The sequence below is a fragment of the Acinetobacter sp. BIGb0196 genome (assembly GCF_011759595.1).
Classification (GTDB): domain Bacteria; phylum Pseudomonadota; class Gammaproteobacteria; order Pseudomonadales; family Moraxellaceae; genus Acinetobacter; species Acinetobacter guillouiae.
In genome coordinates, this window is sequence record NZ_JAAOZA010000002.1 from 692056 (window position 1) to 807398 (window position 115343).

The window sequence follows — 115343 nt, forward strand, 5'->3', positions numbered from 1 at the left end:
AGTCGCGCAGATATGATTGCAGCATTACAGCAACAACTCAATAATTCACAATGATACTGTTTAAAAATAAAACCGTTTAAAAATGATGCGGTATAAAAAAAGCTACAGCAGTTTGGGGGAACTGTTGTAGCTGAAAAGGGTAATATCTTTAAATCGAAGTCAATTAATGGGTTTTCTCTTCATAAATGGTTCGTACAGGGCGTTCATAGCTTTGCGGTTCATTTAGCTGCAATTTTTGTTTTGGCATAATTAACCAAAGCACCAAATACACTAAAATACCTGGAAAAGCTGCGCTCAAACATGAAACAATTACGAAAATAATTCGTAGTAATGTGACATTCCAACCAAAACGTTCAGCAATACCGCCCATTACACCGGCGATCATATTATGTCGGCTTGAACGATATAAACCAGAATTGGCCATTTAAATCTCCTTAAAGTTATTCATCATCATTCATGATTAAAAATTTAAAAATGAATTTATATAAGTAAATAGTGGCGTTTCTGTTTGATTCTTCAAGTGAATCACCGATTAAAATTGTTAAGACTGTGTAACAACGCCAGTTAAATCATTAAAAATAATGTAAAAAGTGTCCAAACTTATAGGGAGATGGTTGAGACAAATATGTTTTTTATACTTTTGTAAAAAATACACCGTTAAGATTTCGAGAAACGGTACAACACAATAAGATATACATATACACATTCATTTTTGATGTGTCTGGCACGGTGTAATTGGGTTATTTGGATTTATGTATTTAACTTTTCATAAAGTAATTTTTTTTCGAATTTTAGGCATCAGTATTTGTACAGTACTGAGTGCTTGCGATTCCTCAAAATCAAATGATAAACAACAAGGTGCATCTGACACACAAAATTCATCCAGTGAGCTTGCTTTGCAGCCAACGCCACAACGTGCCAATGCAAGTGAAGGTAAAAAACTGACCGATCTTGCGGGTCAAGCCACCTTACCTGCAATTGCAGAAATGAAAGGGCAAGACCAGCAAAGCGACGTAGTTTCCACAAAAGCTGAGGCATTTGTAGGACGTTATCATGTTCAAATGAGTTGTGAAGACCCTTTTGCCAAGTGTGAAAAAGGCAGTGCAGAGTTTATTATTAACTTACTCCCAGACGGTACCGCACATCGTACCTTTGTGTATATGGGGAAAATGACTTATGAAAATAATGATATAAAACCGAACCGTGGTTATCAAAAAAATACTTGGGCCTATGATGAAGTAAATCATGAAATCGTGATTAACCGAATTGAAGGTATTCAGTTCTATTACAAAGTGGATGCACAAAACGACTTGGTGATGGATATTGATAAAATTGTTAATGGAACTGAAGAAAATCGACTCTATTTTAGTCAACACCATACCGCACCAACAAAAGCCTATGTGTTAAAGAAATTTGATAATTAAAAAGCGAAACAATCGAATAAGCGCATTTGAATAAGAACGCTGTTTTGATCAAGACATATGTTGATTTAAACAATCTGGTGGGACTTGAGGGTGTAACCCACCAGAATGACGCATTTAAAATTTTGAAATGAATGATCATCTCAGAAAAGCATTTTTTAAATTGAACAAATCTTAGAAAATCAGTTAGCAGTTAAACATTGTGTATCGTCTAGAAATGCAATGTTAAAACGCTTTGGTTAAACTAAAAATTGCACCGTTTGCGACTGTACGTTTTTCACTTTTAGAGAGCTGATCGGTATTCAAGTTGGTACCAACCGCAGATAACTCCGCAGTTAAACCTTCAAGTGTTTTGAATTGATAATTCACCCCAAGCTTCCAATCGACATAATTGTCAGCATTGAGATCAATCAATGCACCTTTATCTTGGATGATGGAATAACCAATACTTGAAGTTAGACCAAAACCTGTTTCAGCCAATGGTACTGAATAGCCTAAGGTGAAGTTCCATGCATTACCTGCAAATCCAATATAGTCATCACTATAATTAATATTGGTGAGGAGACTATCTTTAACCAAAAATACGTTATCAAGGGTTAAACGTGCAGAAAACTCATGCCATGCCCAATCCGACCAACCCGGGTAGCTAAATCGGTTATAGCTTAAATCTAGTGTTGGCTTAACTTTTTCAGACCAATTTAATGCCGTGTTATAGCCAATATATGAGGTAAACTCAAAATGTGGTGATGTTGAACCACCAAAGTCCGTATTGGCAGCAAAGATTCCGCCGTATAAACCAGAATCATGTGACAGTACAAAGGTCCCTTGTACAGCTGGATCATTACGAGATTGGGAGAGTCCACGGAAACGGTAGTCCGTTGTCAGTGCAGCAGAACCACTTAAGCTAAGACCTGATGAATGTCCCGTTTCTGTGGCCATAGCAGAATGAGTCGCCATTGTTGTCAGCATTACCGATAAAATTACTGGTTTAATCATATTGATTTCCTTTTCGTAAAAATTTGGATTATTCCAAAATCCTTTTTTATGTCGATCAACGACGCATTTTTGTTTTTGTTATCTTAAGTACTGATGTTATAAAGAGATAATAGAATATTCAGAACACATGCCTCAAAAAATCTGAATCGCTTGGGTATAACGATGACTTTTATCCAATGGAGTTAAATTTTTTTAATGATTATTTATGTAATTATTTTTTAATAAAAAATTCTTTTGAACGATAAATTACTTTTTTTAACCCTAGATCAATGATCTGCTTTTCACTCATCGTTTTATTCAATTCAAGTGGTACTCAAGCTGGTGTATAGGTCGATATTGAATATCGAACAAATACAGGCCTGAGATAATTTTTTCTTTAATCTGTTCGTGATTATTCTGGCCTCAATATTTTTAACATATTAGATGGTCTTTATTTGAAATTTTAAGGTGATTTCGCAAATGATTTTGATCTCTTTGCGATGGAGTAACTATGCTATTCAGTCCTTTTTAGTCTTACTTTAAAAAAACTAAAGGCTTGATACTGAATATAAAAATTTAAGCTGATCCTAAGATTGGTTATAACTTTTTTATTTATGGAATGGATTCCTATGTCTATCACAACTATGGAAAGTAGTACGATTCAGGCAATTCCTGAAAATCAACGTCACGGTAACGCACGCGATCTATTTACGATTTGGTTTGGCTCAAACATTATGTTATTGACTATGTTTACGGGCTCATTGGCAGTTACAGTTTTTAATCTGAGTTTCTTTTCCGCCTTAATGGCATTGGTTTTAGGCAATCTTGTTGGTGCGATTTTTGTCGCACTGCATTCTGCGCAAGGCCCACAACTTGCAGTGCCGCAAATGATTCAGACACGCGGGCAATTTGGTTTCTATGGGGCTTTGCTTGTTGTTGGCGTCGTGGTGATTATGTACTTGGGTTTTTATGCATCCAATCTGGTGGTTGGTGGTGAAGCGCTACATACAATTTATCAGCCGATTTCCAAGGTACAAGGCATTACGATTATTGCGATTGGGAGTCTGATTGCAGTTATTTTTGGTTATAAACTTATTCATAAATACACCCAAATCCTTGCGGTACTTTCAGGTTTAATGCTGCTTGCTGCTTTTATTCGTGTATTTAGTTCGCAATACTTCCCCCAAGATTTCTTTCAGCTGGGAACGTTTTCAAGCATTGGCTTTATGGGAACCTTATCCATTGCCGCATTATGGCAGTTGGCTTATGCCCCGTATGTATCAGATTATTCCCGCTATTTGCCTAAAGCGACTGGGGCAAAAACTGCATTTTGGGCAAGCTATTGGGGCTGTTCACTGGGTTCACTGATTTCAATGATCTTGGGCTTAACCGTTGCTCGTGCCTATAGTGGTGACTTTATTCAAGGCTTAATTCACTTAACCGGCTCCGGTCTATTCAGTACCGCTTTGATTATCGTCTTTTCTCTCGGGATTGCTGCTACAAACTCGATGAATTTGTACTGTGGTACTTTATCGAGCATCACTATTCTACAAACGATTTTTCACCGTTGGTCACCGCGAGTGCTTGCCAGAACCATAGTGGCATTAAGCTTATTTAGTGTGGCGATGTTCTTATCTGTTTCAAGTTCGGAAAGCTTTGTCGAGAGTTATGTCAATTTTATTCTCTTGCTCATGTGTGTATTGATTCCATGGACAGCGATTAACCTCATCGATTATTACTTTATCCATCATACTGAATATGATGTGCCATCTTTCTTTAAACAGGATGGTGGGATTTATGGTTACTTCAATTGGCCTGCATTAATCTGTTATGTGATTGGGATTTTGATTCAGATTCCATTTTTATCTACACCGCTGTATGTTGGTCCGCTTGCTAAATTATTGGGTGAAGTGGATATCTCATGGGCGGTTGGTTTACTGGTGGTTAGCCCGCTGTATTATGTCGTGGCGAAGTTATATAAACGCACATTACCTGAAATAGACAATCAACAATTACAGCAACATCGTTATGATTATATCATTGTTGGGGCGGGTTCGGCGGGGAGTGTGATTGCCAATCGATTAAGTGAAAACCCAAATACCCGTGTCTGTTTGATTGAAGCAGGCGCTGCTGATAATTCGCCACGCATTCAGATTCCAGCAGGAACGATCACGTTATATAAGAGTAAAACATACAGCTGGAATTTCTTTTCTACGCCGCAGAAACGTTTGAATAATCGTCAAATTCACGCCCCACGTGGCAAAATGGTGGGTGGTTCAAGTTCAATGAACAGTATGATTTATATTCGCGGGAATGCCTCTGATTATGATAATTGGGAAGCGAAAGGTTGTGCTGGATGGGGCTGGAAAGAGGTTTTACCCTTCTTTAAACGCTCTGAAAAAAATGTCATTCAGCAAGACTTGGCTTTTCATGGTGTTGATGGCGAGTTGTTTGTTGATCATCCGAAAGATCCGAACCCACTATCTAAACTCTTTATCCAAGCTGCTGCTTTGCTCAATCTAAAAGAGAATCAAGATTTTAATGCTGCATCAAGCGAAGGTGTGGGGATATATGATGTGACTCAACGTGATGGTCAGCGTCTATCCAGCTTTAAAGCATTCGTTCAGCCGATATTGGCACGCTCAAACCTTACGGTGGTGACTGAATGCGAAGTTGAGCGTATTCATCATAGTGAGGGTCAAGTGCACTCGATTCATGTGCAACGACAAGGACAAAATTTTGATATCAGAATCAATAAAGAGTTAATCCTCTCTGCTGGTGCTTTTATTTCGCCGTTATTGTTGATGAAATCTGGTATTGGTCCGAAATCCGAGCTGGAACAGGCAGGTATTGAATGCAAGCTTGATTTACCTGGGGTCGGTAAAAACTTGCAAGAGCATATTGATGGTTTGGTGACGGTTAGAACAAATAGTTCAAAAACACTGGGTTTTTCTGTTGGGGCTTTGGCATCTATACTGCCCGCGCCATTCCAATATGCGCTTAAAAGAAAAGGCTGGTTGACCACCAACTATGTAGAAGCAGGGGGCTTTGCAAAAACACCACTGGCAACAGATTTACCAGATGTGCAATTCCACTTTGTTCCTGGGTATCGGAGCCATCGTGGTCGCCTGTTTGAATGGGGACATGGCTATGCAATCCACATCTGTGTTTTAAGACCAAAGAGCATTGGTGAAATACGTGTGAATGCCCAAAAGCAGATCGAGATTGATTATAACTTCCTTGAAAAAGAACACGATATGCACGTGCTGATCGAAGGAATTAAACTGGCACAGCGTATTTTAAAGCAAGATGTATTTAAGGCGTTCAATGGTCAAGAAATCTTACCCGGACCTGATGTTAAAACCGATGCAGATTATCAAGCTTATGTTCGTGAATATGCTGCAACCGTATTTCATCCCGTGGGAACATGTAAGATGGGGATTGATGCAATGAGTGTGGTCGATCCAAAGCTTAAGGTCGTTGGTTTTAATAATCTGCGTATCGCTGATGCATCCATTATGCCTGATCTTGTTTCAGGCAATACCAATGCGCCATGTATTATGATTGGCGAACGTGCCGCAGATTTTATCCTTCAACAGCAATAATCCACTGGGTAAATTTCCGTTGATTGTTTTAGTTGAGTAGTCTATTGATTATCAAACCGTGCTCAATCTTGATTGTTGGGCGCGGTTTTATACTGTTTGGGAGGGGGATGCTATGACTCATCAAGCAGGAGAATATTATCTTGCTAGCGATGATTTGGTATTTACTCGTTCAATAAGAAGAATCAAAGTTTTTAAGCTATTCAGTTCGGTCGTGTCACCAGATTGCGGTATAGTCTTGGTTGTTTTGAGCTAAAACCGTTGACTAAGATCTCAGTCGATCTTTTGAGTATTGATGCTTCGTTGTTATTGAATGATAAAGCAATCCATTTGATTAGAACGTGCAGTTATCAGAAAAATAATTCAACTGAGCTTATTTTAAGGGAGATAAATGACTTAAAAATCTGGTGGGTTGTGTGGGGTTCGAACCCACGACCAATAGATTAAGAGTCTACTGCTCTACCAACTGAGCTAACAACCCTGAACTTGTTTAAAACATGATTAAACCAGAACAAAAGATGAAGCAAAATTTCGAGAATGGCGAAGCATCTAATAAAGATGTTTGGTCTTGGTCGGAACGTTTGCAGGTTTCGTTTCTATTGTAGTACTTTAACTGTACAGAAAGAAGCCTTAAGAAAGAATGGTGGGTCGTCCGCGATTCGAACGCGGGACCAACGGATTAAAAGTCCGCTGCTCTACCAGCTGAGCTAACGACCCTGAGCGAGATGTGTAAAGCACGTTGCTTTACCCGATATCAGTGAAAATCGAGAATTTTCTATCGGTATCTATTTACAGGTTGAAACATGAAGATGGTGGGTCGTCCGCGATTCGAACGCGGGACCAACGGATTAAAAGTCCGCTGCTCTACCAGCTGAGCTAACGACCCTGAGCAAGGATGTATAAAGCGATGCTTTACACGATATTTGTGAAAATTGAGAATTTTCTATCGCTATCCATTTACAGGTCAAAACAATTAAGTGGTGGGTCGTCCGCGATTCGAACGCGGGACCAACGGATTAAAAGTCCGCTGCTCTACCAGCTGAGCTAACGACCCTGAACCTTCATCCAAGCTAGGCTTGAATGTGTAGTGCAAGAAAACTAAAAAGTTTTTAAACACCACTTTGTTTTGATGGAGCGTATTTTAGCAAGATATTGATAGAGCGCAAGTAAAAATTAAGAAAGTTTGCAACGTTCGGTTATAAATAACACAAAATGGACTAAAAAAGCCCTGAAATCAGGGCTTTTAGCTTTAGAAGCGGTATTTATAAGCTTCAATATTGGCAAAAACTTCCGCAGTGACATCGCAATAGGCATTGGCACTTGGCAGTAAAACCAATAAACGATCAGAGGTTTTTTCAGGATTAAAGGCTTGTTCCTTTAATTTATTTTTCTGATATTTAAATGTACCCGTCGTTTCTACAATTTGTTGGATACGTAAAAATACCGGAACAGCATAGGCTGGCAAGTTCTTTTTAAACTCGACTGCAAGTTGGCTTAGATCTTGTTCAGTCAGTTCTTCCCCATCATGCAAAGTAATGGCAGCCATACCTGCTCGACCATTGGTATTTGGAATTTCAACGCCGTAAACCACAGCTTCTGTGATTTTAGGGTATTCACTACAAATATTTTCAACTTCAGTTGTTGAAACATTTTCACCTTTCCAGCGGAAAGTATCACCAAGGCGATCAACAAATTGCGCGTGTCGGAAACCAATATCACGAACCAAATCACCAGTAATAAAGTAAGAATCGCCTTTTTTAAAGACATCTTTCATGATCACTGACTTGTTCTTTTCCGGGTCTGTATAGCCATCAAAAGGGGAACGCTTGGTGATTTTACCAATCAATAAGCCCACTTCACCTTTTTTGACCTTTTGACATGCACCATGACTGTCACGGATTGCTTCATTTTTTTCTTTATCGAACTGGACGATGGCATAAGGTGTAGGTGAGAAGCCAACAGTATTGTTAAAATTAAAAACATTACTGAAGCCTACATTTCCTTCACTAGAGGCATAAAGTTCTAAAATTTCTTCGATACCAAAGCGTTCTTTAAACTTGCCCCAAATATTTGGACGCATACCATTACCGATCATTTTGGTGACACGGTGCGTATGATCAAGTTCTGAAGCAGGTGCATCCATAAGGTAGCGGCAAAGTTCACCGACATAACCAATGGCTGACGCATTAAACTTTTTGACATCAGACCAGAATGCAGAGGTAGAGAATTTACGACGGATTGCCAAGGCTGAACCACCTGCAATAGCACCACACCAGCACACCACCATACCTGTTGCATGGTAAAGCGGTAAAGTGCAGTACATCACATCATCTTCACCTAAGTTTAAGACATGACCATATGTTCCATATGCCAAGGTCCAACGACTGTTGGTAAAGACCACAGCTTTAGGTAAACCCGTTGTGCCAGAGGTATAGATATAAAACAAGCCATCTTTCCCTTTGACACTTTGTGTGGTCGAAGGATTGAATTTTGGAAATTGTTGAATTTTTTCAGCGAGATTGATAAAGCCTTGAGGTGCTGTACCCGGGTCTTGCGTTGTATTTTGATCTGCAAACCAATGGATGCGGTCTTGAGCAATGTTTAAGTCTTGACGAATCTCATCTACAGCAGCACGGCATTCTTCACCGACGATCACCGCAACAGGATTGACCAAATTGATACTATGCGTCAGGACTTTACCTGTCTGTGAGGTATTGACTAAAGCTGTTGTTACGCCAATTTTTGCCAGTGCAATCACGGTCGCAATCAGCTCAGGACGATTTTCGATCATCACGGTGATCGCATCGCCTTTTTTTATACCAATAGAAAGATAAAAGTGTGCAATTTGATTGGCCCAGTTATTCAGTTCTTTATAACTATAGCGTTGATCTTCAAATAATAACGCATCACCATAAGGATTGCGTTTTACAGCACGTTCAAAAGCAAGACCTAGCCCAGCAGGCGTATTGGGTGTTCTGATATAAGCTTGTTTAAGTCCAGTCAGGATGTTGGGAAGCTTATTGATGAGCTGTGGTAAGCGCTCTGCGACATCAGTAAATCCGATGAGATCGGCCTGTGTTGTTTGACTCATATCAATCCTATTTATTTTTCGTAATCCAATACAATTTTTAGAGTGTCATTGACTCACATTACATTTGTCTTTTTAATCGTATAAGACTAGTGCAATCAACCTAATCTGACAAATGTCCTGATAATCTCTTCAAAATAGCAAAAAAACCTAGCCATCGAAATGACTAGGTTCTCTTTAATCGCTACATTTTAAGCAAATTTTTACACATTACTCATCCGCTGGCGGTGTCGCTTTTTTTGGCGGGCGACCACGAGGGCGACGAGGGCGGGCAGGTTTTTCATCTGTTGCCACATTGTCTGCCTTTTGTGCATCTTCATCTACGCCAGCTTCAGCAGTCGTATCTAAAGCAAGCGATTGTTGTGGCTTTTTCGCCTTTTCAGTTGCAACAACTGCTTTCTCAACTGACTTAGCAGGGGCTGCTTTAACCACTTGAACTTCCGCAGGCGCTGTTTCAACTGCCGTTTCTACAGGTGTTTCAGCTTGCACTTCTTCTGCTTGAGTAACCACAGGTGCGGCTTCAACTGGACTTGCTTGAGTCTCAGTTTTCACTTCTTCTGGTTGTTGCTCAAGTTCAGCTTGATGCTCTTGCTTTGCTTGTACAGCCGCTTGTTTTGCTAAACGGCGACGTTCACGCGGATCATTCGCTACACGGCGATCATTCTCAGGCTTCGGTGGCGTTAAGTCTAAAACATCAGCAGGTTGTGCTTCTGGCGCTGCTTTAGAGATAGCAACATCACGTGTTACAGGCTGCTTGCTTTGTACATCGGTCTTTTCTACCACGGTTAAGGTCGCTGAATATTCTTCAGTGAATTTAACTAACGCGCGATTGAATGTTGGAATTAATCCAAACTGTTCAATCAATACCGCACAGTCATCACCATAGACATGACGAATCAAAGTTCCCACTGTGTACTGATTTAATGTCGGTACTTGAGATGGTGCGATTTTAGGCGTTGCCGCTTTTGCTTGAGCAGCGTCACGTTGTTGACGGCGTTTTTGGCGCGGGTCATTGCTGGCACGTTGCACAGGCTGTTCTGCTTGAACCTCTGCTGCTGCAGGTGTTTTTGCTTCAGTCGTTACAGCCTGACTTTCTACAGCCGGTGCAGTAGCTGGTTGAGCGTCTACGCGAGGGGCTTTAGCAACAGTTTCAGCTTTTTCATTGCGATCATGACGCTTCGGCTTGTTGCTTGCTGGCGCAGCAACTTGTTGCGGGTTTAATGCCACAATTTCACTTTGAGCTTGATCAAGGTTAACCACTAAAGCTGTTTCAAGTGCTGCATGCTTCGGGGTGTCAATGAGTTCAACCTTAGGTTGTTTCTCTTGAGGTTGATTATGCTCTACAGGCGCATTGTTGTTTGGCGCTTGTTGTTGCTCATCATTAAACACGCTGCTATCGCGATGACGATTTGGGCGGTTTGGACGTTGCTGATGGTTACGATCACGACGTGGAACAGCTTGTTCAGCATGATTCGTTTCAGCATTTTGATCATGCTGTTGACGTGGCTGCTTTTGCTGACGACGTTGATCACGTTGTTCCTGACGCTGTTCTTGGCGTTGCTCTTGACGAGGCACCTGAACCACTTCTTCAATCACTTGATGTTGATCAGTGTTTTGTTCACGTGACTCTTTGTGCTTGTTGCGGTTTTTGTTTTTATTGTTGTTGTTACGCGGAGCTCGTTCTTCTTTCTCGCCTTGTTTTTCATATTCACGCGGTTCTTGTTTTTGAACAGGTGCATGTGAAAGATAAGCATTGGTTTCAGCAACAACTTGAGCTTCAATTGCAGCTGGCGCGCTATTGCTATTCACTTGGCCAAATTGACCACGGCTTACAGCACCACCGTTAATCATTTGTTCAATGGCCGCAGCTGCATTGTTTGCAGTACGTGATTGGTCAACAGTTGCTGCTTGTTTTTGTACAAACAGATTTTCTAACCAAGCACATGGGCTTGAAGCTGGTTGAGCGACTTGTGCTTGAACCGCTTGCTGAGCTTTTTGAGCTTGAGCAGGTTGTTGCTTTCTGTTTTGCTTATTGTTTTGTGCTTGAGCTGGCGTAGCATTATGTTGCGTTTGCTCTTCTTCTAAATGCCATTCAGATGACTCATAGCCCAATTCTTTTTCGCTTGAACGGGTAGCTTCAGTACGTTCATAGCTAGTTGGCGCAAAACCTTCTGGGTTATATGAGATTTCGTAATGTGGCGTTTCTAAATGTGGATGTGGCAGTACAGTAACACGCACATTTGACGTTTGTTCTAAGTAAACCAGACTGTGACGCTTTTCATTCAATAAGAATGCTGCAATTTCAACAGGCACTTCAACTTGAACTTCACCTTGACGTTCACGTAATGCAATCTCTTCAACTTTACGCATAATTGAAAGAGAAAGAGAACGTAGATCACGTACCATACCTGTGCCATGACAGCGAGGGCATACATAACCTGTAGCTTCTTCAAGAGATGGGCGTAAGCGTTGACGGCTCATTTCCATTAAACCAAAACGTGACAATTGACCGAACTGAATACGGGCACGATCACTTTGCGTCGCTTCACGAAGTTTAGCTTCAACCATACGTTGGTTGCGTTCTTTGGTCATATCAATAAAGTCGATCACCACCAAACCACCAATATCACGTAAACGTAATTGGCGAGCAATTTCTTCAGCTGCTTCTAAGTTGGTGCTGAGCGCAGTTTCTTCTACATCATGTCCGCGTGTTGATTTCGCCGAGTTGATGTCGATTGAAACCAGTGCTTCAGTTTGGTCGATTACAATTGAACCGCCTGAAGGAAGTTTAACTTCACGTTCATAAGCTGTTTGAATTTGACTTTCAATACCAAAATGCGCGAATAACGGTTCATTTAACGTATAGGTTTTTAACTTATCCAATTGATTTGGCATTACCGCTTTAACAAAGTTATAGGCTTCGTTATAGGCTTGCTCTGAGTCAATTAAAATTTCTGCAACATCATCACGTAAATAGTCACGGATAGCACGCGTCACCACACCAGCTTCTTGATGAACAAGCATTGGTGATGGACCAGAGTTTGCTGTACCTTGGATTTGTGCCCATAGGTCTAACAAATGTTGAAGATCAAGTTGCAGTTCTTCTTGTGAACGGCCAATCCCTGCTGTACGAACGATTACGCTCATACCACGTGGAGTATTTAATGACGCCAACATTTCTTTAAGTTCTTCACGAACTGAACCCGAAATTTGACGACTAATACCACCACCTTTGGGGTTGTTCGGCATCAAGACTAAATAGCGACCAGCGAGCGAAATATAAGTTGAAAGTGCAGCGCCTTTGTTGCCACGCTCTTCTTTTTCAACTTGAACCAAAAGTTCAGTGCCTTCAGTGATGAGTTCACGAATATTTGATGTTTGGCGAGGGTCTGCCTTGTAGTAGGTATTGGCAATTTCGCGCATCGACAAGAAACCTTGACGACCCGCACCATACTCTACAAATACAGCTTCTAAAGAAGGCTCTACGCGAGTGACATGGCCTTTATAGATATTGGCTTTCTTTTGTTCACGTGTACGGTTTTCTAAATCGAAATCGTAAAGACGGTGACCAGTGATGAGTGCAACGCGAACTTCTTCGGCATGTGTTGCATTAATCAACATACGTTTCATGGGTGTAACACCTAATAGTGATTCACACCAACAACTCGCTATCTTTTTTAAGTGAAGCGAACATCTAAAATATTGGATCAATGCTCAAATCACGGATACATCCAATATGATCTGAGTAATTTACCCACTTGTTTTGAGCAAGGTTGGGTTTGATGCCTGTATTGATGCTGCAATACTTCTTTAATCTTTGCACGATTAAAGTTTTGAGCTCTTCACTGGCACTTAAGTGGTGCATTGGATGACTGATTTGATTCGTCTTTCACTATCACATTGCTCGAAGAGCATCTCAACTTTTGTGAGAGCGTCTTGATACGGAATTATCATCGTACCTTTACAAATTGTGCAGTTCCAATGCCTCAAACACTTATGTCCTGAATAACACTCTACAGCGACTTGCCTGATGTGTATCAGTTTATGTTTAAAAACCAACGTCTGGGTTGGCGACATATATTTTTAAACAAACTGATTTCTGTACTTTAAGTACAATTAAACGCAACAGTTTGTCTTTTTGCCGATATAATAAAGCCTTCGGCGTCGGCATATTCTTTTGGGACCTTTCCGCATCTGTCGTGAATTTTATCGTTTGTGTCACGCTTTCATTTTTAAAAAAGGGTGGCACTAAATTTCACTTACGGTGGTATCCGTGCGCTGACTATAGCAAACCTTGAATCATCTGCCTATGGGCTATATGCTTATTTTGTATGAAAAGCATAGTCTAAATGATCAGTTTTTAATCAAATTTTAGTTTTTTATTGGATCACCTAACTGTATGAATTCTACGCAACAATGGCAAAATGTAACTTGGTTTGAAGTAGACGAGCATCAAGAAGGCCAGCGCATCGATAATTTCTTATTTACTCGCCTGAAAGGTGTGCCGAAAAGCCGTATTTATCGTTTAATTCGTGAAGGTCAAGTGCGCGTCAATAAAAAGCGTATAAAAGCAGAAACTAAGCTGGCGATTGGCGATCAAATCCGTGTTGCACCTATTCGCTTTGAGCAAAAAGACGAAACTGATGCACCTGTATCCGATAAGGTTGCACAAAGCTTACTCAGCCGTGTGGTGTATGAGGATGAAGGTTTATTGGTGGTCAACAAGCCGTCTGGAATTGCCGTACATGGTGGAAGCGGTGTGGCATATGGCTTAATTGAAGGCTTACGCGCGGCAACAGGTAAAAAATATTTGGAGTTGATTCATCGTATTGACCGCGATACTTCGGGTCTGGTGATGGTGAGTAAAAAACGCAGCACATTGAAGGCGCTACAAGATATGTTGCGTGAGCATAAAATTAAAAAAACCTATGCTGCGATTGTTAAAGGTCAAGTGAGTTTAGATCAACAGTTGATTAATCAACCTTTATTGCGCTATGAACTGTCCAATGGTGAACGTCGTGTACGTGTCTCAGAAGAAGGTAAAGAATCTAAGACACAATGGAAAGTTGCCGAGCGCTTTATGCATGCAACACTGGTCTATGCTTCTCCACTGTCAGGCCGAACCCATCAAATTCGTGTGCATGGTTTAAGTATTGGTCATCCTTTGGTGGGCGATGATAAGTATGGTCATGAAACAGAGTATCGTGGACCCAAAGCTCGTCGATTGAGCCTACATGCAATGCGACTTGAAATTCCTGGTTATCCTGTGATCGAAGCGCCTTTACCTGAAGATATGCAAAGCTTGGTTGCACAATTAAGAGCACAAAAGAAAGATTGATTCGATCTTGCTGCTCATTTTATCTTTTACACACAGGGAACTTGTTTTATGAAAAGTTCCCTTTGTGTTTAAAAATGCGTTAGCTTGTCATGTAAAGTGCATAAGATCTAAATATTAGTCATGCATAAACCGAGCAAATATTGGAAATAATTCATGCAAAAACCTGTAGAACTTATCATTTTTGATTGGGATGGCACTTTATTTGATTCAGTTGGGCAAATTGTGGCGAGTTTATTGGTTGCTGCAAAAACCTTTGACCAACCGTTAACAGCTGATGCTGCGAAAAGTATTATTGGTTTAGGTTTACCTGAAGTTGCTCAAGTGTTATTTCCACAAGTCCCTGAGTTACACACTGAAATTTTGAAATGCTATGGCGATCATTATGTTGAGCATTCCAAAGATGATTTGTGGTTCGCTGGTGTCTCTGAAATGTTGCATGATTTAAAAAATCAAAATATCAAATTGGCAGTTGCAACAGGGAAAAGCCGTCGTGGTTTAGATCGTGTTTTGGCTCAGACCCAGAGTCAGGATTTATTTGAGATCACCCGTGCAGCGAGCGAAACCAAATCCAAACCAGATCCATTGATGTTGGCTGAAATTTTAGATTACACTGGAATTTCGGCGGAGCAAGCCATTATGGTGGGTGATACATCTTATGACTTAGAAATGGCACAGAATATTGCCATGCCACGTGTTGGGGTGAGTTATGGGGTACATGCGATTGATGTATTACAGCGTTTTAATCCGCTGACGATCGCGGATAACATCGATCATTTACATCAGTTTTTAACTCAACAGCTTAAGGCTAGTGAAGTTGCTTAGATGCTTTTTTTACGCTGTTTGCAGATTGCTCTCAGCGTAAACTTAGATAAAACCAAAGAGATATAATAAGAAAATTGACCATGAGCCGTTCTATTCGATTACTCACTTTATTACAACTTTTACGTGAACAGCGTTATCCCATTACCGCGCAATGCTTAGCAGAACATTTGGAGATTAGTGTCCGAAGTATTTATCGGGATATTGAAAGTTTACGTGACCAAGGTGTCAATATTGAGGGCAGTGTGGGCTTAGGATTTCAGCTGAAAGAAAACTTTTTACTGCCTCCGATGAGTTTGGATGAAACGGAAGTCGAAGCAGTGTTCTTGGCATTGCATTGGTTAAGGTCAGTGCCAGATCCAGCATTAAAAAATGCTGCACATTCAGTTTTGGCCAAACTCAATGCGGTATTGCCCAAGAATAAACAAGAACTGATTGATGAAACCATGCTTCGGTCTATCAACCATTGGCTTGTGGTTGATGAAAAAATTGTCGAACAAGTACGTCTAGCAATTCGTTATCAGGTCAAGATTGAAGTGCATTATTTAGATGAAAAACAAAATATCTCTAGCCGTATGCTTTGGCCTTTTGTCTTAGGGTATTTCAATGACAAAATGTTGTTGGCTGCATGGTGTGAATTACGTGAGGATTTTCGAAATTTTCGTTTAGATCGGATTCAAAAATTAACTGTGACCGAAATCATTTACCCAGAGTTTAAGCGCCATCTTTTTCAGGCATGGTGGCAAAAAGAGCTGCAAAAAAAATCCATGCTGAAAAGCTCCTGACAAAAACTGACACAGCCGCCCTTTATATTCAATACACCACTATAAAGGAATGGAAAAATGGGCTTAAAACTATATAGCAACGCACAGTCTAGAGGTCTTGTTATTGAATGGCTACTGATTGAACTGGGTGCTGAATTTGAAAAAATTGAGTTGGCTTATCACACTGAAATGAAGTCAGAATCTTATCTAAAGATTAACCCATTTGGCAAAGTGCCCACCTTAGTCGATGGCGATATGGTGATTTACGAAATGCCTGCAATTTGCGCATACTTGGCAGATAAGTTTTTTGATCAAGGACTTGCACCAGCACTGGATGATCCAAAACGTGGCTTGTATTTCCGTTGGTTGTTCTTTGCTGCTGGACCGTGGGATGCAGCCACGACGGATCGCGCATTAAAGGTTGAGATTACCGACGAGCAAAAAATGCATATTGGCTATGGAAACTTTCAGGACACCTATACGGCTTTAATTCAGGGCTTGGAGCAGGCTCAACCTTATCTATGTGGTGAGCAATTTACGGTAGCCGATGTGTTTGTTGGTTCCATGCTATTTTGGCAATTGAAGATGGCAGAGATTGAAAGCCATCCTGCAATTGAAAAATATCTTAATTCAATCAAAAGCCGAAAAAACTTAAGAAATAATCAAGTGCTTTTTAGCGATTAAAACATCAAGACGATGCAAACTTAGCATGATCTCGTGCTGGGTTTGCATTGAGGTTTTTTAGTCATATTCAAGCGCAGAAAAATGATAAAAAACTTTGGAGATTGGTTTTTGGTTTTAATCCCTCTATTTTTACTTCAGTTAAATAAAACCTGCGGCAACATTAATACAGATCGCCAAAATCGTGGTGTTAAATCCATACGCCAAAAGGATATGGAGAATATTTAAAACGCGCATCGAACGAGATGTAATCGATACATCTGCTGTTTGTGCAGAAGTACCAATGACATAACTAAAATACAAAAACTCAGGGTAGGTTGGTTTAGGTGTTTTTGGAAAGTCCAATCCACCATCCTGATGATTCTCCACTGCCAAGTAAAAGTCATGTGCATAGTGAATAGCAAAAATGGTATGCATAAATAACCATGCAAAAATGATGGTAAAAATTGCTAAGGCGATATGTCCGGCTTTAACTCCAGTCACATCGGGCAAATGTGCCAATTCAATAATAATGGCAATAAAACACATGATGAGTGAGAGCACAACCAACAGCAAAATGATCCATTTGCTGGCATCCTGCTGCTGAGCACGCTTTAAAATATGCGCTTGATTGGTTGCCCAAAGCATTTTCATGGTCAGGATTAAATAGACCAGGGTGGCAATATTCCAGCTGAATAACAAATTGGTTGACCACTGCCAGTCTGTGCTCAAAGACATCCCCATATACACAACTGCTGTGAGGAGAAAACTAATAAAGAAATATGGGCGAGACTGAATGCCTGATCGAAGTTGGTGAAATGCACGTCCTAACATGATGAACACCGCCTGAGTTAAAGATTGATGGATATTTGAGCAAAGAAAATGAGCATTAAGTTCTATTGGTTTAAGTCGTCATATTAAAAAATAAGCCTACGCTCTATGTCTTGTCGCAGCGGTCTTATTTTTGCTCTAAACGATTGATATCCAGATAAAATACTTTGGTTAATAGTTCAATGAATTTTTGTATTGCAACAGAGCCAGCACTTTTTCGATAACTTACATACAAGTCTAGATAGGGAAGCTCAATATCTAAAGGTCGAATGACGGTGTTACTGTTGATTAATGGCGCAATATAGCTTGGCAAAATTGTACAGCCTAAGCCCGCCCCAACTGAATTAATATTCAATGAAATATTGTCAGCTTTTTGGACGATATTCAATTCAATATGATTGTGTTTGGCAAACTCTAAAATGGTATTGTGCAAGGTCGTGGATTGTTCTTCAGCAGGAATAATAAAATCGATCCCATTGAGCGCTTTAACAGGGATACGTTCATACTTGGCTAAAGGATGATCTTTGGGTAAAACAAAAATTAACGGCTCACGGAGCACAAATTTACTTTCGATTTCATCATTATGAAAATTGTGCCTGCTAAAGCTGATATCCAGCTCACCCTTTTTCAATGCGCGCATTTGTTCAAGGTTATTTAAGCTTAATAACTCAATTTTTAGCTCAGGATTTTGTACTCTTAAATTTGGTAAGACATAAGGGAAAATCTTTATTTCAGCCACGGGTACAAACCCAATCCTTAACAATAGCTGTCTGGCTTTGGAGACCTGTCTTGCCATAGCAACAGCCTTATCGGCTTGTGCTAAAGTTAAGCGTGCTTGCTCCAGAAAAACAGCACCTTCTTCAGTAAGTTCAACTTTACGCTTGGTCCGGTTTAACAGCCGAACACCGACATCTTCTTCAAGATCTTTGATCTGCTGGCTGAGTGAGGGTTGTGCTGTATAAAGTCTCAATGCTGCTTTGCTAAAGTTGAGTTCTTCAGCCACAGTAATGAAGTATCTCAGATGTCGTAATTCCATATAACGCGTCCAAAGAATAATCCAAAAAATGTCTTACTAAGATTTTCAAAGAGTATAATCTATAAACAACTGTCAGGTGAAGACGATTATAGTATTTAGAAAATAAATGAACTTTTCAAAATCATTGTTATTTTAATATAGAAAATAACATAGCGAATAATTGATAAAATATCTTAATTAAAACAAAAAATATTTCGCTAAGCCCTAGCCTAGAAGCCATCATCTGTACAAAGTTGCATCAATTTATCTATAGCCCTTACTTGTCATAAGCTTACTTTCAGGAATAGAAAAATTGATATCGATGTTTTAATTGATGTATCTCGTCATCAATCTATAGTGATCCAAATTTATATGAAGGAACACTTGAAAAGTGCTTGATTGCACTGGTTTAAGTTGTTGCAATCTGTCTGATAAACATGATCATGCTGAGGATTACTAGAACCGACTTGCAGATAGGGGGCAAGATCGGTTTCGTCGTCATGGATAGTCAGCTTGATCAGGGTGTTTATGATGATGTTTTTGATATCGCTCTATCTCAAAATACTTAGACGGAAGGCTTCTTTAGTTTCAAATGCAAAATTGGAAATGGGTTACCTTCAGCATCAAGTTCCGAACGTGCAATTTGTTGGAAGTTATGTTTCTTATAAAACTCCAAAGCACGAATATTTTGTTCGTTGACATCTACTTCATGTGCACCTAACTCAAAAGCTTTTTGAATGAGCATGGAACCGATACCTTGATCAAAAAACTTAGGGTCAATAAATAACATTTCAATCTTTTGATAAGCCAGTCCCATAAACCCAGCGATTTGACCTTCACGTTCCACATGAAACAACCGCACATGATCAAAATAATGATGCTGAATGATGAGCGTTTTAATTTGTAAGATATGCTGTTCGTTTAAAAAGTCATGAGTCGCACGTACAGAAGCTTCCCAAATTTTTAATAATTGTGGATGAGACTGCGACGGAGTATTTAGAATATTGGTTAAATTGGGTTCCATAAAAGATTCACTCAATTGTGAAAAGCAACAAAAAATAAAGAAAAATCACAGATAGTTTCGCTAATATGAAGCAGAACAGATATAAAAATCAAATTGATGTATTTGATGATAAAAAACAGGACAATAAATGTCAGATTCCAACAAAATTGTTGTATATGCAGCACTTTTGGGCAATTTAGCCATTGCTCTGGTTAAGTTTGTTGCCGCTTATATTACAAATAGTTCGGCGATGCTTAGTGAGGCAGTCCATTCTGTCGTAGACACTTTAAATGAAATCTTATTGCTGTATGGTTTAAAAAAATCACAACAGCCTGCAAATTATCATCACCCCTTTGGTTATGGGCGAGAGTTATATTTCTGGGCCTTTATTGTCGCATTGTTGGTTTTTGCTTTAGGTGCTGTGGTTTCAATTTATCAGGGTATTCAACATATTCGTCATCCAGAAGTTATACAATCCCCATTGGTCAATTATGTGGTACTCGGGTTTGCGCTGCTTTGTGAAGGCACTTCATGGTTTATTGCGTTGAAAACATTTAAAAAGACCAAAGGTCAAATGGGATATTTTGAAGCTTTTCGTCGCAGTAAAGATCCGACAACCTTTACAGTTTTATTTGAAGACTCAGCAGCTTTAATTGGCTTAATCATTGCATTGCTGGGAATATTTTGTGCTCAGCAGTTTAATTTACCCGTTTTAGATGGTGTGGCTTCGGTACTGATTGGTGTTGTCTTAGCCATCTCAGCCCTGCTTTTGGCAAGGGAAACTAAAGGGTTGTTGATGGGTGAAACAGCAGATCCAAAACTGCGTCATAATGTATTGAAAATAGCTCAGGAAGATCCTGCCGTGTATTCAGCAAATGGCGTACTGACTGAACAAATGGGTGCACATCAAGTGATTGCTTCTTTAAGCTTAGAGTTTAAAGATAATTTAACTTCCGATGATATCGAAGCCTGTGTGAACAGAATTGAAGCAAAGATTAAAAGTATTCATCCCGAAATCGTGGCATTATTCGTGAAGCCACAAACACAGCAAGTATGGCTTGAAAGAATGAAAGGGCGTTTAGAGTAATCATGTCGAAACAAGAGCCAATGGTCCGTCTTGAAGATACAACGGTACAAGACAACACAATGCAAAATAAGACTGTTCCATCTCAGCAAGTTCAACAATTGCATTATCGAATTGATACTGAAAATTGTCTGTCACATACATGGTATAAACCTGTATTTAGTGTGATTGGTTCAAATCAACACAATGGTGAACGATTCTTTAATGAAGTACGTAAACCACAAGGGCGTAGCCGTTGGGATTTGATGAAATGGCTGGGTACCCGAAAATCATATACTTGGAACGTGGATATTCAAAAAGAATCATCAGAATTCTATGCGGCAAAACGTGTATTACCTCAGAATCGACCAGATGCTGATGAGCATGATTGGCAAATCTGGTTTGTGAGCCATGCGACTGTACTGGTTCAAATTGGTCCCTATAACTTTTTAACTGATCCTGTTTGGGCCGACTATGTCAGTCCAAAACATGGGCGTGGACCAAAACGTGTGATTCCTGCTGGAATTGCTTTAGAGCAATTGCCAGAGATTCATGCAGTTTTACTCAGTCATAATCACTATGACCATATGGATTTAGCCTCTTTAAGATGGCTACACAACAAGTTTGCCATGCCAATCTATACAGGTTTGGGCAATGCCTGTTACTTGCCTAAAGAGTTCCATGTGATTGAGATGGACTGGTGGCAATCTGCATTGTTTAAAAACTTAAAAATTATTTATACCCCAGCACAGCATGGTTCGGGTCGTGGTTTACGTGATCAGAATATTGCATTGTGGGGCGGTTTTTCTGTGGTATCGCAACATGGTCATTTCTTCTTTGCTGGCGATACGGGGTATTCACCGCATTTTAAAGAAATTCAAAAACGTTTAGGTTCACCGCGAATTGCGTTATTGCCAATCGGTGCGTATGAACCAAGAGCGCTAATGAAATATATGCACATGAATCCACAAGATGCTTTTCAGGCGCATTTAGATTTACAAGCCAAACGTTCTTTGGCAATTCATTACCGTACTTTCCAATTGACGGATGAAGCACGGGAACAGCCTGAGCAGGATTTACAAAAGGCCATGAAGAATTCATCAAAAATGGTTAATCCATTCTACTGTATCCGTGAAGGTCGTAAATTGGTGGTGTAGTGGGCCCCTTATTGAGCCATAAAAATTGAGCGCACTAAAAATGATAAAAATCTTATCCAGTACTTTGTTGTTTTGCTTGGTGATGACTTCAGTCGCTGCAAAATCTATAGACCTAACTCAAGCGGCTAAGGCGGATTGTGTTTCAGACGAGCCATGTGCTGTTGTAGACCAATCTGCAGCAGTCGAAGATTTTGAACCTGAGGATTATACGAAAAGTATTAAGCCTTTAAATAAAAAATATGATTTGGAAATAGGGGATAAATGGGAGCTGATATACCAAAATTCAGATACTCAATTCTTTGAAAATGATCTGCGATTGGCCGATACTATTCAGCTTGCTCAAGCTTGGGTTAAAAGTGTGAACCCAAAAAAACAATATACGATTAATTATTATCAAGTATTGTGTAAGGATCGGACATTTACACGGTTAGAACAGTTTAAAAGTCAGGACGATAAAAACTATAAACTGGTTAAAAAGGTAGAGCATTATCGTCAGACACAACCCTTTAGTCAGGCCGGTGAAATACTTCCAGTTTTGGAAAAGCTGTGTCAGGATTAGGGGGATTTATCCAAACTAAAAAATAGTGTTGATTCCTGATTGAAAAATCAAGGGAGATGAATAATGAAAATAATCCAAACTTTATTGATGTTACTGGCATTATCCAGTACAGCTTTTGCTGAGACTCAAAATATACAAATTAATCAAAATAATTTTGAGTTGAAAACAGTGATGAATGAAGAAGAAGCTGATTCTTTACGTAAAGATATTGAATTATATCGAAATAACCAAAAGTTGCTCACGCATACAATTTATTCAACCACGGGTGACTGTAGTATTCTCCAGATTGAATTGGGTGATTATGAGGTCAAAGATAACAAGATTATTTTTTATAGTTATTGGGCCTCAGGTGATCGGCAGGGGCTCTGGACTTATCCTTATGGTGTGCGCAAACAAACCTATACTGTAGATGCAAAGGGTAAGGTGAAATTAGTCAGTGCCGTACTGTATGTTGAAGATATTTTGGGTGATCCACTTAGCACAAACCCAGATGAGGAATACCTTCAATTTTTGCATACCGCTCCAAAAAACAAGCAACAACAACGTGCACTGAGTGAATATATTCAAACCATGCAAAGTGATTATAAAGGTCGATTTGTGCATGGACAGGAACGGGCGCGCTTAATTCAAGAAGTGAAAAGCAAACTTGCCAAGCAAATTGCCACTGAAACCAAAGGATGGAAAGAGCAGTTTGGTACAAATGTGCGAATGTAAGTTTATTCGGCTTTTTGAGCATTGAGAAGTTGAATTGCGACAATAGACAGTGCAGCCATTGCGGTATTCATGATGAAAGGATTAAAACCCTGCGCAAAATAGTGTGGATAAACAATCGCTACAACCAGTAAAAACAACAGCATCGCGATGATATTTAAATAATGCAGAAGCTTTGATTGTCTAAAAATAAGAAATAAGCCACCAAATATTATTTCTCCAAATCCTGAGAGTTCAATAAGTCTAGGAATGGGCAACAATTGAATCCCTGTAAATTGCCAAAATTGTTGCTCTTCGATGACTTTATATATGATTTTAGGGATGAGCCCCTGATAGAACCATAATACAGCCAGTGAAATATGAATGGTCAATAGGGCATTCTGAAGTGCTTTAGAATTTTGTATCAATGCTATGTTCCAAGAAATGTTTTTTATTTTCAGATGAAGGCAGTAAACACTGCGCAGTAGTACCAAATAAACGATAGCGATTTAAAGCGATTCGGCGGTATAGAAAATCTCGGATAAATTTGGGTATCCCATAACCCATTTTTAAATATGAAAAGGGTCGTCCTAAGCTTTCAATCACTTTTAAAAACGCAGTGGATTCACTATAGGCTTGCCCATTTTTAATCACCAACATGCTCTCAAATTGCTCAGTGGGCATTTGGTAATGTCTTAAGATGTCTTGCCCTAAAGGTGATTGTACTGAAGTTAATTTAAATTGTGCCTGTGTATCATATTTGATTAAAAACTTTGCCCAGCCATTACATAACACACAGATTTCATCAAATAAAATGATGTCATGTTGTTGAATTATCGCTTCAATTTTCTGTTGCATGGCTTTACTCGCGATTGGGAGTTTCTTCAATATAGTGCATTTATACAAAATAAAAAACCGCCCGAAGGCGGTTTCTATTGAATGACTTTTATTGAGCTAGGCTTATTGAAAACCAGGATGACCTTTGCCAGGATCGCTATCGCGTGCAGCTTGTGCATCTGCAACAGTTAAGCCCAAGGCTTTTGCCACGCCTTCTCCATACGCTGGGTCACATGCATAACAGTTACGGATATGACGATACTTAATAAAATCAAGTGCATCACCCATCGCACCCGCCGTATTATCAAACAGTGCTTGTTTTTGCGTATCATTCATTAAATTGAATAAAGCACGTGGTTGGCTGAAATAATCCGAATCATCTTGGCGGAAATCCCAATAATCTGCATCACCACTGATTTTTAGTGGTGGTTCTTTAAACTGAGCTTGTTCCTGCCATTGGCTAAAACTATTTGGTTCATAGTGTGGTAAACCGCCATAGTTTGCATCGACACGGCCTTGACCATCACGGTGATTAGAATGAACAGGGCAACGTGCAGCATTGACAGGAATTTGTTGATAATTCACACCCAAACGGTAGCGTTGAGCATCGGCATAGTTAAATAATCGTGCTTGCAACATACGGTCAGGTGAAACACTGATACCTGGAACTAAATTACTTGGTGCGAAAGCCGATTGCTCTACATCAAGGAAGAAGTTTTCAGGATTTTTATTCAGCTCAAACTCACCCACATCAATCAGTGGATAATCTGCATGAGGCCAAACTTTGGTAAGGTCAAATGGATGATAAGGGACTTTCTCTGCATCTGTTTCAGGCATCACTTGAATTTGGAGCTTCCATTTTGGGAAGTTACCATTTTCAATCGAATCAAATAAATCACGTTGGTTACTTTCACGGTCTTTAGCAACAACCGCTTCCGCTTCAGCATCGGTTAAATTTTCAATGCCTTGTTGGGTGCGGAAATGAAATTTGACCCAAAAGCGTTCATTGTTTGCATTGATAAAGCTGTAAGTATGACTACCAAAACCATGCATATGGCGGAAGCTTTTTGGAATACCACGATCAGACATCACAATCGTCACCTGATGCAAAGCTTCAGGTAATAACGTCCAAAAATCCCAGTTGTTGGTTGCACTACGTAGATTGGTTTTAGGGTCGCGTTTTACGGCTTTATTTAAATCTGGGAATTTACGTGGATCACGCATGAAAAAGACAGGAGTGTTGTTCCCAACGAGATCCCAGTTACCTTCTTCGGTATAGAACTTAAGTGCAAAACCACGGATATCTCGTTCTGCATCTGCTGCACCACGTTCACCAGCTACGGTAGTGAAGCGTGCAAACATTTCTGTTTGTTTGCCAATTTGTGAAAATATTTTAGCGCGTGTGTACTGGGTAATATCGTGAGTTACGGTAAATGTACCAAAAGCACCTGAACCTTTTGCATGCATTCTGCGCTCAGGAATAACCTCACGTACAAAGTTGGCCAGTTTCTCGTTTAACCATAAATCTTGTGCCAGTAGAGGACCACGTGCGCCTGCCGTTAAACTATTTTGGTTGTCTACAACAGGTGCACCAAAAGCCGTTGTCAGGTGGGTTACAGGACATTTTTTTGAGTCTTGGCTCATTCTATTTCTCCATTTTTAATTAATCATGTATTCATTTTTGAATAGATGGAATAGATAAAGAATATTCGCTATTACATGACATTAACCGTAATTGAAAAACCAATATAGTGAACAATTGTTAAATCTAATTGATCTAAAAATAAATGATTTGTCATTTATTTTTAGAAACAACTTACCGGTCTTTATCTGCTTTAAAATATTGTTGATCAAGGAAGAGCAAGCAATGTTTTAAAGCGATAACTTTACTTTAGAGTGATTTTTTATATTTGTGAAATTGATAAAAATATTATTATTGATTTGTTTTGGCGATTAATAGGGGAACAGAACTTTGTGTGGTGATAGGAAAATATTAATTCAGCTTTTATTTACGATAACAATGATGGTTTAAAATACAAAATAAATAAAAATCAATAGATTGTGTTTTTTAGTGAAAATGGACTTGGAAACATTCAGCTTGTCTTCATCCATTTGAGAATATTTTACTAAACGAAAATTGATAGTATTCAATTTTAGAAAATCTATTTTTTAATACATATAACGCTGTTTATGATTTGAACCATATCCGCCTCCAAAACTTTCCAATCCTTAAACTCAGGTTCAATCAACAATGTCTGTGAGACAAAACCATAGCAAATTCGTTGTACATTTAGACTCATCTGTTTAAGTTGTTCATCGTCGTCCTGAATAAAAGGTTTCAACATGTTTTGCCACATCTCTACCATCATGGCATAACTTTTTTGATATGTTTCAATACTGGAAACCTGTCGTTCTAACAAGAAAGACTGGGCCCATAAAAATTGTTGTGCTTGAATTTGCTCAAGTTGAAAATGAATGATTTGCTGTAAATAGCTTTGAAAATCTGATTTTGTGGATAAGTCATACACACTTTGTGCATAACTTTTTAAGACTTCTGCATTGCTTTTTACATGTTGGTGAATGGTTAAAGCAATCAAATCTTCCTTTTTAGAAAAATACTCATAAAACGTCCCTAGACCCACACCAGCAAGATCGGTAATTTCCCGAATAGTAATTCTATTGGCAGGATGGTCATGTAAAAGCCGAACAAAACTTTCCATCAACGCTTCTTGCGTGATACGTGCCCTTGATTGGCGGGGTTTACGACGCACATTGATTGCAGGTAAAGCCATAAAAATAATCCGAACATCCTTGAAGGTATTTTCTTCTATACTGAATGGAATTGGTTAAAACAACAAGACAGGAATTCAGATGAACACAGCAGAGAATTGGCAAACACATGAAATCAGCAATCAGTTTGACGAACTGCAAAATTATAATTTATTGACTACAGATCAAGTTTTACAAGAAATTTTGCAACGTTATGGCAGTCAGGATCAGCAACGCCTAACTGAATTTTCACAGATTGCGGGTTCTGCTGAATATTATGAATATGCCGATTTGGCCAATCGACATACTCCTGAATTACATAGTTTTGATGCTCGTGGTCGCCGTAAAGATTTTTTAGAGTTTCATCCTGCATGGCATAAATGGATGAGGCTAAATCGACAATTTGACACACATGCGCATCCATATAATCATCCACAATCAAGTTCAAAATGGGTCGATTGGGCGGCTCGCTTTTTCCTGAGTGGACAAGTCGAGTGTGGCAATCTATGCCCTAATTCTATGACGCTAGGCAGTATTCCCTTAATTCAAAATGAACCTGAATTGTGGGCAAAAGTTGGTGAAAAGCTATTATCGACTGAATATGATGAGCGTGACATTCCGATTTCTCAGAAAAAATCAATTTGGCTGGGAATGGGGATGACGGAAAAGCAGGGTGGGTCAGATGTACGTGCCAATGAAACACGGGCTGTTCCTGTGGCTGATTCGGGACGTGGGCAAGCGTATTTACTGACAGGACATAAATGGTTCTTTTCCGCACCGATGTGTGATGCACATTTAGTCGTGGCAAAAACTGAACAAGATGGATTGGCCTGCTTTTTTGTACCGCGTTGGCTGGAAGATGGGACAAAGAATCCAGTTCAAGTGCAGCGGCTTAAAGATAAAGTGGGTAATCGCAGTAATTCAAGCTCAGAAGTTGAATTTAAAAATGCTTGGGGCATTATGATCGGTGAAGCTGGGCGCGGGATTCCCACGATTATTGAAATGGCAAACTATACACGTTTGACCTGTTCAGTCGGTTCAAGTGCGATGTTACGTCAGGCTTTGGTGCAATGTATTGCCTATGCCCGTCAACGTAAGGCCTTTGGTAAACATTTGGCGGAACAACCGTTGATGCAAGCGGTATTGGCGGATTTAGCTTTGGAAACAGAAGCAGCCATGCAATTGAGTTTTCATCTTGCGCATTGCTATGAGAGTGATGATGAATTATCTCTGGCATGGAGACGAATCATGACGCCCGCTGCAAAGTTCTGGGTGTGTAAGCGTACTGTGGAGTTGACGGGTGAGATGATGGAAGTCTTCGGTGGCAATGGTTATGTCGATACAGGAATCATGGCGCGTATTTTTAAAGAAGCCCCTGTAAATACTATTTGGGAAGGTTCTGGTAATGTGATGTGTTTGGATGTATTACGTGCAATCCAACGTGACCGTGAATCAATTGAAGTCTTATTTAAATCATTTGCACAAGTTGCAGCTCAAGATTCAATTTTACAAGATGAATTACAAGCTTTATTTAAATTATTTAGTGGCTTACAAGCAGATGAATTGCAATTTATGGCACGTAGCTTAGTCAGTCGCTTGGTCATCTTGGCACAAGCTATTTTGCTGAAACAACATGCACCAGATTTTGTTGCAGATGCTTTTATTGCAACACGTTATAGTGCGTTTTATGGACGCGTGGTCGGAATGTTAGATGCGCAAGCTGTAGATGTAAAACGCTTGTTAGATAGAGCTTTAGCTTAATCCCTTCGAAAACGTAAAAAGCGGCATTATATAAATAATGCCGCTTTTTTTAAGCTACTTTTATCAAAGTTCAAGCTTGGGATGTGTAATCGAAATTACTTTTGTTTTTTAAGCTTTTTTTTGAGCTTTTTCAATTTACCTTCGTGTTTGGAGATTTTTTCCAAACGTGCTTTGATTTTCTGTTTTAAAGATTTAACTTGCTTAGACATCATGTTACTCCTTAGTTTGAGTATCCGTTGGCTGATGTTTTTTGATAAAACTACGGATAAATTTTCTTAACTCACGTGCTGCACTGGTATCCCTCGTTTCACAGAGTTGTAAAAACTGGTCACGCTCAGCACTGTTAATGCGAATTAAGAGTTGCCCATCTTTTTTATTCACCTTTGTCTTTTTGGGTAGTTCAGCCATGACGTATTTATCCCCAAAGGTGATAATCAAAAATGTATATACAATATATATGCATTTTTAAAATTCGGCAAATTTATATTGTTGAAAATATTTAATATTTTTGTGGTTTATTGAAAGTTATTGTAATTATGTTTTTATATACTTGTATTCTACACAAAAAAGCGTAATATCAGATTCCCACTGATCAAGTGGTATACAGCAAAATAGGTAAAGAAAATGGCAAAGAAAAAAGCAATGCCAGAGGTTGTGATTCACAACTTTGTGGCCAAACACATGCATGAAGTCAACAAAAGCCAAGTGTTTGTAGATCGTAAAAAGAATGCAAAACGTGGTTATGATAAACACAAAAAAGGTCGATATTCTGATGATTATCGGCCTTTTTTGTGGACTGCAATTTTTGCTTAAATAATTATAAAAATCTAATAAAAATAAATAATTAAATATTGACTAGACGATTCGATTTCACCATATCAGCCAAACCATGATGTTTAAAGTAATACTCCATCCAGCTCTTGACCATGAGTGGGTTATTCATCGCAATCACTTCTTCTAATAGCTTTTGTGCATCTGTCATCGATACATGACAAATCGCTTTACGCACTCGCAGAATATTACTTGAACTCATCGATAAGGTATTGAATCCCATTGCCATAAGTAAGATAGCTGAGAGTGGGTCGCCTGCCATTTCTCCACAAATACTGATCGGTTTTTCATACTTATGACATTCTTGAACCAAACGCGTTAAAGCGCGAAGTACAGAAGGGTGGAAGTGTGAATAAACACTGGATACACGCGGATTATTACGATCAACTGCCAATAAATATTGAATCAAGTCATTTGAACCGACTGAGAAGAAATCGACCAATTCAGCAAATTCACCAATTTGTAAAAGTACACTCGGTACTTCAACCATAATCCCGATTTTCGGTTTGGCGAAGTTAACTTGCTCTTCTTCTTGAACCGCAATCCAGTCACGTTCCAGTAAGTAAAGTGCTTCTTCTACTTCACTGACACTGGTGACCATTGGCAATAAAATATGCAGATTATTTAAGCCGATACTGGCTTTTAACATTGCTCGGATTTGTGAGGAAAAGATTTCAGGGTGATCAAGGGTAAAACGAATGCCGCGCCATCCTAAAGCTGAGTTTTCTTCTTCAATTTGGAAATATGGCAGGTCTTTATCCGCACCAATATCAAGTGTACGCATCACCACAGGTTTGTTGGCAAAGTGACTAAGCTGTTGACGATAAATCGCACGCTGTTCTTCTTCGCCCGGGAAGCGTTCACGCAGCATAAATGGAATTTCAGAACGATAAAGCCCTACGCCTTTTGCACCACGTTGAACCCCACGTACCACATCAATCATTAGACCGGTATTGACATACAGCTTTACAGCAACACCATCAGGTGTAATGGCATCTTTGGTTTCGTATTGCTTTAAATCTTTGGCAATTTGTTCTTCTTCTTTTTGGATCTCTTTATAACGTGTACGTAAACGACGTGGTGGATTGACAAAAACCCGGCCTTGATAAGCATCGACAATCATTTCAACGTCATCAAGCGTATTTACCGGCAGCTCAGTAACACCCACCACAGTTGGAATACCGAGAGCACGGGCGACAATCACCATGTGTGAGTTGGCAGCCCCTTCAGAGGTTACAATCGCGGCGATTTTATCTACAGGAAGCTCAACCAAAGCAGCCGTACTAATCTCATCTCCAATTAAAATACTTTCAGAGGTGATCTCTTTATGGCTGGTATCACCTTCTTGTAATGCTGCTAGGATTCGGCGTCCAAGGTCTTTTAAATCAGATACGCGCTCACGTAAATAGTCATCTTCCATTTGTGCAAAAAGCGCAACATGGCGTTCAATCACATTTTTAACAGCACCTTGCGCCCAGCTCCCATCTCGGATGATTTCTTTAATTTCAGCAGGTAGCGCATTTTCATCCAACATACGTAAGAACACGCTAAATAAAGCACGTTCCTCTGCCATGAGCGAATCTTGCATTTTGTCATCAAGCGATTGAATTTCATTGCGTACAGACGCAATGGCTTGATCTAAAAGCTTAAGTTCTTCACTGATATCATCCGCATCACGGTCTGGGACTGAAGCTAAATCTGCCGGAGGGTAAAGGATGATGGCACGACCAAGTGCAATACCGCCTGCACCAGATGAACCTTGGAAGGTCTTGTAATTAGATGAATTGCTGGGTTTACGGAAAACATCAATATTACCCACTGCATGTGCATGAGCAATTACCCCAGAGAGTTGTGCACACAAGGTCACCAGAAATGATTCTGCTGCCTCGCTAAAATCTTGAGGTTCGGTGTTCTGAACCACCATCACGCCCATCACTTTGCGGCGATACATGACTGGAACACCAAGGAACGAGTTATAGATCTCTTCCCCTGTCTCGGGGAAGTAGGCAAACCGTTCATGTTTAAACGCATTGTCTAAGTTGACAATCTCTTCACGTTGCCCCACTAAACCAACCAAACCCTCGCCAAGTTGTAAGGAAACTGTCCCCACAGATTCTTGGTTTAAGCCTTTGGTTGCCATGAGTACATAACGTTGGTTACGTTCATCTAAAAGGTAAATAGAGCAAACATCAACATGCATGGCTTCGGAAACTTGATTGACCATGATTTCCAAAGAATCATGCAAACTGACTGACGCATTGATCTCTTGTACAATACGTCTTAATGTGTCCAGTTGCATGTTCGACATGGATGTATGCTCCTAATTTAAGCTATGTTTTAAAGCGACTTCATCAGTATTATTTATAACAGTACTACCTTGAAAAATCATTCATATTTTGAAGAAATTTCAGCTGTATATTGCGGCATTCGCATACATAACTCCATCATCGCTTTACGATAAACATCTCGTTTAAAATTCACCACTTGTCCAAGCGGGTACCAGTAACTAACCCATTGCCATTGATCAAACTCCGGCGGGTCAGAGAGATTCAACTGAATATGTTTCGTTGAAGCTGTGAGTTTCAGTAAAAACCATTTTTGCTTTTGTCCAATACAAATCGGATCGGAATCCGAGCGAATGTATCGAAGCGGCAAACGATAATGCAACCAGTCATCTGTCTGGGCAATAATTTGGACATGTTCGGGTAGGAGCCCAACTTCTTCTCGTAGTTCTCTAAATAGAGCTTGCTCAGGAGTCTCTCCAAACTGGATGCCTCCTTGAGGAAATTGCCAAGCATTGTGTCCAATGCGTTTTGCCCATAAAACTTGTCCAATATCGTTTGCCAAAATGATCCCGACGTTGGGTCGGAAACCTTCTGAGTCGATCATTTGGCTACCTAAAATTTGTTAATTTCATTTGACTTTATATATGGGGACATACACTCTTTTGTCCAACTCGATAAAGTCAAAGTAATAATGTTTTAAAATTGCTATGATCTTAACGAATTTCTATCGACTAGCGGTGATAGATTTACAATTTTTTTCTTAAATTTCAGTTTAAACGAGTATTTTCATGGAATTGGCGCTGTTTGACTTAGATCACACCTTATTAAATACAGATTCTGACCATTCTTGGGGAGAGTTCTTAGTCAATGAAGGCTTGGTCGATCCAGTCCGACATCGTGCGATGAATGATCAGTTTTATGAAGACTATAAAGCAGGCAAGCTTGATCCAATTGCTTATAATGAATTTGTCTTTGAGTTTCTTACTCAACATGATAATGATTATTTAACTGAGTTACATCAGTTATTTATGCAAAAAGTGATCCGTCCACAAATGCGTCCAGCTGGTTTTGCCGCGATTCAAAAACATAAAGATTTAGGCCATGCGTTGGTTGGTATTACGGCAACCTCAGATTTTATTACTGCACCTATTTTTCGTGAATTTGGTATCAGCGAAATTATTGCGACCAATGCTGAAATAAAAGATGGGAAGTACACGGGGAAAGTGACCAATATTCCATGTTACCAAAAAGGTAAATTGGCACGTTTGGATCAATGGCTCGATGGTCGTACTGTCACTGAATCATGGGCTTATTCAGATTCGATTAATGATCGTTTTTTATTGGAATATGCTGACCATGCGATTGCAGTAAATCCTGATGATCGTCTTGAGCATCTGGCAAAAGAACAGGGTTGGGATATCCAAGATTGGTTGATTTGAGATGGGCTGATTATTGTGATTTAAAGCAGTGTTGATCATTGCTTTTTTATGGCTTGATTGTTTTGTCAAAAATGAGAAGTTTTGTAAATATTTTTATAAATGAAGATTTTGTACTTCATTTATAGTGTAAAAATGCTATGTTGATTTGAGTACTTTTAAAACTGACGGAGATTATATAATGAGCCAGACACGTCCAAGAATGACCAATTTATTTGAACAACTCGGCTTGGATTCTAGCGAAGAAGCAATTCAAAGTTTTATTGAAAATCACCAGTTGGATGCAGATACTCTAATTACAGACGCATCTTATTGGAGTGAGGGACAACGTCAGTTTCTTGCTGAAAAAATTAAATCTGATGGTGAATGGGCATTAGTGGTTGATCAGTTAAACGAGTCTCTACATGAAGACTCGGTAAAGTAAAAAATTGTGCAATGAAGATTTTATAAGGGAATGAGGGGGAAAGATAAGTACGATCATTCCTGTGTAATATGTAAATCCCTTATTTTGAGTAACAAGATAAGGGATTTTTATTGCAGGAGATTATTTCATCATCTCAATCAATTCCTGTACAGCTCTAGACTGGGTACGTCCAGGATGCCAAACCATACCCAATTGGCGGTTCATTTCAAAACGAATATCAAGTTGTTGTAAGTCTTGATTTAACAAAGTTTTAGGTAGAACAGACCAGCCTAAACCAATGGAAACCAACATCCGAATAGATTCAAGCGGATTATTGCTCATGGTAATTTTTGGCTTTAAACCTTTCTTTTCAAACTCTGCCAAGGTAATTTGACTGGTATAAGTCTGTGCTGCTGGCAATAAGCTTGGGTATTCGATCAGATCTTCAAGTTTAAGGTTCTTTTTTTGTGCCAAAGGATGAAAGGGTGCAACCACGAATACCAAAGGATCATTCCAAATCGTGATATAACGCAAACGCTCATCACCTTGTGGCGGAAGAGTTAAAAATGCCAGTTCTAAATCCCCAGCAAGCACTTGTTCATGCGCTTGTTCAGAGTCCACAAAATGTACATCTAGTTTGACTTCAGGAAAGTGCTGTACATATTTTTTTAAATGCTGTGGTAAATGGTGTAGGCCAATATGGTGACTGGTGCCAATCTTGAGTTTTCCTCGAACTTCACCTTGCTCATGACTCAGGGTATGGTGAATATCTCCCAATTCATTTAACCAGTTTTTTACTTTAGGTAATAATGAATGCGCTGCATGTGTGGCTTGAACACCACGACCTGCAGACTCAAAAAGTTTGACGCCGAAATATTCTTCTAAGCTATGTATGCGTTTAGTGACAGCTGGCTGAGTAATAAACAGATGTTCTGCTGCCATAGAAATCGAACCAGTTTCCATAACTTTGACAAAGGCTTCAAAAGCAGCGAGATTCATAATATTTCCATCCATAAAGAATTTTTATGCTTAATTCATTATTTAGAAAATTTAAGAATTAATCAAAGTAATTTTCAAATTTTTTTATTTTTAGCAAAGTGATTGGTTGTATTCGCACTTTAGAAAAAATTTAATACAACTTTTTACTATACAATTTAAGCAAAGCTCATTTATAGTCAGCGCATAAAAACAACAAAAGGAAAGCTATTTGAATCAATCAACAAACACCACTATTCACTATTTTCAACAACATACTAGAAATACCTTCTCTAAAACTTGGCTTCGATTTTTTACCACGATACTGATATTTTCTGCTCTAGGTTTAATCTTTGTATATTTTTTCAATATCTATTTCCCCAGCATTATCATCGCTATTCTCAGCATAATTTGGTTGAAGCTTCGATTAAATCGCTTAAGAAAAATGCAAGATTTGGAGAGTTTTAAATTTCCAAATCGTATTTGGCTTGCTTTTAAACAAAGACATCCAAATATCAGACAATCTTCCTATCCATTGATTGAAGAAGGTTTTAAAGACTATTTAGCAATTCATTTATGGCGTAGGGGAGCTTATGCAATGCCTTCACACTCAGTGGACGCGTTATGGCATATATTGATTGAAGAATTTGATGACTTTTATCAGTCCATGAGCCAACGTTTTTTAGGCTATGAATTGATTCATAAACCACATGATTTACAAGCAACTGAATCACAGCGAGCTGCTCAGAGACAGCAATTGCTCAATACTTGGCATGGGGCATGTGCTTTACATGGATTGAATCCACAAAACACGCAGGTCTTACCGCGAATTTTTCAGGTTGATGCCCATGTTCGATGGGAGCGGGGGTTAATTTTTAGCTTACCGTTTATGATGACAATGTATAGCCAAATGATGAGTTCAACTTCAGATCTTCCACAGGCTTCTGCAACATCATCATGTTCTTCTAGCTCATGTTCAGGATCAAGTTCATCCAGTGATTCGAGCCATTCACATAGTACAAGTTCTGATTCATCTTCTTCTTGTAGTAGTTGTAGCAGCTGTGGAGGAGGCGGTGGTGATTAGCACCTCCAGCCACAGAAAATACATCTGATTTAGACTTTAATTTCAGTACTTTCTGCTGCCTTTTGGTCTCGTTTATTCCAGGCCTTTTCATGGAAAAAGAATGCAAATGCTTGTACAGTTGGTTCAAGTAAACTTAATGTCACGGCCATCCAAAAATTACCAGTCACGGCATAAGCAACTAACATCGCTACTGTGATATGCATGATGTAATAACTTAAGGTTTTTTTGAAAACACGTTGATTGCTTTGTAGGAAATTTTGGATACTCGCCATGAGGATCACCACTTATTTAATTCAATAGTTAAATAATAATCATTATCAATTGCAATGTAAAAAGGTTTTTTTGATTAATGTTGATTGGATAAAGCGATATTTTATTCTTGATACCTTGCATCGTGATTGTTGATATAGGATTTATTGACTTCTTTTTAAATAATGGATTTGCTTAATTTATGGTTTAGGACGTACATTTATTTGTCTAAGCTCTATTTTTTCTTGATGATTAAGCCAAGTGCTTTTAAAGTCATTGAAAATATATCATTGATTTAAATACTTTATAAAGGTGATTTAAGGAGCATTTATTTTGATAAGATTAATTCCAAAAAGTTTTTAAATTAATAAAAATGATAAATTAGATTTATGTAAAAACGTGGTTATAATTGAGTGAATGAAAGAATTACCCAGTCCAGTGGAGCATTTCGACATGGCAGGCGAAAACCAAAAAGCAAAAACAGAATCAGTAAAAACTTTGTATGACAAATTGTGGGATGACCATCTTGTAACACAACGTGATGATGGCTCAGCATTACTTTATATCGACCGTCATTTATTGCATGAAGTGACTTCTCCACAAGCATTCGAAGGCCTACAACTTGCTGGGCGTAAACCTTGGCGTTTAAGTGCTAATGTTGCAACACCTGACCATAATGTTCCTACATCAACCAAAGAGCGTTCAGAAGGGATTGCTGGGATTGAAGATGATACTTCTCGTATCCAAGTTCAGACCTTAGACGATAACTGTAAAACCTTTAATGTGGTGCAATTTGACATAAACGATGTGCGTCAAGGTATTGCACATGTCGTTGGGCCAGAACAAGGTTTAACTTTACCGGGTATGACGGTGGTATGTGGTGACTCGCATACAGCGACACATGGCGCATTCGGTTGTTTGGCACACGGGATCGGAACGTCAGAAGTTGAACATGTATTGGCAACACAATGCTTAGTACAGAAGAAAATGAAAAACATGTTGGTGCGTGTTGACGGAACATTAGGTCAAGGCGTTACACCAAAAGACGTGGTTTTGGCAATTATTGGTAAAATCGGAACGGCTGGCGGTACAGGGCATGCGATTGAATTTGGTGGTCAGGTATTCCGTGATATGTCGATTGAAGGGCGTATGACCGTGTGCAATATGGCAATCGAAGGCGGTGCGCGTGTTGGTATGGTTGCGGTCGATGATAAAACGATTGAATATGTTAAAGATCGTCCTTATGCACCAACAGGCCAACAGTGGGATGCGGCAGTCGCGTATTGGAATACTTTACATTCTGATGAAGATGCACATTTTGATACGATCGTAGTTTTAAATGGTGAAGAAATTGAACCACAAGTATCTTGGGGCACTTCTCCTGAGATGGTGATTCCTGTATCTCAAGCTGTTCCAACTTTGGAACAGGCCAAAGATGATGTACAGCGTAATGACTGGACCCGTGCGTATCAATATATGGGTTTAAACGCAGGTCAGGCATTGGCTGATATTCAATTAGATCGTGTATTCATTGGTTCTTGCACCAACTCACGTATTGAAGATATTCGTGCTGCTGCAGAAGTGGCAAAAGGTAAAAAAGTAGCGTCTAGTATTAAACAGGCCATGGTTGTTCCAGGCTCTGGTTTAGTGAAACAACAAGCGGAAGCGGAAGGTTTAGATAAAATCTTGATCGAAGCTGGTTTTGAGTGGCGTGAGCCAGGTTGTTCAATGTGTTTGGCGATGAATGCTGATAAGTTACAACCGGGTGAACATTGTGCATCGACTTCAAATCGTAACTTTGAAGGCCGTCAGGGCAATGGTGGACGTACTCACCTTGTCAGTCCAGCAATGGCCGCTGCGGCAGCAATTGCAGGTCACTTTGTTGATGTACGTTCATTCTAATCAGGCTTAAGGAGCAAAGAGATGAAAGCTTATACCGTTGAACAGGGTATTGTTGCACCTTTAGACCGTGCCAATGTAGATACCGACTTAATCATTCCAAAGCAGTTTTTAAAGTCAATTAAACGCACCGGTTTTGGTGATAACTTATTTGATGAATTACGTTATTTAGATGAAGGTTATCCGGGACAGGACAATTCTAAACGTCCGAAGAATCCTGATTTTATTTTGAATCAGCCACGTTACCAAGCGGCATCTGTATTAATTTCTCGTGCCAATTTTGGTTGCGGTTCAAGTCGTGAACATGCGCCTTGGGCATTGGAAGAGTATGGTTTTCGCACAGTGATTGCACCAAGCTACGCAGACATCTTTTTCAATAACAGTTTTAAAAATGGCATGTTGCCAGTGATTTTGCCTGAATCTGTTGTGGATCAATTATTTAAAGAATGTGCTGCTCAGGAAGGCTATCAATTAACCATTGATTTAGAAGCTCAAGAAGTCCGTACACCAAGTGGTGAAGCTTTTAAATTTGAAGTAGATCCATTTCGTAAACACTGTTTATTGAATGGCTTGGATGATATTGGTTTGACTTTACAGGCTGCGGATGAAATTCGTGCTTATGAAGAAAAAACCAAACAATCACGCCCTTGGGTATTTGCTGAAATTCAAGGTTAATTTTCAGCGAACATTTTACACATAGCGTGAATGCCTAACTCTTGCTAACATGCGAGTATAACAAAATGAATGTTGACTCAGTGAAGTGAGGGTTGGGGTTGAGCAATGACTAAGTTTTTGAGTTGCAGTGTTTTAATCGGTTTAACAAGCTTTATGCTTAGTGCATGTCAATCCACTCAAATGGTTGATTTAATGCGTATCAAGCAAGCTGAAAATAAACATGTCAGCCAAAATTCGGTTTCTGTCTATTGTTCAGGTGCAGAGCATTGTGAATTTGCGCGCTTAAATGATGTGATTATCATGGATGAACGTGCACAACGTGCCAATCGTAGCGCCATTCAAAAGGGTTATCTCAAATTAACAGGTGAGCCTTTAGATCAAAATGGTGTTTATTTAACGATTCCACCTCAGCAATATGAGATGGTGATTCGATTCTATCCAATCACTAAACAGCATGCTGAAGTTTTCCATGTTATTCATGATTTTAAAGCAAATCAAAAATACACATTTAAGATGTATCGCTTAAGGTCACAGGGTTCAGGAAGTTTACTGAATGTTTCTTCACCGACACCGTTATGTGTCGATATGATTCAAGAAAAACGGACAATTCGCCGTTTTTGTCGCCCGCATAATGCGGTGACTGGCGTGAGCGAATTTGTTGAACAGAAGATTTAATCTCACATCAGTATAGATACTGAACAATAAATGGAACTACAAATGTCTAAACAAATTTTGATTTTGGCAGGTGATGGTATCGGTCCTGAGATCGTTGCTGCTGCTGAAAAAGTACTGGCACGTGTCAATGATAAATTTAATTTAGGTTTAACATGGGAACAGGGTTTGTTAGGGGGTGCAGCAATTGATGCACATGGCGAACCTTATCCAACTGTAACAGCGGAACAAGCGAAAAAAGCAGATGCAATCTTACTGGGTGCTGTAGGCGGTCCAAAATGGGATAATATTGAACGTTCAATTCGTCCAGAACGTGGCTTATTGAAAATTCGTAGTGAATTAAATCTATTTGCTAACTTACGCCCTGCAATCCTTTATCCGCAATTGGCGGATGCATCTAGTCTTAAACCAGAGATAGTTTCGGGTTTAGATATCCTTATTGTTCGCGAATTGACGGGTGGCATCTACTTTGGTCAACCACGTGGTATTCGTGAACTCGAAAATGGTGAGAAGCAAGGTTATAACACTGACGTTTATTCAGAGTCTGAAATTAAACGTATCGCAAAAGTTGCTTTTGAAATGGCAAACTTACGCGGTGGTAAAGTTTGTTCAGTGGATAAAGCCAACGTGCTTGAAGTGACTGAGCTTTGGAAGCAAACAGTGACTGCACTTAAAGAACAACAATATCCAAATATTCAACTTTCACATATGTACGTCGATAATGCAGCAATGCAATTGGTTCGTGCGCCAAAACAGTTTGATGTGATTGTGACAGGGAACTTGTTTGGTGACATTCTTTCCGATGAAGCAGCAATGCTAACCGGCTCTATTGGTATGCTTCCATCTGCCTCTTTAGATGAGAATGGCAAAGGTATGTATGAACCTTGTCATGGTTCTGCTCCTGACATTGCTGGCCAAAACGTTGCTAATCCACTTGCAACCATTCTTTCTGTGGCAATGATGCTACGCTACACCTTCCGTGAAGAAGTGGCTGCAAAAGCCATTGAGGATGCTGTAGGGCAAGTTTTAGACCAAGGTTTGCGTACTGGCGATATTATGTCTGATGGTATGCGTAAAGTTGGTACGGCTGAAATGGGTGAGGCTGTCGTTGCAGCGATTGCTTAAATACCTGTTTTAAATGCTTGGCAATAAAAAACACAGCTTAAGCTGTGTTTTTTATTGTTAAATTTTAGCTTTTGATAAGTTTTGATAAAAGTCTATTCATATTCTCGCCATTATAGTGATGGGTATTAGATTCACTTTAAAACAGCTAACAGGCTCGACCTAAATACTCAACAGATTCAGCAACACCATCTTTTAATTGAAAAGTGACTTTACAATTAAAATTAATGTCATAGCTTGGCGTGCCTGTCGTATCATAACGAATCACTGGCAGACCCATTGCATTAGGGCCTACAGTCGCATTGCCTCCTGCCATGGGGATATTGATTGGTCTAAGGATGGTATAGCTTAAGGTGCTATTACTGGTTTGGATTTTATCGCTTACCTGATACCCCATTGCCTTAAAATTTAAATTGCTTTGAATTTCAGTACTGGTTTTACCAATGAATTGCTGTAAATATTGATCTAAATTTGCTGGTCGGGTGTTTAAGCTTGTACATCCAACAAGTGCAATAGATGCCAATAAAAACATACATACATGTATTTTCATAAGCTTCACCTGATCCATAGTTAACTTAATTTAGAAATGATCTCTATTTAGTATAATAAATATACATGCATATGTATCTAGATCATTTGCTGGGCAAACCAAGTGGTATAGATTTTACTAAAAAGAGTCAAACAGACAGAACTGGTGAAGCTGTGAAAAGATCAGTTGTATTAAAATTTAGAACAAATTAGTGCTATCAACTTTGAAGTAAATGGATTACAAGTGATAAATAGGTATATGAAACAGATTTTAATGTGTCAGATGTATAGTTGCCAGACGATAAAAGATCGTAAGCAGGAGGATAAATCTTGTGGATAATGAAAAAGCCACCTAAAAGTGGCTTTTGCTTACACTAAAACTTAGCGTGCACGATATGTAATACGACCTTTTGTTAAGTCATATGGTGTCATTTCAACTTTTACATTATCGCCTGTTAAAATACGAATATAGTGTTTACGCATTTTACCAGAAATGTGAGCAATCACTTCGTGACCGTTTTCTAAACGCACACGGAACATAGTATTAGGAAGCGTTTCGGTGACAACGCCTTCGAACTCGATAAGTTCCTCTTTATTGGCCATAGCCTACCTGATGATCAAATTGGAAAGGCGCAAATTATAGGCAATTTTTTGCAGAAAGACAAGAATATTCGGCATTACAAGGCGGTAGATGACTTGAAAATAAGCGAACATATTGTTAAACAATTTCTACAAAAAAAAGCGGATAAATATTGTCAGTTTGGTCAATCGACTGTAATCTAAATTAAATGTTTTAAGTATAAATGAATAACATACAAGGAAGGGCACTGCGTGAGTCAGCTAACTGATGCTTCGGTTGTTTTACGATTAGGCTATCAAGCGATCCGTCGTGCAGGATTGCCGACAGAAGAAATATTATCAAAGGCTGGGGTAGCATTGGGTCAGGTCGACCAAAATGCTCGAACACCGTTGAATGCACAATTTGCATTTTGGGTCGCTGCGGAGGAAGTCAGTAATGATCCAGATATTGGTTTACACCTCGGAGAGCACTTGCCACTGTATCGTGGGCAAGTGATCGAACACCTGTTTATTTCAAGTGAAAATTTTGGCGAAGGCTTAAAGCGTGCTTTGGCTTATCAACGTTTAATTAGCGATGCATTTCATGCCAAATTGATCATTGATGATGACGGGCGTTGTTATTTAACCAATGGTGAGCAGCCTTGGGGTGAGAACATCGTCAATCGTCATTTTTCAGAATGTGCTATTTCAGGGATTTTACGCTTCTTTAAATTTATCACTGAAGGACGATTTGAACCGATTTACATCGATTTTAATTTTGCCAATGGCGCTTCTGATGGTGAGTATTATCGTGTTTATGGTTGTCCTGTCAGTTTAGGGCAAAAAGAGACACGTCTTTATTTTGATCCTTCAATTTTAGAATATCCATTGTGGCAAGCAGAGCCTGAGTTATTGCAATTGCATGAACAACTTGCAATTGAAAAACTGCAAGAGCTTGCACGTTATGATTTGGTGGGTGAAGTACGCCGTGCCATAGGCTCCACTTTGGAAAGTGGTGAAACAACCCTTGAAACTGTTGCTGCACAACTCAGCATTACCCCACGTCGTTTACGTACACAGCTTTCGGAAGCCAATACCAGTTTTCAGCAAATTCTTTCTGATTATCGTTGTCGCTTAGCCAAGAAACTGTTGGCCAATACCACCGAAAGTGTTGAGCGTATTGTTTATTTGACTGGATTCTCTGAGCCAAGTACGTTTTACCGTGCATTTAAACGCTGGACCAATGAAACGCCTGTGGAATATAGAAAGCGTAAGCAGCGTTAAATCGTATGCTTGTGGGAAACGAACTGAACAGTTTTAATATAAAAAATCCTTCTATTGAGAAGGATTTTTTATATGCAGCCCCAAAAAATTATTCAGGCATATTTAACCAATGTGGGCCTAAAGGTGGTTGAGGCAATTCAAATTGTTCTGGGTAATCTGCATGAATAAAATAAAGCCCATCTGGTGGTGCAGTGATTCCTGCCGCTTTACGATCTTGTGCCGCAAAAATTTCATCAATATGATCCACTTCATATAGACCTTGGCCAATCTCAAGTAAGCAGCCCATGATGTTACGTACCATGTGGTGTAAGAAGCCATCTGCCTGAATATCGAGAACTAGATAGTTGCCATGACGAATTAAGCGACAATGTTTGACATGACGTACAGGCTGATTGGACTGACATGCAGCAGCGCGGAAGCTTTCAAAATTATGCGTGCCTTGAAATTTTTGCGCCGCTTCAATCATTTTATCCACATCGAGTGGATAATAGGCATGTGTTACTTGTTTATGTAACAAGGCAGGGCGGTTTGCTGATTGATAGACCACATAACGATAACGACGAGCCTTTGCCTTAAAGCGTGCATGGAAATCGTTATCCATTTCTTTAATCCATTGGATTGAAATGTCTTTGGGCAATTGACTATTTGAACCCATTAACCAACCACGTATAGGGCGAATCGCATTGGTATCGAAGTGGGCCACCATATTAGTCGCGTGGACACCCGCGTCAGTACGACCTGCACCATGTAAAATAATAGGCTCGTCGGCAATTTTACTGAGCACATTTTCCATGGTTTCCTGAATACTACGTACGCCAGGCTGTTGAGTTTGCCAACCTTTATATCGCATGCCACAAAACTCAATACCAATTGCAAAACGTTGCATAAATACCTCTATTCAGGATGATCATACCAATGGTCATGCCATTGTTCCGAAGAGGGGTATTGTAAATAAATTTTAACAATTTTGGCATAAAGATCTGCTTGGCTCAGTGCATCACTGACTAAAATTTTTGAATCTTTGATCCATTGGCTAATCGCATAGCGTTGATCCATGCCGCCTAGAGGCACTTGAGTCGATAAAATGATTTGGCAGCCATTTTCCTGCAAGCTTTTAATTTTTTGGATAATGCCCGCATTTACGGCTAAATTACCTACCCCATAAGCTTGAATGATCAAGAAATGCGGAGCATGTTTGGAGAAAATTTCCAGATTACGTTCAAACTGTAATATTTCAGTCGGCACCATCATCCAATTGACGATATTGAGCGATTTGGCTTTTTCGATATGTGAAAGTTGTACCTGAATGACGGAATGATCTACCGCTATTTGTTGTTCGGCTTTGAGTCCTTTAAACGCATCTAAAGCAGTGCTATGGGCTTTTAATGTGGTTCTTGCATGAATCACTTGATGGTAGAAAGCCAAATACACGCCTACAGGAAGTCGAGTGACGGCATCGAGTGCGGTATTTAAATTATCCAGCGCATCGGTGAATTCTCGAGTATTGTCCCCTTGAATATTGAGCAGTGGATATTGGCTTCCAGTAAGGACGACATGACAGGACTCAGCTAAAAAGCGTGATAAGGTCGCCGCAGCATAACTGAGCGTATCTGTACCATGAATAATGACAAAGTGTTGGAAATTTTGGAGTTGTAGGCTTTGTATTTGTTGAATCAGCATAAGCCAGTCAATGGCTGTACATGCACTACTGTCTTTGATACTGGGCGCCTTAAAGCACTCAATTTTAAACTGAGGTGCTAAGACCTTTTTGAGTTGTGGAATAAACTCAGCATCAGGCATCGGCGCTAAAGGCTCGCCAATACAGCCAAAAGTTCCACCCATGTAAATTAAAGCAATTTTTTTGTTCATAATAAAAAAGCAGCCATTCATGACTGCTTTATCTTAAGACGAATAGATTTAAGAAGCTATTTGATTGAGTAAATTTTGTGATTGTTGGCGTTGTTCAGCGGTATACGCTGCTTCATTTTGTGAGAGTAGCTCACGAACGGAAGCATATGCACCCAAATTTAGATATTGTTGAGCGAGGTCTAAATTTAATTGAACTTCATTCACTTGCGCCAGCTCAGGGAATGAATGGAGTAATGGGTCGTTTGCATCTATGGCCAGACTGGTTTCAGCTTCACTAGGCGTTTCAAGGCTAAGTGTTGCTGTGCTAAGTGCTTGTTCAACTGTTTCAGGTTTTGGATCTAGATCAAAACTAAAAGTGGGCCGTGTCTCTGGTTCAGTAGGCGTGAGTTTAAATTCAAAATCACGTACTGGTGTGCTTTCTTCAGTAGCTGCTGGCGTAATCGGTTCAGCAAAATCGAGTTTGAATTCTGGTGCGATCTCAACTTCTGCTGCTTTTTCAACTGGAACTGCTGCAGGTTCATTTGCTGTAAACGTGAACTCTAGTGGTTGAACAGTTTCAGTTTTAATTTCTGGGGCAGGAGGAACTACTTCAAAAGAAAGCTCAGGTGTTGTTGTTGGCGCTTTTTCAGGTGCAGGATCTAGATTAAATTCTAAAGGCTGAACAGGTTGTTGCGGTGTCTCAACTTTCTGTTCAACAAGCGTTGCATGATCGAATTCTAGCGCATCGACTTGTGCCAGATTTTGCGTTTCGGTTTTAGATACAGCGGGTTGTGAAATTGTTTCTGTATTTCCAATCAAGGCATCAAAGGCAGCTGTATTTTTGCTTTCTGGCACGACAGGGCTTGAGGGCTCAAAAGCAATCGATTCAACTGGGTGATCCGCTTGATTGGCTTTTCGTCGTTCTTCGGCTTGAATGACGATTTCGTCTAAGCCCAATGAACGAATATGATTAATCAACTGATTCACTGCAAATTCATCTTTTTGTGCCAGATGCACATCTAAAAGATAAAGATAAAGTTCATGTTGAGCATTGTCTTGGTTTAAAACTTGATTGATTTTTGCTTCAGCAGAAAAATAGTTTTTCTCAGCAATCAGCTTTTCAATATTGCTTTTTAATTCAGGGCTTAATGGTTTTGTTGCTTGTTTAACAATAACTTCATCTTCAACAACAGTGGTCTGTTGTTTTTTTGAGGTACGCGCAGTACGTGCAACATTTTTCTTTGAAGTCTTTTTATTGTTACTTTTTTTGTTATTGGTACTGGCACTCTCTTTATTGGCATCCTCTCGTTTTTTGAGCACGATCGCCACGACCAAGAGTAGAACAAATGGAATCACATACAACAACATTTTATTTCCCCTTCATTGAGTACAATGAATCAATATTTTGAATATCCTAACTATTTGGTTTTTTTGCATTCTGCTGTTGTAATTGCTGTTGCAATTGAGCGAGCTGAGCATTTAATAATTGAATTCGCTGATTCTTTTGTTGTAAACCTGCTGCAAGTTGGTTCACATTCTTCTGTAATTTAACCGTTTTTTCACGAGATGTCATAACTTTTGTAGATAATTCAGTAGTGGTCTGATTCAACTGTGTATTTTGCTTTCCTTGACTCTGAGCAGCGGGTTGTTCATTGTCTGCGACTAAACTCATTTCTGCTTGATCTAAGCGATATTTGGCTGAACCCGATTGCTTTTTGGCAATTTCAGGTGCAGCCGTTGCAACTTTATTTTTGCTTTGTGGTATTTGACGATAGCTGGCTGCTAGATTGAGTGCAGCGCCACGACGAATACGGTTTACATCACCTTGAATAAACGCATTGGCATTATTTGCTTTAATTTGTCTCATCACTTCTGGAACGCTTTGATTGGTTTCTGCTGCAATCCGAGATGCAATTTTCCACAGTGATTCATTGGCCTGAACAATATGTTTAGGTTGTTTATCTAATGCTTTATTGGCTTTTTCCTGTTTAAGCACTTTTTGTGACTCTGCTTTCGATTTCTCTACGCGAGACTCATTCGATTTTGCTTGCTTGGTCTCAACTTTGGAATCTTTTGGCTTTTGTGATTCTGCTTTTTGCTCGTCTGATTTAGCGGATGGGATCTGAGCTTTTGCAGATTGCACTGGTGCTTTTTCGGCTGGAGGCTGAGGCACTTGTTGCACTGTTACAGCTGCTGTTTGTGGCGTATTCTGAGCACTGCTTTGAAGATGGTTAGGAGTATTGGTTGTAGCTGCAGGTGGTGTGGTTGTCGCAACTGTAGTTGGTTTTTGTTCTGTTTTGAGTGCTGGTGGTGCAATCACATTAATCGCTAAAGTACCAGCTGAATCCGTTGTCGTCGTTGCTTTGGTTGCCATAGCTGGTGGAGTTACGACTTCTGGCGCTGTCACGTGGTATTGCGTGCTGGTTGGTAAATTTAATGCAATATCTTTTTCGCTGACGATGATTTGAGGTGTCAGAGGCTTTTCTTTGACTAAGGCATTGCTCATTGGAGCAGGGACGTTGCTACGCCCACGGGTCAGTGGGGCTTTGACTTGCTGAATATGGGTTGCACTCCCTTCTTTGACTTTTAATAATATATTTAATTCAGATTCAACAATCGGACGAGAAGAGGTAATCACAATCACCCCAGTGCCATCTCCTGAACGACGAGTATAAAAATTTAAATGTCCAGGTGCTTGCGTGGAAATACCAATATTTTGAATATCATCTGCATCGGCTAATCCGACTTCTATTTTTTCATTTGGATTTGCATTACTAAACTTCATTTCAGCATAAAGCAAATCACCAGACCCTGATTGAACTTGGATCGGGTCTATTGTAATCGCACTCACCGCTTGCGACGTCATGATGGCTAAAATGGCAATTTTTAATTTGTTATATACAGTCATCTCTATCCATTGCTCTGACAAAGTTCAAGGCATCCCCATAATACAATATTTAGCTGTAGTCTATATGTAAAATATTAACATTAGAGTTACATAAACATAGTTACATAAAAAAGCCGATCAAGATAGATCGGCTTTTTCATTGTTTATGAGTTTTTTGTGACTTTAAGCATTTTTATAGTCGATTAAGATACGTAACATACGACGTAAAGGCTCAGCAGCACCCCAAAGTAATTGGTCACCTACAGTGAATGCGCCTAAATATTCTTTACCCATATTTAATTTACGTAAACGACCTACTGGCACAGATAGAGTACCTGTTACAGCGACTGGAGTAAGATCCGTCATTGATGCATCGCGTGTATTTGGAATCACTTTTGCCCATTGGTTAGACTGACGAATCATGTCTTCAATCTCATCAAGCGGAACATCTTTTTTCAATTTCAATGTTAAGGCTTGAGAGTGACAACGCATTGCACCAATACGTACACAGTGACCATCAATTGGAACAATCTGAGCATTACCTAAGATCTTGTTGGTTTCAACTTGACCTTTCCACTCTTCTTTAGATTGACCGCTTTCAAGTTGCTTATCAATATAAGGGATCAACGAACCTGCTAAAGGCACACCGAAGTTTGCTTTCGGGAAAGCTTCGCCACGTTGTAATTCGGCAATTCGGCTGTCGATGTCTAAAATCGCAGAACGTGGATCATCTAACAAGTCTTGAGTATTGTTATATAAATACCCCATACCTGTGATCAGCTCACGCATGTTTTGCGCGCCAGCACCTGAAGCGGCTTGATACGTCATCGCCGTCATCCATTCCACCAAATTGTGTTGGAACAGTGAACCCATGCCCATCAACATCAAAGAAACCGTACAGTTACCACCAACAAATGTTTTAATACCATTGACCAAACCGTCTTTGATAACATTTAAGTTGACTGGGTCGAGTACAATAATTGCTTCATCATCCATACGTAATGTAGAAGCTGCATCGATCCAATAGCCTTTCCAACCTTCAGCTTTTAGCTGAGGAAAGACTTCTGATGTATAGTCGCCACCTTGACAGGTAATAATGACATCCATTTGCTTCAGACTGGTAATGTCCGTCGCTTCCATAAGTGCTGGAGCAGTTTTACCACCAAAAGCAGGCGATTCACCACCTGCGTTACTGGTAGAGAAATAGAATGGCTCAAAATGAGCAAAATCATTCTCTTCAACCATACGTTGCATAAGGACAGAACCAACCATCCCGCGCCAACCGACCAGACCTACTTTCATGTCACTTTGCCTCGGTGCGTTAAAAAATAAAAGGGGGTTTGAGTGTATCAAAAGAGTGTGTAACTGCAATAGCATACACAATGAAAACACAACTATATTGTGCAATATATCTTGTTTATGATACATGCAAAATTGATATTAATTTATGAATCATTCAAAAATTAAGAATATAAGAGTGACAAAATATGATCTGGATAGAAGTACTTGCGTTGATTGTGATTTGGCTAAGTTTCTGGTCACTGATTCCCCGTGATGAATGGTGGTTTAGAGGTGCTGATTTTCCACGCTTGCAGATATTATTTGTTGGTCTGATTGCCTTGGGATTGATGTTGTTTTGGACAGCGCCGTGGGACTTGGTCCGTGAAGTGATTTTATTTTTATTGATTGCTGCCTTAGCTTTTCAATTAAAGATGGTTTTGCCTTATACCTTCATTTGGAAGAAACAAGTCAAACAGGTGAGCAAAGATCAGCTTAATCCTGATCAGCAAATTTCAGTGATTGTGTCGAACGTGCTGACACCGAATGATCAATATCACTTATTGCTTGAGCAAATTGAACAGCACCAGCCAGATATTGTTTTGACACTTGAAACTGATCAAACTTGGCAAAATGAATTGGCTCAAATTGAAAAAGATTATCCTTATCGTGTGGCTATACCTTTAGATAATCTCTATGGGATGCATTTGTATAGCAAACTCAAGTTGGTCGATACAGAGGTTAAATTCATTCTCAGTGATGAAATTCCGTCTATTCATACCACGGTGATTTTACCATCTGGGCAAGCGGTGCAACTGTATTGTTTACATCCCAAACCACCAAGTCCAACAGAAGCCAAAGACTCGACTTTACGTGATGCTGAATTGCTTATTGTGGGGGATCAGATCAAAGACTTGGATGAGAGCTGTATTGTTATGGGGGATTTAAACGATGTTGCTTGGTCACGCACAACACGTTTATTTCAGCGTATTAGTGGTTTGCTTGACCCACGTGTGGGGCGCAGATATATCAACACCTTCCATGCTGACTATAAATTTTTGAGATGGTCTTTGGATCATTTATTTCACAGTACAGATTTTGCTTTAGTACATATGCAACGACTGCCTCATGTGGGTTCAGATCATTTTCCGATTTATGTGGTATTACAAACAGGGCGTATTTTTGAGCAAACTCAAGAAGAGTTAGAGCAAACCGATGCAGATGAAAGGGAAGCGCAAGAGGCAATTCAGGAAGGGATTGAAAAAGCAGAGAAAGAGGAGAAGTTGGTGACTGATGAAATTGCACAAAGTTATAAAGCTGGAACCTGATTGTCTGACAAAAAAAATAAAAAATGGCTGATTTTTGTAAGCAATTACTTACATGGATTTAGGCCCTAAGCGGATAGCATGCAAAGCATATTCGTTTTAATCTTTACTTATCGACACAGGGAATGAGAACGGAAAATCTCACTAAGGAAGACGAAGTCGATGGAGCAATCATCAAGGATTTGATGTTGGAATGGATAACCAAGAAAATAAGAATAAGATGTGAAAGCACAACCTCATGAACCCGAGTTTTGCAGGATGCAGAACTCGGGTTATGCTTTATTTATGGTATATAATTTAGAATAGACAAAATTGAAAATAAAAAAGAGTGGCTATGTTTCTCGCAAAAGTTCAAGAATTCGCTTCAAGTCTTAAACATTTTACTGGTTTAAGTAGTGATGCTTTATTTATCTATGCAGGTTTAATCATCTATTTTATTGTTGCTGCAATTCATAAAAGACAACTTAAATCAAATTTTGCGATTATCGCCACAGTGGTGCTTGCCTTTGTAATTGAAATCTTTAATGCACGCGCAGATATTTTTGGTAGAGGCTATTGGCGTATTTGGGAAAGTATCCATAGCATAGTCAATATGATTTTTTGGCCTTATGTGATTTGGGCTATGGCACGTTTTCGGGTATGGAAAGGTTAGTTTTTCTACTTAACCCGCTTATGATCCAAATTATTTTTATTTTCCATAATGTTGATTTAAGGCGTCCATTTCAGCAGAAATTTTTTGTTGAAGCGCCATTGAGCGTTTACCAAGTTGCTCAAATTCATCGCTGGGTGCATTTGCATCAAAATCTGGGGCTGTTGAAAGCGTATACATTTTCTGACTGGTGATTAAATTATCAATCATTTGTGTGCGTAGACTTTGTACTTCACTGCTTTTTAAATTTAATGCCATGATTTGTTGTTGAGTTTTCGCTTGTATATCATTGGCTTTGAGTAAAATATGCTGGCGCTTTTCAGGTTGGGGAGCAGCTGATTGAAGCTCCGCTCTTAATTGAAGTGCTTGCGTATTTGCGTGATTGACGATCTGATTAAGTTGAGCCAAGTCTGTTGTAATCTCTGTTGCGTTGGCTGTACTCAGTTCAGTCGCTTTGCTTTTCCAATTGCCTTGAATTGTTGCACTAGACGTAGTTTCTGAGGTTTTGTTTTGGGCGATATCTGCTTTTTGCTCTGAACATGCAGCAAACATCAAACTGGAACTGATCAAACATGAAAAAAGAACTTTATTTGTGATATTCATTGTTTTATTTTCCTTAAATTTGAATTTATTATTGATAAATCTTAATTCGCTTTGTTTGATCAAGAAAGTGGGCATGTGTAACTAGACGCAGTTCGCCATGAACGATGGTATTTAGACGCTAGATGACCAAAATAAAAAAGGAGATATTTTTTATCTCCTGATCGTTAAAACAAAAATACTTAAACTTAATAGATTTTCTCGTAGCCTTTTGGACGTGTTTTAAAGCGACGATGAAACCACATATATTGTGTCGGTGCGATCCGCAGTTGATTTTCAATGATTTTATTGACACGAATCGCATCATCCATTTCATCTTCACTGGGTAATGGATCAACAGCAGGTTCAATAAGCACATGATATTTTGGATCTTTGATATCACCATCACGATAAAAATACAGTGGGATTGCGACAGCTTTTGATATTTTCAATAAACGTCGATGCGCAGTTACCGTTGCAGCGGGCGTACCAAAAAAGGGAGCCATTACCCCTTGTTTTAATCCAAAATCCTGATCTGGACTATACCAAATCGCATCACCTTCTTTCAGATGGCGAATCAATCCACGCATATCATCATGATCAATCTGCGCTTTATAAATCGTTGCACGACAACGATAAATCAGCATATCGAGTAAAGGATTATTCTGTGGGCGATACACGACATCGGGTTCAAAAAATTGTGCGCATAAATAACCACCAGCATCAAGCATGGTGCTATGGGTGCCGAGTAGCAGTATGCCTTGACCATTTTGTTTGGCCTGTTGGATATGCTCTAGCCCTTGAATGCTGACACGGTTTTTAAACCATTGTGGTGAATACCATGCATTTAATGTTTCAAAGACCCCGACCATTTGATCAACAAAGACTTGTCTTGAGTTGTCGATGACTTGTTCAGGCGACCATTCTGGAAAGCAGACTTCTAAATTACGCGTTGTTGTTTCACGACGCGATTTTAGTCGGTCAAAGGCAATATTGCCCAACAATGTTGCTAAGCGATACTGAATTGCCCAAGGCAAAATTGCGAGCATCATCAAAAATACAATCGCAATCCAGATTCCCCAATATTTCGGATGTAAAAATGCCCAATAAAATTTTCCAGGCTCGTATTGATGCTTTTTACTCATAGCAGTTTTGTAAATTTTGGGGAAGTTAAAACTGAAAGGAGTGTAGCATGAAGCGGTTTAAAGAAGAAAATTCAAGATGTCATTCACTCTCATCGAGGATAAGCAAGGAAGCATGACGTGAAAATAATTCGGTTAATTCAAGGTGATATTACAGTTCAAAAGGTGGATGTAATTGTGAATGCTGCCAATACCTCGTTACTTGGCGGTGGTGGTGTGGATGGTGCAATTCATCGTAAAGGTGGTTCTGCTGTTTTGGAGGATTGTCAAAAGATCCGAGCCAGACAGGGTGGTTGCGCAATTGGTGAAGCAGTGATTACCACAGCGGGGTTGTTGCCCTGTAATTATGTGATTCATACAGTGGGCCCCACTTGGCAAGATGGACAGCATGCTGAAAATGAACTTCTTGAGAAAGCCTATCTCAATAGCTTAAGACTCGCTGAACAATATCAGCTAAAAATACTGGCATTTCCGAATATTTCAACAGGGATTTATCGTTTTCCCAAATCAGAAGCAGCATTTATCGCTATAAACAGCGTGACTAAGTTTTTAACCCAGACGAACAACTTAGAGGAAGTCAGTTTCGTGTGTTTTGATTTGGAAAATTTTAAAATCTATCGCCAGCATCTTGCTGAGATTGATCAAAAGCAAGTGCATGTTTTAGGTATATAATCGCAGTTATTCACTGACTATTTTAGACAACCTTGCGATGAGAGATACCTACTTAGACAGTTGTAAGGCAACACTGATATTTCTAGTGGTTCTCGGGCATTTTCTAGAACGCATGATCGGTTGGAAAGATCCGATTGATCATGTCTTATTAGGTACGATTTATTTTGTACATATGCCTGCTTTTATCTTTATTTCGGGCATGTTGTTTAAAGACAGTAAATGGTTTAAGAATATTTTATTTTTTTTCGCGCTCTATTTACCCTTTCAAATTCTATTTCCTGCATTTGATGCGATCTGGTCTGGTAAATTTCAGCTCAATTGGAATGTGTTTGAACGACCTTATTGGATCTTATGGTATCTGTTGGGCATGATGGTATGGACAACGCTTACCCATTTTTTGATAAAAACAAAATTTGCACTGCTGATTGCACTGATTCTTGCTTTATGTGTCGGTTTAAGCCCATGGAACAATTACCAATACTCTATCGGAAGAATTTTTAGCTTCTTTCCATTTTTTATTGTGGGTGCACTTTATGGCAAAACCATTGTCGAGAAAATTCAGCAATTTAAATTCACTCAAATTTTAGCTGGATTCATCGTGGTGGGTATTGCAAGCTTGGTGTATTTCACCCAAATCAACCCATTTTGGTTATATGGCAGTTTAAGTTATCAGCAACTTAAGGTAAGTATGTGGGATGGTACGTGGATCAGAATAGGCTGTCTTTTGGTGTCGAGTTTGGGCATTTTCGCGATGTTTGCATGGACAAAATTATTAAATATTGGCTGTGTGCAACTTGGAAAAAACACCTTGGCGGTGTATTTGCTACATGGTTTTGTGGTGATGTTAATTGCACGTTATTGGCAACTGGATTTTCATATTTTTGTGGAAATTGGGATTTGTATTGGTTTATCTGTATTGACCTGCTGGATGTTACAACAGCAATTTTTTGATATTTTATTAAGAAAATTATCTTTATGGTTAATCAAACCTGTTGAAAAATTCGGTTTAAAGTAGCGAATGGATTTGAAGCGATCCAGAGCATTCGCTAAAAATTTAAAAGCTACACTGTTGGTGTAGCTTTTAAGCATGAGGATCATAATTTTATAAAGCGACAGTTTTAAAACAACGTTTTAAAGTGGATTATTTGGTTGCTGCTTTACCCTCTACTTTTTTTGCTGTTGCTGATTTTTGTGCAGCGGCATGGTGTTTTTGGCTATGACCAGCTTTATGTTGTTTTTGCATTTGATGGGTTTTAACCGCTTGAGTCGAATGCTGTGCTGGAGTTGCTGCCATTGCAGAACCTGCGAAAATTGCTGTGGTGAATGCTGCAACAAGTAATGATGTAACTTTTTTCATGATCATATTCTCACTAAATAATTCGAGATCTGAACTAGATTCGATAATCATATCTTGGAGGATTTGTATGGAAACATCATGAAGTGCTTGTAGCGAAATTCAGTATAAATGAAATGATCATGGGTAAGATGAGTGGGGAATGGTAAGTGCTTTGATTTTTTAAGTTTTATTTAATTTTAATCAGTAAAGTATTGCCGTCATTTTAACTTGAACTAAGCCATTTAAATAAGTGCGTTTATTTTTAAAAATGAAAGATTCTGTTATGTATCATTTAAAGTATTAGCTAGATGATGAAACTCTGATTACAGACTTAAATTTAGCACTTTGATCTTTTACTGCTACTCCACTATTGAAATGTTCCCCACATGAATAAGACAATCAGAAGAGCAACCATAAAGGACTTAATTGCAATTACCCAATTGATTGCGCCTTTTATTGATGAGTTTGCAATTAATGGCAGTGGGCGACAACTGTTTTCCGTAAGTATGATTTAAAATTTGGCTTTGTGGTGAAAGATGAAACCATTGAAAATCATGGGTTGCGTTATGTTTCAATGTCTTTGAATCTGGTTAATACATAAAGCTGAAAATATGTATTGTATATCTATAAGATGATTGATCTATGTTGTTGGTTTCAATGTCGGCAGGCTCAATAAAAACTCCGCATATTTGCGGAGTTTTTATTTAAAGATTTTACAAGAACTAACCTTTGATCATTTCTTCTAATGCATCCCAACGCTCCATTTTTTCAAGCATCAGTTCATCAATCTCGCCAAGTCGTTGTGACGCTTTGGTGGCTGCATCTGCATCAGTCACAAACCAAGAACCATCTGCAAGTTTTGCAGTCAGTTCAGCTTGTTCTTTTTCCAAAGCTTCAATTTCTGCAGGTAACTGTTCTAAAGCGCGTTGATCTTTATAACTCAATTTCACTTTTTTAACGGCTGGTTCAGCAGGTGTCGCAGCAGCTTCCGCTTTAGCAATGGCTTTTTTTACATCACTTTTCTGATCGACAACACGTTGATCTGGACGTTGTTCTAGATAGTCTTGATAGCCACCAATGTATTCATCGATATTGCCTTTACCATCAAATACCCAGGTTGATGTCACAACATTGTCCATAAATGCACGGTCATGGGAGATCAATAACAAAGTCCCTTTATAATCACTCAACATCTCTTCGAGTAATTCTAAAGTCACCATGTCTAAGTCATTGGTTGGCTCATCCATCACAATAAGGTTAGACGGTTTAAGCAATAACTTTGCCAAAAGGATACGGTTACGCTCACCACCTGAAAGTGCTTTTACTGGAGTACGCGCGCGTTCAGGCGAGAATAAAAAGTCTTGTAAATAGCTGTAGATATGACGGCGACCACCATTAACATCGACAAAGTCTGAGCCTTCAGACACGTTGGCCATTACTGATTTTTCAAGATCTAGCGCATTACGTAATTGGTCAAAATAAGCCACTTCAAGCTGTGTACCTGTTTTCACCGAACCGCCATGTTCAAGTTCACCTAAAATGGCTTTAATCAAGGTGGTTTTACCTACACCATTATCACCGACTAAACCAATACGGTCGCCACGCAGTACTAACGCAGAGAAATCTTTAATAATCGGTGCATTATCACCAAAAGCCACACTTAAGTGTTCAATATCAAAGACCAATTTACCTGAACGATTCGCCTCTTGAGTCGCCATGCTCACTTTACCTTGTTGTGAGCGACGTGCTTTAGATTGTTCACGTAAATCTTTTAATGCACGTACACGACCTTCGTTACGGGTACGACGTGCTTTGATCCCTTGACGAATCCAAGTTTCCTCTTCAGCCAAGCGTTTATCAAACAGCGCATTTTGCTTTTCTTCAGCTTCCATTTGCTGTGCTTTTAAGTCGAGATAGCGTGAGTAGTTACCTTCATAACTACGTAAAACACCACGATCCAACTCCACAATACGTGTCGCAATACTGTCAACAAAAGCACGGTCATGGGAAATAAATAACAGGGTGAGATTGTTTTGATCGAGTAAGAATTTCTCTAACCATTCAATACTTTCTACGTCCAAATGGTTGGTTGGTTCGTCAAGTAATAAAACGTCAGGTTGCGTCAACAATGCACGTGCTAAAAGTACACGGCGTTTACGCCCGCCTGATAAATCTGCTAAATCTGCTTCAGGATCTAAGCCCATTTTGCTCAAGATAGAATTTACTTTGGTTTCTAATGCCCAACCATCGAGCAAATCGAGCTTATGTTGTAGGTTGCCCATACGATCACAAGCTTCCATATCACCTAATACACAAGCATCGCTGGCTTCATGGTATTCTTTTAGGACGAGCGCAGCTTCTCCTGCACCTTCGGCAACAATATCGGCAACTTTGCCCGAATCCATCGGTACATCCTGAGCAAGCATAGAAATTGTAATACCATTTTGTAATGCAATTTCACCTTGATCAGGCAATAAACTTCCCTCAATCAGTTTGAGTAAAGTAGACTTACCTTCACCGTTACGACCAATCAGACAGACTCGTTCGCCTCGTTCTAAATTGAAGTTTGCGCCATCGAGCAGGGCAGGTCCACCAAACGCAAGTTGGACATCCCTTATAGTAATATAGGCCATACGGTTTCCTAAACATCCCACACTGAGGACTAAAAATGACTAAACATAAAAATATTGATGATCAGGCGTCATTTTCCGCACCCATAGAAGATTTGCAAGTCCGAATTGCATTTTTAGATGATTTAGTCGAACAATTAAATGATCAAGTGGCGCAACAAAGCTTGGAAATCGCTGATTTAAAAAAACAAATGCAGTTAATTTACCAACGTATAGAATCTGCTGATTTGTCAGAAGGTATTGCAGCATTTGACCCAATGACCAATCGTCCTCCGCATTATTGATGCAACGGATGTGAAATATGAGTGGCTGAGGTGTGCTGAATCAGGTGTAAATTCACACATAGCAGTGATATTGGCAAAGGATTTGCATAACGCAAGCGCTAAATTTGTGGGTTAAAATGGATTATGAACTTAAAAAACCTCGAAGCATTTTATTGGGTGGTGACCTTAAACAGTTTTAATAAAGCCGCAACAAAGCTTCACACGACACAGCCTGCAATTTCTCAAAAAATTACTGCGATTGAAAATGATCTCGGTTTTAAAGTGCTTGATCGCAGTTCTCGTCAAATCAAAGCCACGCATAAGGGCATGACCTTATTTAAATATGCTGAAAAGTTTATGCGACTGGAAACAGACTTGGTGGCTGAACTCACAGAAAGTCAGTATTTAACAGGAACGATTCGTTTGGGGGTTTCCGAAACGATTGTCCATACTTGGCTAGTGGAGTATATGGAGCAAGTCCAGCAAGAGTTTCCCAAAGTTTCCATCGAAATCGTGGTGAATTTAACTCCAGATTTACAAGAAGGTGTACGCATCGGTGATTTGGATATGGCGTTTTTACTGGGGCCAACTTTGCCTTTTGAATGTATAGAACGTTCATTGTGTGATTTTGAATTAAGCTTTCTGGCATCACCTTCATTTAAAGGTGGAATCGGGCAGATGTCATTGCGGACATTGATGTCGCATACCATTTTAACCTATCCAAGAATTACCTATCCTTATAAAGAGCTCAAAGCCAAAATGAAAGAACAAAAGATCGATGAACCACTATCTATCACAAGTTATTCATTGGTCACATTATTACGTTTAGCTGAACAAGGTTTAGGGATTGCAGTGGTACCTAAACTAACGGCAATCAAAGAAATTTTAGATGGGCGATTGGAAATTTTGGATACGCCAATCCAATTAAAGACATTCCACTTTACCGCAATCTATACACAAGGCAATAACACCGCATTAAAAGAAAAGTTGACGGATTTAGCGGTTTTAACTTCGGAAAATGCCATGAAAAAGCTGAATAATAAAATTAGATAATGAACAATAAAACGGCATTTTATGCAGCTTTGGTTTTGATTTAAAAATTGCAAAAATATGAAATATTGATAATGAGAACTTATAGAAAGTGATAAATATTCATTATTAAATGATTTTAAAAATAATAAAAATATATAAATTCAATATCTTATGTTTAATGAATTTTGGATAAAGTCTTATTGTGACTGACCTTCGCCTATGCTTTTATTTGAAATACAGATTTGGTTCAGCATAACCAGAAAATCTTAAAAGTTTAAAGGATTAAAGAATCTCGTATTTTAGAAAAATAGATGTTCTTTGTTTCACTTGAAATAGCGTTGATTAAGCTCAAATGGATGAGGAACGCCTACATGTCTTTATTGAAATCTTCTTTTTTGTCTGACCGTCAATGGGCAATTGTTGCATCTATCTTTATGATGGCAACGTCTGCGATGGGGCCAGGTTTTCTAACTCAAACCGCTGTATTTACAGTGAAATTAGGTGCTGCATTTGGCTTTGCAATCCTGGTTTCGATCATTATTGATTATGTTGTTCAGCAAAACATTTGGCGTGTGGTCACCTTAACGCAAATGCGCGCTTCTGATATTGCCAATAAAGCCTTACCGGGGAGTGGTTACTTACTCGCATTTCTGGTCATTTTAGGTGGGTTTTTCTTTAGTATCGGTAACATTGCGGGTGCTGCACTGGGCTTAAATGCACTCTTTGGGTTGGATACCAAGGTCGGCGGCGTGCTGAGTGGTGCTTTGGCAATTCTGATTTTTGCTTCCAGAAAAGCCACTCTGGCGATGGACAAGAGCATGATTATTTTGGGGTTGCTCAAAATCGTTTTGATCGTGATCGTTGCATTCATTGTCATGCCACCAGTGGGGCAAGCCGTTCAACAAACTTTTGCACCTGATCAAATTGATTTCGCCATCATTACAACTATTGTTGGCGGTACCGTAGGTGGTTATATCTGCTATGCGGGCGCACATCGTTTATTGGACAAAGGTGCGGTTGGACCAGAGAATATTGATGAAGTGGCCAGAGCCGCAACCAAAGGTATTGTGGTGGTCGGGATCATGCGTTATGTATTGTTCTTGGCATTCTTAGGGGTTGTGGTCAGTGGTGCAAATATTGATTTAGCAAGTCACGATGCCAACCCAGCTGCGCAAGCATTCCAATATGCTGCGGGTACATTTGGTTTTAAACTGTTTGGTTTGATTTTTTGGGCAGCGGGAATCAGTAGCACAATTGGTGCAGCCTATACCTCTGTTTCATTTATGTCCGCATTTAAACAGAACTTAACCACTAAACATACCAACTACCTCACCATTAGCTTTATTTCTTTAGCCCTGTTGCTTTACGTGATTCTAGGTGCAACACCTGCGGGCTTACTGATCTTTGTGGGTGGTTTTAATGGTTTGGTATTACCAATTGGTTTAACGATTTTTGTCTACGTTGCGGCATGTCGTAAAGACATGATGGGTAATTATAATTATCCAAAATGGTTGCTGGTTTTGGGTGTATTAACCTGCTTACTCACATGGTGGATGGGTTATATGTCATTCACGACGGTATTTAATTACCTCACCAAGCTCTAATCAACTTCACACTCAATTGAAAAGGAATGATCACAATGTATGTCGATTTAAATAGTGACTTGGGTGAAAGTTTTGGCTCGTGGAAAATGGGCAATGATGAGCAAATTTTACCTGTTGTCAGTAGCGCCAATATTGCCTGTGGCTTTCATGCAGGTGACCCGTTGGGAATATTGAAGACGCTTCAACAAGCAGTGAAATTAGATGTCACGATTGGTGCGCATGTTTCCTACCCAGATTTGGTTGGTTTTGGTCGCCGTAATATGGATTTGTCTCAAGACGAGCTGATCGCGGATGTGCTCTATCAAATTTCGGCGCTTGACGGTTTGGCAAAAGTTGCTGGTTCAAAAGTGCAATATGTCAAGCCGCATGGGGCGTTGTATAACACCATTGCCAAAGATTCTGTACAAGCCGAAGCCGTGATTGAAGCTATTAAAATGTATAACCCTGCATTGGTACTGGTTGCTTTGGCTGGGTCAAATTTGGTTGCACAAGCACGTCAGGCAGGTCTAAAAGTGGTTTCAGAAGCCTTTGCTGATCGTGCTTATAACCGCGATGGCTCACTGGTTTCACGCCGTTTGGAAGGTGCTGTTTTGCATGATGCTGAGTTTGTGGCAAAACGTGTGGTTGCGATGTTGAAAAATGGTGGGGTTGAGTCAATTGATGGCGTATTTACCCCAATTCAAGCTGATACGATTTGTTTGCATGGTGATACCGCAGGTGCACTAGAAATGTCCGCAGCGATTAAAGCTGAGCTGTTAACAAACGACATTCAAGTTCGTTCATTTTGTGCATAAAACAATAAGGACAAGACACATGTTTAAAGAGATTAAAGTCGATCTAGCTCAGCTAAAAGCTGCATTGGATGCGCGACAACAAATTCGTGCAGGTTTTGATCAACCTACAGCAGGAATGGCTGCTGGGATGACGCAAGTGAATATGATTTCTGTACCTAAAGACTGGGCATATGATTTCTTGTTGTACGCACAGCGTAATCCGCAAAGCTGTCCTGTATTAGATGTTTTGGAAGAAGGCGTATACCACTCTCGATTGGCTACTGACTCAGACATTCGTACTGATTTTCCACGATATCGTGTTTGGAAAGACGGTGAAATGGTCGATGAGCTCACTGATGCGAGTGAGCTTTATAACGCGCATCCTGATTTAGTGACCTTTTTAATTGGCTGTAGTTTCTCCTTTGAAACAGCTTTGCAAGAAGCGGGGATTGAAGTGCGTCATATCCATGACAAGACCAATGTACCGATGTATTTGAGTAATATCGAATGCCTTTCTGCTGGACGTATTTCAGGAAATATGGTGGTTTCTATGCGCCCCATTCCTGCCCATCAAATAGCTGAGGCTGTAAAAATTACGGCACGTATGCCGAGTGTTCATGGTGCTCCCGTACATATTGGTCATCCTGAAAGTTTGGGCATACGCGACATCAATCAGCCAGATTTTGGTGATGCCTCACGTATTGAACAGGGTGAAATTCCAGTATTTTGGGCATGTGGTGTAACGCCTCAAGCTGCAATCATGAACTCGAAAATCCCATTTGCCATTAGCCATGCACCAGGACATATGTTGATTACAGACATACCTGATCGTGCATGGATGCGTTAAGACAAGAAAGGATCAGTAAATGCGATTTTTATCGGTAAATTCCGACAGTTTCTTGATTGAACTTTCTAGTTTAGAAGAAACTTTGGCGTTATACAGTAAATTGCAAAATTTACACTTGAATGGAATCAAAGATTTAATTCCTGCTGCAAAAACAATTTTGATTTGTTTTAACGAAATCAAGACTGACTTTAAAACCTTGAGTGTTTTGATTGGTACTTTAAAGCTTGATTCAGGCTTTGATCGAAATACGCAGGAAGTGATTATTCCGATTCGTTACGATGGTGAAGATTTAGCACAAGTGGCGGAACTTCAAGGCCTCTCTATAGCCGATCTGATATTAAAACATCATCAAAGCACTTGGGACGTTGCGTTTATTGGCTTTGCTCCAGGTTTTGCTTATATGAGTAGCCTTGATCAGCCCTTTACAGATATTCCTCGTCTAAAAACACCACGTAAAAAAATTCCATCAGGTTCACTTGGGCTTGCTGGGCAATACTCGGGTATCTACCCAAAAGATAGTCCGGGTGGCTGGCAATTGATTGGAACAACGTCAGAAAAAATGTGGGATTTGGAGCGTCAAAATCCTGCGCTTTTACGACCAGGAATGCGGGTGCATTTTGAGGATGTAACCCATCATCCTGTATCTGTGGATGTGCCCAAGCAAATCACGCCACGACAAGATTTAATTTTAAAACACCCCCTATTCAAAATCACGGCATCTGGCTTGCAAGTTTCGATTCAAGATGAAGGCCGTTTTCAGCACAGCAATATCGGTGTGGGTACAGCAGGGGCGATGGATGTCGCTTCGATGCATTGTGCCAATCGAATCGTGGGGAATCCAACGGATACGCCTGTGATTGAGGTGCTAAATGGCGGTTTAAAAGCAGTCATGCAAAATTCAGCTGTCATTAGCGTGGCAGGTGCAATTTCCAATATCCATGTGAAATTTGCAGATGGTCAAAAAGCAGATTTTGACAGCTATCAGGCGATTGCACTGGATGAGGGAGATGAATTTCAAATTCAAACGCCGAGCGCAGGGTTACGCAATTATCTTGCGGTTCGTGGTGGTTTGGATATTCAACCCATTTTAAATAGCTGTTCTTTTGACAGTTTAGCCATTCTTGGTCCAGCCCCTTTAAAAACGGGTGATGTCATTTACCAAGGTCAAGTCGTCCCATCCAATATCAGCATCAACGAAGTGCCAAAATCCAATCTCCCGTCCCTTGGCGATACGATTGAACTTGATATTGTGATGGGACCTCGAACGGATTGGTTTGAGCAAAGCAGTATTGAAAAATTGTGCAATCAAGCATGGTTAGTCACCAATGAAAGTAATCGAGTGGGATTACGTTTATCTGGGAAAGCGCCCTTAACACGTAAGATTTGCCATGAATTGGAAAGCGAAGGCACATGTATTGGTGCTTTGCAGATTCCACCCAATGGTCAACCTGTATTGTTTATGAATGATCACCCATTAACAGGTGGTTATCCTGTGATTGCTTCTGTTGCCAAGCATCATTGGGATTTGGTGGCACAAATACCTGCGGATTGCCATATCAAATTTAGAAAAATCGCCGAATTTGTAGATATCGAGAACTAAGATGAACCAGCAAAAATATGTAAATGAAAAATTATTGATTGCCAATCGTGGTGAAATTGCTGTGCGTATTATCCATGCTTGTCGTGATATGGGCATTGCTTCTGTGGCAATGTATGCAGATGACGATATCGGCAGTTTACATGTCGAACTTGCAGATGAAGCATGGGGGTTGGTTGGCGCAACCGCAAAAGAAACCTATTTAAATATTGATGCCATTATTGATATTGCTAAAAAATCAAAAGCCACCATGGTGCATCCTGGTTATGGTTTTTTATCGGAACGGGCTGAATTTGCACAAGCTGTGATTGATGCAGGCTTGAAGTGGGTAGGCCCATCTCCTGAAGCAATTACCAAGTTGGGTGATAAAATTGAAGCACGTAAAATCGCTGCTTCAGTGGGTGCTCCTTTGGTACAAGGCACACAAGACCCATTGAATAATGCAGATGAGGCTTTAGCCTTTGCAAAACAATATGGCTTGCCTATTGCAATTAAAGCGGCATTTGGTGGTGGTGGTCGTGGTTTAAAAGTGGTTTGGAAGCTTGAAGAAGTGAAAGAACTCTATGACTCTGCTGTCCGTGAAGCAAAAGCGGCCTTTGGTCGTGGCGAATGCTTTGTTGAGCAGTACTTAGACAATCCTCGTCATGTGGAAGCGCAAGTGATTGCCGACTTGCATGGGAATGTGGTGGTCTTAGGTACGCGCGATTGTTCTTTACAGCGCCGCAATCAAAAATTAGTTGAGGAATCTCCAGCACCATTTATCAGTGATGAGATTTACCAAGAGATTTTAACTTCAGCAAAAAATATTTGTCAGGCTGCTCAGTATGTTGGAGCAGGGACAGTCGAGTATTTATTGAGCCAAAACGGGACGCTATCATTTTTAGAAGTCAATACGCGGTTGCAAGTTGAACATCCCGTGACCGAAGAAACAGCACGAGTTGATTTGGTGGTTGAGCAAATTCAGGTGGCTTTGGGCGAAGAATTATCGATCAAAGAAACCCCTAAAGCACAAGGTCATGCCATTGAGTTTCGTATCAATGCAGAAGACCCTAGTCGTGGTTTTATTCCAGCATTTGGTACACTAAGTTTATTTGAAGCACCTTTCGGTCATGGTGTGCGTGTCGATACTGGCGTGCGCACAGGTTCTCTGGTTTCCAGCCATTTCGATTCTTTAATGGCAAAGCTGATTGTGACGGGGGAAACGCGTGAAATCGCAATACGCCGCGCAAAACGCGCTTTAAAGCAGTTTAAAATTGAGGGGGTGGCTTCAGTTTTAGATTTTCATCGTGCCGTGCTGAATGAACCTGATTTTACCGACGAATTTAAAGTCCATACGCGCTGGATTGAAAATGACTTTAAACAAGACTTAAAATCAACTCGACGTGCGATTCCTCAGCATCAACAAACGATGGTTTTAAGCTATATCGAAATTGATGGGAAATTACACCGTCTAGGCCTACCTGCAGGAATGTTTGCTCAAGGTACAGTTCAGGTGGAGCAACAACCAGTGCAAAGCACAGAGTTAGCACTTCAACCTGAGCACTTACAAGCGCCTATTAACGGGGCCATCATTGCATGGAAAGTCCAAACCGGAGAGCAAGTGAGTGCAGGGCAAGTTGTGGCAATTATGGAAGCCATGAAAATGGAAGTTCAAGTTTTGGCACATCAAAGTGGTCAAATTGAATTGCTGAAAGAAGTCGGGAGCACGTGTCAGGCTGATCAAGTGATTGCAACCATCCAATAATATTTATCTTTAAAATCTAAAACTTATACATTTAAGTCAGATGGAATTGGGAATTTAGGATTAAATTTCCAATTTTATTTGACCTTTTGTTGAAAGCTGGTTGTAATGCTTGCCACTGTTCAGTAGCAAACTTTTTGACCATGCCGAATAAAGCTGTTCTTCTCGATCTTGAAAATAATATGCCTACAGCCAAAATGCTGCGGGAGATTATTGAACATTACCCAACACTTTATCTTTTCAATTGTACGGGACAATTCCAGTACTCACTGGAAGATTTAACTGAATTTTCAAGCTGGGTGAGCAGTGGTCAAGTGGTGATTTTAGAAGTACCGAATGCATCTGAAAAAGAATATGAATATGCAGTTGTGGTGGGGCAATTATTGGCATTATTAGAGCCAGAGATACAGATTGAGGTCATTTCTGCGATGCCAAGTTGTTCCTTATTGTTGGATCTGATGCGTAGTGCTGATCTAGCGTGTAGTTTTATTCAAGTCGAATCAACGTTGGAACGTCAACGCAACAAGTACTCGATACCTAGTCTACAAACCATTCAAAATAAGCCGTATTTGCAAATGGTTAAAAAGTATTGCGATGCCTTGGGAGAGATGACAGGCAAACCGAATACCATTGAAAAATTAAAGAATTCTATTGTGAATATTTTACAAGTTGTGCCAGAAAAAGCTCAGCATCTGGTCGGCATGTTAATCAATTTAAAAATTGTCAAACGCTTTGATGATCAGGTGGCTTATCGTAAAAAAGTCTTGAAACAATGGACAAGTCTTGACATCGACAAGCCTGTTTTAGCACACCCAGTTGAGACTGAATCCGCAGCACAACCCAATATCAAACTTGAAAAAATTGATCAAATTTTAGAAAAATTACGTGTTGATTCAGATCAGGTGTTACAGGAAATGGATCAGCAAGACTCTGTGGGTGCAGTACATCAGGTTTTGTTTAAAAACTTTGCAAAAATAGATCCAGTGCAAATTGAAGTTATTCATAAATTGAATAATTTAAAAACCGATAAACCTAAAGATATTTATGAGTTGCGTGATTTATTGGAGCAAATGTTTCCAAAATCTGATATCCGTTTATTGCTTAAAGAATTGATTGAAAAAGGCTATATTTATTGGAATGGTCATGAAGTTGTTTATAGCCATGAAATGTATTTAAATTAGGGCGATTTTTAAGCTGCTCAGAGCAATATAAAAAAGCACTTAGATTTGAATATTTAGCGCTTTTTTATTAAGCCATACACTATAGTTTTATAACTTTGCTTATGCTTATAAATTTGCTACGCCACCATCGACCAAGAGTTCGCTACCGACAATAAATTTAGCTTCATCAGAAGCAAGATAAATAAAGGCATTGGCAATTTCGACTGGATCCGCCAACCTTTGAATTGGCACAAGATTTTCAATACTGGCTTTGAGCTGTTCAACTTCAGCGGGTGTATTCGCAACTTTGTTGAGGGCAGGGGTTAAGGTTGGTCCTGGTGAAAGTAAGTTAAATCGTATTTGCTGGGCTAAAAGTTCTCTAGATAAGGTCTTAACCAAAGAACGCAAGGCGATTTTTGAGGCAGCATAAACGCTACTTTTCTCTAAGGCGATATGAATACTGGTCGAACCACATAAAATGACTGAAGCATGGGGCTTGATCATTGGAAGTAAGCGTTGTATCAGGAAAAATGGACCTTTTACATTGGTATCGAAAATCGCATCGAATTGTTCAACGGTCCATTGTCCAAATGCTTCATGGCTAACATTGCCTGCATTGATATAAATCACATCGAATTTAATGGATAATTCTTGCATTTTCTCAATAAAATGATCTTGTGATACTAAGCTTGAGTGATCACATTGGATGCCCAAACTTTGGCTGCCGAATTGTGCTTGTGTCAGTACAATTTGATCTGGATTTCGGCCAGTAAACACAACAAAAGCACCTTCTTCTATTGCACGTTGTGCTGCTGCAAAACCGATTCCACTGGTTGCGCCAGTAATTAAAACCGTTTTATTCTTTAATCGCATGTTTTTCACTAAAATGTCTACAAACTCTTATATTGTGAAAATTTATTTGTCAAAGTAAGTACTTACCAATTGGTGACTTAGTCGTTGTTTGGTTTGAAATAGACTAAACTCAAAGGCTATAAAATGTAGCTTTATGTAAGGTAGAAAAATGACGACACTGCAATATGAGCAAAATTGTTCGATTATGCGATTTGTTGGATTATTTTCGGGAAAATGGGTATTGCCAATTGTCTATCATCTTATTGAAGCAAAACATCCTGTTCGATTTAGCCAATTACAAAAGGCTTTAGCGCCGATTCCACAAAAAGAGTTGTCGAAACATTTAAAACTGCTGGAGCAACACCAACTTATAACCAAGCAGATTTACCCAGAAGTACCGCCTAGAGTGGAATATCAAATTACCGAATTAGGACAAACGCTGCAAAGCGCTATTCAGTCATTGGGAAGCTGGATGGAGCTTTATGAAAAAAATATAAATGAAAAATAAGAAATTAAACTGACCTCAAAATCAGTAATTGGCGGTAATTTTAATTTTAAACTTGCGTTTTATATTCAGCTTATGCAACTCTAATATAGGAATTAAAAGGTGAACTATGGAACACACTGGTCTTTGGGTTGCGCTCGTTATTATTGTTTTTGTATTGGGCTCAATTTTTGGCTTACGCGTAAGCCCTAGAGAAAAAGCATTAGGTTTAATGCGAGAGAAAGCACGCAAGATGGGCTTACACCCACGTTTAGTGGCTGCACCAGAGTGGACGAAAATCCCGATGGCAACAGAGTCTCGTGCGAGTATGGTGGCTTATTATAGTGTACTGATTCCAGATGCACGCTTAGCTTTGATGCGCGCCCGTGTAGAAGAGCAAAAGCTTCAAGTGGTCCTCGGTGATGAGAAATTTAAAGATTTTCCCATTGCATTAAAAGGGATTTATGCTATTGATATGCAGGCCAACTGTGTAGGGCTTTATTGGGATGAAGAATCTGACCTCAGAGCAACACAGCTTGATGATATGAAGGCATATTTACTTAAATTGGCTGAAATTTAACTTAATAATAGGAACAGTGGTTTATTATGGCGAACGCTCCTCGGTCCACATCCAAAAGCACAACAGCAAATTCTCCTGATGCTGGGAAAAAACGTGCATTAGTGATTGTGGAGTCGCCTGCAAAAGCGAAAACGATTAATAAATATTTAGGCTCAAATTACATTGTGAAGTCTTCGGTAGGTCATGTTCGTGATTTACCTACAGGTGGTTCAAGTAAATCGGCAGAAAAAAAGCCTGCAACGCGTACCAAGTTGACGGATGAACAGAAGGCTGAAAAAGCACAATCCGCTTTAGTCAATCGTATGGGTGTCGATCCTGAGCATGGTTGGAAAGCCAAATATGAAGTGCTTCCAGGCAAAGAACATGTGGTCGCTGAACTCAAAAAACTAGCCAAAGATGCAGATGAAATCTATCTCGCAACGGATTTGGATAGAGAAGGAGAAGCGATTGCATGGCATTTAAGAGAAGTGATTGGTGGTGATGATAGCCGTTACCATCGTGTGGTCTTTAACGAGATTACCAAAAATGCCATTCAAGAAGCATTTAAACAACCTACACGTCTAGATTTAAACCGTGTGAATGCGCAACAGGCTCGTCGTTTTCTCGACCGTGTGGTGGGCTTCATGGTTTCACCACTACTGTGGGAAAAGATTGCACGTGGCCTCTCTGCAGGGCGTGTACAGTCGGTTGCAGTAAAATTGGTGGTCGAGCGTGAGCGTGAGATTCGTGCCTTTATTCCTGAAGAATACTGGCAAGTTTTTGCAGACACTCATTCTGCAAAAGATGAAATTCGTTTAGAAGCAGTCAAACAAGGCGGCAAAACATTAAAATTACAAAATAAAGCGCAAACAGATGCTTTATTGAACATTTTAAAAGATGCTGAATATAAAGTTGCAACACGTGAAGATAAGCCAACGAAGGTCAATCCAAGTGCGCCTTATATCACTTCAACCTTGCAACAAGCTGCAAGTACTCGTTTAGGTTTCTCTGTAAAGAAAACCATGATGCTTGCACAGCGTTTATATGAAGCTGGTTTTATTACTTATATGCGTACTGACTCAACATTCTTGAGTGATGATGCTGTCAGTATGGTGCGTAATCATATTGAAACTGAATTTGGTGCGAAGTACTTACCTGCTAAAGCAAATCGTTATGGGAATAAAGCCAATGCGCAAGAAGCCCATGAAGCGATTCGTCCTTCCAATGTTGCCTTAAAAGGCGATAGTTTGGCGGGTGTTGAGCGTGATGCACAACGTTTATATGATTTGATCTGGCGTCAATTTGTTGCATGTCAAATGACTCCAGCAGAGTATTTATCCTCAACGATTTTGGTTGATGCGAATGGTGTAGAACTCAAAGCCAAAGGTCGTACTTTAGTTTTTGATGGTTTTACCAAAGTGCGTGGTCAGAACAAGTCTGATGATGATGTTTTATTACCTGCAGTCAAAGTGGGTGAAATTCTCAAACTTGAGAAACTTGATCCTTCTCAACACTTTACTAAACCACCTGCACGTTTTACTGAAGCATCTTTAGTAAAAGAGTTGGAAAAACGTGGAATCGGTCGTCCATCGACTTATGCTGCGATTATTTCGACGATTCAAGATCGTGGTTATGTCAAACTCGACAATCGCCGTCTTTTTGCAGAGAAGATGGGTGAAATTGTTACCGATCGTCTAGACGAGAATTTTAATAACCTGATGAATTATGCATTTACTGCAGATTTGGAAGGTCAATTGGATAAAGTTGCAGATGGTGAACGTAATTGGAAAGAGCTGTTAGATAGTTTCTACGGTGATTTTAAAAAGCGTTTAACCACAGCACAGGGCGAAAACGGCATGCGCCGTAATCAACCTGTAGAAGTTGAAGCTGTTCACTGTAAAGAATGTGAACGCCCGATGCAGATTCGTACAGGGACGACGGGTGTATTCCTTGGTTGTTCTGGTTATAACTTGCCACCAAAAGAACGCTGTAAAGGGACATTGAATTTAACACCAGTTGAGTCGTTGGCTATACTTTCTGATGATGACAGTGCTGAAACTGCTGACTTAATGTCGAAAAAACGTTGTCCAGTATGTGGTACTGCAATGGACAGCTATGTGATTGATGGTGGTCGCAAGTTACATATTTGTGGAAATAACCCGGATTGTGATGGTTACGAGCTGGAAGAAGGCGAGTTCAAAATCAAGGGTTATGATGGTCCAACCATTCCATGTGATAAATGTGATGGCGAGATGCAGTTGAAAACGGGTCGTTTTGGTCCATATTTCGCTTGTATGAGTTGTGACAATACCCGTAAAGTTTTGAAAAATGGTCAGCCAGCGCCACCTCGTGTCGACCCAATCAAAATGGAACATTTACGTTCAGTCAAACATGATGATTACTTTGTTCTACGTGATGGAGCAGCGGGTTTATTCTTGGCGGCAAGCAAATTCCCTAAAGTACGCGAAACACGTGCACCGAAGGTTGCGGAGTTACGTTCAGTTGCAGATCAACTTGATCCTAAGTATCAGTTCATCTTGCAAGCACCTGATCAAGATCCAGATGGTAATCCAACATTGGTTAAGTTTAGCCGTAAAAACCAAGCGCAATATATTGGTTCAGAAACCCCAGAAGGTAAACAAACCAAATGGTCTTTGGTCTACCAAGATGGGAAATGGGTAGAAGCTTAATCCATAAATATTTAAAAATGCTGGCCTAGGTCAGCATTTTTATTGCGATTAAAAATTGAGAATATATTCAATGTGGAAAAAGATTCGAGTTGGTATTTTACTGGTCATTCTGCTGATTGTTGCAGTGAACGCATGGCGTGATATGAATCAAGATTGGAGCAAGCCAATCGTTGTTTTATTACATCCAATCAATGCAGATGGTCAACGCTCCACAGCAGCCTATATTCAGCAAATCTCAACAGATGATCTTGAGGAAATTGAACATTATTTAGGTTTGCAGTCTCAAGCATTTCGTGGGCAACCGATTTCGTTTCATTTTCAGCTTGGACGGGAATTAAATACCTTGCCACCTAAGTTCCCAGAATCAGGTCGTATCTTGGATACAGTTTTGTGGAGCTTAAAATTTAGATTTTATGCATGGAAACAGCATCAAGGCGAAGATGGCTCACCATCAGTGACCCTGTATTTAAATTATTATGATCCCAAGTTGCAGAAAGTATTGAAACACTCTACTGCATTGGAACGTGGGCGTATTGGTTCTGTGAATCTATTTGCATCGCCGAAGCAAAGTTCGAGTAATAAAGTCGTTCTTGTACATGAGTTACTGCATACCTTTGGTGCAAAAGACAAATATGATTTTACAACAGGGCAGCCTCTCTATCCGACAGGCTATGCCAATCCTGAACAACAACCACGTTATCCACAACAGCGTGCAGAAATTATGGGAGGCTATATTGCGCTTTCAGAAAGCAAAAGTAAGACACCTGAAGATCTAGAAGATACCATGATCAGTCGACTCACTGCACAAGAAATGGGTTGGGTGAAGTAGTGTATAGAGCTGTGCTGTTTATCGCTTAGATTCTGCTCAAACAAAGCTTTATTCTGGTATAGATGCAGATTTTATACAGACAAACACCTGAATTAGATCAACAATAAAATGAATGAATAACAACCAAGAGAAGAATTATGCGTACTGTAGGAAATGATTTAGTTCGTCATCAACTCCATGAAAACCGTAAATGGTATCTTCTGCTTGGAGCTTTATTGGTGATCTTTGGATTAGTGCTATTGGCTTCACTGGGTATGGCAACATTGACGGTTGTTGCATTGTTTGGTGCTTTAATGATGATTGGTGGGGTTTTACACCTGATTGCAGCATTTAAAATTTTTGATGGTGGCTTCCGCTGGCTTTGGGCGTTGTTTGGTGTGTTGTATATCGCAGCGGGTTATTATGCATTTAAATCTCCGATTACCACTGCAGTGGTATTAACCAATTTACTGGCAATTGCTTTATTGATTGGCGGTTTTATTCGTATTTTTAATGCATTTATGTTGAAACCAATGTCTGGATGGGGTTGGACATTATTTTCAGGGCTTTTAACCTTGGCAACAGGTGCAATTATTCTAGCATCACCAGACTCTCCTTTTTGGGTACTCGGATTATTTTTAGGTGTGGATATTTTATTCCAAGGAGTCAACTATCTCACCTTTGCTGCAGCAATTAAACAAATCCCACCCGCGAGCCATTAAGGTTTTACTTAATGTTTGAAATCATAGGTGCATTTAACAAAACGCCTGATCAATGACATCAGGCGTTTTGCATTTTGGCGTAAATATTTATGCAACTAGAGCAGTATTCAGTTAAATCTTATCTCAATTAACATTTCTGAAAAGCAAGGTGTTACCTAGATAAATGATTTAAGTGTTGAAACTTAGCTTATTTCGCGACTTTATACTGGCTGGAAATGGCGATACGGTTCCATGTGTTGATCACAATCGCAACCCATTCAATCGCCGTGATTTCATCACTGGATAAATGCTGTGCAGCTTGTTCATAAGCGCTATCTGGAAAATGTTGATTGGCAATTAAAGTAATCTCTTCAATTAAAATTAAAGCCGCACGTTCTTTTTCAGTAAAGTATTCACTTTCACGCCAAGCACTAATCAACGCAATACGATCAGTTGACTCACCCGCTTTAATTGCATCTTGGGTATGCATACGAACACAGAAAGCACATTGGTTAATTTGCGAAGCTCTTAATTTGAGTAAATGAGAGAATCCAACATCAAGCCCAGCTTGCTGAACTTTTTGCATAGATAAATTTTCAAGTTCGATGACCGTTTTATATAGTTCTGGGGCGGTCTTACTAAGGTTTACACGTTGCATAGTTGTCATTTCTTTAGTCTTAATTATGAATTTATTAGTTTATCTATACTCGAAAAATCGTTATGTTAATTTTTGAATCTCACCAAAATGCATTTGCTCATGTCTAAAGTTTTTGTTCTTGCGCCTGACTCATTTAAAGAAAGTATAACAGCCGAACAAGCTTGTTTTGCAATGCAACGTGGCATTGAAAAAGTCATTGCTGATGCACAGTTTATTCATGTACCTATGGCAGATGGTGGTGAGGGAACAGTCGATGCTTTGGTCGCTGCACGAAGTGGTCGTAAAGTATATGTTGAGGTCACTGGTCCATTGGCTCAGCAACGAATATCGACCTATTGGGGATTAATTGATGACGGTCAAACAGCTGTTATAGAAATGGCGCTGGCAAACGGTATTCATCTGATCGAGAAGTCTCAACGCAATCCTTTAATTACATCAACTCTGGGTACAGGGGAAATGATCAAAGCCGCTTTGGATTTGGGTGTTGGTAAAATCATTATTGGTCTGGGTGGTAGTGTTACCAATGATGCTGGTGCCGGGATGGCACAGGCTTTAGGGGCAAAATTTTTAGATGAAAACAACCACCCTGTAGAAGTGGGTGGTGGGCAGCTTCAGCAGATCAAAAGCATTGATATTTCACAACTCGATGCGCGTTTAAAAGCGACTGAGATTATTATTGCCAGTGATGTAAACAATCCGTTATGTGGTCCAAATGGTGCTTCTTTTATTTTTGCGCCACAGAAAGGAGCAACTGCTGAGATGGTTGGGATCTTAGATCAAAACCTTGATCATTTTGCTGCGTTGGTGAAACAACAATTGAATGTTGATGTTGCAAATGTACAGGGTGCTGGTGCTGCAGGCGGTTTGGGTTTCGGACTTATGGCTTTTACAGGAGCAAAAATACGCTCTGGTGTAGAAATTGTGATTAAAGAAACCCAACTTGAGGAAAAAATTGCACAAGCGGATTATGTGTTTACTGGTGAGGGCGGTATTGATTTTCAAACCAAGTTTGGCAAAACGCCTTTTGGGGTGGCGCAAGTTGCCAAGCAGTTGAATAAACCTGTGATTGCTTTTGCAGGGCATATCGGTGAAGGCGTCGATGAGCTTTATGCAGAAGGCTTTAGTGCAATTTTTGGAATAGTTGATGGTGCATGTGATTTAGCAACAGCATTAAAGCATGGTGAGCAAAATTTAGAACGCTGTTGTGAGAGTGTGGCACGGTTGTTAAGATTATAGGGTTGTTTTTATTATCGAAGCTCTCCTTTAATCTCTGCTATGGGTGATAAATTTTATTGTCTTGAATTTTTCTTCATTGGTATGTCCTGATTTAAGCGTCAATTCACGACTTGATTCTTGGGTTAAAATGCATAATTTCACTATAGCTCTGCTAAACTAGCAGCCATCCATAAAATGATGAGTGAAAATGAGTTTAGCCAACCTGATTGATGAATTAAACCCTCAACAAAAACAAGCTGCTACGACTGAAACAAAACATAGTCTAGTTCTTGCTGGGGCAGGTTGTGGCAAAACCAAAACCATTGTGGCACGAGCTGCATATCTCATTGATCAAGGCATTCCTGCCAATCAAATCCAAATTTTGACATTTACCCGCCGTTCTGCCAGCGAGATTGTGGCGCGGGTAGAGCTTGCTTTAGGTGATCAGGCCAAAGGGTTACGCGCATCTACATTTCATACCTTTTGCATGTATTTACTCAGACGCGTGCCAAAAGCTTTTGGATTAGATCAATTTTCGATCATAGATCGTGATGATCAATTGATGTTGTTCCGTTTGATTCGTGGAAAGGATGATAAAAAGAATCCCAACGCCTTACCTAAACCACAACAGCTTTGTGATTTATATTCCTTTGCACGCAATACTCGGCAAAAACTAAGTTTGGCTTTAGAAAAGCAACTGCCTGAGTTTTTAGACGATAAAGAGCAAATCGCTGAAATCATGAAAGAGTACGAAATCCGTAAGCGGGCACGTAGTTTTCTAGATTACGATGATATTCTCGCCGTGGTTGCATCTGCTTTGGCGCAGTCCGATGGTTTAGCGGATTATGTTGCGGGCTTATGCCAGTACATGCTAGTTGATGAAATGCAAGATACCAATCCTTTGCAGTGGGCAATTCTTGAACCATTAAAAGATAAAACATCACTGTTCTGCGTGGGGGACGATGCACAGTCGATTTATGGTTTTCGTGGTGCGGATTTTGAAAATATCCACCATTTTAAAGAGCGTGTGCCAGATGCAGAGATTTTCAAATTAGAAAAAAATTATCGTTCTACTCAAGAAATTTTAGATTTTTCCAACTGGTTACTCGATCAAAGTTCGATTCATTACGATAAAAAACTGGAAGCTTATCGTGGTGATGGTATTAAACCGCGAATGCATGTTTTTCCAAATGAGTTTGATGAAGCAAAATGGATCGCGATCGACATCAAAGAGCGGCATTTATTGGAAGGTTCAGCTTGGCATGACCATATGGTGTTGGTGCGCTCAGCCTTTGCGGCAAGACATATTGAGGCTGCTTTTATCCAAGCCATTGTTCCCTACCGATTTATTGGAGGGATGAAGTTGCTTGAAACAGCGCATGTCAAAGACTTATTGAGTTTATTGCGTGTTATTGCTAACCCATTGGATGATATTGCGTGGATGCGGTTTTTAACCTTATGGAATGGCGTGGGCGACGTCGGTGCGAGTAAGCTGGCGCAACAGCTCTTACTGGATGCAGATATTGAGAAAATTACAGAAAAATTAGAGAAGTTTGGGCGCATTCCTGACAATACATTGCTGATCATGAAGCAAATGAGTGTATTAAAAACCGAAGTTGAAGCCTGTGTAAAACTCGGTGTAGAGGCTATTCTTAACCAACTTGAAGAAAACTATGCCAAAAAAGATTGGCATAAACGAGTGGGTGATTTTGATCTGGTCAAGCAACTGGCGTCTAAACATACCCAACTGAGCGAGTTCTTAGAAGAATATGTACTTGACCCTGTTTCAATCAGTGAAATTGAGCGTCAGTCGCAAGATGATGTGGTGACTTTAATTACCATCCATTCTGCTAAAGGTACAGAACAAAAGGTTTGCTATGTGGCAAATGTCTCTGCTGGACAGTACCCAAATGCACGTGCACAAGGCAATTTCGATGAAGTTGAAGAAGAGCGCCGTGTACTTTATGTGGCTTTAACACGCGCACAAAATGAACTTATTCTAACCAAACAAAATTTAAGTTTTTGGGCACATACGCAAACAGATGAACAAGGGCGTAAGATTGAAAGTTATTTTCTCAATGATTTAACTCGAAATTTATGTAGCACAGAAACTCACTATAGACAGCGAGAGCAAACTGTAAAAAGTGCCCTAATCGAGCGTCGGGCGATTAATTTAGATTTTGGTATAGATCTAGATTAAACTATAGCAATCGTTTTTCATTCAAAAAGTAGGTAGGCGAGTGCTTTTTGATGTTTTTTGCCTCGTTTATATTTTAAGGTTGTGAGATGAAAATTTTAGTTCGTAATTTAGAACGTACTGTAACTGAAGCTGAATTGTTAGAGTTATTTAAGCAATACGGTACAGTAGATACTTGTACTTTAGTACTCGATGCGGCAACGGGTAAATCAAAAGGTTTTGCTTTTGTTGAAATGCCACACGGTAGAGAAGCAGTTAAAGCGATTAAAGGTTTAAATACCTTGCGCTTACATGGTCATGGAATTCGTGTAAAAGCAGCGGAAGATAAGCCAGAAGCATAATTGGCAGATAGTCTAAGGAGCATTTATTGCTCCTTTTTTATTTTAGTATTTAAATAATCTCGTCAAATCATGATAAAAATAAAAGCTTAAATTGATATTTTTGAAAAAAAAGAGCGCTATCTATTTTATTGACATACAACATGGATAAAATTCATTGTGATTTTTGTTCAATAAAGATTAAGCTAAGACTGTAACGAATGCCAAAATCTTAGGGAACTTCCATGTCACGTGTAGCTCGCTTTCATGCAGACCGTACCAATCAAAAACTTTATTTTGCTCGTCTTGCATGTATGCAGGGAGAACAAACTGAAAATGTTCAACAAGCTCAAGCACATCGTGAAGCAGCAGTATTTCATTTACATGGCGCGGTTTTAGCATTTCTGCAAGAGTTGGTACGTTATTACCGTTTAAATGATTTTTCCCCAACCTTAAAGTCAATCGAAGAAAATATGGCGGCTAAAGGACAAGTCTCACCAGAAGTTTTAGTGATGCAGAAATTAGCCAAAGAAGGATTTATTGCTGAACTCAAAAGAGCGTATCGACTTTGTCAATATGCACCTGAACCAAGTGCGCCAGAACCAGAGGATGAAACATCATCAAACTTAATTATCAAAGTGACGCAAACACCACAAGCTTGGTTGCCTGATACAAAGATTTTAAGAGAGTGGCACCGAGATTTATCGCAACTTATTGATGGTTTTCGTAATGAAATGGTTGAATTCTGATCTTTTTGATCAGATATACTTGAAATTTTGTTTTAAATGACTATATAAAATATCTACAAGATGCAAAGTGCATTCAGCACCTTGCCCCATGTTGAGCATGGAGGATTTATGTCTATCGAACAGTTAAAAGAGTTATTTGGAAATCAGGAAGCTATTTTGGAGTTGGTACAGCTCGAAAGTGGGGAGCTGGCACTGCGTAATGCAGGTTCTGAAAAAGAGCCATTGGTCACTATTCAATTTAATGAAGAAGTGAAAGCACTACTGGGTGATCAAACGCCAGCGATTGCGCAACAGATGATTCAGGCTGCATTATTTGCGTTACTTGAAAAACAGGCAGATGAATGGCACGCTGAAGTTGTTGATGAGCAACCAAAATTTATGAGCTAGTGATTTCATTTATTCTAGAATAAATACAATAAACGCACTTTCGAGTGCGTTTTTCTTTGTATGCAAATAACCTGACATACGCAAATGGCATCAAATTCTAGAAGTTCTAAATCTCTGCTTAGATGGGGTGGCGATCCCCCATCCAACATGGTTATCGATACCATTACATAATGAAGCACCACGACTTTCCAAGGTCTACAAAGAACAGTCGTGTGGTTTTAGCTGCGTTTTAAAGATGAGCCGAATTCAATGTGTTGGTTCATGATGATGAGCAATTTGGATCTGGTTTAAAATATGATTACTCATGTTTTTCGCCATTTCTTCTTTTGCATAATAGACTTCACCAACATTATCTTTACGGATCACTTCAGCCTCTTCTTTATTTTCAGCACAAACTAACACTTGAATCTCAGGATTAAGTAGCTTGGCTGTATCGACAATTTTATGAATATCTACAATATCCATCGGTGAAATCACCAATAGCCGTGCATGTTGGATATGGGCTTGAATCAAAACACTGGGTTCTGTTGCTCGACCAGAAACCGCAGCGATGCCTTTTTCACGCAAATTCTCTACAATTTCGCGGTTCTCTTCAGCGATGACCACTTTGATGCCATCATCCATCAATGTTTTGGTAATACGACGTCCGACTTCACCATGACCAACAATCACCACTTGATCACGTAAATATGCTTGATCAACTTCATCTGGAAGCATTGCCAATGGATCACCGCTACGCTCAAGTAAGCGCGCCAAATGCGAACGTTCACGGATCCAGTTTTGCACAGGTTCGATCGCAGAAAATAGAAATGAATTGAGGGTGATAGAAAATAAAGCACCCGCTAAGATTAAGTTTTGCGCTTCAGGGCTAAGTAATCCCAGTGACAAGCCTAAGGTTGCCAGAATAAAGGAGAACTCTCCAATTTGTGCCAAACTGGCGCCCACTGTTAATGCTGTATTGATGGGATAACGGAAAAATAACACCAATGCCATCGCTGCCAGCGTCTTACCAATCATAATAATGGCAATGACTGCTAAAATATGCAGAGGCTGTTCCACAATAATACGTGGATCAAATAACATCCCGACAGAAACGAAGAACAAAATCGAGAAAATTTCGCGTAAAGGTAAGGTTTCTTCTTCTGCACGATGACTAAAATCTGATTCTTTAACCACCATTCCGGCAAAGAACGCTCCAAGTGCCATAGAAACGCCGAAGATTGCGTATGAGCCATAAGCGATTGAAACTGCCGCTGCGACTACGGTTAAAGTAAAAAGCTCTCTAGAGCCTAAACGTGCCACATATTGCATAATCATTGGCACAAGGCGTTTCCCAATGATGAGCATAAAGGCGATAAAACCAGTTACTTTTAATAGGGTGATGCCGAGTGTTAACCAAATGTTTTGATCAGATTCATGTCCTGCAATAGGATGTCCGCCTAAAATTACCGCTGTTGCAGGCAGTAGAACCAAGACTAAAACCATGACCAGATCTTCGACCAGCAACCAGCCAACGGCAATCTTACCATTCACCGAGTTAAGTAGCCCTTTGTCACCTAATGCTTTGAGTAAAACCACCGTACTTGCACAGGATAAACTTAAGCCAAAGACCAGTGCAGAACCAAAGCTCCAGCCCCAAAAGATGGAAACTGCCATACCCAGTAAGGTCGCAACCGCGATTTGTAAAATTGCACCAGGGAGGGCAATTTTTCGGACTTGCATTAAATCGTTGAGGGAAAAATGCATTCCGACACCGAACATCAAGAACATGACGCCTAATTCAGCAAGCTGATTGGCCAGCGCGATGTCTGCAACAACACCTGGGGTATTGGGGCTGATGATAATTCCCGCAATTAAATAACCAATCAAAGGTGGCAGGCGTAATCGTGCAGCGATATAGCCAAAGATCAGGGCTATACCAAAACCAACTGCAAGTAAAATAATCAGATCTACATCATGAGGCACTAAATACTCCTTAAATCTTCAGGAGAAATCATTCAAAAAATCATTTCTTAAGGTAATGACTTTGTATAAAGCCATATAAAATGCACAATCAGTGCCAAATTCGCTAAAGAGTTTAACAAGTCGAAGAAAAAAAAGGCAAAAAAAACGACCCAAATGGATCGTATTTTTTAAGAAAACTAAAATTATTTAATTTTAGCTTCTTTGAAGATTACGTGTTGACGGATTTTTGGATCAAATTTTTTGATTTCCATTTTTTCCGGCATAGTACGTTTGTTCTTAGTAGTGGTATAGAAATAACCTGTACCAGCAGTAGAAACTAAGCGAATTTTATCACGCATGGTTCAGACTCCTTAGATCTTTTGACCTTGAGCACGAAGGTCAGCAACAACCTTTTCAATGCCCAATTTGTCGATAATACGCATACCTTTAGTGGTTAGACGAAGACGTACAAAACGTTTTTCGCTTTCTAACCAGAAACGGTGGTGATGCAGGTTCGGCTCGAACCGGCGTTTAGTTTTGTTGTTGGCGTGTGAGACGTTGTTACCAACGACTGGACGCTTGCCGGTAACTTGGCAAACCTTAGACATGGTGTAACTCCATTGATTTAGCCAACAGCAAATCTGTATGGCCAGTCAAAATAAAACGGATTGAATTCATTCAAGGGGCGTTTTATACCAAAATTCCGCTTAAAAGACAAGCGGAATTCGTCAAAACGCAACATGATCTAATTTGATAGATCATGCCTTGATCAGTTAGCGTAAGAAAGTTTTCTCTAAAATCTTATTTAGGGCTTTGTCATAAGGCGCTAATATGAATTTTAAGCTAAATAGCTTAGGAATAGACATTACTGAACGCTCATGTGATAAACCAAAGAAACCTTCTGGGCCATGATATTTGCCCATGCCAGATGCACCAACGCCACCAAATGGTAAATCGTCTTGTGCAACATGGGTAACTACGGCATTTTGACCGAAATGCCCAGAATGGGTACGTTGAGAAACGTATTCTGCGCGGGCATTGTCAAAGTCGAAATAGTATAAAGCAAGTGGACGCGGTCTGCCATTAATAAAGTCAATTACATCGTCAATTTGATCATATTCCATAATTGGAAGCACTGGACCAAAGATTTCATTCTTCATAATGTCCATTGTAGGTAGAACACCTGTTAAGAATGTTGGGGCAATTTTACGTACACTCGCTAATTCTTCATTTTGAGGATTGATTTCAATCAACTCAGCGCCTTGTTGACGTGCATCCTCTAAATAACCTTGAACACGGTTGTACTGCTTATCGTTGATGATGCTGGTGTAATCTTGATTATCACGAATCGTCGGGTACATTGTTGTTGCAGCTTGTTTAAAGCTTTCAATAAACTCGGCAGTTTTTCCTCTAGGTAGGAACATATAGTCTGGTGCTACACAGGTTTGACCAGAGTTCCACAATTTACCAAAAGCAATACGTTCAGCGACCAGATTGAGATCGCTTGAAGGGTGTACGATTACAGGTGATTTACCACCAAGCTCAAGAATAACAGGCACTAGATTTTCGGCAGCAGCGGACATCACGGTTTTACCGACATTGGTAGAGCCAGTAAAAATGATTTTATCGAATGCTAAATGTGAAAATGCATCGGAAATTTGACCACCGCCATTGACCACGGCAACCAATTCTTGTGGAAATGCTTCTGAGAGTGCATTTTCAAGTACGAAGCCAAAATTAGAAGATGAACTTGAAATTTTGAGTATTGCGTGATTTCCAGCAGCCAGTGCACAAATCAGTGGGCCAACAGAAAGCAATAATGGATAGTTCCATGGTGCAATAATTCCAATCACACCTAAAGGCTGATATTGCACCCAAGCTTTGGCTGGTTGGTGTAAGATAGACACATGGCGCTTAGATGGTTTCATCCATGCTGTTAAATGCTTGCTATAATATTTAATTTGTTCTAAACATGTGAGTAGTTCACCAATTTTAGTTTCGCTGATTGAACGATTGCCGTAGTCTTGATTGATTGCTTCTGCAAATTGATCTTGGTATTTTACCAGAACTTTCTTTAAGCGAGCTAAACGTTCAATACGTTCCTTTGCTGTAGGAACAGGGTAGCGTTGATAAGCGACTTTCTGTTGTTCAAGAATGTCATGCATACGTTGAACTTCAGGTGAGTAAGAAGTCATTGAATTTGTTTTTGTATGACTGTTCATGACAAACACCATTTACGAATAGGTTAATATAATATAATTTTTAGAGTAAATACTCTAAATAGTCAAGTCACTTTATGTTAGCTTGTGCTAACGGTTAAAAATGGTAATAGGATGTCGAGCTCCAAAACTTTGAAAACGAAAGACCGAATTTTGCAGATTAGTCTGCAACTTTTTAATGAGCGCGGCGAACGTGCAGTTACAACGAATCATATTGCAGCAGAGCTTGGGATCAGTCCTGGAAATTTGTATTATCATTTTCGAAACAAACAAGAAATCATCAAAGAATTGATGGAACAATACCAAAAAGAAACTTTAGATATGCTGTCATTACCCGATGACCGTGGAGTCAATGCGAATGATAAAATCCGTTATTTCCAAGTTTTAAGCAGTCAGCTATGGGAATATCGCTTTCTACATCGTGATGTTTATCATTTAATTGAAAATAATGACGACTTTAGAAAAATTTATCCTCGCTTTGCTGGCAAGGTGATGCAACAAGGGCAAAAAATTTATCATGCCTTTGTTGAAGCAGGGCTGATGCAGATGACACCTTCTGAAATTGAAGCACTCATCATCAATATTTGGATTGTCCTGACCAACTGGACCAACTTCCTATATATGTCTGGGCATTTAAGTGATTCCAACCATTTAGATGAAAAATGGATTTGGCAAGCATTGCGCCAGATGGTGTTTTTAGAAGGTCCTTATTTACGTGGTGAAAGTCGTGAAACCTATGAACGTTTGCTAGAAAGCTTCGGTTCTTCGGAATTATTTGCCAGTTTATCTGCGGTAAAACGCGATTGATGCTGAATCAAGATTGAAAGCTGATGAAAAAGCGTTAAAATATTCGGCTGTTTTTTAAATTAACTTATAAGTGATATCCATCAACATGAACATGACTACTGCCAACACAGCACGTCTACTGATTACTTGTGAAGACAAGCCAGGAATCGTGCAAGCTGTATCGAGCTTTTTGTATCATCAGGGCGCGAACATTACTGCGCTTGATCAATACGCAACTGAAGCTCAGGGCGGGCGTTATTTTATGCGTGTTGAGTTTGAACTTGATCATTTGCAATCCCGTCGTGAGAGTCTCATTCAAACTTTCGCAACCAATGTGGCTGAACGTTATAGTATGCATTGGCGTTTAGCTTTGGTGAGCGACATTAAAAAAGTCGGTATCTTGGTGTCTAAAGTTGACCATGCTTTGCTTGAGTTGTTGTGGCGTCATTCGCGTGGTGGCTTACCTTGTGAAATTACCCAAGTGGTTTCAAACCATGAAGACTTACGCGAATCAGTAGAAAACTTTGGTATCCCTTTCTATGTGGTTCCTGTCAACAAAGAAAATAAACGTGAAGCCTATACAAAGATCGATGAGTTAATGCAAGGGAATGATTTATTGGTTCTCGCGCGTTATATGCAAATTCTCGATGAAGAGTTTGTACAAAAGTGGGAAATGAAAGTGATCAATATTCATCACTCATTTTTACCTGCTTTTGTGGGGGCAAATCCATATAAACAGGCTTATGAAAAAGGCGTTAAATTGATTGGGGCAACAGCGCATTATGTGACTGCTGATCTGGATCAAGGCCCAATCATTGAGCAAGATGTAGAACGAGTAAACCACGATTTTACTGTGGATCAACTGCGTGAATTAGGCCAAGATGTTGAACGTAACGTACTTGCTAGAGCGGTCAAATGGCATCTAGAAGACCGTATTATTGTCGATGGCAATAAGACTGTTGTTTTTCAATAACATGTGAATATTCATTTAATATGAGTAGTAAAAAAGGATGCTTTATGCATCCTTTTTTTATTTTTAATTTGTAAAATCGATTAAAAACATTGAAAAACCAGTTGCAAATGAAAACACTTCTCATTTATCATTGTTGCACTTTAATTGTTCTATCCGATGAGCTTAATCTACAAACTGAATAATTTTTTGTAGTTTGCTCAATTTTAGGTATTTAGATTCTTATGAGTCAGTCTTCCATTGCACCACTTCAAACGCCACCACCGATGAAGAAAAAAGTCCTTGCTGCAGTGTTAGCAGTTGTTGTCGGGCACGTAGGTGTGTTGTGGGGGGTAAGTCATATGAAACCATTTGAACTGCCTCAAATAAAGAAAGAACCTTTAAAAATCAAATTTTTAAAGTTAAAAGAAGATGTTCCACCGCCGCCACCTCCTCCATCTGAACCCATCAAACCTAAAGTTCAACCGAAACCTATAGAGAAGAAAGTTGAGCCTAAACCCGTGGTAAAGCCAAAAATCATTGAGCAGAAAAAACCTGTAGAAAATGATGATCGGGCAAGAAAGCTTGAAGAACAAAAGCGTTTAGAAGAGCAACAGAAGCAGGATAAGGCACGTCAAGATGAGCAAAAACGTCAAGATGATCAGAAGCGTGCGGAACAGCAGAAACGTGAACAAGATGAACGTGATCGTCAAAAACGTGAGCAAGATGAGCGCGATCGTCAACGTCGTGATCAAGAGCAAAGAAACACGCCGCGTAATGTAAATGAAGGTCAGGTGTCTTGGAGTCGTAGTCCACGTATCGCAAAAGAGCAATTACTTAAACTGATGTCTCCAGAAGATGGAACAAAAGTTGTGAATCTAGAAATTACTGCGGATGCGGGCGGAAATATTACCAATGTTCGTATTCTTCAATCTAGTGGTAATTCAAGTTTAGATAGTTATGTTGTTAAGCAGACTCAATCTGCAAAATTTAAAGCTTATAGAGAAAATGGTGCGGGTGTACCATTTAAAATTAGGCAAGATTTTGCATTGTCGGTCTCTAAAAAGTAAATAATTTTTTTAAGAATTAGGAAATGTGCATATGAACTTTTCAGTTTATTGGCAACATGCTGATGCGGTCAGTAAGACACTGTATTTCGTGTTATTGGCAATGTCTATTGCAACGTGGACTGTGTTCATTTTGCGTATTCTAGGCACGCGTCAACTCAAGCAGGTTGCTCAGGATCACCTTGCTCAGGCTTTAAAAGCATTAAAAGCCAAGCTTGCGCCATTAAGCTTTGACCAACGTAAAGCAGTTGCAGAACAAGCGTTACTACGTCAAATCTCAGCAGAAAAGGCCAATGCTGAAAAAGGTGTTTCAGTTTTAGGAACGATTGCTTCACTTGCACCATTTGTTGGTTTATTTGGTACGGTATGGGGAATCTTCCACGCACTTGTTGCTGTAGGTAAAAGTGGTCAAGCAGGTTTAGCTCAAGTTGCAACGCCAGTTGGTGAGGCACTGATCATGACTGGTCTAGGTCTTGCTGTTGCGATTCCAGCGGTATTGGCATATAACATTTGCGTACGTTTTAACCGTACATTGTCAAATGAGTTGCAAGATCAAGCACATGGTTTGTTAATTGATACGATGTTACAACAAGATTCTTCAACGCAAAAAGTTGAATCTGAATCTACCAGTAAAGGTTTAGTTGGAGGTCAAGCTTAATGGCTTTTCAATTGGGAGAAGACAACGATTCTGGCATGAATGAGATGAATCTCATTCCGCTGATCGATATTATGTTGGTATTGATGATCATCTTCTTGGTGACAGCCACCGTTGCTAACCCATCGATACCATTAACTTTACCAAAGACCACTGCTGAAGTAATCGCGCCTCCACCTGAAGCAATTACCATCAGTATCAATCAGAATGGCGATGTGGCTTGGAATGATAAAGTCATCACTTTAGATGAATTGGCTAAACGATTTGATGAAGAAGGTCAAAAGCCAGTAAAACCAGCTGTACAGTTGAGAGCGGATAAAGAATCTCGCTATGATACCGTTGCACAAGTGATGTCTCGTGCAAGTGAAGCAGGATTAAATGATCTTGCCTTTATGAGTGATAATTAATTTAAATAATTACAAATATTTTAAAACCTCCTTTTAAGGAGGTTTTTTTATGTTGATATTTTGGCTATTGGGTTACTTCACTTTTGTTATATAAAGTGAAGTATTTTCAGTGATCTTATTCTTTTAAAAGATCTTGAAATTGGCTATGAAGTTTGAGTAATTTTGGTGGAATGGCAAAATTACAATAACCTTGCGCAGGATTACGGGCAAAGAAGTTTTGATGATATTCTTCGGCAGGATGGAAGGTGGGTGCTGGACTGAGTTCAGTCACAATATTTAAACCATCTGCTTTAAGCTGCTCAATAAATTGTTCAGATTCAAGTTTTTGCTGTTCATTGAAGTAATAAATCACCGAACGATATTGTGTTCCAATATCATTGCCTTGGCGGTTTAATGTAGTTGGATCATGAATTGCAAAAAAAACCGTGAGTAATTGTTGATAATTGATTTGCTGTTCATCAAATTCAATCAAAATCACTTCAGCATGATTGGTATCCCCATTACAAATTGCTTCATAAGTTGGATTGGGAGTATGCCCGCCAGCATAACCACTGACTACGTGATTGACACCTTTGAGCTGTAAAAATACGGCTTCGGTACACCAAAAGCAGCCACCACCAAATAGAGCCTGTTGCATGTGAAGATCCCTTTATTTTTAAATTATGGAAAAGACGAAACGATGCCAAAGATCATATCGTGAACTTGCTTAGTTTGTCATATAACCATTTAAGCATAGGTACAATACCTGTTTGATTCACTAAACAGATCTGTTTAAATTGTTGCAAAATTTTAAAAGTGCAATCTATTCGAATTGCTGTAAAAACTTAAGCTTTTCCATTTAAGGTGAACCAAAAGACATTCAATAGAATGCCTTCTATATTCATGAGAATTTATTCGTCATCTAATAAATCCATTTGTTTTGCAATTTGATAGAGGTTATTTGAACGATTACCTGTACGACAAAACATGAGTACTGGTTTTGGAAGCTCGTTAAAGCGGTTGGCAAAGCTTCTGACATCAACTTCTGTGATTTGACCAGCAACGACAGGTAGAAATACATAGTCCAAACCTGCAGCACGTGCAGCTTCTTCAATTTGAGCACTTGTAGGCTGTTCTGTTCCGCCTTCCATATCAGGACGATTATTCATTATAGACTTAAAGCCTTTTTCTGCCACTTGAGCAATATGTTCTGGACCAATTTGACCAGCAAAACCAACATTTTCACTCATTTCGTCACTCCTATATGATTTAAAATCCAATATGCTATATATAATAGCATTAAGCTCAGAACTGAGTTTGAACGATAAAAGATTTATAAAAGAAATATCTATAAAAGATAACGCAATGGAGTGTGTATGTACGCATATACAGTTGAACCACTATATATCCCCATTGGACAAGAAGTCATAGCGGCAGATTTTTATCGACCTAAAAATCTAAAAAAACCTGCTGTTATTATTATGGCTCATGGATTTGCATGTTTAAGACAATTTAAGTTGGTGAACTATGCGCAAAAAATTGCACAGGCAGGCTATGCGGTTGTGCTGTTTGATTATCGTTTTTGGGGAGGAAGTACAGGCTTTCCTCGTGAACTGATTTCATTGCAGAATCAGTTGGATGATTGGAAAACCGTGGTCAGTTATGTCGCAACACAAAAGAAAATTAATCCAAAAAAAATAGCGCTTTGGGGGACCTCTTTGAGTGGAGGCTATGTACTTAGTCTTGCAAGTGAGCTAAAGAGTGTCCAAGCTATTATGGTGCAAGTGCCTTATGTGGATGGGGCAGAAACTGCAAAATTGTTTCCAATTCAACAGTTACCCAAGGCATTAAAAATATCCAGTCAAGATTATATGGGGGCAAAAGTTGGTATGCTTCCACGAACCTTACCTGTGGTACATCCCTTTGATTTATGTTTTATTCCGACCAAAGATAGTTATAACGGCTATATGTCGATTGTAAATCCAGACTACTTTTGGAGTGGTGAAGTTCCGGCACGGGTATTTTTTAATTTAATCCGTTTTAGACCAATTCAGACTGTCAGAAGTATTAATATTCCTGTGCTATTTATTGCGGCTAAAAAAGACAGTTTTATCCCCATTGAATCTAGCCGAGAAACGGCAACAAATATTGCACCTTTTGTGCAATATCATGAATGGGATATGGCACATTTTGATATTTATCATGGGAAATGGTTGGAAAAATCAATTTTGACCCAATTAGAGTTTTTACATCAACATATTGGAGTGAGCTAGATGATTATTGTATGCCCATCATGTGGCGCAAAAAACCGAGTTCCCGAAGATAAACTAAATGCTCAACCCACTTGTGGTCAATGTCATCAAAATTTGATTGCACTTGCTCCTATTGAGTTAAATGAACAAAATTTCAGTAACTTTGTCAGTCATAGTGATTTGCCAATTATGATTGATTTATGGGCAGAGTGGTGTGGCCCATGCAAAATGATGGCACCGCATTTTGCTGAAGTTGCAAAAAATAACCCCCATGTGGTTTTTGCTAAAATTGATACTGAAGCGAATCCACGGTTAAGTAGTGCATTTAATATTCGCAGTATCCCAACCTTGGTTTTAATGAATAAAACCACGGAAGTTGCTAGAATAAGTGGTGCGTTACGTGCTAACCAATTACAAGAATGGTTAGATCAACAATTGAATGCCCATAAGTAATTCACGGGCTCGGAGTTATTGTGTCAGATTCTCATGTAAAACCTGAAGGTACACTGTCTTTACAAACCATCGCAATGCCAGCAGATACAAACTGGAGTGGTGATGTTTTTGGTGGTTGGATTGTTTCACAAATGGATTTGGCTGGTGCAATTCATGCAGAACGCTTTAGTAAAGGGCGTTGTGCAACGATTTCGATTAATCAGATGACTTTTCTTGTTCCCGTAAAAGTGGGGGATGTGATCAGTTGTTATACCAAGCTTTTAAAGGTCGGTAATACATCGATTCAAATGCAGATCGAAGTTTGGGATAGTCATGACAGTTCTCGTGCTGCCAAACGTGTGACTGCAGGTGTATTTACTTTTGTTGCTGTAGATGTTGCGGGAAATAAACGCCAAATTCCTGAAGATGTAAAGCAGAAGTATTTAGCGTCGCAAAGTGCTTAAATGCTCAAGATAAAAAATCCCAACATTGTTTGGGATTTTTTATGGAATAGGTGCTTAGATCGTTTGATTTAAATACTGTGTTAAAACATGGTATTGCTGTTGGCGCTTGATTCTGGAACAGCTTGCTGTACATCCCAGTGTTCAATAATTTTTCCATTTTCGACTCTAAAGATATCGACAATTGCAACACCACGATCTTGTGGATTTTGAGCTGAATGAACGTGTAAAAATACTAAATTTCCTTCTGCGACAGCACGTTTGATTACACTTTTTGCTTCAGGATTTTTTTGGAAATACTGGGTAAAGTGATTTACAAAGGGCGCTTTACCATCTGGAACACGCGGGTTGTGCTGAATATATTGGTCACCAATATAACGATCTGCATATGCTTTAACTTGATGCTTTTGAAATACACCTTCATAAAAATCAGTCACAATGGCTTTATTTTGTTGCGCTTGTTGGGTGGTTGAATTCGCTGCTAATGTGTTGCCCGTTGCAGTAGTAGCAACGTGATTTGGATTTTGGGCACATGCAGTGAGAAACAAAATAGGGCTTAGAATGAGGCTGAGTACAATAATTTTTCTTGGCGTAGCTGATCGCATGGTTATTCTCTATAGTTCAAATCTCAATAGTTCAAGATGGTGGTGGAAATAACACCATCTTGATGAGTAAATAAGCATGAATATAGTGAATAATCGTCACTCATTATTTGTACTTTGGTAAATTTTATACTTACTGAGCAGTAAGTTTTATTTACATTTGCAGATTTGTATTTATTTCTTTTTTAGGCGTTCTTTTGACACCCAAGCCCACACCATTTGGCATTCTACAGGCTCTTTTCCAGACTCATCCATAATGGTGACTGGAACCAGCGTTTCACCTTTTTCAGAGCTTTGCATTTCTAAAATTTGTTCTTTGCTCAATGTCGCTGTTGCTGTCATATCACCTTTAGATGGTCGTTTATATTCAATATGCATGCTTTTGATCAAGACAATTGAACTATCAGGAACATTCATACCTGTGACAAAGCCTGTTGCTGTTTCAGCAATCAACGCCATTGCAACAGCGTGTAATTGTCCAATATGGTTTTGCATGGCACGGTGGTTTTTAATTTCCACCACAACTTTTGAATGGCTGACTTCTAGGTACTTAATATTGGCTGTGCCCACCATAGGCACAACTCGACCAAACGCCTTACTCCAGAGCGTACTACGAATGCCTTTAGGGAATTTAGAAGTCGCTTTCACAAGTTTAGATAAACGGTTGGTCTGAGTCATGTCTTAACCTATAGTGTTGCTAAAGACCTTAGTCTTTGAAGTTATTAAATTGTAAAGGTACACCGAATTGTTGTTCTTTTAAAAATGCCATAACTTGCTGTAATGTATCGCGCTTTTTATCAGTTACACGTATCTTGTCACCTTGGATAGAAGATTGCACTTTGACGCCACTTTCTTTAATGGCTTTATTAATTTTTTTTGCGGTATCTGAGTCAAGTCCATCTTTAAGCTTGATCACTTGCACAATATTTTTACCTGAAGCCGTCATTTTTTGTGGATCAAGGGCTTGAATATCGATTTTACGTTTAAAGAAATGATTTTCAAGCATGCTATAGACTTGTTCACACTGGAAATCACTTTCAGTTGAAATTTTAATTTCTTTGGCTTTTTCATTAATTTCGATTGAAACGTCCTGACCACGGAAGTCAAAGCGTGTTGCAATTTCTTTTTGTGTGTTTTGAACAGCATGATTTACTTCAAAAATCTCTAATTCTGAAACAATATCGAAAGATGGCATAGTTTAGACCTTTACAAATGGAAAGAATATCTGAGATGCTAGGGATGTTTTCTTCATTTGCCAAGTGTTGTTTACATCAAAGGAGTGCACAATGATCCGTAAATTAGAAATTACAACATTTGAGTTCCCAGAAAATGCAGTTATCTGGGATGTTCGTGATGCAAAAGCCTTTGCCGAAGGCCATGTAAAAGGGGCTGTAAATCAGCCTATAGATGGTTTAAGTGCTGAGAGCTTGACTCAAGTGAATTCGGATCAGTCCATTTACATTTTATGTGGTGGTGGAAGTAAAGCGCCTCGAGCTGCTGAAAAATTAGAGAGTTTAGATGATTCTCGTGATTACGTTGTACTTATGGGGGGAACACGTGCAGCACGTGATGCAGGTCTCCCATTAGAACAGGGTTCATAAAAAAGCGCCGAAAGGCGCTTTTTTATTACGATAATCAATAAAAAAGAATCATGATTGAATCGGTTTAAAATAAGGTTTTTTGGCTTTTACTTTCTTTTGAAAGCGGTTTGGATTTAATTTTTGCAATAAATTTTGGGGAATCGGGCAAGCTTGATTAAGGACCAAAGCCACCAAGATTTCACTACACAAGGGCGCAAATAAAAAACCTTTAGAGCCAAGCCCAGAAAATGTATAAATCTCTTTCTCAGCTTCAACTTTTCCCAGTAATGGAAAATAGTCCAGACTTTGGGCTCGTACAGAAGCACGCCCGTGCCATTCATCTACTTTGCAGAGTGATTCTGCGTATTGTGGAAACACACTGTGGATAAGTTCATAGTTATGCACATGGTCTTCAAGCAAAACTTCAGTGTCATCACGATTGGGATAAAAAGAAGCACCTAAAATCAAATGCTGCTCATCAAGCTGCATGCAGTAGCCACCATAACTGTAAGCATATTGCGGATCTAATCGGTGTTTAACATTGTTGAGCCAACTGACTTGTCCACGGATCGGTTTGAGTATCGGGAACTGATCAAAAAAAGCATGGCTTTCCTTGGCACAACATACAATCACATGATTAAAATCACCAAGATCTGTGTGCTGGCTATTTTGTAGTGTTAATTGATGATGATTCGATTGAACAATACTATGAATGTGAGCATGTTTAAATTGAATCAGCGGATGTTCAAGAATTTGGTCTTTGAGTTGCTGGGGATAAATTGAACCCGCTTGAGTGAGCTGTAAGCTCTCTAGCGTGGTTTGTAGCTCTAAATCATCGGCTGTTTGAGTTTTGAGTAAATCTTGAGGATATTGCGCTGCTAAACCCAGTAAATGTTCAGCATTTTTTTGTGCTAATTGTTGAACCGCAATAGCACGAAAAGCCTGAAATTTTGGATAGTGCTGTAGGGCATGTTGCCAAGCCAAGGTCATTAAATGTTCCGAACTTTGCTCGATAGGGCATAGTTTCGGATTTAATAAGGCCAGAGGATTACCAGAAGCACCTGCTAAAGGCGCTGATTGGTCGTAAATCGTAACTTGATGTCCTCTTTGGGCAAATCCCCATGCGCAGCTTAAACCTGCAATTCCAGCACCAATGATGGCAATGTGGCGTTGATTTAAATTATTTTGATTTTTCCCTATTTTTTTTTGAATGTTTTGCGCTGCAAGGTCCATTGACTGAGATTGATTTTCTTCGGCTGCTTGTTCAGGCGCATTCCAAATGGCTTTTAGCATTTCACGTTTATGACCAAAACCGCGCGGACGTGAAATAGTGATTCCATGCTGTTTTAGACCCCGTTTAAGCACACCTGCCACGCTAAATGAGGCAAAAGTTGTTCCAAAATCTGACAGTCTGACAATATTGTTTAAAACTTTGTCTTCCCACATGTCTGGATTACAAGAAGGGGCAAATCCATCTAAAAACCATGCGTTAACTTGTTGGGCTTTTATCATTGCTGGAAATACATCATGTGCATCACCTAACCACAGATCAATTGAAAAACGCGCTTCTGGAAAGTTTAAACGGTGACAACCAGCGATGGGCAATGGATAGTGTTGAATCAACTGATCAGAAAATTGTTGAAGTTCAGTCCAGACCTTTAACGCACGGGTTAAATCCTGTTTAGACAAGGGGAACTTCTCTATACTGATCACATGTAGGTGGCTATGATTATCTGGACGAACATTGTGCCAAAGTTGCCACAATGCCAAAATATTTAATCCTGTACCAAAGCCAGTTTCACCAACACAGAAATATTCAAAATCATCTAAATCTGCAAGTCGTGTTGAAAGATCATTACCATTCAAAAATACGTGTCGGGTTTCAAGTAACCCGTTGTCTTTAGAAAAATAGACATCACCAAATTGTTTGGAAATTGGAACTTCAATTCCATCAATACATTGCCAGTCTAAATCGGCAGTTTGAATGGCATTTGACAAAGCAGATTACCTTTTGATAATTAAAATGAAAAAACCTGACATTTCGCAGTATCAGGTTATAGCGTGAAACTTTCTAAGTGCAAAGTCAAAGCAGTGGGCTTACCACTGACGACGACGTTTGGTATAGATATAGCTTGCGATTAAAAAGCCAAGTAAAACACCAACAGCAATGGTCGCAGCACCATATAAGAACATTTGCGCACTTTGTTCACTTTGTAGAACTTGAACTTGTACACCCAGATTGTCATTTTTGAGTTGTAATTCTTGGTTCTGTGAAAGGGCTTCTAAATTGGCCTTTTCAAGTTGCTGTAAACGTGTTGCTTGGTCTTTAACCAAAGCTTTAGCTTTGGCATCTTGAGACGCTTTTTCTTTGCTAATTTGTTCAGCCGTTAAAGGTTTGTTTTCTTGTGCTTGCGCCTGTGTTTGGGTGCTGGAATTTGCACCTGCTACAGCAGGAATAATACTCGGTTTTGGCGGTGCAACAGGTTGGGCCGCCTGAGTAGGCGCTGCCGTCGTTGCTTGAGTCGCTGAAGATTGAGTAGTCTCAGCCGATACAACAGGTGATAAAAGTACAAAAGAACTTAAAGTCAGGCTAAGTAAGCTTTGGACGACAACGCGCATTATGTTATCCCTTAGGCAATGCTTTATTGAATGGTTTAACATCAATATGACTATAAATCCCTTCTTTTAAGAAAGGTTCGTCTTTTAACCATTCATCCAAAGCTTCACGGCTGTCAAAATCGAGAATTAAAGTACTGCCATAAAAACCTGCTTGTGGATTTTCACGATCAATCGGCATCGCGCCAGCCACGATGACACGGCCTTCAGCATCTAACTTCTCGAGTCGAGCTAAATGTTGTGGGCGTACAGCAAGACGTTTTTCTACTGTACCTGCTTGATCTGTACACGTAATTACAAATAATGGCATGATATTTCTCGATTTTCTAAAACACTTTATTCGTCAGTGGATCTAAGGTGTTTTCGTAATATAACAAATTGGGCTATCATAAAGGAAATCATCAGTATCATGTCACCAAATACTGTAAATTCCCCCCAATATTTTCCATCCATAAAAATAAATGCAAAGAAAATATGTAATAAAGCTGTTGTGATAAATAAGCCTGCCCAAGCAAAATTGAGTTTTAGCCATCCATTTGGTGTTAGATCTAATATTGGATCTAATAAACGTTGAATGAGAGGCTTTTTATCTTTGGCAAAATATGGTGAACCGATCAAAATTGTCGCAAATACAAAATTAATAAGAATTGCTTTTAATTTAATATAAGTTGCATCTCTTAATGCAAGCGTAATGCCTCCCATCACGATTGTTATTAATAAGATAATCCACTGTTGTTTTTCAAGTTTAAATTTTTGATGGATAAACAACCCACCATAAATAATGATCATAGATAGAACTAAACCAGTAGTTGCAACTAATATGTCATTGTTATTTGTTCCACCCGTATAATCTATTAATTGTAATAGCGGGTGATGACTATCTTTAGGATCAACCGTTTTAAGTAAATAGTAAAAAATAATGAGGGGCACAAAGTCTAAAAGTGCTTTCATGTTAAAGTATCTAGTCTGTTCAGGTTGATGGGATAGTATAAAAGATGCAAGGCATAGATTTACATACTCACAGTAATATTTCTGATGGGACTCTGACGCCAGAGTTATTGGTTCAAGCTGCCATCGAGAAAAGCATACATACACTTGCATTGACGGACCACGATAGCATGGATGGCTTAATACAAGCTGAACAATTTGCAAAAAATCAACCAATTCAAATCATTTCAGGTGTAGAAATCTCTAGTCAATGGTCCAGACCTGAGACTAAAAAAAGTTATGGTGTGCATATTGTTGCGCTCAATATGCAAAATCCTGAACCATTACAACAGCTTTTAACGCAACAGAAGAAAATTCGTGCTGAGCGAGCCAAGCAAATCTGTGATCTGTTAATTCCTTTGATTCATCAGGATATTTATGCAGAAGTTGTGGCAAAGGTGGATGGTAAACCTGATCGGATTACTCGGACGCATATTGCCAAGACGCTTGTAGAAAAGGGTTTTGTTCAGCGCGCACAGCAGGCATTTGATAAATACATTAAGGAAGGTAAAAAAGCCTATGTAAAATTTGATGGTTTAGGTTTGGCAGAAACCATTCAGGTGATTCATGAAAGTCAAGGTTTTGCAGTATTGGCACACCCAACACGTTATGATCTATCAGCAACAAATACCCGTTATTTAATTGAAATCTTTGCACAATATGGTGGTGATGCTGTTGAGCTTCCACCCGCAATGGAACCCGCTTCAACACGACAAATGGTTGATCGAATGATTGCTGAATATGGTTTAAAAGTCTCTGTGGGGAGTGATTTTCATGGTGATAATATGCCTTGGATTAAATTAGGCAATATTCCACGCGTCAAAGAAGGGCAAGTAGGGATTTGGGAGAGTTTCCGATAATACACCGTGATGATGTATTCAAATACTTAGATTTTCGAATGAGATCTGTTTTTGAAAGGCATCTCATTTGAATGAAACAAAAAATCCCTCTAGAGCAGAGGGATTTGGGGTTGATTATAAAATCAACTTTCTTTAACAGTATAAGGGTTTTCAAAGCCTAGTTTTTTCAAGATTTCAATTTCGAGTGCTTCCATTTCTTCAGCATCATCATCAGAAGTTTCATGGTCATAACCCATTAAATGTAAGGTGCCATGAACCAGCATATGAGTGAAATGCTCAATCGGTGTCTTTTGTTGTTCAATCGACTCTTGTAAAACCACGGGGATGCAAATGACTAAATCACCGATGGGTAATGCATCGAGCATGGGTAAAACTTCTTCTGGAATTTCACTTGGAAAAGACAATACATTGGTGGGTTTGTCTTTTTCACGATATTCAAAATTTAATTTGTGACTTTCATCTTCATCAACACACGCAATTCCGATTTCACAATCTTGGTCTACATCAATATGACGTAGTGTTGTTTCAATGACTTTTTTTACATAGACACGTTTGAGCACCAATTCTGGTGCTTCAAACGCTTGTTGTAACGATAAGCTAAGTTTCAAAAACAGTCCTTAAACATTTTCCTGATTTGCAGCAGTATGTTCTTCATGTTGAGCATCTGCGGCAGAATCATTTTCAGAAATTAAGGCTTCTTGACGTGCTTTACGTTCTGCACGTGCTTCAGCACTTAAACGGTATTGTTCACTGTCCCATCCTTCATAAGCCTCTACAATTTTTTGTACCAGCTGGTGACGAACGACATCACGGGAATGGAAGCGAGTGATGTGAATTTCTTTGATCTTTTCGATAATACGCAATGCGTGAGCAAGACCAGACTGTTGCCCGCGTGGTAAATCGACCTGTGTAATATCCCCGGTGATCACTGCACGAGAACCAAAACCTAAACGGGTCAAAAACATCTTCATCTGTTCAGGGGTGGTGTTTTGTGCTTCATCGAGAATTACAAAGGAATGATTTAATGTACGACCACGCATATAAGCAAGTGGTGCAACTTCAATCACTTGGCGCTCAATCAGTTTTGCAACTTTTTCAAAACCAAGCATTTCATACAACGCATCATATAGCGGGCGTAGATATGGGTCGATCTTTTGGCTTAAATCACCCGGCAAGAAACCAAGTTTTTCTCCAGCTTCAACAGCAGGGCGAACCAAAAGGATACGTTGAATTTCATTACGTTCTAGCATATCTACCGCAGCAGCGACTGCAAGATAGGTTTTACCTGTACCTGCAGGGCCGATTCCGAAAGAAATATCACTTTGTAGAATACGTTGTACATAACGTTTTTGATTGGCACCACGAGGGTTGATTCGACCTTTACGCGTTTGCAACCAGACATCATCTAAACCGGTATGCTCATTGTCTGAAAGGTCGTCTTGTAACTCACGGTCAGTTTGGCTGCCTTGAATCATCAAATGAATCGTATCAGCACTGATTTGCTGAGAGAGTTCAGCTTCTGCATGCAAACGCTGCAATAAACCTTCAGCTCTCTCAACTGCTTCTAAATCACCATCGATATAGAAGTTATCGTTGCGATGAGAAATGTTGACATTTAAACGTTGTTCGATTTGTTTCAGATGACCGTTATAAGCACCTAACATGCTTTTTAAACGTTCAACTGAAATACCTGGAAAAGCTACTGTACGTCGAATCGCTGCAGTCAAGAGATATCCTTTTTTAAAGTAAAGTCTATACCCTTACATTACGCCACGTCAGGCTCAAGATTCAAGAGTTCTCCATAAACTAAATTTAGGGTCTTAATCTCTGTAACCTCAATCTCTGCAAAGCGTCCGACCCAAGAGGCGTCACCTACAAATGTTACTAAACGTGTATTGTCAGCTGTACCGACCAATAAATTTGGATCTTTATTAGAAACATTTTCAACCAGTACACGTTGAATGGTCCCTAACATCGCATCGGTTTTACGAATACTTGATTGCTTAATCCAGTGTTGAACTTTGGCTAAACGTTCTTTCTTGACTGCATCAGAGGTGTCATCAGGTAATTCAGACGCTGGTGTGCCAGGACGTTTTGAATAAACAAAACTATAAGAATGATCAAAGTCTAAATCTTGGATAAACTGATAGGTTTCTTCAAAATGTACATCAGTTTCACCAGGGAAGCCGATGATGAAATCTGAAGATAAATGCATATCTGGACGAGCTTTACGCAGTTTGGCAATCTTTTCGATATAGACATCAATGGTGTGGTTACGCTTCATCGCTTGTAACACATCATTTGAGCCACTTTGTACTGGTAAATGCAGATGTGAAACCATTTGTGGTAGGTCACGGTAGCATTGAATTAAATCTTCATTAAATTCGAGCGGATGTGAGGTTGTATAACGTAAACGACCGATTCCTGGAATTTCTGCAACCAGACGTAATAAATCTGCAAAGGTACAAATTTCACCTTCAAAAGTTTCACCACGGTAGCCATTTACATTTTGTCCTAAAAGGCTAATTTCACGAACGCCTTTTTCAGCCAAACCAGCGATTTCTGCCAAGACATCATCCAAAGGACGAGAAACTTCTTCACCACGAGTATAGGGAACCACACAGAAAGAACAGTACTTTGAACAACCTTCCATGATTGAAACAAACGCTTTGTAACCTTCAACACGCGGTTCAGGTAAAAAGTCGAATTTTTCAATGTCAGGGAATGAAATATCTACGAGTTTAATTTTGTCTTTTTTCGGTTTTTCGATTTGCTCAACATGCTGATCCAGCATTTGCGGTAAACGGTGCAAGGTTTGAGGGCCAAAAACCATATCGACATACGGTGCACGTTTTTGAATGTTGTCGCCTTCTTGAGAAGCAACACATCCACCAACACCGATGACGAGATCAGGATTTTTTTCTTTTAATTTGCGCCAGCGACCCAACTCAGAAAATACTTTTTCTTGGGCTTTTTCTCGAATTGAGCAGGTATTCATTAACAGGATATCTGCGTCACTTGGATCTTTGGTTAAAATATAACCGTGTGAGTCGCCTAAAAGATCTGCCATACGATGACTGTCATACTCATTCATCTGACACCCTTGCGTTTCGATATACAGTTTTTTTACTGCACCGTCGGCTGGGGTGTGCTGTGGCTGGGTTACAGTGTTTTCTGAGGCAGCTTTGGCACCATTGGGAATGAAGGTTTGAACCGTCATGGAGGCGTCTTTCCTATGAATAAAGGGAATTTTGAATGTGTACTAAGCCTGCTATTTTAACAGACTCATAAAAGGCGCGCCATTTTATAGCATTTAGAGTGAACTCAGGAAAATATTTAGCGGCTATTGCCATTTATTGGATTGTAGGGCATTGAAAATGAAAATTATGAAGAAAAAATAGAGAACAATATTAATGATGAATCATAAGGTTACATAACACAACAGTAGAAATGGATTAGAATAATTAAACTAGGCACAAATAAGTGCATCAGTATGTTAAAGGCACATCATGCAGGTTGAGAGAAAAACGGTGTTAAAGCAGCAACTTAAGCAAAATAAATTAAAACTTTACCTTTTAGGAACAGTTGCATGTACAAGCCTGCAAGTGGCTCATGCTGCTGAAGAGCAGTTTAATGATGCTTTACGCAATGCAAATAATCCAAGTGCTTTAGAACAATATCGTTCTTCAATGCAAAATGATGCTTTGGGCTATTATCCTGAGTATTGGTCACTGAATTCAAATCTCGCCTTTCAACCTTCTGCAAATATTATTAGCTTTGCGCAACGTTATCCTCAATCAGCGATGGCGGAAAAGTTGGCTGCGGATTATGTCGAAGAGAAGGTTAAACAAGCAGATTACGCCAGCGCGCAACCTGTATTGCAATATGTCTCTAATCCAGATCAAGCAGAACGTTGTGCTGTTGCTCAAGTTCGTGCGAAAACTGGTGACGTTTTGGTCTATGCTGAATTTAAAGATGTTTGGTTGGCAACCAACTCTCAACCTGAATCATGCAATGGTTTAGGCCGCATGATGCTTAGTAGCCCACTCATGACCGCACAAGATCGCCAACAACGATTATATGCACAACTGAGAGCCGGGCAGTCTGGTCTAGCCATCGCTACCGCACAAACGATTGGCGTTAATTTATCGTTAACCCAATTGAACCAAATCCAAGCCAATCCATTAAATTATTTATGGTCTGCACCCAAAAACAATGTAGAAGATTATGCTTATTTGGTTTATGCACTGGGTCGTGCAGCAGATACGGATTTAACCAGCGCTTTACAGTCAGTACCAAAGTTGGTTCAGGGTGTACCAGCGGATGTGCAAAAATATATTTATCGTACTGTCGGTTATATCGGCGGAACGACCGTTATGAAAAATAATTTTAATCGTGAAGTACTGCAAAATTTTGATGCAAGCTATGGTGTGCCTTTCAGTGCAGAAGAAGCAGAAGTTTATGCACGACAAGCCATTCGATTTGGGGCTTGGGAAAGTGTGATTCGTGCAATAGACAGTATGAGCGTGACACAAAAGCAAGAAGACCGTTGGCAATATTGGTTGGCGCGTGCTTCAGAACAACGCAATGATGCACAATCTAAAAGAACTGCCAAAGATATCTATCAACGATTGGCAATGTCGGGTGATGATTATCATAATCTGCTTGCCAAAGATCATTTGGGGCAAAAGTATAATGATAGCCCTGCCAGAGAACAGCCTTCAACTGATGACCAACAACGCTTAAATAGCGATATTCATTTCCGTCGTGCATTTACTTTACGAAATATTAATGCGCCTGCAACTTATACCAATAGGGAATGGAACTGGGCGGTACGTCAGGCATACTTAAAACATGATGATGGGTTGCTGCTTGCTGCGGCAAAACGTGCAACTGATATGGGCTGGTATGATCGTGCAATTTATGCGGCAGAACGTACTGAGAAAAAACATAACTATGTTTATCGTTATGCAACACCTCATCAGTCGTTGGTGGTGAGTCATAGCCGTAATGCGGGTATTGATCCTGCTTGGGCCTATGGTTTAATGCGCCAAGAAAGCCGTTTTGTGACTGCTGCTCGCTCACATGTTGGTGCAGGTGGTTTGATGCAAATCATGCCAGGCACTGCAAAGTTGGTGGCAAAACAAATGGGTGAAACTTATAATCCTGCTGCGCTCAGTGATGCCAATACCAATATTCGCTATGGTACTTTCTATCTGTCGATGATTCATGGTCAATTAAGCAGTAATCCTGTCTTGGCAACAGCAGGGTATAATGCTGGGCCAAATCGCGCGAAACGTTGGCAGCCAGATTATCAAAATCTTTCAGCAGATCAATATACAGAATCTATTCCTCTGAATGAAACACGTGACTATGTAAAAAATGTGATGACCAATGCAGCACATTATGGAATCTTGTTGGGACAAGGGCCTCAAGCGATTGAAAGTCGTATGCCTGTTATTCCAACCCGTGTTTCACAATAAAACTATTTGGACTTGGATGAAACTTTGTTGGTAAATCAATGATTTTCAAAATTTTGCGTAAATTGAAACAATCTTGCTTAGCATGGAGCTTATGCTTTGCGGGATTGTTTGGGCTCAATGTGCAGTTACATGCTGCACCGCAATTACAAGGCTATGTCATGCAAGTCCAGTTGACACCTGCTGTCTGTGCACTTGATTCTTCAAAACAAAAGCAACGCAAATGTCTCGAAGGTTATTCATTGACAATCACAGGTCTGTTGCCTGAAACGACAGAGCGGAATTGCACCACCAATACATCTGCAAGTTTGACCCCTTTACAAGCTAAGGTGGTTGCACGGGTAATGCCTGAGGAAAATGCACGTATTCAGTTGTGGCGTAGCGTGGGTGGCTGTGTTCCAATGAACGCGAGTCAATATTTTAGAACTGTGATTAATTTAGCAGATCGTTTGAAAATTCCTGCAGATTTAACCAGCTCTGAAAACAAGAATGTGCAACATAATGCGTTAAAAACTCAATTTGTTAGATTAAACCCGGGAATGAATAACGACAGTATCCGTTTTACTTGTCAAAGTTCATCATCAAACCCAGTGTTAACCGAGGTTCAAGTGTGTTATCGGGTCAATGGTCAGTATAAACAATGTTCAAATCACATTGTTTCAAACTGCCCAAATACATTCTCGATCAAAGGGACTTATTAGTTCTTCTGAGGAATTTTATTTATATTTCCTATCATACTTTTGTTGAAAAGCATTCTCTTTTACATGCAACTGTTAAAGGATTGGAGTACAATCTTTGCCGTTTATGATAATTCGATTAAAACGGATTTAACCGTTTAATCACATTAACGATCCTCATTGGAGATAATTACATGAAGCAACCTGTTCGCGTTGCCGTTACTGGCGCAGCTGGTCAAATCGGTTACAGCTTATTATTCCGTATCGCTAGCGGTGAAATGCTTGGTAAAGACCAACCCGTTATTTTGCAATTGTTAGAAGTTCCATTTGAGAAAGCTCAAGCTGCGCTTAAAGGCGTAATGATGGAATTAGATGACTGTGCTTTCCCATTATTGGCTGGCATGATCGGTACTGATGATCCAAAAGTTGCATTTAAAGATGCTGACTACGCGTTATTGGTTGGTTCACGTCCACGCGGTCCTGGTATGGAACGTGCTGACTTGTTGAAAGTGAACGGTGAAATCTTCATTGGTCAAGGCCAAGCACTTAACGAAGTTGCGAGCCGTGACGTTAAAGTACTTGTTGTAGGTAACCCTGCAAATACAAATGCTTATATCGCAATGAAATCTGCTCCAGATCTTCCAGCGAAGAACTTTACAGCAATGTTACGTCTTGACCACAACCGTGCGTTGACTCAAATTGCTCAAAAAGCGGGTGTTGCTGTAGCGGATATCAAAAACCTTACAGTTTGGGGTAACCACTCTCCAACAATGTATGCGGACTACCGTTTTGCAACTGCAAATGGCGTAAGCTTAAAAGACAAAATCAACGATGCTGATTGGAACGCAAACGTATTCCTTCCAACTGTTGGTAAACGTGGTGCTGCAATCATTGAAGCGCGTGGTCTTTCTTCTGCTGCTTCTGCTGCAAATGCTGCGATCGATCATATGCGTGATTGGGCGCTTGGCACCAATGGCGAATGGGTAACAATGGGTATTCCTTCTGACGGTTCTTATGGAATTCCTGAAGGTGTGATGTACGGTGTTCCTGTAATTTGTGAAAATGGCGAATACACTCGTGTTGAAGGCTTAGAAATTGATGCATTCAGCCGTGAACGTATGGACAAAACACTTCAAGAACTTGAAGAAGAGCGCGCAGCTATTGCTGATATGCTTAAATAATTAAAAATTAATCTGTTAAAGATTAATTTTGAAAAAGCACTCTATTTTGAGTGCTTTTTTTATGCTTCAAATCGAATATTCTGAGAATCGATAATTGATATTAAGCCAACATTTGTTTGTTTTTTAATCACAAATTGAAACAAGAAAATTAAAATCTAGACTATCTTTTAAAATTATTTTCTTATAAGTTAATTGAATAAAAGATGACAAATAAATTTATATAAGGAGGCAATATGCTCAGGACGAACACACCATCCTTAGAATTACTATTTTCTCAACTTGGTTTGGCAAATAGTCCAGCAGCAATTGAGCTATATATACGCACTCATCAATTGCCAGCAAATCTTTCATTACATGAAGCGCCGTTTTGGAATAAATCTCAACGTGACTTATTAATCAGTCATTTGGTACAAGATGATGCTTGGGCAATTTGGATTGATGAGTTAAACCAACAATTACATCTAGATGCATATAAGCTAACAGCCTAATGATTTAGTTTCCCCCAGAGCAACAAAAAAGATGGCCGTTATGGCCATCTTTTCTATTTCGCATCGATCAAATTAGCATTGATCAAAACGAATAACAAATTGAGTTATTTTGAATGTGCATAGTGCTGATCAATGTAATTTAGACTGAATCATTTGACTAAACCAAGTTTCATTGCGAACAGGTCTAAAGGCAGTGTGTTGTTGCAGTAAGGCTAAATCAAAATCAGCTGTCTTGATATATTTACTCAGCCAGTGACGAGTCAGTGCAAATTCATTTTTACTCACAGATGCATAAGCCAACATAAAGTAAATATCAGCATGATGATGTTGTGCCAAAGGTTTTAAAATCTGCTGCGTAATCAAGGCATAACGTGATTCTTTGGTCAATTCAAAGTAAATCATATAGGCTTTGGCCAAATGCAAAGAAAGCTGAATGTAGACTGACATTGGCATTTCTTCATATTCAAATCGTGCAGTTTCAAGTAAAACAATGGCTTCTTGCAAGAAATGAATTTGTTCCTGCTTTGAATGACTTTGAGTGACCAGCTGTAAGCGTAAGTCCCCACGTTCAAGTGCAAGTTCAGGTGTATTGCCTGACAAATACAATTGATCTGTTTCCCCAATACGCGAGATGATTTGTTTTGTATTATCAAACATGTGCTGAATCCTCTGAATTTATGAAGAGTATTATGAGGTCTATTTCAATAATTTAAAGCTTGGCCTATAGAGATACAGCGTTGCAAATTTGAAAACTGAGTATATTACAACACAGTATTGTCGCTTCTTAGCCATGCGGTAATTGATAGTCGCTGATGTTTGGCTTCTAGCACTTCATGTAATAAATCACTTTGGAACATGGCAATACGATTAGGCTGGGGATCTATTGTATGCCAAACATTATTTTTATCCTGTAAGTGTAACTTTCCGCCCCAGTCATCCTGCCATTCTTGGTGTAGATAATACACCGTAGAAATCATACGACCATTTTTACCTTGTGGATTATCGCGATGAAGTGCATAGAATTCACCTGCGTTATAGCAAGCAAAATGTGCTTCTACATCCTGAATGCCTAAATAAAATGAGTAGTTTAAAATTTGCGAGAGCTGTTTGAGTGCATCAATATGTTGTTGTGCGATCGTGAGCTCTTCATTGATCCACAAGATATGGTCGCTGCGAATATTGCTGATCACACCATTTTGAATTGCTGCTTCACGAAAGCGATTTAAATTTGAAGTACATTCTGCAACCAGTTGAAGTCCGTATTCAGCGGAGTAAGCATGATCAATAATGGTAAATCCATGTTGATCTAAATCATCAAGAATTTGATCAACATTCCATGACTTTGGGAGTAGCAGCGCTTCCATAAATTACCAAAAAATAGTGCAATAAAGATATGTTGTTATATTAGAACAAACGATGGACAGTGAAGAAATATTTTTTCGTGTTAAAATGATTATTGAACTCAGGAATTAATCGAAACATGAATTACCGTCACCATTTCCATGCAGGCAACTTTGCCGATGTCATGAAACATGTGTTATTGCTGCAACTTTTGACACGTCTAAATACTAAAGACAAACCATATCGCTATATAGATACACATGGTGGTGCAGGTAAATATGATTTATCTACTTCTGAAGCACAAAAATCAGGTGAATTCTTAACGGGGATTCATCGTCTGGTTAAGCTTGATGAGTCGATTAAACGTAATGCGCCTGAAGGTGTAAAACAATATCTTAAAATTGTTGAAGATATGCGTGCAGGTTCAGGTAAAGGCGCTTATCCAGGTTCACCGTGGTTTGCACTTGAAGGCATGCGTGATATTGATAAAGCGACTATTTTTGAAATGCAGCGTGATGTGTTCCAACAATTGTATTTTAATATTCGCGATAAACGTGCGGGTTTACATGAGCGTGATGCTTATGAAGGTCTTTTGGGGGTTATTCCACCAAAAGAAAAACGTGGTTTGGTGATGATCGATCCACCTTATGAATTAGAACGTAAAGACTTTCCGCAATTGGTCGAGTTGATTGCCACCGCACATAAAAAATGGCCAACAGGTGTATTTGCCATTTGGTATCCAATTAAAGACCGTGCCATGATTGATCGTTTTGAAAAGAAAATGATGAAAACAGGGATTCGCCGTCAGTTGGTTTGTGAAGTTTGTGTTTGGCCAGATGACACACCAGTCGGCTTGAATGGTTGTGGTTTGTTGGTGATTAACCCACCTTGGAAATTCTCTAACGATGCTGATGAGGCATTACAATGGTTGTTCCCACATTTACGTATGAGTGAAAATGGTGGACATGCTGCTGTTCGCTGGTTAGTGGGTGAATAATCCATTCGATTGGATATCAACAGAAACATGAACGATGGTGTGAATTACAAATTAAGACGAAATACATTGAGTAATTCACATCAATTTCACTTAAAAATGAATGTGATAAAATATTTAAGTGAGATATCAACAGCTCCATAAGAGCCATAGATAGGATTCAAAAAATGACAAATATAAATAAACCAGAAAGCCCAAACTCTTCTAATCAAGACCATGGATTTGATGGCATTACTTTTGAAGTGGAAGAAGAAGAGCATACCCATGAAGGGCAGAAGGTCAAACGTCGCGGAATCTATTTGTGGCCTAACCTGATTACAACATCTGCGTTGTTATCTGGCTTTTACTCGATCATTGCCAGTATGAATGGTGACTTCACTCAAGCCGTTTATGCGATTTTCCTTGCAGCACTATTTGATGGTTTAGATGGTCGTGTTGCTCGTGCAATTGGTGCACAAAGTGCTTTTGGTGAACAATTCGATTCACTTTCTGATCTCTTGGCATTTGGTGTTGCGCCAGCAATTTTGATGTATAGCTGGAGTTTGCATGATCTCGGGCGAATTGGCTTGGCTGCTTGTTTTGTTTATACCGCATGTGCTGCATTTCGTTTAGCCCGCTTTAATGTACAAATTGGTGTGGTCGATAAGCGTTATTTCATCGGTGTGGCAAGCCCATTGGCAGCGATTATTATTATTGCATGGGTATGGGTTGGACAAGATTTTACCTATATTTTTGATTTAAAAGATGTTGCAATTCAAGCGACCAATGCATTTGTTATCATTGCAGTAGGTTTGTTGATGATATCAAATATCAAATATTATTCTTTTAAAACAGTAGACCGTAAACGTGTTCCATTCTTTGTGTTGCCTATAGCAGTTTTTATCCTTGCAGCAATCACTTATAATATTCCTGTAGGGATTTTAGTCATTTCGATTATCTATGCGATTTCTGGTTTTGTGACAACATTCTTAGCGAGAAAGACTACTGTTGAATAAAATGTAAAAAGATAAAAAGGTAAGGGGGCTTGATATGCGGTTGTTTCAAGATTTCTTAGATCAGTCTAAACAGCTGAATCAAGCTCAAAAGCCTATAGAACTTTGCTGTCATCCCCCACAAGACAGATATAAAATTATTCATCAAAAATTAGTGCTTGCCAATTTACCTGCACCGTTGCATTACCTCAATTTTTTTAGTTTGATTGGACAGCCCAATAGTCCTGTTTTTTGCAATAACAATGAAATCTCAACAACTGCTTTAGATACAGCAACCTTACTGGTCAGCTCCAGCCCCCATATGGTGGGACAATTAAACTCATACTCAATTCAGCATGAATGCCAATTTCACCTTGATGAAAATAGCAATGTGACCTATACATTTGGTCAAAAAGAAAAAGTGTTTGGAAAAATTCCTGATTTTACTATTCAAAGACAAGATGACGAATTGAGTGTGAATTTAAGCATTACAACAATGCCTTTAATTTCTCATTTTATTCATTTGAAATTTGGATTTGCACAGCACTGGTCTTTGGTTGCGCATTGTAAAGGGACAATTCAATACAAAGATCAAAATTACCAAATTGAACAAAATGCTGTTTTTGAATATATGAAAACAGTGAATTTTCCTTATCTGCCTTATGCGCTGTATACATATCAATTGATTCAAGTGAATGATGATCTACAGATTATTTTTATGCATAGTCGTGATCAGATGAATAATATTTTACATTCACGTGTCTATATTCGAGATATTCAAAACAATGAAACAAAAATGCTTGATCGACAGGTCTGTTTCAATATTCATCGGGTGTTCCCTAAAGTGACAACAGTAAATCATCAGGAGATGTATTTACCACGCGAGTTTGAATGGCAATATCAAGATGAAAATACCAAAATTGATATTCAAGCACAAAGCCGTGGTGATTATAAATTTGGCTTAGCCGCGGGTTATGTTGGAAGTTTTGTTTATCAACTACATCTCAATGATGAATATTATCAAGGTGAGGGTGGTTACTGTGAATATATAGATTGCCGCCCTTTAAAATGGCAGGAAATAGATAAAGACAATAAATTATCAAATAAATCGAGCAGTCCTGTGCTGATCATGCTTAAAAAATAGACCAAAAAACAGGAATAAGGCCAATTTAGAAGAATAAATAAGCAAGTGATAGATAAAATGAAAAATAATTAAAAAAAGGGGTTGTGTTGGATTGGGAATGCTGTAGAATGCACATCCATCGGCGGTGATGTTAAATAAAACTTCTGATAAATCAGGCACTTGATTAAGTTGTTAAGATTTCGAATTGAGATTTTAAGATGAGGTTGAAGTTGGGTTTGTTAGAAAAAATAATTAACATTATTGATTGACTTTTTAGAGATAGAGAGTAGTATAGCCGACCTAGCTTGATGCTGACGAAGCATTGAGAAGATCATTAAGAGAATATGAAGAACAACTTGTGTGGATTTTTACTGATTGATTGATCGAAATATTATCATTGATTGATTGGTTTAAATTACTCGAAGTTTATTTGAGAGAATTTGTCAGTACATTGATGAGCCAGAATTGTGACCTTAAGTCACTAATGATTTTTAACTGAAGAGTTTGATCATGGCTCAGATTGAACGCTGGCGGCAGGCTTAACACATGCAAGTCGAGCGGGGGAGGTTGCTTCGGTAACTGACCTAGCGGCGGACGGGTGAGTAATACTTAGGAATCTGCCTATTAATGGGGGACAACATCTCGAAAGGGATGCTAATACCGCATACGCCCTACGGGGGAAAGCAGGGGATCACTTGTGACCTTGCGTTAATAGATGAGCCTAAGTCGGATTAGCTAGTTGGTGGGGTAAAGGCCTACCAAGGCGACGATCTGTAGCGGGTCTGAGAGGATGATCCGCCACACTGGGACTGAGACACGGCCCAGACTCCTACGGGAGGCAGCAGTGGGGAATATTGGACAATGGGGGGAACCCTGATCCAGCCATGCCGCGTGTGTGAAGAAGGCCTTATGGTTGTAAAGCACTTTAAGCGAGGAGGAGGCTCTCTTGGTTAATACCCAAGATGAGTGGACGTTACTCGCAGAATAAGCACCGGCTAACTCTGTGCCAGCAGCCGCGGTAATACAGAGGGTGCGAGCGTTAATCGGATTTACTGGGCGTAAAGCGTGCGTAGGCGGCTTTTTAAGTCGGATGTGAAATCCCCGAGCTTAACTTGGGAATTGCATTCGATACTGGGAAGCTAGAGTATGGGAGAGGATGGTAGAATTCCAGGTGTAGCGGTGAAATGCGTAGAGATCTGGAGGAATACCGATGGCGAAGGCAGCCATCTGGCCTAATACTGACGCTGAGGTACGAAAGCATGGGGAGCAAACAGGATTAGATACCCTGGTAGTCCATGCCGTAAACGATGTCTACTAGCCGTTGGGGCCTTTGAGGCTTTAGTGGCGCAGCTAACGCGATAAGTAGACCGCCTGGGGAGTACGGTCGCAAGACTAAAACTCAAATGAATTGACGGGGGCCCGCACAAGCGGTGGAGCATGTGGTTTAATTCGATGCAACGCGAAGAACCTTACCTGGTCTTGACATAGTAAGAACTTTCCAGAGATGGATTGGTGCCTTCGGGAACTTACATACAGGTGCTGCATGGCTGTCGTCAGCTCGTGTCGTGAGATGTTGGGTTAAGTCCCGCAACGAGCGCAACCCTTTTCCTTATTTGCCAGCACTTCGGGTGGGAACTTTAAGGATACTGCCAGTGACAAACTGGAGGAAGGCGGGGACGACGTCAAGTCATCATGGCCCTTACGACCAGGGCTACACACGTGCTACAATGGTCGGTACAAAGGGTTGCTACCTAGCGATAGGATGCTAATCTCAAAAAGCCGATCGTAGTCCGGATTGGAGTCTGCAACTCGACTCCATGAAGTCGGAATCGCTAGTAATCGCGGATCAGAATGCCGCGGTGAATACGTTCCCGGGCCTTGTACACACCGCCCGTCACACCATGGGAGTTTGTTGCACCAGAAGTAGGTAGTCTAACCGTAAGGAGGACGCTTACCACGGTGTGGCCGATGACTGGGGTGAAGTCGTAACAAGGTAGCCGTAGGGGAACCTGCGGCTGGATCACCTCCTTAACGAAAGATTGACGATTGGTAAGAATCCACAACAAGTTGTTCTTCATTGATGTATCTGAGGGTCTGTAGCTCAGTTGGTTAGAGCACACGCTTGATAAGCGTGGGGTCACAAGTTCAAGTCTTGTCAGACCCACCAAGTCTACTGAACACAGAAGAGCAGATATATTAAGATCTTAAGCTGGGGACTTAGCTTAGTTGGTAGAGCGCCTGCTTTGCACGCAGGAGGTCAACGGTTCGACTCCGTTAGTCTCCACCACTAATTAAAGACTAAGTGATTACAGAACTTAGTAAGCAGATAGCTTATTAAGTTCTGTGATTTATCACAGTTAACTACTCGCTGACGAGGCGGTAGTGAATCATTAACAGAATATATTTGAGTTGAAATAATTGTTTAAACTCGTTTTAGTTGATGTTAGCAAGCAATTGTTAATGTTGAATGAAATGAGCACTAGCGATAAAACTGAATCAAGCGTTTTGGTATATGAATTAAATTGAAGCTGTATAGTGATTAAATTCACAGGCAACAAATAGAAGTGATTAAGTTCACATTGTTGATCCTCCTTGTAGGGATTAACGACTGTTTGGGGTTGTATAGTCAAGTAATTAAGTGCATGTGGTGGATGCCTTGGCAGTCAGAGGCGATGAAAGACGTAATAGCCTGCGATAAGCTTCGGGGAGGCGGCAAATATCCTGTGATCCGGAGATTTCTGAATGGGGAAACCCACTTACCATAAGGTAGGTATCGCATGATGAATACATAGTCATGCGAGGCGAACGAGGGGAAGTGAAACATCTCAGTACCCTTAGGAAAAGAAATCAATTGAGATTCCCTCAGTAGCGGCGAGCGAACGGGGATCAGCCCATTAAGTTATATGTGTTTTAGCGGAAAGCTCTGGGAAGTGCTACCGTAGAGGGTGATAGTCCCGTACACGAAAGGGCACATATAATGATGACGAGTAGGGCGAGGCACGTGAAACCTTGTCTGAATATGGGGGGACCATCCTCCAAGGCTAAATACTCCTGACTGACCGATAGTGAACCAGTACCGTGAGGGAAAGGCGAAAAGAACCCCTGTGAGGGGAGTGAAATAGATCCTGAAACCGCATGCATACAAGCAGTGGGAGCCAACTTGTTTGGTGACTGCGTACCTTTTGTATAATGGGTCAGCGACTTATATTCAGTAGCAAGGTTAACCGTATAGGGGAGCCGTAGAGAAATCGAGTCTTAATAGGGCGTTTAGTTGCTGGGTATAGACCCGAAACCGGGTGATCTATCCATGAGCAGGTTGAAGGTTGGGTAACACTAACTGGAGGACCGAACCCACTGTCGTTGAAAAGCCAGGGGATGACTTGTGGATAGGGGTGAAAGGCTAATCAAACTCGGTGATAGCTGGTTCTCCCCGAAAGCTATTTAGGTAGCGCCTCGGACGAATACCATAGGGGGTAGAGCACTGTTTCGGCTAGGGGGTCATCCCGACTTACCAAACCGATGCAAACTCCGAATACCTATGAGTACTATCCGGGAGACAGACTGCGGGTGCTAACGTCCGTAGTCAAGAGGAAAACAATCCAGACCGCCAGCTAAGGCCCCCAAATTATAGTTAAGTGGGAAACGATGTGGGAAGGCATAGACAGCTAGGAGGTTGGCTTAGAAGCAGCCACCCTTTAAAGAAAGCGTAATAGCTCACTAGTCGAGTCGGCCTGCGCGGAAGATGTAACGGGGCTAAAACTATATGCCGAAGCTGCGGATGTATACTATGTATACGTGGTAGGGGAGCGTTCTGTAAGCCGATGAAGGTGTATTGAGAAGTATGCTGGAGGTATCAGAAGTGCGAATGCTGACGTGAGTAACGACAAAACGGGTGAAAAACCCGTTCGCTGAAAGACCAAGGGTTCCAGTCCAACGTTAATCGGGGCTGGGTGAGTCGACCCCTAAGGCGAGGCCGAGAGGCGTAGTCGATGGGAAATTGGTTAATATTCCAATACTTCTGTGTAATGCGATGAGAGGACGGAGAAAGTTAAGTCAGCCTGGCGTTGGTTGTCCAGGTGAAAGGCAGTAGGCATGCATCTTAGGCAAATCCGGGGTGCTCTATGCTGAGAGCTGATAGCAAGCTAGTTTACTAGCGAAGTGGCTGATACTATGCTTCCAGGAAAAGTCTCTAAGCTTCAGTTACACAGGAATCGTACCCTAAACCGACACAGGTGGTCAGGTCGAGTAGACCAAAGCGCTTGAGAGAACTCTGCTGAAGGAACTAGGCAAAATGGTACCGTAACTTCGGGAGAAGGTACGCTGCTGACGGTGATAGGACTTGCTCCTTGAGCTATTGGCAGCCACAGAAACCAGGCCCCTGCAACTGTTTATTAAAAACATAGCACTCTGCAAACACGAAAGTGGACGTATAGGGTGTGATGCCTGCCCGGTGCTGGAAGGTTAATTGATGGGGTTAGCGTAAGCGAAGCTCTTGATCGAAGCCCCAGTAAACGGCGGCCGTAACTATAACGGTCCTAAGGTAGCGAAATTCCTTGTCGGGTAAGTTCCGACCTGCACGAATGGCATAATGATGGGGGCGCTGTCTCCAGCAGAGGCTCAGTGAAATCGAAATCGCCGTGAAGATGCGGTGTACCCGCGGCTAGACGGAAAGACCCCGTGAACCTTTACTGCAGCTTGACATTGAACTTTGATCTTACTTGTGTAGGATAGGTGGGAGGCTTTGAAGTAGTGACGCCAGTTGCTATGGAGCCATCCTTGAAATACCACCCTGGTAATATTGAGGTTCTAACTCTGTCCCGTTATCCGGGACGAGGACCATGTCTGGTGGGTAGTTTGACTGGGGCGGTCTCCTCCTAAAGAGTAACGGAGGAGTACGAAGGTGCGCTCAGCGTGGTCGGAAATCACGCGTAGAGTATAAAGGCAAAAGCGCGCTTAACTGCGAGACCCACAAGTCGAGCAGGTACGAAAGTAGGTCTTAGTGATCCGGTGGTTCTGTATGGAAGGGCCATCGCTCAACGGATAAAAGGTACTCTGGGGATAACAGGCTGATACCGCCCAAGAGTTCATATCGACGGCGGTGTTTGGCACCTCGATGTCGGCTCATCTCATCCTGGGGCTGAAGCAGGTCCCAAGGGTATGGCTGTTCGCCATTTAAAGAGGTACGCGAGCTGGGTTTAGAACGTCGTGAGACAGTTCGGTCCCTATCTACCGTGGGCGTTGGAAATTTGAGAGGATCTGCTCCTAGTACGAGAGGACCAGAGTGGACGAACCTCTGGTGTACCGGTTGTGACGCCAGTCGCATCGCCGGGTAGCTATGTTCGGAAGGGATAACCGCTGAAAGCATCTAAGCGGGAAGCCTACCTCAAGATAAGATTTCCCTAGGACTTTATGTCCTCTAAAGAGCCGTTGAAGACTACGACGTTGATAGGTTGGATGTGGAAGTGCGGTGACGCATGAAGCTGACCAATACTAATTGCTCGTGAGGCTTGACTATACAACACCCAAGCAGTTGTATACGAAGCATCATTTGATTCATAAAAGATCAAACATACTTGATTTAGTTGTAAAGCTAGTTACAATACCCAACTCAAATGTTCTGTTAAACTCATTTGGTACGAAGTAAGGCATTTAAATAAGACCCGAACAAGTCCATAACAGTTTGCTGGCGACAATAGCAAGAGTGAACCACCTGATCCCTTCCCGAACTCAGAAGTGAAACCTCTTAGCGCTGATGGTAGTGTGGGGTTACCCATGTGAGAGTAAGTCATCGCCAGCTTTTAAATCTAAAACACCCCGATCTCTAGCGAGCGGGGTGTTTTTTTATGCCCAGATGAAAGAAAAAGATAAGAAATTAAGAAGCAAAATAAAAGCTCTATTCTTTAAAATAGAGCTTAATTTGATAGGTAAAAACGTTATTTAAGCTGTCTTCGGGCATGTTTTAATGCCGTTCTTAAGCCTTCTTCCAAGGTTGGATGATAAAAAGGTTTTGCTAATATCTCATCAATTGTCAGCTGTTCTGCAATGATCCAAGAGAGTAAGTGGGTCATATGTTCGGCAGACTCAACAAAAAGTTCAGCACCTAAGAGTTTTCTGCTTTGCTGATCTACATAAACTTCAACAGCACCTTTATTTTTACCTAAAACCAATGCACGACCTTGCTTTTCATAAGAGGCAAAACCTGTAATAAATGTTGTGTCTGATTTTGACAACGTGGCAAAGTTTTGCCCAGCAATCCCCATTTCAGGACTACAGAACACGATACCTAAAGGGGATAGGTTATTTAAATGCTGAATATTGGGAAAATTTAAACAACTTGAAACGACATTTCTTCCTTCATTCGCAGCCTCATGTTGTAAAGGTGTTTGAGTAAAAGCATCACCAATAATAAATATTGGGAAATCAGCCAATTGTTTAGTGGTGTGATGAACCGGTAATTGTTTTAAATCTGAGAATGTCTGATCAATGTTTTCGAGGGACAAGGTTGATAAGTTTGTAGCACGACCAGTCGCATTTAAAATATAGTCAACCTGTATGGATTTAGATTCATTATTTTCGATAAATGATATTTCAACACCATTTTCAAGATCTTGGATTGAATCAGGTAAAATTTCAAATTTAATATTCAGTTCTTTAGATAATTCCGCTTGAGCGATTTCTTGTAAATTAGGGCTACTAAGCACCCCCACTTTTTTGCTTCTTGCAAAAACAGTCGTAGTTACACCTAAGCGGTGCATCGCTTGAGCTAATTCAATTGCAATCACACCACTGCCGATCACGGCAATAGACTTAGGCAGTGTTTCAAGCTCAAATACTTCATCTGAAGTAATCAGTTTATTGCCTATTTTATTTTTCCAATCTTGGTTATAGGTCGGCGTTGAACCTACAGCAAGAATAAATGATTTAGATTGATAATGTTTTCCATCGACCTCAACAGTATTTGCATTTACAAATTTAGCTTCGCCATCAATTTTATGCGCAGTTTCCCAACTTTCTACATCTTTAAGCGTCGCGCGGGCAAAGCGGTCACGTAAATCTCTGACATGTTGCATAACTTGACGTGTATCGATTTCTGCTTTTACCTCTAAAGCGACTTCATTGGCATTTTGAATGTCATACATTCGATTTGCAGTTGAAATGAGAACTTTACTTGGCATACAACCAACACGCACACAGGTTGTATCCCATGGACCTTTATTGATAATCAGTATGTTAGATGTATATTTGATTGCTTCTTTATATGCACTAATACCCGCTGTTCCTGCGCCAATGATGATGATGTCGTACATTTCTGCTCCTAATTCTATGATATCAAAGTATTTTAAATCAATATTTAAGAAATACTGTCTAATACCTACACTTGGAATGTTGTCAAATTATATTTTTTCAACATATCACAAGTATTCGATTGAAAAAAATTGTAGATTTGAGTACATTTCGTGTAAAAGCCATAAAAGTATTTTTAGGGCAAATTTATACTAAATAAAACGGAACAAATTATGACTTATTTAACAAGTTTAAAAGAAATTGGGGTAAAAGCGACAGTTCTTGCTTCTTCATTGGCTTTAGTTGCTTGCGGTGGAGGTGGAGGAGGTTATTATGGAGATGATAATAAAAATACAGGAGGAACAGGCGGTGGGACTGATGGAAATGGTTCAACCACAGACCCTAAAAAAGTTGTGGAAAGCTTGGGAGTGACTCTACAAAGTGCAGATGCTAAGCCAATTGAAGTTGTTTATGATAATTCTAAAATTTTAGTCTCAGTTCAAGCTTTGAACAGTGATAAAGGTGGTGTAGCGGCTAAATTGATCAATTTGTCGATTGCAGATAGTGAAAATCTGGGTGTAACGAGTAAGAGTTCACAAGTGACTACAGGGGATGATGGTCTCGCAGTATTTGAACTAAATATTCCTGCAATGAATGCTGCTTCTGGCAAAGTAC

The 115343-nt window shown here is 39.8% G+C and carries 109 protein-coding genes, 6 tRNA genes, 3 rRNA genes and 1 pseudogene (2 of these 119 only partly in view); 67 read left to right on the forward strand and 52 right to left on the reverse strand.

Annotation, left to right across the window (positions count from 1 at the left end; all coding sequences use genetic code 11):
* Nucleotides 1-54, forward strand: the final stretch of a protein-coding gene (locus FHR28_RS16030; protein WP_151956652.1) for an HPP family protein. 1047 nt of this gene lie to the left of the window's left edge; the window shows 54 of its 1101 coding nt (coding positions 1048-1101); the start codon falls outside the window, past its left edge; it ends in the stop codon at nucleotides 52-54.
* Nucleotides 55-163: 109 nt separating this feature from the next.
* On the opposite strand, the gene FHR28_RS16035 is transcribed toward FHR28_RS16030, so the two are convergent.
* On the reverse strand, nucleotides 164-424 hold the full coding sequence (locus FHR28_RS16035; protein ID WP_004718168.1) for a PspC domain-containing protein: 261 nt from the start codon (nucleotides 422-424) through the stop codon (nucleotides 164-166).
* 328 nt (nucleotides 425-752) lie between these two features.
* On the opposite strand from FHR28_RS16035, the gene FHR28_RS16040 reads away from it, so the two are divergent.
* Nucleotides 753-1424 carry a hypothetical protein gene (locus FHR28_RS16040; RefSeq protein ID WP_166783057.1) on the forward strand — a complete coding sequence of 224 codons (672 nt, stop codon included), beginning with the start codon at nucleotides 753-755 and terminating at the stop codon, nucleotides 1422-1424.
* Nucleotides 1425-1646: 222 nt separating this feature from the next.
* Here the strand turns inward: FHR28_RS16040 and FHR28_RS16045 are convergent, their stop codons facing one another.
* Nucleotides 1647-2417, reverse strand: a complete 771-nt coding sequence (locus FHR28_RS16045) for a TorF family putative porin (protein ID WP_166783058.1) — start codon at nucleotides 2415-2417, stop codon at nucleotides 1647-1649.
* Nucleotides 2418-3025: 608 nt separating this feature from the next.
* On the opposite strand from FHR28_RS16045, the gene FHR28_RS16050 reads away from it, so the two are divergent.
* On the forward strand, nucleotides 3026-6001 hold the full coding sequence (locus FHR28_RS16050; protein WP_166783059.1) for a cytosine permease: 2976 nt from the start codon (nucleotides 3026-3028) through the stop codon (nucleotides 5999-6001).
* 402 nt (nucleotides 6002-6403) lie between these two features.
* Here FHR28_RS16050 and FHR28_RS16055 read toward each other — a convergent pair.
* From FHR28_RS16055 to FHR28_RS16080, 6 genes are all read right to left on the reverse strand, one after another.
* A tRNA-Lys gene (locus FHR28_RS16055) sits at nucleotides 6404-6479 on the reverse strand.
* A gap of 160 nt (nucleotides 6480-6639) precedes the next feature.
* Nucleotides 6640-6715: transfer RNA gene (locus tag FHR28_RS16060), tRNA-Lys, on the reverse strand.
* Between the two features lie 93 nt (nucleotides 6716-6808).
* A tRNA-Lys gene (locus tag FHR28_RS16065) sits at nucleotides 6809-6884 on the reverse strand.
* Between the two features lie 92 nt (nucleotides 6885-6976).
* Nucleotides 6977-7052: transfer RNA gene (locus tag FHR28_RS16070), tRNA-Lys, on the reverse strand.
* 195 nt (nucleotides 7053-7247) lie between these two features.
* Nucleotides 7248-9089 (reverse strand): long-chain-acyl-CoA synthetase, encoded by a 1842-nt coding sequence (locus FHR28_RS16075; protein WP_151956656.1) that lies wholly within the window; start codon nucleotides 9087-9089, stop codon nucleotides 7248-7250.
* Between the two features lie 207 nt (nucleotides 9090-9296).
* Nucleotides 9297-12716 carry an Rne/Rng family ribonuclease gene (locus FHR28_RS16080; protein WP_166783060.1) on the reverse strand — a complete coding sequence of 1140 codons (3420 nt, stop codon included), beginning with the start codon at nucleotides 12714-12716 and terminating at the stop codon, nucleotides 9297-9299.
* A gap of 769 nt (nucleotides 12717-13485) precedes the next feature.
* Here FHR28_RS16080 and FHR28_RS16085 point away from each other — a divergent pair.
* From FHR28_RS16085 to FHR28_RS16100, 4 genes are all read left to right on the forward strand, one after another.
* The gene (locus FHR28_RS16085) at nucleotides 13486-14424 is read left to right on the forward strand and encodes an RluA family pseudouridine synthase (protein ID WP_004718156.1); all 939 of its coding nucleotides are present in this window, start codon (nucleotides 13486-13488) and stop codon (nucleotides 14422-14424) included.
* Between the two features lie 153 nt (nucleotides 14425-14577).
* Nucleotides 14578-15246 carry an HAD-IA family hydrolase gene (locus FHR28_RS16090; RefSeq protein ID WP_056516818.1) on the forward strand — a complete coding sequence of 223 codons (669 nt, stop codon included), beginning with the start codon at nucleotides 14578-14580 and terminating at the stop codon, nucleotides 15244-15246.
* Nucleotides 15247-15326: 80 nt separating this feature from the next.
* A complete protein-coding gene (locus FHR28_RS16095) occupies nucleotides 15327-16028 on the forward strand; it encodes a helix-turn-helix transcriptional regulator (RefSeq protein WP_166783061.1) in 702 nt (233 codons plus the stop codon).
* A gap of 57 nt (nucleotides 16029-16085) precedes the next feature.
* Nucleotides 16086-16691, forward strand: a complete 606-nt coding sequence (locus tag FHR28_RS16100) for a glutathione S-transferase family protein (protein WP_166783062.1) — start codon at nucleotides 16086-16088, stop codon at nucleotides 16689-16691.
* Nucleotides 16692-16829: 138 nt separating this feature from the next.
* Here FHR28_RS16100 and FHR28_RS16105 read toward each other — a convergent pair whose 3' ends face one another.
* The 3 genes from FHR28_RS16105 to FHR28_RS16115 form a co-directional block, all read right to left on the reverse strand.
* Nucleotides 16830-17501 carry a DUF1345 domain-containing protein gene (locus tag FHR28_RS16105; protein ID WP_056516824.1) on the reverse strand — a complete coding sequence of 224 codons (672 nt, stop codon included), beginning with the start codon at nucleotides 17499-17501 and terminating at the stop codon, nucleotides 16830-16832.
* Between the two features lie 124 nt (nucleotides 17502-17625).
* Nucleotides 17626-18534, reverse strand: a complete 909-nt coding sequence (gene hcaR, locus FHR28_RS16110) for a DNA-binding transcriptional regulator HcaR (protein WP_056516828.1) — start codon at nucleotides 18532-18534, stop codon at nucleotides 17626-17628.
* A 544-nt stretch (nucleotides 18535-19078) separates the two neighbouring features.
* On the reverse strand, nucleotides 19079-19537 hold the full coding sequence (locus FHR28_RS16115; RefSeq protein WP_105713994.1) for a GNAT family N-acetyltransferase: 459 nt from the start codon (nucleotides 19535-19537) through the stop codon (nucleotides 19079-19081).
* Nucleotides 19538-19664: 127 nt separating this feature from the next.
* On the opposite strand from FHR28_RS16115, the gene FHR28_RS16120 reads away from it, so the two are divergent.
* The 4 genes from FHR28_RS16120 to FHR28_RS16135 all read left to right on the forward strand — a co-directional run bounded on the left by FHR28_RS16120 (nucleotide 19665) and on the right by FHR28_RS16135 (nucleotide 23009).
* Complete coding sequence (locus FHR28_RS16120; protein ID WP_166783063.1) at nucleotides 19665-20603, forward strand: cation diffusion facilitator family transporter; 939 nt, start codon at nucleotides 19665-19667, stop codon at nucleotides 20601-20603.
* 2 nt (nucleotides 20604-20605) lie between these two features.
* Complete coding sequence (locus FHR28_RS16125) at nucleotides 20606-21736, forward strand: MBL fold metallo-hydrolase (RefSeq protein ID WP_171527372.1); 1131 nt, start codon at nucleotides 20606-20608, stop codon at nucleotides 21734-21736.
* A 40-nt stretch (nucleotides 21737-21776) separates the two neighbouring features.
* On the forward strand, nucleotides 21777-22295 hold the full coding sequence (locus FHR28_RS16130) for a hypothetical protein (RefSeq protein WP_105713991.1): 519 nt from the start codon (nucleotides 21777-21779) through the stop codon (nucleotides 22293-22295).
* Between the two features lie 63 nt (nucleotides 22296-22358).
* The gene (locus FHR28_RS16135; protein WP_105713990.1) at nucleotides 22359-23009 is read left to right on the forward strand and encodes a hypothetical protein; all 651 of its coding nucleotides are present in this window, start codon (nucleotides 22359-22361) and stop codon (nucleotides 23007-23009) included.
* A gap of 2 nt (nucleotides 23010-23011) precedes the next feature.
* Here FHR28_RS16135 and FHR28_RS16140 read toward each other — a convergent pair whose 3' ends face one another.
* The 4 genes from FHR28_RS16140 to FHR28_RS16155 form a co-directional block, all read right to left on the reverse strand.
* Nucleotides 23012-23410 carry a DoxX-like family protein gene (locus FHR28_RS16140; RefSeq protein ID WP_105714048.1) on the reverse strand — a complete coding sequence of 133 codons (399 nt, stop codon included), beginning with the start codon at nucleotides 23408-23410 and terminating at the stop codon, nucleotides 23012-23014.
* On the reverse strand, nucleotides 23397-23843 hold the full coding sequence (locus tag FHR28_RS16145; RefSeq protein ID WP_105713989.1) for a thiol-disulfide oxidoreductase DCC family protein: 447 nt from the start codon (nucleotides 23841-23843) through the stop codon (nucleotides 23397-23399). Before FHR28_RS16145 ends, FHR28_RS16140 begins: the two co-directional genes overlap by 14 nt.
* A 102-nt stretch (nucleotides 23844-23945) precedes the next feature.
* Entirely contained in the window at nucleotides 23946-25466 is a 1521-nt protein-coding gene (locus FHR28_RS16150) for a catalase (RefSeq protein WP_004718136.1), read from the reverse strand.
* A 518-nt stretch (nucleotides 25467-25984) separates the two neighbouring features.
* On the reverse strand, nucleotides 25985-26614 hold the full coding sequence (locus FHR28_RS16155; protein WP_166783064.1) for a TetR/AcrR family transcriptional regulator: 630 nt from the start codon (nucleotides 26612-26614) through the stop codon (nucleotides 25985-25987).
* A gap of 79 nt (nucleotides 26615-26693) precedes the next feature.
* On the opposite strand from FHR28_RS16155, the gene FHR28_RS16160 reads away from it, so the two are divergent.
* A complete protein-coding gene (locus FHR28_RS16160; RefSeq protein ID WP_166783065.1) occupies nucleotides 26694-28352 on the forward strand; it encodes an acyl-CoA dehydrogenase family protein in 1659 nt (552 codons plus the stop codon).
* A gap of 213 nt (nucleotides 28353-28565) precedes the next feature.
* On the opposite strand, the gene FHR28_RS16165 is transcribed toward FHR28_RS16160, so the two are convergent.
* Nucleotides 28566-28760 (reverse strand): hypothetical protein, encoded by a 195-nt coding sequence (locus FHR28_RS16165; RefSeq protein ID WP_166783066.1) that lies wholly within the window; start codon nucleotides 28758-28760, stop codon nucleotides 28566-28568.
* Nucleotides 28761-28976: 216 nt separating this feature from the next.
* On the opposite strand from FHR28_RS16165, the gene FHR28_RS16170 reads away from it, so the two are divergent.
* Complete coding sequence (locus tag FHR28_RS16170) at nucleotides 28977-29165, forward strand: DUF7230 family protein (protein ID WP_004718115.1); 189 nt, start codon at nucleotides 28977-28979, stop codon at nucleotides 29163-29165.
* A 31-nt stretch (nucleotides 29166-29196) separates the two neighbouring features.
* On the opposite strand, the gene ptsP is transcribed toward FHR28_RS16170, so the two are convergent.
* Together ptsP and FHR28_RS16180 are read right to left on the reverse strand one after the other, a co-directional pair.
* Entirely contained in the window at nucleotides 29197-31491 is a 2295-nt protein-coding gene (gene ptsP, locus FHR28_RS16175; RefSeq protein ID WP_004718112.1) for a phosphoenolpyruvate--protein phosphotransferase, read from the reverse strand.
* 77 nt (nucleotides 31492-31568) lie between these two features.
* On the reverse strand, nucleotides 31569-32072 hold the full coding sequence (locus FHR28_RS16180) for an RNA pyrophosphohydrolase (protein WP_004718109.1): 504 nt from the start codon (nucleotides 32070-32072) through the stop codon (nucleotides 31569-31571).
* Between the two features lie 184 nt (nucleotides 32073-32256).
* Between FHR28_RS16180 and FHR28_RS16185 the strand changes: the two genes are divergently transcribed.
* A complete protein-coding gene (locus FHR28_RS16185; RefSeq protein ID WP_166783067.1) occupies nucleotides 32257-32907 on the forward strand; it encodes an HAD family hydrolase in 651 nt (216 codons plus the stop codon).
* A 178-nt stretch (nucleotides 32908-33085) separates the two neighbouring features.
* Nucleotides 33086-33328, forward strand: a complete 243-nt coding sequence (locus tag FHR28_RS16190) for a DUF2789 domain-containing protein (protein WP_004718105.1) — start codon at nucleotides 33086-33088, stop codon at nucleotides 33326-33328.
* A gap of 120 nt (nucleotides 33329-33448) precedes the next feature.
* On the opposite strand, the gene FHR28_RS16195 is transcribed toward FHR28_RS16190, so the two are convergent.
* Complete coding sequence (locus tag FHR28_RS16195) at nucleotides 33449-34306, reverse strand: LysR family transcriptional regulator (protein WP_004718104.1); 858 nt, start codon at nucleotides 34304-34306, stop codon at nucleotides 33449-33451.
* Between the two features lie 421 nt (nucleotides 34307-34727).
* Between FHR28_RS16195 and FHR28_RS16200 the strand changes: the two genes are divergently transcribed.
* On the forward strand, nucleotides 34728-35366 hold the full coding sequence (locus FHR28_RS16200; RefSeq protein WP_105713981.1) for a hypothetical protein: 639 nt from the start codon (nucleotides 34728-34730) through the stop codon (nucleotides 35364-35366).
* A 29-nt stretch (nucleotides 35367-35395) separates the two neighbouring features.
* On the opposite strand, the gene FHR28_RS16205 is transcribed toward FHR28_RS16200, so the two are convergent.
* A complete protein-coding gene (locus FHR28_RS16205) occupies nucleotides 35396-35644 on the reverse strand; it encodes a DUF2061 domain-containing protein (protein WP_171287934.1) in 249 nt (82 codons plus the stop codon).
* A gap of 424 nt (nucleotides 35645-36068) precedes the next feature.
* On the opposite strand from FHR28_RS16205, the gene leuC reads away from it, so the two are divergent.
* From leuC to leuB, 4 genes are all read left to right on the forward strand, one after another.
* Nucleotides 36069-37517 (forward strand): 3-isopropylmalate dehydratase large subunit, encoded by a 1449-nt coding sequence (gene leuC / locus FHR28_RS16210; protein ID WP_004818782.1) that lies wholly within the window; start codon nucleotides 36069-36071, stop codon nucleotides 37515-37517.
* A 21-nt stretch (nucleotides 37518-37538) separates the two neighbouring features.
* Nucleotides 37539-38189: a 3-isopropylmalate dehydratase small subunit gene (leuD, locus tag FHR28_RS16215; protein ID WP_004718096.1), complete on the forward strand. Its 651-nt coding sequence runs from the start codon at nucleotides 37539-37541 to the stop codon at nucleotides 38187-38189.
* A gap of 105 nt (nucleotides 38190-38294) precedes the next feature.
* Nucleotides 38295-38864: a hypothetical protein gene (locus tag FHR28_RS16220; protein ID WP_004718093.1), complete on the forward strand. Its 570-nt coding sequence runs from the start codon at nucleotides 38295-38297 to the stop codon at nucleotides 38862-38864.
* Nucleotides 38865-38906: 42 nt separating this feature from the next.
* Nucleotides 38907-39986, forward strand: coding sequence for a 3-isopropylmalate dehydrogenase (leuB, locus tag FHR28_RS16225; RefSeq protein WP_166783068.1), 1080 nt, complete (start codon nucleotides 38907-38909; stop codon nucleotides 39984-39986).
* Between the two features lie 145 nt (nucleotides 39987-40131).
* Here the strand turns inward: leuB and FHR28_RS16230 are convergent, their stop codons facing one another.
* Entirely contained in the window at nucleotides 40132-40533 is a 402-nt protein-coding gene (locus tag FHR28_RS16230; protein ID WP_166783069.1) for a hypothetical protein, read from the reverse strand.
* A gap of 359 nt (nucleotides 40534-40892) precedes the next feature.
* Nucleotides 40893-41114, reverse strand: coding sequence for a translation initiation factor IF-1 (gene infA / locus FHR28_RS16235; protein ID WP_004718087.1), 222 nt, complete (start codon nucleotides 41112-41114; stop codon nucleotides 40893-40895).
* A gap of 228 nt (nucleotides 41115-41342) precedes the next feature.
* Between infA and FHR28_RS16240 the strand changes: the two genes are divergently transcribed.
* Nucleotides 41343-42353 carry an AraC family transcriptional regulator gene (locus FHR28_RS16240; RefSeq protein WP_004718084.1) on the forward strand — a complete coding sequence of 337 codons (1011 nt, stop codon included), beginning with the start codon at nucleotides 41343-41345 and terminating at the stop codon, nucleotides 42351-42353.
* Nucleotides 42354-42441: 88 nt separating this feature from the next.
* Here FHR28_RS16240 and truA read toward each other — a convergent pair whose 3' ends face one another.
* The 5 genes from truA to asd form a co-directional block, all read right to left on the reverse strand.
* A complete protein-coding gene (gene truA, locus FHR28_RS16245; RefSeq protein ID WP_151957442.1) occupies nucleotides 42442-43239 on the reverse strand; it encodes a tRNA pseudouridine(38-40) synthase TruA in 798 nt (265 codons plus the stop codon).
* An 8-nt stretch (nucleotides 43240-43247) separates the two neighbouring features.
* Nucleotides 43248-44222 carry an asparaginase domain-containing protein gene (locus FHR28_RS16250; protein WP_151957441.1) on the reverse strand — a complete coding sequence of 325 codons (975 nt, stop codon included), beginning with the start codon at nucleotides 44220-44222 and terminating at the stop codon, nucleotides 43248-43250.
* Nucleotides 44223-44270: 48 nt separating this feature from the next.
* A complete protein-coding gene (locus FHR28_RS16255; protein ID WP_166783070.1) occupies nucleotides 44271-45569 on the reverse strand; it encodes a hypothetical protein in 1299 nt (432 codons plus the stop codon).
* Nucleotides 45570-45615: 46 nt separating this feature from the next.
* Nucleotides 45616-47109, reverse strand: coding sequence for a hypothetical protein (locus tag FHR28_RS16260; protein WP_166783071.1), 1494 nt, complete (start codon nucleotides 47107-47109; stop codon nucleotides 45616-45618).
* Nucleotides 47110-47271: 162 nt separating this feature from the next.
* The gene (gene asd, locus FHR28_RS16265) at nucleotides 47272-48390 is read right to left on the reverse strand and encodes an aspartate-semialdehyde dehydrogenase (RefSeq protein ID WP_105713974.1); all 1119 of its coding nucleotides are present in this window, start codon (nucleotides 48388-48390) and stop codon (nucleotides 47272-47274) included.
* Nucleotides 48391-48575: 185 nt separating this feature from the next.
* Between asd and FHR28_RS16270 the strand changes: the two genes are divergently transcribed.
* Both FHR28_RS16270 and FHR28_RS16275 read left to right on the forward strand, forming a co-directional pair.
* The gene (locus tag FHR28_RS16270; protein WP_166783072.1) at nucleotides 48576-49694 is read left to right on the forward strand and encodes an endonuclease/exonuclease/phosphatase family protein; all 1119 of its coding nucleotides are present in this window, start codon (nucleotides 48576-48578) and stop codon (nucleotides 49692-49694) included.
* Nucleotides 49695-50025: 331 nt separating this feature from the next.
* Nucleotides 50026-50343, forward strand: coding sequence for a hypothetical protein (locus tag FHR28_RS16275; protein ID WP_056516884.1), 318 nt, complete (start codon nucleotides 50026-50028; stop codon nucleotides 50341-50343).
* A gap of 36 nt (nucleotides 50344-50379) precedes the next feature.
* Here the strand turns inward: FHR28_RS16275 and FHR28_RS16280 are convergent, their stop codons facing one another.
* Nucleotides 50380-50943 (reverse strand): hypothetical protein, encoded by a 564-nt coding sequence (locus tag FHR28_RS16280; protein WP_166783073.1) that lies wholly within the window; start codon nucleotides 50941-50943, stop codon nucleotides 50380-50382.
* Between the two features lie 185 nt (nucleotides 50944-51128).
* The gene (locus tag FHR28_RS16285) at nucleotides 51129-52064 is read right to left on the reverse strand and encodes a lauroyl acyltransferase (RefSeq protein ID WP_056516890.1); all 936 of its coding nucleotides are present in this window, start codon (nucleotides 52062-52064) and stop codon (nucleotides 51129-51131) included.
* Between the two features lie 117 nt (nucleotides 52065-52181).
* Here FHR28_RS16285 and FHR28_RS16290 point away from each other — a divergent pair, with 117 nt between their 5' ends.
* Nucleotides 52182-52733, forward strand: a complete 552-nt coding sequence (locus FHR28_RS16290; protein WP_166783074.1) for an O-acetyl-ADP-ribose deacetylase — start codon at nucleotides 52182-52184, stop codon at nucleotides 52731-52733.
* A 37-nt stretch (nucleotides 52734-52770) separates the two neighbouring features.
* A complete protein-coding gene (locus FHR28_RS16295; RefSeq protein WP_166783075.1) occupies nucleotides 52771-53748 on the forward strand; it encodes an acyltransferase family protein in 978 nt (325 codons plus the stop codon).
* 126 nt (nucleotides 53749-53874) lie between these two features.
* On the opposite strand, the gene FHR28_RS16300 is transcribed toward FHR28_RS16295, so the two are convergent.
* The gene (locus tag FHR28_RS16300; RefSeq protein WP_224964682.1) at nucleotides 53875-54090 is read right to left on the reverse strand and encodes a hypothetical protein; all 216 of its coding nucleotides are present in this window, start codon (nucleotides 54088-54090) and stop codon (nucleotides 53875-53877) included.
* Between the two features lie 365 nt (nucleotides 54091-54455).
* Between FHR28_RS16300 and FHR28_RS22045 the strand changes: the two genes are divergently transcribed.
* Nucleotides 54456-54584: a hypothetical protein gene (locus tag FHR28_RS22045; protein WP_016539259.1), complete on the forward strand. Its 129-nt coding sequence runs from the start codon at nucleotides 54456-54458 to the stop codon at nucleotides 54582-54584.
* A gap of 207 nt (nucleotides 54585-54791) precedes the next feature.
* Here FHR28_RS22045 and FHR28_RS16305 read toward each other — a convergent pair whose 3' ends face one another.
* Nucleotides 54792-56702, reverse strand: coding sequence for an ATP-binding cassette domain-containing protein (locus FHR28_RS16305; protein WP_004718049.1), 1911 nt, complete (start codon nucleotides 56700-56702; stop codon nucleotides 54792-54794).
* Between the two features lie 35 nt (nucleotides 56703-56737).
* On the opposite strand from FHR28_RS16305, the gene FHR28_RS16310 reads away from it, so the two are divergent.
* The 8 genes and pseudogenes from FHR28_RS16310 (at nucleotide 56738) to FHR28_RS16345 (ending at nucleotide 65737) form a co-directional block, all read left to right on the forward strand.
* Nucleotides 56738-56983, forward strand: coding sequence for a SlyX family protein (locus FHR28_RS16310; protein WP_004718047.1), 246 nt, complete (start codon nucleotides 56738-56740; stop codon nucleotides 56981-56983).
* 123 nt (nucleotides 56984-57106) lie between these two features.
* Nucleotides 57107-58015, forward strand: coding sequence for a LysR family transcriptional regulator MumR (gene mumR / locus FHR28_RS16315; protein WP_004718045.1), 909 nt, complete (start codon nucleotides 57107-57109; stop codon nucleotides 58013-58015).
* 331 nt (nucleotides 58016-58346) lie between these two features.
* Nucleotides 58347-59598: pseudogene (locus tag FHR28_RS16320) on the forward strand (NRAMP family divalent metal transporter).
* Between the two features lie 35 nt (nucleotides 59599-59633).
* Nucleotides 59634-60392: a LamB/YcsF family protein gene (locus tag FHR28_RS16325; RefSeq protein ID WP_004718041.1), complete on the forward strand. Its 759-nt coding sequence runs from the start codon at nucleotides 59634-59636 to the stop codon at nucleotides 60390-60392.
* Between the two features lie 19 nt (nucleotides 60393-60411).
* Complete coding sequence (locus FHR28_RS16330; RefSeq protein WP_166783076.1) at nucleotides 60412-61218, forward strand: putative hydro-lyase; 807 nt, start codon at nucleotides 60412-60414, stop codon at nucleotides 61216-61218.
* Nucleotides 61219-61237: 19 nt separating this feature from the next.
* Nucleotides 61238-62818: an urea amidolyase family protein gene (locus FHR28_RS16335; protein WP_166783077.1), complete on the forward strand. Its 1581-nt coding sequence runs from the start codon at nucleotides 61238-61240 to the stop codon at nucleotides 62816-62818.
* A gap of 1 nt (nucleotide 62819) precedes the next feature.
* A complete protein-coding gene (locus FHR28_RS16340) occupies nucleotides 62820-64559 on the forward strand; it encodes an acetyl/propionyl/methylcrotonyl-CoA carboxylase subunit alpha (protein WP_154130141.1) in 1740 nt (579 codons plus the stop codon).
* 140 nt (nucleotides 64560-64699) lie between these two features.
* Entirely contained in the window at nucleotides 64700-65737 is a 1038-nt protein-coding gene (locus FHR28_RS16345; RefSeq protein WP_166783078.1) for a hypothetical protein, read from the forward strand.
* Between the two features lie 105 nt (nucleotides 65738-65842).
* Here FHR28_RS16345 and FHR28_RS16350 read toward each other — a convergent pair whose 3' ends face one another.
* Entirely contained in the window at nucleotides 65843-66589 is a 747-nt protein-coding gene (locus FHR28_RS16350; RefSeq protein ID WP_166783079.1) for an SDR family oxidoreductase, read from the reverse strand.
* 148 nt (nucleotides 66590-66737) lie between these two features.
* On the opposite strand from FHR28_RS16350, the gene FHR28_RS16355 reads away from it, so the two are divergent.
* The 5 genes from FHR28_RS16355 (at nucleotide 66738) to FHR28_RS16375 (ending at nucleotide 71831) form a co-directional block, all read left to right on the forward strand.
* On the forward strand, nucleotides 66738-67076 hold the full coding sequence (locus FHR28_RS16355) for a winged helix-turn-helix transcriptional regulator (RefSeq protein WP_105713962.1): 339 nt from the start codon (nucleotides 66738-66740) through the stop codon (nucleotides 67074-67076).
* 106 nt (nucleotides 67077-67182) lie between these two features.
* The gene (locus FHR28_RS16360) at nucleotides 67183-67632 is read left to right on the forward strand and encodes an ammonium transporter (protein WP_004718027.1); all 450 of its coding nucleotides are present in this window, start codon (nucleotides 67183-67185) and stop codon (nucleotides 67630-67632) included.
* Nucleotides 67633-67658: 26 nt separating this feature from the next.
* Complete coding sequence (gene topA, locus FHR28_RS16365) at nucleotides 67659-70301, forward strand: type I DNA topoisomerase (protein ID WP_166783080.1); 2643 nt, start codon at nucleotides 67659-67661, stop codon at nucleotides 70299-70301.
* Nucleotides 70302-70371: 70 nt separating this feature from the next.
* Nucleotides 70372-71130 (forward strand): hypothetical protein, encoded by a 759-nt coding sequence (locus tag FHR28_RS16370; protein ID WP_166783081.1) that lies wholly within the window; start codon nucleotides 70372-70374, stop codon nucleotides 71128-71130.
* Nucleotides 71131-71267: 137 nt separating this feature from the next.
* Nucleotides 71268-71831, forward strand: coding sequence for an HdeD family acid-resistance protein (locus FHR28_RS16375; protein WP_004718021.1), 564 nt, complete (start codon nucleotides 71268-71270; stop codon nucleotides 71829-71831).
* Between the two features lie 187 nt (nucleotides 71832-72018).
* Here the strand turns inward: FHR28_RS16375 and FHR28_RS16380 are convergent, their stop codons facing one another.
* Nucleotides 72019-72468, reverse strand: coding sequence for a carboxymuconolactone decarboxylase family protein (locus FHR28_RS16380; protein ID WP_016539260.1), 450 nt, complete (start codon nucleotides 72466-72468; stop codon nucleotides 72019-72021).
* A gap of 99 nt (nucleotides 72469-72567) precedes the next feature.
* Here FHR28_RS16380 and FHR28_RS16385 point away from each other — a divergent pair, with 99 nt between their 5' ends.
* The 5 genes from FHR28_RS16385 to FHR28_RS16405 all read left to right on the forward strand — a co-directional run bounded on the left by FHR28_RS16385 (nucleotide 72568) and on the right by FHR28_RS16405 (nucleotide 77333).
* Nucleotides 72568-73704, forward strand: coding sequence for a glycerate kinase (locus FHR28_RS16385; RefSeq protein WP_166783082.1), 1137 nt, complete (start codon nucleotides 72568-72570; stop codon nucleotides 73702-73704).
* Between the two features lie 187 nt (nucleotides 73705-73891).
* Complete coding sequence (locus FHR28_RS16390; RefSeq protein WP_166783083.1) at nucleotides 73892-75883, forward strand: ATP-dependent helicase; 1992 nt, start codon at nucleotides 73892-73894, stop codon at nucleotides 75881-75883.
* Between the two features lie 86 nt (nucleotides 75884-75969).
* On the forward strand, nucleotides 75970-76221 hold the full coding sequence (locus tag FHR28_RS16395; RefSeq protein ID WP_004718014.1) for an RNA recognition motif domain-containing protein: 252 nt from the start codon (nucleotides 75970-75972) through the stop codon (nucleotides 76219-76221).
* Between the two features lie 221 nt (nucleotides 76222-76442).
* Complete coding sequence (locus tag FHR28_RS16400) at nucleotides 76443-76946, forward strand: DUF6586 family protein (protein WP_004718012.1); 504 nt, start codon at nucleotides 76443-76445, stop codon at nucleotides 76944-76946.
* Nucleotides 76947-77054: 108 nt separating this feature from the next.
* Nucleotides 77055-77333, forward strand: a complete 279-nt coding sequence (locus FHR28_RS16405; protein ID WP_004718010.1) for a hypothetical protein — start codon at nucleotides 77055-77057, stop codon at nucleotides 77331-77333.
* 246 nt (nucleotides 77334-77579) lie between these two features.
* On the opposite strand, the gene FHR28_RS16410 is transcribed toward FHR28_RS16405, so the two are convergent.
* The 4 genes from FHR28_RS16410 to FHR28_RS16425 all read right to left on the reverse strand — a co-directional run bounded on the left by FHR28_RS16410 (nucleotide 77580) and on the right by FHR28_RS16425 (nucleotide 81499).
* Entirely contained in the window at nucleotides 77580-79298 is a 1719-nt protein-coding gene (locus FHR28_RS16410; RefSeq protein WP_166783084.1) for a cation:proton antiporter, read from the reverse strand.
* 182 nt (nucleotides 79299-79480) lie between these two features.
* Entirely contained in the window at nucleotides 79481-79636 is a 156-nt protein-coding gene (rpmG, locus tag FHR28_RS16415) for a 50S ribosomal protein L33 (RefSeq protein ID WP_003654787.1), read from the reverse strand.
* A gap of 12 nt (nucleotides 79637-79648) precedes the next feature.
* Nucleotides 79649-79885, reverse strand: coding sequence for a 50S ribosomal protein L28 (gene rpmB / locus FHR28_RS16420; protein ID WP_000048256.1), 237 nt, complete (start codon nucleotides 79883-79885; stop codon nucleotides 79649-79651).
* 165 nt (nucleotides 79886-80050) lie between these two features.
* On the reverse strand, nucleotides 80051-81499 hold the full coding sequence (locus FHR28_RS16425) for a coniferyl aldehyde dehydrogenase (RefSeq protein ID WP_016539261.1): 1449 nt from the start codon (nucleotides 81497-81499) through the stop codon (nucleotides 80051-80053).
* Between the two features lie 111 nt (nucleotides 81500-81610).
* Between FHR28_RS16425 and FHR28_RS16430 the strand changes: the two genes are divergently transcribed.
* The 5 genes from FHR28_RS16430 (at nucleotide 81611) to FHR28_RS16450 (ending at nucleotide 85360) form a co-directional block, all read left to right on the forward strand.
* Nucleotides 81611-82303 (forward strand): TetR/AcrR family transcriptional regulator, encoded by a 693-nt coding sequence (locus FHR28_RS16430; protein WP_034611676.1) that lies wholly within the window; start codon nucleotides 81611-81613, stop codon nucleotides 82301-82303.
* Between the two features lie 85 nt (nucleotides 82304-82388).
* The gene (purU, locus tag FHR28_RS16435) at nucleotides 82389-83255 is read left to right on the forward strand and encodes a formyltetrahydrofolate deformylase (protein ID WP_016539263.1); all 867 of its coding nucleotides are present in this window, start codon (nucleotides 82389-82391) and stop codon (nucleotides 83253-83255) included.
* A gap of 221 nt (nucleotides 83256-83476) precedes the next feature.
* Nucleotides 83477-84301: an energy transducer TonB family protein gene (locus FHR28_RS16440; RefSeq protein WP_004818828.1), complete on the forward strand. Its 825-nt coding sequence runs from the start codon at nucleotides 83477-83479 to the stop codon at nucleotides 84299-84301.
* 31 nt (nucleotides 84302-84332) lie between these two features.
* Nucleotides 84333-84956: a MotA/TolQ/ExbB proton channel family protein gene (locus tag FHR28_RS16445; RefSeq protein WP_004717997.1), complete on the forward strand. Its 624-nt coding sequence runs from the start codon at nucleotides 84333-84335 to the stop codon at nucleotides 84954-84956.
* Nucleotides 84956-85360: an ExbD/TolR family protein gene (locus tag FHR28_RS16450; protein WP_004717995.1), complete on the forward strand. Its 405-nt coding sequence runs from the start codon at nucleotides 84956-84958 to the stop codon at nucleotides 85358-85360. The genes FHR28_RS16445 and FHR28_RS16450 overlap by 1 nt, the downstream gene beginning before the upstream one ends.
* A 115-nt stretch (nucleotides 85361-85475) precedes the next feature.
* On the opposite strand, the gene msrA is transcribed toward FHR28_RS16450, so the two are convergent.
* A complete protein-coding gene (msrA, locus tag FHR28_RS16455) occupies nucleotides 85476-85997 on the reverse strand; it encodes a peptide-methionine (S)-S-oxide reductase MsrA (RefSeq protein WP_004717992.1) in 522 nt (173 codons plus the stop codon).
* A 253-nt stretch (nucleotides 85998-86250) separates the two neighbouring features.
* A complete protein-coding gene (locus FHR28_RS16460) occupies nucleotides 86251-86589 on the reverse strand; it encodes a TIGR01244 family sulfur transferase (RefSeq protein WP_056516927.1) in 339 nt (112 codons plus the stop codon).
* 126 nt (nucleotides 86590-86715) lie between these two features.
* Between FHR28_RS16460 and FHR28_RS16465 the strand changes: the two genes are divergently transcribed.
* The 3 genes from FHR28_RS16465 to FHR28_RS16475 all read left to right on the forward strand — a co-directional run bounded on the left by FHR28_RS16465 (nucleotide 86716) and on the right by FHR28_RS16475 (nucleotide 88487).
* On the forward strand, nucleotides 86716-87612 hold the full coding sequence (locus FHR28_RS16465) for an alpha/beta hydrolase (RefSeq protein ID WP_056516930.1): 897 nt from the start codon (nucleotides 86716-86718) through the stop codon (nucleotides 87610-87612).
* Nucleotides 87613-88044 (forward strand): thioredoxin TrxC, encoded by a 432-nt coding sequence (trxC, locus tag FHR28_RS16470; RefSeq protein ID WP_056516933.1) that lies wholly within the window; start codon nucleotides 87613-87615, stop codon nucleotides 88042-88044. It abuts the gene before it with no gap.
* A gap of 74 nt (nucleotides 88045-88118) precedes the next feature.
* Entirely contained in the window at nucleotides 88119-88487 is a 369-nt protein-coding gene (locus tag FHR28_RS16475) for an acyl-CoA thioesterase (protein WP_154130156.1), read from the forward strand.
* 80 nt (nucleotides 88488-88567) lie between these two features.
* Here FHR28_RS16475 and FHR28_RS16480 read toward each other — a convergent pair whose 3' ends face one another.
* The 3 genes from FHR28_RS16480 to FHR28_RS16490 form a co-directional block, all read right to left on the reverse strand.
* Complete coding sequence (locus FHR28_RS16480; RefSeq protein ID WP_056516936.1) at nucleotides 88568-89089, reverse strand: nuclear transport factor 2 family protein; 522 nt, start codon at nucleotides 89087-89089, stop codon at nucleotides 88568-88570.
* Nucleotides 89090-89260: 171 nt separating this feature from the next.
* Complete coding sequence (locus FHR28_RS16485) at nucleotides 89261-89764, reverse strand: DUF4442 domain-containing protein (RefSeq protein WP_004717985.1); 504 nt, start codon at nucleotides 89762-89764, stop codon at nucleotides 89261-89263.
* A 28-nt stretch (nucleotides 89765-89792) separates the two neighbouring features.
* Nucleotides 89793-90281: a YajQ family cyclic di-GMP-binding protein gene (locus tag FHR28_RS16490; protein WP_004717983.1), complete on the reverse strand. Its 489-nt coding sequence runs from the start codon at nucleotides 90279-90281 to the stop codon at nucleotides 89793-89795.
* A 91-nt stretch (nucleotides 90282-90372) separates the two neighbouring features.
* Between FHR28_RS16490 and FHR28_RS16495 the strand changes: the two genes are divergently transcribed.
* Nucleotides 90373-90687 carry a rhodanese-like domain-containing protein gene (locus FHR28_RS16495; protein WP_004717980.1) on the forward strand — a complete coding sequence of 105 codons (315 nt, stop codon included), beginning with the start codon at nucleotides 90373-90375 and terminating at the stop codon, nucleotides 90685-90687.
* Nucleotides 90688-90735: 48 nt separating this feature from the next.
* On the opposite strand, the gene mnmC is transcribed toward FHR28_RS16495, so the two are convergent.
* From mnmC to FHR28_RS16515, 4 genes are all read right to left on the reverse strand, one after another.
* Nucleotides 90736-92664, reverse strand: a complete 1929-nt coding sequence (gene mnmC / locus FHR28_RS16500) for an FAD-dependent 5-carboxymethylaminomethyl-2-thiouridine(34) oxidoreductase MnmC (protein WP_166783085.1) — start codon at nucleotides 92662-92664, stop codon at nucleotides 90736-90738.
* Nucleotides 92665-92763: 99 nt separating this feature from the next.
* The gene (locus FHR28_RS16505; protein WP_166783086.1) at nucleotides 92764-93285 is read right to left on the reverse strand and encodes a hypothetical protein; all 522 of its coding nucleotides are present in this window, start codon (nucleotides 93283-93285) and stop codon (nucleotides 92764-92766) included.
* 4 nt (nucleotides 93286-93289) lie between these two features.
* Nucleotides 93290-93592 carry a YciI family protein gene (locus tag FHR28_RS16510; protein ID WP_004717974.1) on the reverse strand — a complete coding sequence of 101 codons (303 nt, stop codon included), beginning with the start codon at nucleotides 93590-93592 and terminating at the stop codon, nucleotides 93290-93292.
* A 26-nt stretch (nucleotides 93593-93618) separates the two neighbouring features.
* Entirely contained in the window at nucleotides 93619-94233 is a 615-nt protein-coding gene (locus FHR28_RS16515; RefSeq protein WP_056516945.1) for a septation protein IspZ, read from the reverse strand.
* 44 nt (nucleotides 94234-94277) lie between these two features.
* Here FHR28_RS16515 and FHR28_RS16520 point away from each other — a divergent pair, with 44 nt between their 5' ends.
* A complete protein-coding gene (locus tag FHR28_RS16520; protein WP_166783087.1) occupies nucleotides 94278-95129 on the forward strand; it encodes a PHP domain-containing protein in 852 nt (283 codons plus the stop codon).
* 122 nt (nucleotides 95130-95251) lie between these two features.
* On the opposite strand, the gene ybeY is transcribed toward FHR28_RS16520, so the two are convergent.
* From ybeY to miaB, 3 genes are read right to left on the reverse strand one after another with little or no spacing between them, the layout of a single operon-like run.
* Entirely contained in the window at nucleotides 95252-95737 is a 486-nt protein-coding gene (gene ybeY / locus FHR28_RS16525; RefSeq protein WP_004818840.1) for an rRNA maturation RNase YbeY, read from the reverse strand.
* Between the two features lie 9 nt (nucleotides 95738-95746).
* Nucleotides 95747-96856: a PhoH family protein gene (locus tag FHR28_RS16530; RefSeq protein ID WP_004717967.1), complete on the reverse strand. Its 1110-nt coding sequence runs from the start codon at nucleotides 96854-96856 to the stop codon at nucleotides 95747-95749.
* Between the two features lie 38 nt (nucleotides 96857-96894).
* Nucleotides 96895-98349 carry a tRNA (N6-isopentenyl adenosine(37)-C2)-methylthiotransferase MiaB gene (gene miaB / locus FHR28_RS16535; RefSeq protein WP_151956784.1) on the reverse strand — a complete coding sequence of 485 codons (1455 nt, stop codon included), beginning with the start codon at nucleotides 98347-98349 and terminating at the stop codon, nucleotides 96895-96897.
* 289 nt (nucleotides 98350-98638) lie between these two features.
* Here miaB and FHR28_RS16540 point away from each other — a divergent pair, with 289 nt between their 5' ends.
* The 4 genes from FHR28_RS16540 (at nucleotide 98639) to FHR28_RS16555 (ending at nucleotide 102955) form a co-directional block, all read left to right on the forward strand.
* Nucleotides 98639-100612 (forward strand): lytic transglycosylase domain-containing protein, encoded by a 1974-nt coding sequence (locus tag FHR28_RS16540; RefSeq protein WP_151801732.1) that lies wholly within the window; start codon nucleotides 98639-98641, stop codon nucleotides 100610-100612.
* A 38-nt stretch (nucleotides 100613-100650) separates the two neighbouring features.
* Nucleotides 100651-101310: a ribonuclease T2 family protein gene (locus FHR28_RS16545; protein ID WP_004717962.1), complete on the forward strand. Its 660-nt coding sequence runs from the start codon at nucleotides 100651-100653 to the stop codon at nucleotides 101308-101310.
* Nucleotides 101311-101480: 170 nt separating this feature from the next.
* On the forward strand, nucleotides 101481-102467 hold the full coding sequence (locus tag FHR28_RS16550; protein WP_004717959.1) for a malate dehydrogenase: 987 nt from the start codon (nucleotides 101481-101483) through the stop codon (nucleotides 102465-102467).
* Nucleotides 102468-102700: 233 nt separating this feature from the next.
* Nucleotides 102701-102955, forward strand: coding sequence for a DUF2789 family protein (locus FHR28_RS16555; RefSeq protein ID WP_166783088.1), 255 nt, complete (start codon nucleotides 102701-102703; stop codon nucleotides 102953-102955).
* A gap of 129 nt (nucleotides 102956-103084) precedes the next feature.
* On the opposite strand, the gene FHR28_RS16560 is transcribed toward FHR28_RS16555, so the two are convergent.
* Complete coding sequence (locus FHR28_RS16560) at nucleotides 103085-103612, reverse strand: hypothetical protein (protein ID WP_004717956.1); 528 nt, start codon at nucleotides 103610-103612, stop codon at nucleotides 103085-103087.
* Between the two features lie 104 nt (nucleotides 103613-103716).
* Nucleotides 103717-104319 carry a 2OG-Fe(II) oxygenase gene (locus FHR28_RS16565; RefSeq protein WP_004717953.1) on the reverse strand — a complete coding sequence of 201 codons (603 nt, stop codon included), beginning with the start codon at nucleotides 104317-104319 and terminating at the stop codon, nucleotides 103717-103719.
* Nucleotides 104320-104435: 116 nt separating this feature from the next.
* Between FHR28_RS16565 and FHR28_RS16570 the strand changes: the two genes are divergently transcribed.
* From FHR28_RS16570 to rrf, 8 genes are all read left to right on the forward strand, one after another.
* Nucleotides 104436-105293 (forward strand): 23S rRNA (adenine(2030)-N(6))-methyltransferase RlmJ, encoded by an 858-nt coding sequence (locus FHR28_RS16570; RefSeq protein WP_004717951.1) that lies wholly within the window; start codon nucleotides 104436-104438, stop codon nucleotides 105291-105293.
* A 164-nt stretch (nucleotides 105294-105457) separates the two neighbouring features.
* The gene (gene pssA / locus FHR28_RS16575; protein WP_105713951.1) at nucleotides 105458-106285 is read left to right on the forward strand and encodes a CDP-diacylglycerol--serine O-phosphatidyltransferase; all 828 of its coding nucleotides are present in this window, start codon (nucleotides 105458-105460) and stop codon (nucleotides 106283-106285) included.
* A gap of 34 nt (nucleotides 106286-106319) precedes the next feature.
* Nucleotides 106320-107405 (forward strand): DUF6670 family protein, encoded by a 1086-nt coding sequence (locus FHR28_RS16580; protein ID WP_166783089.1) that lies wholly within the window; start codon nucleotides 106320-106322, stop codon nucleotides 107403-107405.
* A gap of 471 nt (nucleotides 107406-107876) precedes the next feature.
* Nucleotides 107877-109415: ribosomal RNA gene (locus FHR28_RS16585) — 16S ribosomal RNA — on the forward strand.
* Nucleotides 109416-109474: 59 nt separating this feature from the next.
* Nucleotides 109475-109551, forward strand: a tRNA-Ile gene (locus tag FHR28_RS16590).
* A 44-nt stretch (nucleotides 109552-109595) separates the two neighbouring features.
* Nucleotides 109596-109671: transfer RNA gene (locus FHR28_RS16595), tRNA-Ala, on the forward strand.
* A 337-nt stretch (nucleotides 109672-110008) separates the two neighbouring features.
* Nucleotides 110009-112899 (forward strand): 23S ribosomal RNA (locus tag FHR28_RS16600).
* Between the two features lie 167 nt (nucleotides 112900-113066).
* Nucleotides 113067-113181, forward strand: a 5S ribosomal RNA gene (gene rrf / locus FHR28_RS16605).
* The 16S, 23S and 5S rRNA genes sit together here with 2 tRNA genes alongside, the layout of an rRNA operon.
* 136 nt (nucleotides 113182-113317) lie before the next feature.
* On the opposite strand, the gene FHR28_RS16610 is transcribed toward rrf, so the two are convergent.
* The gene (locus FHR28_RS16610) at nucleotides 113318-114691 is read right to left on the reverse strand and encodes a dihydrolipoyl dehydrogenase (RefSeq protein ID WP_166783090.1); all 1374 of its coding nucleotides are present in this window, start codon (nucleotides 114689-114691) and stop codon (nucleotides 113318-113320) included.
* A gap of 210 nt (nucleotides 114692-114901) precedes the next feature.
* On the opposite strand from FHR28_RS16610, the gene FHR28_RS16615 reads away from it, so the two are divergent.
* On the forward strand, nucleotides 114902-115343 hold the 5' end (the start) of the coding sequence (locus FHR28_RS16615) for a hypothetical protein (protein ID WP_166783091.1). The gene runs 4046 nt beyond the window's last position; the window shows 442 of its 4488 coding nt (coding positions 1-442); it begins with the start codon at nucleotides 114902-114904; its stop codon lies off the right edge, out of view.

Excerpts from the sequence above, each read along its gene's own strand:
- FHR28_RS16035 (WP_004718168.1), bottom strand. The coding sequence starts at position 424 with ATGGCCAATTCTGGTTTATATCGTTCAAGCCGACATAATATGATCGCC.
- FHR28_RS16040 (WP_166783057.1), top strand. The coding sequence starts at position 753 with ATGTATTTAACTTTTCATAAAGTAATTTTTTTTCGAATTTTAGGCATC.
- FHR28_RS16045 (WP_166783058.1), bottom strand. The coding sequence starts at position 2,417 with ATGATTAAACCAGTAATTTTATCGGTAATGCTGACAACAATGGCGACT.
- FHR28_RS16050 (WP_166783059.1), top strand. The coding sequence starts at position 3,026 with ATGTCTATCACAACTATGGAAAGTAGTACGATTCAGGCAATTCCTGAA.
- FHR28_RS16075 (WP_151956656.1), bottom strand. The coding sequence starts at position 9,089 with ATGAGTCAAACAACACAGGCCGATCTCATCGGATTTACTGATGTCGCA.
- FHR28_RS16080 (WP_166783060.1), bottom strand. The coding sequence starts at position 12,716 with ATGAAACGTATGTTGATTAATGCAACACATGCCGAAGAAGTTCGCGTT.
- FHR28_RS16085 (WP_004718156.1), top strand. The coding sequence starts at position 13,486 with ATGAATTCTACGCAACAATGGCAAAATGTAACTTGGTTTGAAGTAGAC.
- FHR28_RS16090 (WP_056516818.1), top strand. The coding sequence starts at position 14,578 with ATGCAAAAACCTGTAGAACTTATCATTTTTGATTGGGATGGCACTTTA.
- FHR28_RS16095 (WP_166783061.1), top strand. The coding sequence starts at position 15,327 with ATGAGCCGTTCTATTCGATTACTCACTTTATTACAACTTTTACGTGAA.
- FHR28_RS16100 (WP_166783062.1), top strand. The coding sequence starts at position 16,086 with ATGGGCTTAAAACTATATAGCAACGCACAGTCTAGAGGTCTTGTTATT.
- FHR28_RS16105 (WP_056516824.1), bottom strand. The coding sequence starts at position 17,501 with ATGTTAGGACGTGCATTTCACCAACTTCGATCAGGCATTCAGTCTCGC.
- hcaR (WP_056516828.1), bottom strand. The coding sequence starts at position 18,534 with ATGGAATTACGACATCTGAGATACTTCATTACTGTGGCTGAAGAACTC.
- FHR28_RS16115 (WP_105713994.1), bottom strand. The coding sequence starts at position 19,537 with ATGGAACCCAATTTAACCAATATTCTAAATACTCCGTCGCAGTCTCAT.
- FHR28_RS16120 (WP_166783063.1), top strand. The coding sequence starts at position 19,665 with ATGTCAGATTCCAACAAAATTGTTGTATATGCAGCACTTTTGGGCAAT.
- FHR28_RS16125 (WP_171527372.1), top strand. The coding sequence starts at position 20,606 with ATGTCGAAACAAGAGCCAATGGTCCGTCTTGAAGATACAACGGTACAA.
- FHR28_RS16130 (WP_105713991.1), top strand. The coding sequence starts at position 21,777 with ATGATAAAAATCTTATCCAGTACTTTGTTGTTTTGCTTGGTGATGACT.
- FHR28_RS16135 (WP_105713990.1), top strand. The coding sequence starts at position 22,359 with ATGAAAATAATCCAAACTTTATTGATGTTACTGGCATTATCCAGTACA.
- FHR28_RS16145 (WP_105713989.1), bottom strand. The coding sequence starts at position 23,843 with ATGCAACAGAAAATTGAAGCGATAATTCAACAACATGACATCATTTTA.
- FHR28_RS16150 (WP_004718136.1), bottom strand. The coding sequence starts at position 25,466 with ATGAGCCAAGACTCAAAAAAATGTCCTGTAACCCACCTGACAACGGCT.
- FHR28_RS16155 (WP_166783064.1), bottom strand. The coding sequence starts at position 26,614 with ATGGCTTTACCTGCAATCAATGTGCGTCGTAAACCCCGCCAATCAAGG.
- FHR28_RS16160 (WP_166783065.1), top strand. The coding sequence starts at position 26,694 with ATGAACACAGCAGAGAATTGGCAAACACATGAAATCAGCAATCAGTTT.
- FHR28_RS16165 (WP_166783066.1), bottom strand. The coding sequence starts at position 28,760 with ATGGCTGAACTACCCAAAAAGACAAAGGTGAATAAAAAAGATGGGCAA.
- FHR28_RS16170 (WP_004718115.1), top strand. The coding sequence starts at position 28,977 with ATGGCAAAGAAAAAAGCAATGCCAGAGGTTGTGATTCACAACTTTGTG.
- ptsP (WP_004718112.1), bottom strand. The coding sequence starts at position 31,491 with ATGTCGAACATGCAACTGGACACATTAAGACGTATTGTACAAGAGATC.
- FHR28_RS16180 (WP_004718109.1), bottom strand. The coding sequence starts at position 32,072 with ATGATCGACTCAGAAGGTTTCCGACCCAACGTCGGGATCATTTTGGCA.
- FHR28_RS16185 (WP_166783067.1), top strand. The coding sequence starts at position 32,257 with ATGGAATTGGCGCTGTTTGACTTAGATCACACCTTATTAAATACAGAT.
- FHR28_RS16190 (WP_004718105.1), top strand. The coding sequence starts at position 33,086 with ATGAGCCAGACACGTCCAAGAATGACCAATTTATTTGAACAACTCGGC.
- FHR28_RS16195 (WP_004718104.1), bottom strand. The coding sequence starts at position 34,306 with ATGAATCTCGCTGCTTTTGAAGCCTTTGTCAAAGTTATGGAAACTGGT.
- FHR28_RS16200 (WP_105713981.1), top strand. The coding sequence starts at position 34,728 with ATGCAAGATTTGGAGAGTTTTAAATTTCCAAATCGTATTTGGCTTGCT.
- leuC (WP_004818782.1), top strand. The coding sequence starts at position 36,069 with ATGGCAGGCGAAAACCAAAAAGCAAAAACAGAATCAGTAAAAACTTTG.
- leuD (WP_004718096.1), top strand. The coding sequence starts at position 37,539 with ATGAAAGCTTATACCGTTGAACAGGGTATTGTTGCACCTTTAGACCGT.
- FHR28_RS16220 (WP_004718093.1), top strand. The coding sequence starts at position 38,295 with ATGACTAAGTTTTTGAGTTGCAGTGTTTTAATCGGTTTAACAAGCTTT.
- leuB (WP_166783068.1), top strand. The coding sequence starts at position 38,907 with ATGTCTAAACAAATTTTGATTTTGGCAGGTGATGGTATCGGTCCTGAG.
- FHR28_RS16230 (WP_166783069.1), bottom strand. The coding sequence starts at position 40,533 with ATGAAAATACATGTATGTATGTTTTTATTGGCATCTATTGCACTTGTT.
- infA (WP_004718087.1), bottom strand. The coding sequence starts at position 41,114 with ATGGCCAATAAAGAGGAACTTATCGAGTTCGAAGGCGTTGTCACCGAA.
- truA (WP_151957442.1), bottom strand. The coding sequence starts at position 43,239 with ATGCAACGTTTTGCAATTGGTATTGAGTTTTGTGGCATGCGATATAAA.
- FHR28_RS16250 (WP_151957441.1), bottom strand. The coding sequence starts at position 44,222 with ATGAACAAAAAAATTGCTTTAATTTACATGGGTGGAACTTTTGGCTGT.
- FHR28_RS16255 (WP_166783070.1), bottom strand. The coding sequence starts at position 45,569 with ATGTTGTTGTATGTGATTCCATTTGTTCTACTCTTGGTCGTGGCGATC.
- FHR28_RS16260 (WP_166783071.1), bottom strand. The coding sequence starts at position 47,109 with ATGACTGTATATAACAAATTAAAAATTGCCATTTTAGCCATCATGACG.
- asd (WP_105713974.1), bottom strand. The coding sequence starts at position 48,390 with ATGAAAGTAGGTCTGGTCGGTTGGCGCGGGATGGTTGGTTCTGTCCTT.
- FHR28_RS16270 (WP_166783072.1), top strand. The coding sequence starts at position 48,576 with ATGATCTGGATAGAAGTACTTGCGTTGATTGTGATTTGGCTAAGTTTC.
- FHR28_RS16275 (WP_056516884.1), top strand. The coding sequence starts at position 50,026 with ATGTTTCTCGCAAAAGTTCAAGAATTCGCTTCAAGTCTTAAACATTTT.
- FHR28_RS16280 (WP_166783073.1), bottom strand. The coding sequence starts at position 50,943 with ATGAATATCACAAATAAAGTTCTTTTTTCATGTTTGATCAGTTCCAGT.
- FHR28_RS16285 (WP_056516890.1), bottom strand. The coding sequence starts at position 52,064 with ATGAGTAAAAAGCATCAATACGAGCCTGGAAAATTTTATTGGGCATTT.
- FHR28_RS16295 (WP_166783075.1), top strand. The coding sequence starts at position 52,771 with ATGAGAGATACCTACTTAGACAGTTGTAAGGCAACACTGATATTTCTA.
- FHR28_RS16300 (WP_224964682.1), bottom strand. The coding sequence starts at position 54,090 with ATGAAAAAAGTTACATCATTACTTGTTGCAGCATTCACCACAGCAATT.
- FHR28_RS22045 (WP_016539259.1), top strand. The coding sequence starts at position 54,456 with ATGAATAAGACAATCAGAAGAGCAACCATAAAGGACTTAATTGCAATT.
- FHR28_RS16305 (WP_004718049.1), bottom strand. The coding sequence starts at position 56,702 with ATGGCCTATATTACTATAAGGGATGTCCAACTTGCGTTTGGTGGACCT.
- FHR28_RS16310 (WP_004718047.1), top strand. The coding sequence starts at position 56,738 with ATGACTAAACATAAAAATATTGATGATCAGGCGTCATTTTCCGCACCC.
- mumR (WP_004718045.1), top strand. The coding sequence starts at position 57,107 with ATGAACTTAAAAAACCTCGAAGCATTTTATTGGGTGGTGACCTTAAAC.
- FHR28_RS16325 (WP_004718041.1), top strand. The coding sequence starts at position 59,634 with ATGTATGTCGATTTAAATAGTGACTTGGGTGAAAGTTTTGGCTCGTGG.
- FHR28_RS16330 (WP_166783076.1), top strand. The coding sequence starts at position 60,412 with ATGTTTAAAGAGATTAAAGTCGATCTAGCTCAGCTAAAAGCTGCATTG.
- FHR28_RS16335 (WP_166783077.1), top strand. The coding sequence starts at position 61,238 with ATGCGATTTTTATCGGTAAATTCCGACAGTTTCTTGATTGAACTTTCT.
- FHR28_RS16340 (WP_154130141.1), top strand. The coding sequence starts at position 62,820 with ATGAACCAGCAAAAATATGTAAATGAAAAATTATTGATTGCCAATCGT.
- FHR28_RS16345 (WP_166783078.1), top strand. The coding sequence starts at position 64,700 with ATGCCGAATAAAGCTGTTCTTCTCGATCTTGAAAATAATATGCCTACA.
- FHR28_RS16350 (WP_166783079.1), bottom strand. The coding sequence starts at position 66,589 with ATGCGATTAAAGAATAAAACGGTTTTAATTACTGGCGCAACCAGTGGA.
- FHR28_RS16355 (WP_105713962.1), top strand. The coding sequence starts at position 66,738 with ATGACGACACTGCAATATGAGCAAAATTGTTCGATTATGCGATTTGTT.
- FHR28_RS16360 (WP_004718027.1), top strand. The coding sequence starts at position 67,183 with ATGGAACACACTGGTCTTTGGGTTGCGCTCGTTATTATTGTTTTTGTA.
- topA (WP_166783080.1), top strand. The coding sequence starts at position 67,659 with ATGGCGAACGCTCCTCGGTCCACATCCAAAAGCACAACAGCAAATTCT.
- FHR28_RS16370 (WP_166783081.1), top strand. The coding sequence starts at position 70,372 with ATGTGGAAAAAGATTCGAGTTGGTATTTTACTGGTCATTCTGCTGATT.
- FHR28_RS16375 (WP_004718021.1), top strand. The coding sequence starts at position 71,268 with ATGCGTACTGTAGGAAATGATTTAGTTCGTCATCAACTCCATGAAAAC.
- FHR28_RS16380 (WP_016539260.1), bottom strand. The coding sequence starts at position 72,468 with ATGCAACGTGTAAACCTTAGTAAGACCGCCCCAGAACTATATAAAACG.
- FHR28_RS16385 (WP_166783082.1), top strand. The coding sequence starts at position 72,568 with ATGTCTAAAGTTTTTGTTCTTGCGCCTGACTCATTTAAAGAAAGTATA.
- FHR28_RS16390 (WP_166783083.1), top strand. The coding sequence starts at position 73,892 with ATGAGTTTAGCCAACCTGATTGATGAATTAAACCCTCAACAAAAACAA.
- FHR28_RS16395 (WP_004718014.1), top strand. The coding sequence starts at position 75,970 with ATGAAAATTTTAGTTCGTAATTTAGAACGTACTGTAACTGAAGCTGAA.
- FHR28_RS16400 (WP_004718012.1), top strand. The coding sequence starts at position 76,443 with ATGTCACGTGTAGCTCGCTTTCATGCAGACCGTACCAATCAAAAACTT.
- FHR28_RS16405 (WP_004718010.1), top strand. The coding sequence starts at position 77,055 with ATGTCTATCGAACAGTTAAAAGAGTTATTTGGAAATCAGGAAGCTATT.
- rpmG (WP_003654787.1), bottom strand. The coding sequence starts at position 79,636 with ATGCGTGATAAAATTCGCTTAGTTTCTACTGCTGGTACAGGTTATTTC.
- rpmB (WP_000048256.1), bottom strand. The coding sequence starts at position 79,885 with ATGTCTAAGGTTTGCCAAGTTACCGGCAAGCGTCCAGTCGTTGGTAAC.
- FHR28_RS16425 (WP_016539261.1), bottom strand. The coding sequence starts at position 81,499 with ATGAACAGTCATACAAAAACAAATTCAATGACTTCTTACTCACCTGAA.
- FHR28_RS16430 (WP_034611676.1), top strand. The coding sequence starts at position 81,611 with ATGTCGAGCTCCAAAACTTTGAAAACGAAAGACCGAATTTTGCAGATT.
- purU (WP_016539263.1), top strand. The coding sequence starts at position 82,389 with ATGAACATGACTACTGCCAACACAGCACGTCTACTGATTACTTGTGAA.
- FHR28_RS16440 (WP_004818828.1), top strand. The coding sequence starts at position 83,477 with ATGAGTCAGTCTTCCATTGCACCACTTCAAACGCCACCACCGATGAAG.
- FHR28_RS16445 (WP_004717997.1), top strand. The coding sequence starts at position 84,333 with ATGAACTTTTCAGTTTATTGGCAACATGCTGATGCGGTCAGTAAGACA.
- FHR28_RS16450 (WP_004717995.1), top strand. The coding sequence starts at position 84,956 with ATGGCTTTTCAATTGGGAGAAGACAACGATTCTGGCATGAATGAGATG.
- msrA (WP_004717992.1), bottom strand. The coding sequence starts at position 85,997 with ATGCAACAGGCTCTATTTGGTGGTGGCTGCTTTTGGTGTACCGAAGCC.
- FHR28_RS16460 (WP_056516927.1), bottom strand. The coding sequence starts at position 86,589 with ATGAGTGAAAATGTTGGTTTTGCTGGTCAAATTGGTCCAGAACATATT.
- FHR28_RS16465 (WP_056516930.1), top strand. The coding sequence starts at position 86,716 with ATGTACGCATATACAGTTGAACCACTATATATCCCCATTGGACAAGAA.
- trxC (WP_056516933.1), top strand. The coding sequence starts at position 87,613 with ATGATTATTGTATGCCCATCATGTGGCGCAAAAAACCGAGTTCCCGAA.
- FHR28_RS16475 (WP_154130156.1), top strand. The coding sequence starts at position 88,119 with ATGCCAGCAGATACAAACTGGAGTGGTGATGTTTTTGGTGGTTGGATT.
- FHR28_RS16480 (WP_056516936.1), bottom strand. The coding sequence starts at position 89,089 with ATGCGATCAGCTACGCCAAGAAAAATTATTGTACTCAGCCTCATTCTA.
- FHR28_RS16485 (WP_004717985.1), bottom strand. The coding sequence starts at position 89,764 with ATGACTCAGACCAACCGTTTATCTAAACTTGTGAAAGCGACTTCTAAA.
- FHR28_RS16490 (WP_004717983.1), bottom strand. The coding sequence starts at position 90,281 with ATGCCATCTTTCGATATTGTTTCAGAATTAGAGATTTTTGAAGTAAAT.
- FHR28_RS16495 (WP_004717980.1), top strand. The coding sequence starts at position 90,373 with ATGATCCGTAAATTAGAAATTACAACATTTGAGTTCCCAGAAAATGCA.
- FHR28_RS16505 (WP_166783086.1), bottom strand. The coding sequence starts at position 93,285 with ATGCGCGTTGTCGTCCAAAGCTTACTTAGCCTGACTTTAAGTTCTTTT.
- FHR28_RS16510 (WP_004717974.1), bottom strand. The coding sequence starts at position 93,592 with ATGCCATTATTTGTAATTACGTGTACAGATCAAGCAGGTACAGTAGAA.
- FHR28_RS16515 (WP_056516945.1), bottom strand. The coding sequence starts at position 94,233 with ATGAAAGCACTTTTAGACTTTGTGCCCCTCATTATTTTTTACTATTTA.
- FHR28_RS16520 (WP_166783087.1), top strand. The coding sequence starts at position 94,278 with ATGCAAGGCATAGATTTACATACTCACAGTAATATTTCTGATGGGACT.
- miaB (WP_151956784.1), bottom strand. The coding sequence starts at position 98,349 with ATGACGGTTCAAACCTTCATTCCCAATGGTGCCAAAGCTGCCTCAGAA.
- FHR28_RS16540 (WP_151801732.1), top strand. The coding sequence starts at position 98,639 with ATGCAGGTTGAGAGAAAAACGGTGTTAAAGCAGCAACTTAAGCAAAAT.
- FHR28_RS16545 (WP_004717962.1), top strand. The coding sequence starts at position 100,651 with ATGATTTTCAAAATTTTGCGTAAATTGAAACAATCTTGCTTAGCATGG.
- FHR28_RS16550 (WP_004717959.1), top strand. The coding sequence starts at position 101,481 with ATGAAGCAACCTGTTCGCGTTGCCGTTACTGGCGCAGCTGGTCAAATC.
- FHR28_RS16555 (WP_166783088.1), top strand. The coding sequence starts at position 102,701 with ATGCTCAGGACGAACACACCATCCTTAGAATTACTATTTTCTCAACTT.
- FHR28_RS16560 (WP_004717956.1), bottom strand. The coding sequence starts at position 103,612 with ATGTTTGATAATACAAAACAAATCATCTCGCGTATTGGGGAAACAGAT.
- FHR28_RS16565 (WP_004717953.1), bottom strand. The coding sequence starts at position 104,319 with ATGGAAGCGCTGCTACTCCCAAAGTCATGGAATGTTGATCAAATTCTT.
- FHR28_RS16570 (WP_004717951.1), top strand. The coding sequence starts at position 104,436 with ATGAATTACCGTCACCATTTCCATGCAGGCAACTTTGCCGATGTCATG.
- pssA (WP_105713951.1), top strand. The coding sequence starts at position 105,458 with ATGACAAATATAAATAAACCAGAAAGCCCAAACTCTTCTAATCAAGAC.
- FHR28_RS16580 (WP_166783089.1), top strand. The coding sequence starts at position 106,320 with ATGCGGTTGTTTCAAGATTTCTTAGATCAGTCTAAACAGCTGAATCAA.
- FHR28_RS16610 (WP_166783090.1), bottom strand. The coding sequence starts at position 114,691 with ATGTACGACATCATCATCATTGGCGCAGGAACAGCGGGTATTAGTGCA.